A 115,343-nucleotide genomic window follows, 5' to 3' on the forward strand; every position below is an offset into this window, starting at 1 on the left:
GGAATGCTTTACGAAGTTGCGGCACATGATTGACATTCTTCTTAAAAACAACATCATTGGACAAGTCCCCAAGCACTAATTGACCGTTTTCTATACTCCCGGCGTCAAACACATTCTTCGCAGGATCGGAAAAATCATCCGAAAACAGGACGTTTCCATCCGTATCTTTAATCAGGATATTATCAAAGCTGGCGCGTTCGCTCGTTCTTGAATCCTTGTGCTCCCTAAAACCAATTTTGCCGAATGAAAAATGGCTGTCCGTTAACGTATCGGCAAGCTGCCCGTTGATATAGGTCGAAATTTGACTGCCGTTCACATTGATTGTCAAGTGATGCTGCGTGTTGAGCTCCTTGCCTTTAGGGATGATCGTAGAAATGTCGACTTCCTTCAGCACTTGACCGCCGGGATTAAAAATGTGCGGCCTGAATGTCATGTATGACTTTTCTTTCGTATTGATTTGCCACATATAGAAATGCGAGGAATCCTGTCCGCCGAAAATAAATCCGGCAGCGTCCTGTAAGATCGTAAAATCGAGATCGATCGTATACTTGGATATGTTCGGCATTTGCTCTTTAGGGAGTGTAATCCATTTGGCCTGCCAATCTGCCCCATTCAGCAAACCCATTTCCCACCACGCCTGCACGCTCCAATCGGACACCTGGTCGTTTTTATCCCAAATCCGTACCTTCCAGTAATAACGGCTGCTGGATTTCAACGCTTGACCGGCATACTCCACGTTTGCCGATTGATCGGATGCCACCTTTCCGCTATCCCACACATCGCCTTGATCCTGTGAGAGCAGCTCCGGCGTTGAAGCCACCAGCACTTGATAGGCGGTCTGCTTCTGCGACCGAGCGTCTGCTCCCATCTGCCAGCTCAGCCGTGGTTTTAACGTATCCAAACCTAATGGATTGACAGCTTGCTCCGTTTTCAAATTTTTAACCCGGAACGTGCCTTCCGCAACATTAGCATCGTTAGGAGCGTTAGCAGCATTGCTCTCACTCGCAAAAGTCGTCGCCGGCACTAGCAAGGCAGGCAGCAAAGTGACGACTAGCAAAGATGATAGCGCTCTCTTTTTAAAGTTTTTTTGCATGTTACGCTGGTTTGCCATGATTATTTTTACCTCCGTCTTCAATTTTCTTCCTTTCGAATGCCTCTTCGACATCTTGTATTTATTATAAAGTAATGGTTTTCCCACTGAATAGGCATCCAATCTTTGGAATGGGTGTATATTCTTTATCTTTTAATCCAAGGTGAATCTATGGAAAAAGGAGATAGGGGATCAGCACATAAATCTTCGTGCCCTTTCCTAGTAAACTCTCAATTTCAATGCCATAATCCGATCCATACATGAACCGGATACGGCTATGCACATTGATTAATCCAATGCCTCCATTCGAAGGTGTTTGCGACATATCGGCAAGTCTTGCTCGAAGCTTTTGCAGCGACTCCTCCGAAATGCCGGCTCCATTGTCTGAAATGATCATTTGTACGCCTAAATCGACCCCTGTAATCTCAATGCGTATGTCCGTAGGCGAATTGCTTTTCTCAACAACATGCCGGATCGAATTTTCAACAAGCGGCTGCAGCGTAAATTTAGGCGCGTAATACAGCTCCATTCCGGGCCTAACATCTATTTGGTATGAACATCTGCTTCCATACCGCAATTGCTGGATATAGAGATAATCGGATACATGCTTAATCTCATCTCCAATCTGTACGATATCTCCTCTCTTTGCTGCAAACCGGAGCATTCTGCTTAAAGCGGAAATCATGCTTGTCGCCTTTTCTTGATCCTCTCCTTCAATCACCATTTGGATAGACTCCAAGGTATTGTATAGAAAATGCGGGGAGATTTGATTTTGCAAAGCGGCCAATTCCGCTTCCCTTTGGCGGATTTCTACCTGATACACCTTTTGAACCAGCTCTTGAATACGCTGAACCATATGATTAAAGCTGTATCCGAGCTCACCGATTTCATCTTTTTGATGAATCGGGAAAGAAACATCGAAATTCCCTTTCTCTACCTTCCGCATGAGCCGCTGCAGCGTTCGAATGGGACTCGTCACCGTTTGGGAAACAAAGGCGGAAACGATCGCGACGACGATCAAGCAAATGGAAAAAACGGCAATCGTCACATTGCGGATCCAGATCGTTTCTTTGGTTAATTCCTTTATGGGATTAATCGTGACCAAGGTCCAATCCGTATAATTGGAATGATTAGCGCTGACGAGCATTCGCGTATGATTGACTTCCCTTACAACCGTACCGTTCTCTAGCGGCAAAGCGGAGGACTCCCATGTGCTTTTTCCAATTAAATTTTTATCGTTATGATAGACGATTTGGCCCAACTTGTTTGTAATAAACAACATGCCGTTCGTTGAAAACGGAATCTGATCGCATATTTTGGAAATCTCGCTGAGATTGACAATGAGCAGCACCGTACAAAGCGGGTTCATGTTATCGGCATCGTAAATTTGCTTATAAATCGAAATGTAATTCGGATTATCTTGAAAAACCAGCTTTTGCTGACCCGGAGGCAGAAACCATGGCTTGCCTTGAAGATCCATCTCTTGTTGAAAGGGATTTTTTTCTTGTAAAAAAGCGCTCCCCACATAACTGAGCCGTGAGCTTGAAAATACGCGTTTGCCCGACTGCACAAAAACAGCGATGACATCCTGATGCCTGCCGTTAACAATGTTGTTTGCCAAATACGATTGCACAAAAAAAGCGTCTTGTTCGCTGGATGAAGTGGATCCCGACTGTTTTTTCCGTAAAATAGCCATGACTTCATTCGATCTGGCGATAACGTCAGGCGCTGCGTACAGCTCCGACATATACTTATCCATATTGAAGTTGGACTGCGTTAAGAGCGCAGGCACATAGCCGCCTACATTTTTTTCGATGGACTCGACATATTGTTGATAAGAAAAATAGCCCAAAAACAAAAGCGGGAAGGCGACGAGAGTCAGATAGGTGATAAATAATTTCGTGCGAAATTTTATCGTTATCTTCTTCATCTAGCCTTCCCCCCTGCCGAATGAGACTTTGATCGGACAACTTTTCAAGCGCCTTTGCTAACGGATGGCTTAATCCATTTGCCCATGGATGCGAACTTACGAAAACCCATTGCATGCTGAATTAGTAAAACGAGGATCAGAATGCTGCCTTGAATCACATCTTTAATAAATGGAGCCACGTTCATGAGATTCAAGCCGTTGGATAGAATGGCAAAAATGCAGCATCCCAGCATCGTTCCGATCATTTTTCCTTTGCCTCCGGAAAGTACGGTCCCGCCAAGCACAACGGCCGATATGCTCTGCATCAAATAAATAGATCCCATATCGGCTCGTGCCGTGGCAACCCGGGATGTCATAATGATCGCTACGATTCCAGCCAGCACTGCCGCTATCACATAGACCCCGATTAACACTTTGGTTACCGGGATTCCGGAGAATTTAGCCGACTTCTCGCTGCTGCCAATCGCATAAACGGATCGTCCCCAAGGTGTGTATGCCATGACGAAACCCATTATGAGAATCAATACAATCAGAATGATGGACTGTACAGGGATTCCAACCACCGTTCCTTGTCCCCATATATAAAAGGATTCCGAAAATCCGGAAAATGCCTTGCCTTTACTCAACACGAGCGCAATGCCGTTGAAGAACGTCATGGTGGCCAGTGTCACCAGGATCGGCGAAATTTTTAATTTTGCTACGAAAAATCCGTTAAATAATCCGCAGCATACCGCTGCCACGAGTACAAGCGGAATAACGACGATAACCGGCAGTCCTTTATTGAGAAAATAACCGGTAATTACAGCGAGAAGACCGACGAGATTCCCTAAGGACAGATCAATCCCTGCCGTTAGAATGATCAGTGTCATCCCTAATGACAATATGCCCAATTCGGCCAGCTGCACCGTTACCGACAATAAATTGTCCACGGTCAGAAACACATCGCTTTGCAAGCCCATATAGACAAGAAGAGCAAGCAGCAGGAAGAAAAGCAGCATTTCATTCGTAAGCCAGTTCTTTTGCTTCATGCCCTGGCCCTCCTCATCGATTTCATTTTGCGGTTAAGCACGTCTACGGTAATGGCCAACAATATGACCAGACCTACAACAACGTTCTGCCAATACGTTTCAACATGAGCCAGTACCAGCGCGTTATTGATCAATCCAAGGAACAAAACGCCTAGTACAGTTCCGAGCACCGAGCCGCTTCCTCCCATAATGTTGACGCCCCCAACGACTACCGCTGCGATGATGCTTAACTCAAATCCAACTGCCGCGTTAGGTTGAACACTGCCTTGTATGGCTCCGTAAACGACAGAGGCAACTCCACAGACAAGACCCATGTACATATATACAAAAATTTGCAATCTTTTGACGCGAATACCGATGCGAACGGCGGATTCCTCATTTCCGCCAAAGGCATAAATTTGCCTGCCGATTCTCGTATATCTTAGTAGCAAGCCGCTGATGAGGGCAATACCCAAAAAAATAAGAAAGGACAGCGGCAATCCCAAAACCTTCTGAGCGTTGATATTGCTGTACCAAGCCGGGAAGCCGACAATCCATTCGCCATTCGTAGCTTGCAGAATAGATCCGCGGAAGATTCCCATCGTTCCTAACGTGACGATGATCGCGGGAATTTTCCCGTAAACAATAAATAAGGAATTCAGCAAGCCCAGAACGAGTCCGCAGGCTGCGCCAAGCAGAAATGCAACATACAGATTGGCTCCCGCCGAGATGACATATTTGGCTACGATGACGGATGACACGGCTAAGATGGCGGCGACGGATACGTCGATTCCTCCTGTTAGAATGACGATCGTCATCCCTACGGCCATAATGCCGAGAACGGAATTCGTGATCAGGATATTCGTAATATTACCGGAGGTCAAAAAATTCGGCGTAATCATTGTCATAACCAGTGTGACTAGAATCAGCAGCAGTGCAACGCCGAATTCTCTACTCGTGAGCAGTCGCTTCATCCTGCTGTCACCTCATCTTTAGCCACTTGTTCTTCCCTGCTGATTCCCGGCACGGCAAGCTTCATGACGGCAGCTTGCGTAGCTTGCTTAGCGTCCAGCTCGCCGGCAAGCCTTCCTTCGCACATGACCAGAATCCGGTCGCTCATCGAGAGAATCTCCGGCAATTCCGAGGAAATCAGAATCACCCCCATGCCATTTTGAACCATTTCATTGACTGCTTTATATATTTCAGCTTTCGCTCCGATATCAACGCCATTGGTGGGCTCATCCAGAATAAGAACCGAAGGATTGGTCGCAATCCATTTGGCAAGGACGACTTTTTGTTGGTTTCCTCCGCTTAGCTTAGCGACTTGAATGTGAGGGAAGGGCGGCCGAATCGATAACTTTTGAATATAGTTTTCTGTGATGGTACGCTCCTCTTTGGGCTGCAGCAGCCATCTAAAGCGGGCAATTCTGCGCATTATACCAAGTGTCGTGTTGTGCGCCATGGACAATTTCATCGCTAAACCTTGAATTTGTCTGCTTTCCGGCACTAAGGCCAATCCCGAATGGATGCATGCGCTCACCGACTTCAAATCAATGCGCGCGCCTTTCATGGTTACCGTTCCTTGATCCGGGGGATTCAAACCGAATATCGATTCGGCCAATTCGCTTCTTCCCGCACCCACTAAGCCGGTAATGCCGACAATTTCCCCAGCCCTTACCGTAAAACTTACATTCTCGAATTGTCCCCCTTTGCTCAACTGATTGACATTCAGCAATTCTTCTCCGATGTGAACGGGCATTTTGGCATATAAATTCGTTAATTTGCGGCCGACCATGAATTCCACAAGAGCTTCCTGCGTGAACTCACTGAGCGAGCCTGATGTGATATATTGTCCGTCCCTTAACACCGTAGCCGTGTCGCAGAGTCTATAGATTTCATCGAATTTATGACCGATAAATAAGATCGCAATGCCATTACGCTTTAATCCCATCGCAGCCTGAAATAAATAGCCGACTTCCATTCGGGACAATGAGGAGGTCGGTTCATCCATAATGAGCAGCTTGCAATCGCTGACCAAAGCCCGCGCAATCGCAACCAACTGCTGTTTGCCTACGGATAATTCCGACAGCTTGGCATTCAGATCAAGCTTTATGCCTAAGCGGTCCAAAGCGGCTTGTGCCGTTGCATGCATTTTCTTCCACGAGATGATGGATGTGCTCTCTTCGTCGCTTTCGCCTAAAGCGATGTTTTCCGCAACGGTCAAATTAGGAAACAAGCTCAAATCTTGATAGATCACCGTGATACCTAGCTTTCTAGCTTGCGTTGGACTCTGGATGACGATTTCCTTGCCTTCAATCCTAATTTTGCCGAGATCCGGTTGAATCACCCCTGCCAGCACTTTGATCAACGTGGATTTTCCCGCTCCGTTCTCTCCGACGATGGCATGAACTTCCCCTGTTCTAACTTGCAGCGATACGCGATCTAGTGCTTTCACTCCAGGATATTGTTTGGTTATCGCATCCAATTCCAACCATAATGAATTTGTCACAATAGGCACCCCTTTCTATCAAAATAATGACGGAATCCCTAACCTCTAACGATTAGGGATTCTTTGTCTAATACGTTAACTTAGAAGTCGTATTGGTCCACGTTATCTTTGGTAAAATCGGTCGGTTGTCCCATGATGAGCACTTTCCCCTTTACCGACACTTTGCCTACATTTGGAATGTCTTGCCCGTCTGTCAGCGTTTTCCCGTCCAGCATATCTTTGGCTGCAGCGACGGTTAAGTAACCAAGTTTTTTCGGACTCCACAGTGTCGCCATTTGAGCGGAATTGTCCTTCAAATATGGTTTCATCAAGTTCGGCGTAGACAAGCCAACAACTTTAATTTGACCGTTCTTGTTCGCCTTTTTCACAGCCTCGGCAGCGCCCGGAACGGCAGCCGAGCTGTTCCCGATAATTCCTTTCAGATTCGGATACGCAGAGATCAGATTTTGCGCTTGCGTCAGCGCTTTTTGTTGGTCGTCATCGCACGGTACGACAGAGGCCAGCTTCATTTTCGGATACTTTTCAGCCGCTTGCTTTTTCATATAATCCATCCAAGTATTCAAGTTGCCGGCTGTCAGAGACCCCGTGATGATGGCAAACTCGCCTTCTTCTCCCATTTGCTGCGCAAGCGTGTCCATAATATGTCTGCCTAACGCTTCATCGCTGGTTTGACTGACGAACAGATCCCGCGCATCTTCTTGCGCATCCGCATCCCAAGTCAATACTTTAATGCCTGCCGCTTGCGCTTTCTTGAGCACCGGAGCAATCGCCGTAGGATCGTTAGCCGAAACTGCGATGGCATCTACCTTTTTCGTAATCAAATCTTGGATGAACGTCGACTGTTGGGCGGCATCCGCTTGTGTTGGGCCTGTGTAAATCACTTTGATTCCCAGATCCTTCCCGGCTTGCTCAGCTCCTGCTTGTGCGGAGTTAAAATAAGGAATGCCTACAAGCTTAGGGACTACAGCAACCGTGAGCTCCTTTTTGGCTGCCGTGGTCGCAGCAGGTTTGTTTTCAGCGGTAGGGGAATTGGTCGTCGTTACGGAAGTGCTCCCTCCGCTGGAACATCCAGCAATAATTGACATTGCAAGAAAACTGCCTAGCACCGTACCGAGCATTTTTTTGGATTGCAACATTTTTGTTTTCCTCCCTTTTGTGTCTAACACATCTTATTTACAATTTAATCTTAATAGAGGCGGAGGAGCTTATATAGATATCCTTTTTTTAGATTACGGTCACATTCTTTGGCTCTTCAATAAAAATGACCCGCCTTATGCCATTTGCGCAAGGACGGGCCTATCATTATTTCAGTTGGTTTTCCCTGTAATCCGTTGGTGTGCTTCCGAAATGCTCTTTAAACAGCTTGGTAAAATATTTCGGATTTTGATAGCCGACTTTACCGGCGATTTCGTTTAACTTTAATACTCTGTCCTTCAACAGCTCCCGCGCTTTTTCCATCCGTATGCGAGTTACATAATTCAAGAAGTTTTCGCCGGTTTGAATCTTAAACAAATTGCTGAAATAAGAGGGATTCAAATAGATTTCCCCCGCGACAACACTTAGCGTTAACTCATCGGACAAGTGCTGCTCGATGTAGGCTTTCGCCTTTTCAACAGGCTCTCTTTCGCTGAGATAACGTAAACTTTTTAACTTCCCGGCGATGAGCAGCAGAAACTGCAGCAGTTCTTCTTTTAGCTCCAAGACATCGGAAGATACCTGCATTTTCCTCCAAGTATTCTCGATATAGCTGGTGGACATGAGTTTCCCCGTATCGCGATCCTCCAGCCGGATTTCGTCAATTAAAATTGTGGCCCGCAGCATCAAGGAAAGTACAATGGCAGGCAAATCTCCTGAAAATAAAGCATTTTTCTTCCAAACAGCAAATAAATCGTCTACGAGGGTTCGGATCACGGCTTCATCAAATAGGCGCACCACGCTTAAGAGCTTGTTTTCAAGCTCCGACAGGCGCAAGGCTGTACTTTTGGATTCATGCAAATGTACGGAACTATCATGAGGCTGCTTTTCAAGCCAATGACATTTGCCGCCGCCTTCAAACAGTCTGCGCTGCAGCGATGCTCTGGCTTCCGCAGCAGCCTGTCCAATGGTCGATATATCCTCCAGCTCATTGCTCACGCCTAAACTTACAGTTACGGGGATATATTGCTTAAAAGCCTCTTGAAGCTTCGCCGTAAGCTCTTCGCAGATTAGTTTTATTTCCGCAGAGGAGGTTTCATCGGCATCCATTTCACTATCCTGCTCATCCCGTTTATTCTGATTGATCAGAATCCACCCCCAACCGTCTAAACCGTTCCAAGAGTGAAGAGAGATGGCGGACGCTGCGCTTTCTTCAAATACACCGCAAATATCGCGAATAATACCCGTCCTGACATATTCAAATAATTCATAGTCTCTTTGCGAATACAAATCCGTCCTTTGGACTCGGTCAATGGAGGTCGCAATAAGTCGATAGCGGCATAGAGGATTAAGAATTCCTTGCCATTCCTGTATGTGAGGAAGTCTGCTTGCATAGAGGACGGAATTCAAAAAGTTTCCGAGCTGGGAATCAACCAACTTCTGGGACTTGTCGTTCAGATCTTGCTGTAAAAACTGCTTTCTTCTATAGGTAGTCACCAGCTCCGTCATAGTATGCAATTGCTCACGAAACTGTTTTCGGTCAATCGGCTTTAAAATGTAATCGCTTGCACCGAGCTTCAAAGCGCTTCGGGCATATTCGAATTCCTCATACCCGCTAATCACCATACTGAATACATGCGGACGAATGCGCTTAACCTCAGACAAAAGCTCCAATCCGTCCATTTCGGGCATTCGTATATCGGTGATAATGAAATCAATTTCCGTTATTTCCAAGGAAATTAATGCCTCTTTGGCCGAGGAACAGGTGCCTATGACCTGAAAAGCCAACCCAGCCTGTTCGACCAGCCTCGCAATGCCGGTGCGAATTAATTCCTCATCGTCCACAATTAACACGCGTATAGGAACCACTTTCAACATCCTTCCTGTTTATTTGGATGGTTTTGTTATATACGGAATGCGGACTGTGATTGTTGTCCCTTCCCCTTCCCTGCTGGCCACAGTCACGCCATAATCGCCCCCATACAACAGTTGTATCCGGCTATGCACATTTAATAATCCGATCCCCTGCTTGGGATCGGGGAGCTGTTCGCCATGGAGTATAACTTGGAGCCTGCGCAGTGTTTCACACGGTATTCCCTGCCCGTTATCTTGAACCGAAAATTGGATACCCTCAAGGGACTTCGTGATTGCGATTTGAATCTGAGTTGGCGAGTTTGTTTTTTCGACAACATGGCGAATCGCATTTTCAACAAGGGGCTGTAAAATAAATTTGGGCGCAAAAAATGGATGAATACCCGGGTCCATCTCAATCTCATACTGACATCGTTGGCCGTATCGCATTTTTTGAATATATAGATAGTCGGTAATATGCTTGACCTCATCGCTTATATTTACAACATCGCCTCTTCTTGCTGCAAATCTGAGCATATGGCATAAGGCGGAAATCATATTGGAAGCCCTTACACCATCATCTAACTCAATGACCATTTGGATCGACTCCAGCGTATTATATAAAAAGTGCGGACTGATCTGGCTTTGCAAGGCTGCCAGCTCGGCTTCCTTTTGTCTGATTTCTACCTGATACACCCTTTGTACAAGCTCCTGAATCCTCTCGACCATGTGATTAAAACTGTTCCCCAATTCACCGATTTCATCCGTTTGATGAACAGGAAACGAAACACGGAAGTTGCCCTTCTCGACTTCCCGCATCAGCAGCTGCAGCGAGCGAATCGGACGGGTCACCGTTTGGGAAAAAAAGAAGGATATGAGAACGGATACAATTAAACATATCGAGAAAATCGCAATCGTAAAATTACGAATCCCGATTGTTTCCCTCGTCAGTTCCTTTACAGGATTAATCGTCGCCAGCGTCCAGTTGGTATATTCGGAGACGTCAGCGCTAACCATCACTCTCTCCCTATTGATTTTCATTTCGGAAGTGCCTTTCGAAAGCGATATTTCAGGCGTTCCTATTTGGCCGATGAACTGACTATCGTTATTGTATATCGTCTGTCCTACCTCATTATTAAGCAGAACCATCCCATTCTTTGCAAGCGGGATCCGATTGCATATTTGGGATATTTCATCCAAAGAGACGATGAGCAGCACCGTGCAAAGCGGATTCATATTTTCCGCATCATACAGTTGCTTGTAGATGGAAATAAACGGTTGGTTATTCTCGAACACGAGCTCGAGTCTTTCAGGAGGAACAAACAGCAGCTTGCCTTGCAGATCCATTTCTTGCTGAAACGGATTTTTTTCTTGTAGAAACGCGTTTCCTTGAAAGTTCAATCGAGAGCTGGAAAACACCCGGTTCTTCGATTGAATAAACACCGCGATGACATCTTGATGCCCGCCATTCACAATGTTATTGGCCAAATACGATTGAACGGTAAACGCGTCCTGTTCCATGACGGAAATTTTGTCCTGCTCCTTTTTCCGGAGGATCGCCATAACTTCGCCCGATCTTGTAACGACATCCGGAATGGATACGAGTTCTGACAAATATTTATCCATATTTGCGTTGGCCTGGTTTAATATCGCAGGAACGTATTCACCGACATTTTTCTCAATCGATTTCTCATATTGGCGATACGACAAATATCCTAGTACAAACAGGGGCAAAGAAACTAGTAGCAGGTATGTCATAAATAGCTTTGTCCTAAACTTGACCTGCAGTGTTCTCATTGTCGCACTCCTTGACCAAATATAGCATCTGTCCTCAGAATATGCAGTGAATCTATCTATTCGTCATAAGGAACAATTTTCCTGCGTTTCCATCGCACTAAAATTCAAAATGGGATAAAGTTGTTGTCATGATTCCGTGACAACAACTTTATCCCCTTACATTTACTCAAACATTTTAGCCGCCACAAACGCAAGATCCTTAATGTCAATCACGTTGTCGCCATTCACGTCCGCTTTCTTCGCCTGCTCCCAATCCGGACTGCTTGCATCTTTGCCATAATAGGCTGCTACGATGGCCAAATCGCCGATCGTCACTTTCATATCGTTGTTCAGATCGCCGGGAATGCCGGGAATCGGAGCCATGATGGCGATGCCGAAGCTTGAAGCAGCCGCTTGCGCTTCTTCGCCTTGCGCATCTCCGAGAACCGCCTTCGATACGGTGATGGTTCCCGTCGTATTGTGTTCCAAAGCCTTCGCTTTGAACGTCAGCTCCACAACTTGCGCATTGCCGCTAACCGCGTGGGCGATCCCTTGACTGACAAGGATCAATCTTAACTTGCCCGGAGACGGCTTAACAGTTTCCATAATGGAAACTCCGCCCATCAGCGACTTGGCGGAAACGAAATCCATCGTATTCGCGTCATATTCAACCGTGATATCTTGCGCCAATGCCGCTTGCGTCACGTTTTTCAACCCGAAAACAACGTTGAATGGCTCTCCGGCCGCGACCGTGCCGCCGCCCGTAAGCTCTGTCGAAAGCACCGCCTGCGAAGCCGCGATGTTGACCGTTACCGTTGCGGTATTCGACTCCGTTATACCGTCGCTTGCGCGGAACGTGAACGTATCTGTTCCGGTCACTCCCGGCGCTGGTGTATACGTAAATGCTCCTGCCACAGCATTCGTCACTACCGCCGTTCCTTTCGTACCATTGGTTGCGATAGAATACGTAAGCTCATCCTCATCCGCATCGCTAGCGCTGAGCGTACCCGAGACCGGCGTATTCTCCGTAGTCGATACCTGCATATCCGCCGCTAGCGGTGCATGGTTTTCAGGGCTGCTTAAAGTGATTTCAAGAACAGGCCGGTAAGCGGCAGTTGCATGCTCCCGGGATGCGTAAGTAATGTCGCCTTTCGAGCCTTGATTCGACGTGGAGGCGATCAGCAGCGACATTTTCTTATCGGCCGCCGCAATCGCTCCTTTCACTTGATTCGTCACATCAAAGTTGACGGGACTATAGGCTGCTGCAGCCGCCCAAGTCGCAAACGGCGCACCTCCCGCAGGCTTGTTGTTCCAGTTCACGGCTGTTTCTCCCCAGCTGTTATCGCTCACAAGCTGAGCCTGATTCGTTGTGCCGGCCATGCTTACGCCAACAGGAACGAGCGTAACTTTGGCACTCGCAATCGCACCTGTAATCGAAGCAAGATTGAATCTCAAGTACGATTGCCGGGCATACCCCGCAGCATCCTGTTTGGTCACCAAAGTATCTGCGGTTCCATAGTTCGTTCCGGCATATGTGCCGTCCCGGACATAAGCATCTGCTTCAGGCATCAGCTTAACGATTGGAACCGGTGCGGAGGACAGCTCGTTCGAAGTACCGCTCTCTCCCGCCGCATTGTAAGCTGTTACGGCAAAATAATAAGTTTTCCCGGTTTTCAAGCCCAAGACCGCAAATTGATTCGTGACGCTCACATCTCTAACATCGACCGTTTGGGTATAGACGCCGGGAGACGTGCCGTACTTCACCCGGTATCCGGCTGCTCCTTGTACTCCGCTCCAAGTCAACAGGACCTGTGAAGCACCGCCTTCTGTGCTTGCCAATACAGGCGTGTCGGGCTTAGAAGCCGCGACCAGATTGAACTTGGCTGTGAACGTCCTGCCGAATGCTCCGTTTGTATTCACCGACATCTTGATCGTCGGGCTGAACTGGGTCACGGTAATCCCGGGATCGAGGGAAACAATGCCGGTTGCGCTGCGGTTAATTTCCAGCTGAATCGTTCCCGTGTTCGCTTTCGTCGGATCGGAAATGCCGATATGGAGCTGCCCGTTCGATTCAAGCGTTGTAACCGATGCTTTTTGACTGCTGGTGAGGAGGGGTTCGTTGTTCGCATATACGGTTTTGGTCACATCGTTCCAGAAGTTGGCTCCCACTGCGTGCAGAGCGGTATCCATGACCGCATGGACATCCCCTGAATTTTCGAGAATTTGAATATCCGGGTTGGCCGCATAGCTCGCGGTTGCAGCCGCGTCTTTGCCTGGCAGCACGACATAGGCATATGAGGCATTCGCAGGCGATTTGCCATGATTGAACGCGAGGCTCAAGAACGGATTCGTCACTTGATCCGTGCTGCCTCCCGTATTGACCTGCTTCCATGTGCCTGTTCGGGATTCCCGCAGACCGGTTATGGTCGCAGTGCCAGGGAAATAGTAGCCGATATCGGAACCCGGAACGTTCCCGGCCAAAGATGCCCAATGTACATTGTTCATTTGTTCCGACCATCCGGCCCCGGCTGGCTTCGTCACACCGTCTACGGTCAACGGGTTGTCGCCATTTTCATTCAGTTTACGGTTTTCAACAATCGTTTCCACCGTGCGTGCGGCATCTGTACTCGCAATTCCCGAACCAAGGGCGACGATTTGATCGCCGAGCATGAACCACGATTTTTTACCTTGCAAAGGGCTTCCGGTATTTTGGGACAGCGAAAACTGCATCCCTGCAGAACCGTAAATTTGATCGACGGAAGAGCCTCCCACCCACGTATTCGGGTTCGCGTAGTTTTTCCAGTCCACCGGTGTTCCGCTGCCGGAACCGTCCGTAGTCGTACCCGGAAGACGGTACATATTGACCGTAGCCCAGTAATTGCCGCTGTACTGTTTCAAGTCGTTGTTGTACAGAGTCGTCATGCCGACCCCTGTGTACCAACCTTTTATATTTTCACCATTGCCATATTCAAAGGCGGAAACGCGTGGCGAAAACATGCTGATCCCTAGCCCGAAATTTTCACGAAGCTGGGAGACGCGATCCATGCCCGGAAATTGGTATTGACCTACCAGCTTGCCCTGGGGAGCGATCGACGGGTCGCTCATCAGCTTTTTGCCAAGGATCATCTCAAACATGCCCGCTCCTGTATAATAATTCGCGAACGTCGTATCGGTCGATATCCATTCCTTGACCATCCGCTTAATCTTTATCGCTTGTTCGGGCGGCGCCCCTTCTGCCAGACGAAGCAAGCTAAGGATGATGGACCGTCCCGTCGTATGATCATTCCCGCTTTGCCGCGAGATTCCCCGTCCTTTCAAGTTGTCCATGCTCGCCCCCATATAAATAAGCGGCTTGTAAGATTCCTCTACCCAGCGGTACACATTGGCCACATTCGGGTCCGTAATCCGCCATGAAGATCCGCTCAATACATAAAGCAGATCCGCCATTCTTCCGAGCAGCACATCTCCGTACCCGCCTGTATAGGCAACATAAGTATGCTGAATAAAAGAACCGTCCTCGTAAAAGCCATCTCCACTTTTTACATATAGAAAAGCGGGGCTCATCGAATCCCTGCCCAGTGTAATTTTGGCGCTCGATTTGCCGATCACGCCGCGCAGAACAACAACATAGGCTTTATCAAGCAAATTCGCGCCTGTTTCCACCACCGAGCTCACCGTTCGAATGCCGGGGTTCGGTACGAATCGGTCAATGGCTCTCATATAGTTATCAATTTGCGTCTGCGTCAAATCGTCATACATGAGCACCAGCGTGCTGTTGACGAGCTGAGGGGTTCCGATTTCCCAGTCCCACCAATTGTCATATTCGCTTTTGGATTCTTTGTACCGGTTGGCATACGCCCAATCCAAACCGCCGATAATATCGTTTTTGAGGCTTGCATTATGATAAAACGGAGAACCAATCGTCGTATAAGCAATCGCCATTTGATTCAAACGGGTATAATGCGAGGAAACCTCGGCGGATTTTGTCGTACTTTGCAGGTCTGCCCATAAAAAAGTCCGGTTCGCCGCTTTGTTCATCGTATCCCAATACCCTGTCTGATTCGTATTGCTCACCAAATCGCTCTTAAATGCGATGTTCGCAGAGATATCCGGATCATTCGGATCGTAAGCGTCTCCGCCTGTCAAATATGTAAACATTTTACCGCGAAGCACATCGTATTCGTCTACAGCACTGGAGGCCCCTAATGCAATCGACGGAGACTGCGGCAGTACAGAGATCATGACGAGCAGAGTCAGAACTAGGTGAATGGTTAATCTTTTTGCAAATGGATGCTGCCTGGATGTACCCTTCTTTTGTCTCATTAGTACCTCCTAAAGGTTCGTCTTATAAAAGAGGGGGAGAGCAACCCGCACTCTCCCCTTATCTTTTTACTCAATAATTTTAGCCGCTACAAAAGCAAGGTCGTAAATGTCAATCACATTGTCGCCATTCACATCCGCTTTCTTCGCCTGTTCCCAATCCGGGCTTGTTGAATCTTTGCCGTAATAGGATGCTACGATGGCTAGATCTCCGATCGTCACTTTCATATCGTTGTTAACGTCGCCTGGAATACCAGGAATCGGAGCTATAATGGCAATGCTGAAGCTTGAAGGAGCCGCTTCTGTTTCCCCGCCTTGCGCATCCCCAAGAACCGCCTTCGATACGGTAATGGTTCCTGTCGCATTTTGCGTCAAAGCCTTCGCTCTAAACGTCAGCTCCACCACTTGCGCATTGCCGTTCACCGCATGTGCGATGCCTTGACTGACAATGATCAATCTTACTTTGCCTGTCGATTGCTTCATCGGCTCTAGAATGGTGACACCGTCAATGACCGATCTTGCGGAAACGAAATCCATCGTATTCGCGTCATATTCGATCGTGATATCTTGCGCCAATGCCGCTTGCGTCAAGTTCTTTAAGCCAAATGCAACCTTGAACGACTCGCCGCTCGCTGCTGTACTGCCGCCAGTAAGCTCTGTCGATTGTGCCACCGGTGAAGCTGCGATGTTGACCGTAATGACAGCTGCTTCCGAATCCGCAATCCCGTCATTCGCCATGAATGTGAACGTATCCGTGCCTGTTGCGCCGGTGTTCGGGGTATACGTAAACGCTCCCGTTGCCGGATCGGTAATCACGGCGGTCCCTTTCGTGCCGTTAACAGCAATGGAATACGTCAGAGCATCCCCATCATAACGGCTGACAGCCAAGTTGCCGCTGTAAACGGCATCATGCACGGTATTCACAGTTGCACTTACGGCCGTAGGGTTCTCATACAGAGAGAGTGAAAAATCGTCGATATACGCTACCTTGCCATCGTTGCCCGCAGTCGTATTTTTCCAGGAGTAGATGTTGGCCGATGTATTCGTCGCGCCTGTCTTGAATATGACTTTGCCTTCGGAGTAGTTCAATGTGCCAATCGATTTGGAAATTTGCGTGCCGCCATAATTTTTGACGCCGATGCTTTGGGTATTTCCGGCATCCATAACTTTAATCCAGCCTCTGGCTACGTAGTAAGTGTTCGGTGTTAACCCGTTCACCACTTGTTCAGCGCCTGAATTGTTGCTAACAAATTTCACGGCATTGCTGCCGGAATGAACATGAGCCGGATCGCTGATGATGGCAGCGCCAGTCCCGTAGAACGAAGACCAGCCAGGAGGAGGCGTCGTTGTTCCTGCTTCGAATCCGCCGTTTTGCATCAGGTTGGACTGCGCAATCGCGATGGTTACGGTGCCGATATTGGAATCCAACAAGCCATCCGACGCTTTGAACGTAAAGCTATCGGTCCCTGTCACACCCGGATTAGGCGTATAGACGAACTCACCCGTACTGCTGTCTATAAGCCGAACCGTTCCCAACGCCCCGTTGCTCACGATAGAGAAATGAAGGAGATCGCCATCAGGATCGGTCGCAGACAGTTTGCCTGTTACCGGGCGGTCCGCTTTCACGCTGTACTTCGCATTTGAGATTAACGGACGATGATTGATTCCCGTCGTATCGCCTTGGAATTCGAATGCGCCAAGGTCCGCGAAGCCTTTATAAAGCGGATTGCCTGCATAATCTTTGCCGCCGTTATTGTTCACCGATATCCCTGCATTAATCGCAGGCGAGTCCGGTTGAAGTTCGTAAGCATAAGCGGTCAACAGCCCGCTTCCCGCTCCGCCCGGATGAACAAACTTCGGATCTGCCGTCACTTTGTTGGCATCGCTAGGTTCGTTGGCCGGATGAACCCCACCCGCCTCATAGAACACATTGTTGCTGAATAAAGCGTTGCTCCAACTGCTGTTCAGCCAGTTCGTAGGCGTCGAAGCGTTCGTATTATAGAAAATATTATTATAGAAGCTGTACCCGTTCTTCACTGTGTTGCCGGAGCCCATAATTTGGTTCTTACTGCCGTCGTAATAAAACACGTTATTATAAATGGAGCCTGTCGTTTTCTCGTCAAAAGCAAAATGGCGGAAAATGATCCCGTCGTTCTGGCTGACATTGTAGCGCAATACATCGTTCTCATTCGTGCCCATGAGGAGCATAAAGCCCATCGGATTGTCATGGCTGTAATTGTACTGGTAGACCGTATTGATCAGGTATTCGTCAAAATCATAAGCGCAGCCGTCCTGATTATTCGCCGGTCCTCCGGTAACCTCGTTATATTGGATCAGCGTATTCTTGGCGACTGCCAGCCAAATGCCTGCGATCGCGTTGCTGCTCGCCACCCGGGTTCCGAATTTGTTCAAATAGTTATATTCCAGTACAGCCCCGTCGGTATCCCGCAAAATAATACCGTCTCCGCCCACATCTTCCATTGTGTTGTGTCCGATATAAAAGCCTGTGTTCCAGTTGCCGTATTTAAAAGTAGCTGTCGTGGAAAAGGAATCGTCGCCTACATAGTTCGTATGAGCCGCAACGCGAATCGCGACGCGATCGACTTTGCGAATCGTATTATTTTCTATCTTTACATCATTGAATCTGGCCGCCGTAGCTTGACTCAAAGCAGCCGTGCCTTTCACGACGCCGATAATTCCGCCATTTTCTTTAGGGCCTGCGTTGTTATTGCCGTCAATATCATGGATATAGCAGTTTCGGATATAAATGTGGTTATACACCCGATCGCTTTCATTGGCATCAATGGTAAAGAAGATACCCGCTCTCAGAGCAGCCGAATCGTTATTCTCGACCGTGAAATTGTCATCATTCGTTACTTCCAGATTGTTGAGCTCCCAATATTCTTGATTTCTTAGGAAAACAGCTCCTGTATTGTAAGTCGTTGTTGAATTGTAGATCATTTTATCAAAATTGTTTCCTTGCCCGTTGATGACGGGCTTATTGCCTGTGCCGTATTGGTCGATCACGATCGGATTGCCATCGGCTCCAGAGCCTTTGGGCCATAATTGACCGTTCCATGAATCCCCTGCTTTAAGCAAAATTTTATCGCCAGGGATAAAGGTCGTGCCGCTGACTTTATTCAGCGTTTTCCACGGTGTTGCTGCGCTTAGCCCATCATTGGCATCATCTCCTGTAGATGAGCTGACATAGAAGGTATGGCTTCCCTGCCCCGAAATGGTGATGATGGCTTGACCGACGACACCGCTGCCGTCCTGCGCCGTTGCTTTTACAGTCACAGTACCGTTGGAAACGGCAGACAATAAGCCGGTGCTGCTGATCGTTGCACTTCCCGTCCCATTTTCTACGGTCCATGCTACGTTATTGGTCTCCGCTCCTCCTGGCTGGGCGGTCGCTCCCATTTGTAGCTGACCTGACCGGGAAGTTATCGCAGAAGCTCCGCCTGCTCCTGTCACAGTCAGCGATGTCATTTTGACATCAAACGTTAACTGCAGCCTATTGCTCTTTACGCCGCTTGGATCATTGGATGTCGCTTGAATGTGGACGGTGCCGGCTTTAACCGGTGTAAGAACACCTGTGTTCGAAATCGCAGCCACGTCTGTCCCATCCACAACAGCCCATGTGACGGTTGGATCTGCGGTGTCAGCCGGAATGACCGAGGCGGTAAGCGGAACAGGATCAAGCGTAGTGAATCTTGTTGCTCCCGATGGCGCTTGAATCGTTATGCCTGCCGCTTTTACGGTTTGTCCAGTGATCGTTACGTTCACGCTGTTGGAAATTTCCGGCTTGGCCGTCGAAGTTGCCGTGACCTTTACGGTTCCATTGGCCTTCGCCGACAATAGTCCGGTTGCGGAAATCTCGGCTGCATTCGTCGGTGTGCCATCTGTATTTTCTACTTTCCACACGACAGTTGGAGGTGCGCCGGCAGGAGTTACCGTCGCAGTCATTTGCAGCGTTCCTGTATCCGCTGTAATGGCCGTTGCTCCGTCTTGACCGGAGACCGTTAATCCTTGTAAATCTGCCGTCGTGACTGGGATCGATAATGGGGTCGAGAGGCTCGTACCAAGCTGTGTGGTTTTAATATCGTCATAGTAAGTTACCGTATTGTTAGGCGCCCAATTTCCTAGCAAAGCTACATATTGGTATTTGGTTTCTTTCGTTGTCGTTCCAACCAGCGTCCCGTCAATGTACATTTTGGCATCCGTACCCGAAGTGAGGTCCCATTTAAACTCATGCCAAGCTGGCGCCGTTCCTCTAGATACCGATGCAGCTGAAAAGGCAGAAGTCATAATTCTCGATACGAAATTAGTACTCGATCCCGTTGCGCCATCCCAATGTTCCCCAAGAATTAATCCATTGGATACATCGACAGCCCCAACAGGAGAACTTGTGGTTACTTTCGTCCCTACCCAAATATTATTCCGTGATTGGCCGGTTGGAGCCCCATTATAGAACCACGCCGTTACCGTGCCATTCAACGCTGCTCCCATATCAATTCTTTCGGTGTTATTGGCAGTACCAGCCCGATTAGCGCTGTATGAACCGCTATGTGCAGGAACACCGGCCCCGCTGCTGGCAATGACCGACGTATTGGTCGTGTTTGCCGCAGGATCATAACTGAAACTGCCTAAGTTCCCATTTTCAAAGCCTTCAAAATATTTCACATCCAGATACTTAACGTCCGCCTTAACATCGACAGGAACATTGCCCGCAGAGCCATCGTAGGTCAAAATACCCGTTGCATCGTTGATCGTGACGCCTTGAACGCTGGAGGAATAATGCACGCTGTTTAGCTGTGGATCCGTCGAGTTGGAAGCCGTCGTTTTCTTTAGCTCGACATTCGATCCGTCGCTCATGCGGGCCATGACTTTCAACTGTACTTGCTCGCCCAGCACCGCGATCTGCGATTTGTCAGCGACCACATAGGTGCTGACTACCGTCGGAATCGCCGACGGCGATGGGATGACTGCCGCATAGGCGGTTGGGCTGCTTATGACTGGAAATTGAACCACATTCATAGCCAAAAGTGAAACCACACCGAAGGACACAGTGCGTTTAAACGTTTTAATAAATGGCATCGTTCACGGCTCCTTTGTATCTTATGAGAAGCAATTGTCATCTCATATGATACAATATGTATTGTCCAATTCATGTGCATAATCTTTACTTTTTCGTTTAAATTCTTTACATCCATGGTGAGCGAAAAGTAGACCGGAGAAACTGCCTTCTCCGGTCTCCACACTTCCGTTTACTCTAAAATTTTCGCCGCAATCGCTGCAAGATCGATAATGTCAATGATGCCGTCTCTGTTCATATCCGCTGCTTTTACTTCCTGCCAATCTGGGCTGGAGGTTGTTTTGCCATAATGAGCAGCTGCAAAAGCAAGGTCGCCAATACTTACTTTACCGTCATGGTTAATATCTCCCGGAGTTCCTACGGTAATGTTTACCCCTACAGACGACACGGCTGCTGACGTTTCCACGCCTGCCCCGTCAGCCAACGTGGCGCTTGCCACAGCAATCGCTGCGGATGCCGGCTGCGAAACCGACTTCGCTCTAAACGTTACTTCAAGCAGCTGCGCATCGCCCGAAACCGCATTTCCAGCGCCTTCGCTAGCTAGAATAAAGCGCAATTGACCTGCCGTCTTCTTCGTATCGATAAGGCTTACTTTCTCTTTAACCGACTTGGCCGATACGAAATCCAACAGATTCGCATCGTAGTTCATAACAAGATCCTGCGCATACACTTGGCTCGTAACGCTGCCGACCCCCAACCGCACAACAAACTCAGTGCCTGCGTAGACAGAAGATGAGCTGCTGAGCGTTGTCTTCGCACTGGAAGGCACCGCTGCTTCCACTGTCACTTGACTTGTTGCCTTAAAGCCGCCGTCGACGCTTGTGGCCGTAATCGTGACCGTCCCTTTCTTCAGTCCGGTGACAATTCCCTTGCCCGCTGCACTCTCCACGCTCGCTACCGTAGGATCGCTGCTGCTCCAAGTCACGTTCTTGTTGCTCGCATTCGCAGGCTGTACAGCAGCTGTCAACGCGATTGTTTCTCCTTGCTTGACGGTTGCAGAAGACTTGTCGAGCTGCACGCCTGTTGCCGGAGTCTGCACTTCCGTATCCTCACGCACCGCACTTTTCAAGTTCGGCAGTGCTTCTGCGCCCTGAGCATTGGCGACTACCGCTGTTTCCAACGATGCAGAGGCATTCTCGTTCAGCGATGTCACTTGAAGCTTCAGCAATGCTGCATCCGGCGTAATGCCGTTCTCTGCGCTCAGCACGATTCTCGTGCGCCCGTTCGCCGACTCGTTTCGGAGTACCTTCACGCCCTCTTGCACAGGTTCTACGGCTGTCACATTCAAACCGTCCGTCGCTACCACGACGTCCATCGCTTTCGCTGCCGATGACAAGCTGCTAACCGCCAACTCATAATGCTTGAGCTGCTGCGTCGTTGGAGCGACCACTTTGGTCAACTGCAGATTCGGCGCGTCCGCTTTGTTCTGATCCTTCTGCGCTACGAACATGCCGTTAATCCCTTGCGAATCGCCGATTGTCCCGTTAATGCCCAGCGCCTTTAACACCGTGGCTGCCAAATCTTTGGTCGTTCCGCCCTGCAAAATTTTCTCCTTGCCCGTATCCGCAGCCACCGTTCTGCCGTTAGCCGCAAAGAAAATCGTTGTCGCCAGCGGTGAATCTTGACCGTGCGAAGTAGCGCTTCCCAGCGTCGTATTCGCATTTTCCGTACCTCCGCCGTGATCCGGCAGCATCAGGATGAGCGTATCGTTCAGCAGGTTTTTATCGCGAAGCGAGTTCACGACTGTGCCTACATTCAGATCCGTCTTCGTCAATTGCTCGTAATACTGCTTGGTATAGAAGCCGTAAGAGTGACCCGCATGATCCATATCATCGAATTGGATGAACATCAAGGCCGTATCCAGCGCTTTTCCGCTGGCCACATATTGGGCGAATGCAGCTGCGTCCACTTCGTCGCCTCCCGTGCCGACCTCGACACCGACTGACGGCTCAATATGACCGTCCACAATATTTTTCCATGTGGCAAAAGCCGCCAGCTTCTTGTTAGGAAGCGCTTCTCTCACCTTTTTAAAGACGGAAGGATAGGGTGAAGTTTCCGAATAATAGAACATGCCGCTATCGTCATTATTGATCTGATGCTTGCTGAAATCTACACCGTTCAGCATAGCTCCCCAGTTTGGCGATGAGCTTGACGGCAGTGTCGTTTTGGCTGTATAGCTTGCCGCCCCTTTCTCAATCAAACTCCGCAGGTTAGGCGCAATTTGCCGGGAGCCGACTTGCTCCTTCAATGAACTTGGCGTCTCCCAATACGGCGCATTTGGCATCACGGACACGCCGCCGCCGTCCATGCCGATGACGACAACCCTCTTGTAAGGAACATACTGCGCATTTGCAGCAATCTGTTTCTGCAGATTCTCCGAATTGCCCTGCGCCAGCGCAAGATCGCCTACCGTAATCACTCCGTCCTTATTCAAGTCTTCTGTCGCTTTCGGATGGATTTGAACGGTTTCAGGCTGCGATATAAACGTTTCATTTACCATTTTCGTCGTGCCGGTATAGAATTCAGCCTTGTTCACTTGAATTTGGCCTTGTCCGGAAGCTGCTTTCGTTCTGAAAAACACTTCGGAAATTCTCGATTTGCTGTATTCCAGCGGATTTGTTTGGCTGTAAACAATGCCTCCCGGAATGGTTAACTTCACAATGCCTGGCGTGGACGTATCCGCAGTTACCGCTTTCGTTGCACTTACAAATTCGAACAAGCTGCTGTCATAGGCCAGTTCGATAACGGATTTATCCACCGCCGTACTCATCGTCGGCGTGCGAAGATCTAAGTTGACTCGGAAGGTGCCCCCCTGTACGGCATGTTCAGCGCCAATTAAATTCAAGGAGCCGTTGAAATTATTATTCACCTGCTCCGGAGGCGCACTGCTAAACATGTCCCCGGCTTCCTGCGCCGTTACGGCCCGTTTGATGACCTGAAGCTCATCCACCTGCATGTCAAACGTATTCACAGCATACGCTCCCGTACCGTCGTTGCCGATCATTGTGGATAGCCCGGCATCGATCGTTCCCGTTCTGCCGGCAATATTCATGCTATTGGTGATGTTTTGATACAGTGTGCCGTTCTTCACTGAAACCGCCACGGGGACTCCGTCTTTATAGAAATCGGCCCGTCCGGTCGTTCGATCATGAGATACGACGATGTGATGCCATTTTCCATCAGCAACGTTCGGAATTTCGGCATCCGCCCTTGATCCGCCTTGTGTGTTGTAATTCCATTTCAAACTGTTATTCGGCTGTAGAGATAACACATAGCCCACATTGGCGCCGTTTGCCCAGTTTTTGTTCGAAATAACCGGCGGATCGCTCGCTACGCCAGGCGACTTCACCCAAAAGGCCAATGTAAAGCTCGTACCCGTGCCGAACTGAAGATTGGCTGGCTTGCCCAAATTCAAATATTGCCTGTTCGCACTCGTCGAAGTAAGATTGAGCGCCTTCCCGACTCTTCCCGGCAAATAGGTGGGATTCCCTGCCGGCGTAACGCTTGTAGCGTTTGCGGAGCTGTCGGCGGCATTGTCCTCAAACTTCAATTGGAGCGCTAAATCCGAAGCGGCAACTTCGGCATAGGCGGTTTGCGCCATGAACGGCAGCGCTGCCGGCAAACCTGTCGTTGCTAATAGTGCGGCTGTGAGCGTAGAAATGAAAACCTGCTTCAACGTGACTTTCATTTGGACATCCTCCCGAAATAAAATAATGGTTGAGCTGATTGCCGACACGCTTTACAAAACGAAAACAATACAAAAACACATAATAACAACCTGTTACAATGTGATCTTATTCGAGAGTTCGAAAATTGACAATACATTCGACAAAGGTTCCTACAATGCGAATTTATTCGGCTTTTTATTTTGGCAGCAGTGGTGCTGTGGACTCATTTTTTATGTTTTTTTTGTAAAAAAATATATGAAAAAACAGACACGAACTTAACAAAATACATGTAAGTTCGTGTCCATCGCAACCCTGTTTTACTCGATAATTCTCCTCGCAATGGCAGCCAAATCGAAGATGTCGATGACATTGTCGCCGTTGACATCGGCTTTCTTCGCTTGATCCCAATTCGGACTGCTCGATGTTAAGCCGTAGAAAGATGCCGCGATCGCAAGATCCCCGATGCTCACTTTGCCGTCGTTGTTGATATCGCTTGTGTCTCGCGCAATAGGCGTTATTTGAATGCTCTTCTCCGATGAGGCCAATTTCGTTTCCGCTCCCTGAGCATCGCCCAACGTAATGTCGGATACCGTGATCAGCCCTTCTACCGCTTGCGGCACCTGTTTGGCTTTGAAAATCAATTTCAGCAGCTGCGCGCTGCCCGTAACGCCATGTGCGGCGCCTTCGCTTGCCGTAATGAGGCGAAGCTTGCCAGTTGTGTTTTTCACAGTTGCAAGCAGCTGTATGCCATCCTGAACAGGGGCCGCTGTGACAAACTCCATCACGTTCGGATCGTACTCCATGGAGATGTCCTGCGCATACACGCTATTGCGCACATTGTTCAGCCCGAGGCGAAGCGTGATTTCCTCTCCTGCTTGAACCGCATCGTCCCCCCCTAATGCAACCGCAGTCTCCTTAGGTATTGCCTCGGAGGTTACTTTAAACTCTCTGACAATGACCCAAAAATTTTGCGTGTCGGTTACTCGTATGCGAACGAATCTTGCCTTCTGATTATCAACCGGAACGTTGATCTCCGATTGCTCTTCCAAAGTCGCAAGGGGCGTCCATGTCGATCCGTCCACGGAATATTCCAGAATGCCGTGATGAATATAATCGGACAGACTGCCGGATTTCCCCATGGATATTTGCACGTTCGTCACTTTGTGCGCTTCGTTTAAATCCAACCCGAGCACGTCGCCTACAGCCGGATTGCTGTTGCTCCAGAAATACGTATTGAGATCGCCGTCGAGCATTTTGTCAGGCGTATTTGTTTGGTACGTGCCCATCGTCGTAATGGGAAAAGGAGTTGCGGGAGCAACGCCCAGCCAATTGTCATTTTCCCGGATAGCGCGAGCGAAGAAGTCTTCGAATACTTGATTCGCTTTGACCTGCGTAATGGCGCTGATCTGCGTTTTGAGAGTATTCAGTGCCGTTCTGTGCGCTGCCGCCTGCTGCTTATTGTTGCGCTTCTGGGAAAGCAGCATTTGAGCGGCTTCTACGCCCGCTTTTCCATACAATTCGTCCTTATTCAAATAATAGGCGGTCTCTGCGATAAAGTTGGCGTTGCCCATTTTGCTGCGCAAAATCGCCGGTGTCATCTGCAGCTTCGTGAATTCGGAAATCAATTGGTTTACGCTTTCCGTTACCGCGCCGCTGCTGGTAAACGCAGTCCACAGATGATCGATCAGCGGACGCAAGGTTAGCGATTCCTTCGCATTCAAAGGAGACGAATAGTGATTCTCGGCAAAAGTCTTTAACGCCTCTGCGGCCTGCCCGCCCAATCGCTTAATACTTAGGAGCCAAGAGCTGTCAGGATCATACGCCTCAGGGTTCCACAAGTAGTCCGCGATGGAGAAGAGCGCGATTTTGGAGGCTTCCGCTTCATTCATCGGATTCGCCGTAAGGCCGATAATGCCATGATCGGCTAATCCGGCATCGCGGTTATACAGCGGACCTAAGTAAATCTTATCCCTTGCGTAATCGTTCACCGGGTAATTATCCCAGATCAGCAGATCATGTTTGTAAATGCTTTTGGCTTTATCGGCATCAGATACAGAAATACCGGCAGGGACGACGGCCGCCCCTGTCCATTGCACAATGATACCCGGATCGACAAGCGCAGAAAACCGGTTGATATACGTCGTTGTCGTAATATTGGCGTAATCCGTCGGAACCGTGATCAAGCGGTGAGCTCCCGGATGGGTGTCGATGAATTCCGTTTTGAACCGGTTGAGCAGATAAGCTTGCGCAGCCGCCGGCGGGCTGGCGTCGCTGTTAAACTTCGTTTTATCGGCATTGCAGCTCAGTGTTTTGGGAATATCGTCCAGGAACAGCGCAAACGTGCGCACGCCTTTATCCCACATCAATTGCGCTTTTGCCGTTAGCGCTTGGAAATCCGTATTGTCCGAAAAGCATACCGTATTCCCCGGAGAAATGGCGAATACGAACTCCACATGCTCCTGCTTGGCTTTGTCGATTAATTCGGCAATTTGGGCCACTTTATCCGCCGGATAAGGATCGCGCCACTTGTCCCGGTGATACGGATCGTCTTTCGGCGCGTAGATGTACATGTTCATCTTCTGTTCCCCGTAAAACGCCAACTGACTGAGACGGTCTTCATGCGACCACGGATCGCCGTAGAAGCCTTCAATGGACCCGCGCCAAGTCATTTTCGGCCAATCTCTGACCGTAAGCCCCGGGATCGAATAGCTGGAATCTTTGGCAGTAATGATTTGCCGCAGCGTTTGGGCGGCATAGAAAGTACCCGTCTGATTTTTACCCGCAAGAACGATGTTCTTGTGACCAGACGGGTCGATACCTGAAGCAAGCACATAGCCATCCTCTTTTAAATCTTCCGGACCGGTCACGCCCAAATTTTGCAGGACAGCGCCGGAAGCCGTATTCTCCGAAGGTCCGCCAACCCATACGTTTACCGGAGCATCAGGAACGGCAGAGCTCTCATTTGCGCGCTTGATGCTTTGAACGCCCGCATTCCGTAAAATGCCCTCCACCGCTTGAACGGCTGCCGTATCCGTGCCGCTGCCTGTTACGAGGCCTACTTCCGCAGGAATGGCGAAGCCCTGCCCCTTTACCGTAACGGATTGCGGGATCGGTGAAATGGCAGGAATGCTGGAAGCAGGCTCCGTCTCTGCCGCTTGCGAAACCGGAACGCCAAACAAAGGAATGGCAAGGGTGACAGCGAGGAACAACGTCGTTGTTTTTTTCCATATGCCAGCATGGAATAAAGATTTCTTAACATTCATCATACATACCACCTTTTCAATGAAATTTACCGGGCAATGGTTCGAGCTTAGAGAACAGTTCTCTAAGCTCAAGCCATGCAGCAAGCTATTGAATAATGAGGCTGGCAATAGCCGCAAGATCGAGAATGTCAATCACATTATCATGGTTGATATCGGCGATTTTGACTAGATTCCAGTCTGGACTTAGCGAGTTCTTGCCATAGTTCGCCGCTGCAAAGCCCAGATCGCCGATGCTTACTCGGCTATCCCCGTTGACATCCCCTGGAATGCCTTGAACGACCTTAGCCTTAAACGCATCGAGCGCACTTTGCAATACGACCGCAGCGGACATCACTTCCGTTTGCGTTGCATTTCCATTGCCCGCAACTAGTATCGCAGCATCGATGGCCGACTGCAGCGCTTGTTTCGAACCAACCGGATATTGACCGGTCAGCGTTCCTTCGACAGCCGCATCATGAACCGCTTGCGCCACTTGGATCAATTGGTTCAGCGCCGCTTTATCCGCAACCCCACGAACCGTTACCCCGTGCTCGGCTCCGACGGCCGTAATTTCTTGACCTGTTGCATCCGCCAGGATGACGCTGGATACGGTCAATCTGCTTTCGGCTGACGGCGCACCCGGTTTCGCTTTCCAGTTCAATTGCACAAGATCGCCATCTTGCTTAACCGCATGATCGCCGCCTAGACTTGCCAAAATGATACGCACTTTGCCCGGCGATGGGCTGCTCGTTTGCACGACTTCCACTTCGTTTGGCTTCAGTGAAACGGCTGATACGAACTCAAACGCGTTTGCGTCATAATCAATTGTGATATCCTGCGCGTATACGCCTTGCGTCATGTTACCCGTCACGCCGTTTAATCCGTAGTTCAGAACAAACGGCTTACCTTGTTCCACGGAATCATCGCCATTTAGATCGGCAAAGGGTTGAGTGGCCGGTACAGAGCGGTAAAGTCCGAACTCCGCCAAATGTACGGGGCCTCGCGATCCGAGAATCCGCACGCGAAACTCCTGTCCGGTGACTGGCTTTGCCAAACTGAAAATCTGTTTATACCCGATGACCGAGGCCGTCACAATGGGGCTCCAAGTGCCATCGGTATTGCGGACATCCACTGTGTAGGACTCTACTTGCTGTCCGTATCTAATGTCCTCCTGCAGCACAACCTTATCGATGGCGGTTGCCTGACCTAGAGAAAAAGTCAAGCTGCTTGGCTGTTTGGAGGCCGCCGACCACGAAGTGTCGTAAGATCCGTCGATAGCTTGCTTAGGATCCGAGCCGGGAGCGCCGTTGTCAGCTCTCACGTCAGCACCCGCTGCGAGATTCATGGAAAATTCCCGTTTCAATTGCTTTTGCCAATCCGCCAATCGGATGACGTCTTCATCGGGCAGCTTCCCGTTCTTATCGGGCGGGATGTTCAGCAAGAGCACAGAGTTGCGTCCGACGTTATTGATATACAGATCCCGAAGTTGACTGACCGATTTCGGATGCTGATCGGCATGGTAGAACCAACCCGACCGGATGCTCACATCCGATTCCGCCGGAAACCAGGTCAAATATTCCATTCCGCCCGCTGCCCCGGAAGCAAGCGCCGCACGGCTGCCGAGATCCGGCGACGAATAACCGGGACTGTAAGTCAGGCTGCCATTCGGTTCTGTTTTGGCTGCGAGAACGCTCCACTCGTTCGTACGGGCAGAACCCGATTCATTGCCTACCCAGCGGACGTCCGTTCCCGACACCGCTGTTACGGCATGCGGCGCAAGCGAACGAATTAGCGAGTAATAGCTGTCCCAGTCATAATTTTCTACTTTCCCTGCCGGAATACGGCCTTGGGAACCGTCAAACCATACTTCGTCGATGGCCCCATACTCCGTTAATACCTCGTAAAGTTGATTTAAGAATACCGCCCCATAGTCTGTTGCTTGCAAACGGAAACTAGGGAGATTGCTCTTCCCTGCACGGTCGTCTCCAGGGAGCAGCGTCGGAATGGTCCGCTCGCTGCGGGCACTGCCATTGGCATAAATGCCTTTGGCATAGGCATTCTCGTCGGCAGGCGATAAGTATACACCGGCTTTAATGCCGTATTTGTGCATCGATGTCACGAAATCGCGCAGGACATCCCCTTTCCCGCCACGCCATGAAGAGCTGGCTACGTCATGATCGGTATACCGCGACGGGTAAAGCAGGAAGCCGTCATGATGCTTAACGGTAAGGATCGCCATTTTGAAGCCCCCGGCTTTCAGCGAACGCGCCCATTGATCGGTATCCAGTCCTGTCGGCTGGAAAATGTTCGGATTCTCGTCACCGGTCCCCCACTCCTGACCTGTGAATGTGTTCACCCCAAAGTGGAGGAAAGCTGTCTGCTCATACCGCTGCCAATCCACCTGTCTTTGATCCGGCCGAACAAGCGACGCTTTCTCGGCGAGAACGGCAGCGCACTCGTTGGCTTTGATTGGAATGCGTATGCCAGGCTGCAAGCCTTCAGGCAGTGTGCAAGGACCGCCAAGCAGCCCCATCAAGTCGGCCTTGAATGCCCCCTCGACGGTGCCCACAGCCACACCGTAGACTTCGCCAGCCATGCTTGCCCCTGATGCGGCACCGGCATCTCCGGCATAAATGACGTTCATGCGGTCTGCGTTAGGCTTAGCCGTCAAAACAATGGTTTGGCCAAGCTGCTGCTGGCCCGACCAAACGCTGATAGCGGCAGTTCCATCGCTTCGATCGTCGTAGTACAGGCCAAGATGCAAATATTCGCCGATAAATTTACCGGACATATCGACAGTTGCCTTGGACTGGCCATTCACGAATACTTCAAGGGACTCCCCGGCAGCCGAACGCTTCAAAGTGACGGCTCCCGCCACATCCATGATGACCGAGCCCGGTCCTATCGCGGATGGAGCAGCGAGAATTTCTGTCAGCAGATCCGCTGCGAGGACACCGCCGCTAACCGGCGAGACCGCCGGAGTGAACTGGATGCGCGATCCGGCACCGCTCATGCTTAGCCGGCCAAGTCCCGTTATTTGAGCACCGTTTACTTCGAGCTGCCCTTGAAGGAGCTCATCCTGCGCAGGTGTATACGTTGTATTCGACAGGGTGCCAAGCCCTTGCAGAGATAAGCTTCTCTTCACGCTGGATAAGCTCATTAGCTTCAGCAGCGACGGGTCGAAGGTTCCCGAATAGCCGGTAATCACCGCTCGAGAAATCGATCCTTTAAGGCCCCGAGTGAGCGCGGACGGGTGAACATCGTTGCCTAAGCCGACTTCCGCTTTGGGACTGCCGGACCGAATCGCGCGTCCGATTGTCGATGTTTTCGCAGGAAGCTCTTTTCCGTCAAGAAATGCACGCAATGTCGCACCTGATGCGGTCGGCTCATAAGCGAGCGCAATCACATGGTCCTTATCGGCCACAGGCGCCGCAACCGTCCCTTTAAAATCGGTATAAGTGCTGTTATTAAGCACCGTGAAACCATATTCAATCGTTGTTGCGGACTGATATCGCGCCCACATGTTGCCGCCGATCCCGATAATCGTGCCAAGAGCGGTCTGCGAAGTCGCCGCCTTCGGCTTGAACTGTGCTTCAACGATTACGCTCTTGTCTTCGGTTGTCGAACCGAAAACAGCTGTCGGATTGAAGTCGATCCCATCGGACCCTCCGTTTAGTACGACTCCTTGCCCGGCAATGATCTGTTCGGTACCCGAACGGCGAAGAATCGAGCCGTCTACCATTTCTCCGGTAGAAGCCGTGTAGCCCGTCCCTGTTGTGAAAGATCCGCCAAAGCCTACATCGAGCAGCGCTTGCCCCGCCGTCGCCAAAGCCGCCTGCACCGTCCCTTCGGGAAAGGCGATTGCAGGTATCATCGACGCGAAGACGGTACAAGATAAAATTAAACTTACAAACTTCTTACTCCGGTTTCTCAATGGATATCCTCCTTCTTTGACATGATTAGATACACTTTGTATCAACAAAAACAGAAACTATTACTTTGCCTGTACACTCCCCCCGTCCTACTTGCTAATTAAATTGTATATGTTCTTCGATTAGATAATAATTGAATATTTTACGTAAAAAGTTAATTATTCTATTATATTTTAAAGTAGTTGTTTTTAGTCTATCATTTTATTGGCAATCGCCGCCAAGTCGCTAATGTCGATGATTCCGTCATTGTTGATATCCGCCGCTTTCACCTGCTGCCAGTTCGGACTAGCCGCTGTTTCACCATAATGCGCTGCCGCAAACCCTAAATCGCCAATGCTCACTTTGCCGTCTCCGTTCACATCGCCCGGAATGCCGGCAGGTACAGGCGTGACCTGAACCGTAATCGAAGCTCCGTTCGCTTCCCATTCAACTCCTTCGCCATCGGCAAGCACAGCTTCCGCGACGGTTAGCTGCCCTATTGCCGCTTGCTGCACATTTTTCGCCTTAAAGACGATGTCGGCGAATTCAGCCGTTCCCGTGAGGGCATGACCAGCACCTTGACTTGCCAGGATAACGCGGAGCGTGCCTGCATGATCCTTGGATTGAACAACGCTAATGCCGTCTCTCGTCGACTTCGCCGAGACAAATTCCATGACACTCGCATCATAGTTCAGCTTGAAGTCCTGCGCATAGACGCTTTGCGTCACGTTCATCAGTCCGAAACGGACCGTGAATTCGCTGCCTGCGACAACGGAGTTTGCACTGCTGAGCGTAGTTCCAAAAACTCCCGGCACAGCACTGTACGCACCACGATTCTGGGAAACCGCTGAGACTCCGTTGCCCCAGAAATCTTTCCCGCCATGATTGCCGATCAGCGCCCCGCTGCCGATTGCAGGCGAACCTGGTTGCAGCTTATAGCCGTCTAACGAGCTTATGCCTGAGCCGCTTCCCGGGTTCACAAATAACGGATCCGCTACCAGCATAGCAGCATCCGGAATGACGCTGGCTGTAGGCGCATTATTGCCGAAGAATAAGTTATGATCGTAGGTCCAGCTTGCCTTTTTGGTATATTTGCCAGTGCCTTTGTTGTAGAAAATATTGTTGCTTAACGCCGCCTGCGTCGCCCCGCCTTGCGAAACAAGCAGATTGGTGTTCAGGCCTTCTCCTACATAAAAAACGTTATTGTAAATCTTCACGTTATACACATTGCCGGCACCGCAGACTGTAAACGTCTGGTATTTATCATTCTGGCTGATGTTATAACGGAAAATGCCGTCATAAACACCGCCCGCCCTGCCGTCCGAGCACAACAGAAGTGTGCCGCCGTCGTTATCGTGACTGTAGTTATACTGGTAGATAACCCCTTGGGATGCATGATCGAAGTCAAAGGGCATACCGTCTCTTGTAGAAAACCCGCCGCTTACTTCATTGTATTGATAGAGCGTATGATCGCCATCCCATGTCCACATGCCTGCGTTATAGCCCGCAGATGTTTTGTTGTAGCCCTGCAAGGTGTTATGTTCAACAAGAGCCTCGTCCGTCATATGCGGAGCGATACCGTCACCTCCGATATTCGTCAGCTGATTTCCTCGAATCACGACCCCGGTTATCGGTGTCCAAGGGGTCGAAGCGCTATTCCCATACCCAATGTTATCTCCCAGCAAAGTTCGGCTTTTCCAATCGGTCCAAGTAATAATGCCGGTACGTGAAACATTCTCAATGATATTATTCTCGATCACAATATTATCGAATGTCGTTCTACGGTGTACAGAACCTGGCGCCGGAATCGCATTGCCATCCATACCGGATATTTTGACACTAACTTGGATACCTGCGCTGCCGTCTGCATCTTTATTGTCTTGACCGTTAACATCATGAACATATAAATCGTGTAAATGGATATGGCGAAGGGTGGACACCATACTCAAATCGTTCGTCGCACCGACTCCAAGGTCCTCTCCAGATACCAATACTCCACGCCGGGCTGCAGTTGCCGGAACAGGAGAGTAATTGGTAATCTCTAAATCGCCGATATCCCAATATTGCTGGTTGTATAAGTAAACGGTACTTTCAACGCCATCGCCTTTGATTAGCGGTTTCTTGCCCATACCATACATTCCTATTGCAATCACTCGGCCTTCCATCCCGGAGCCCAGCGGATGAAGCTGTCCATTCCAAGTGCCACCTGCTTTGAATAAAATTTGATCATCCGGCAAGAATGTGACGCTGTTAACTTTCCCCATCATTCGTGTCATTTCCGAATTCATTGTCTATGTAATAACTTGTGCCAATTGCCGATGATTTGATAATAAAAGGTACGGCGAATGTTTGATTGCCCTTGTAAGTGACTGAGACGGTTACCGATTGCTGCTGATCTGTTTTGACAATCGGATTCGTAAGTAAAGTGACCCGTCTCAACTCAGGCGCATACTCATAACCGACAATGTTCAAATTCACAGGTTGCGCAGTCTTATTGGACGTATAGTCAACTTTAAAATCTTGAATTTTGGGAGCAGTCGTTGGTTGTTTGTCCAGCAGCACATACACTTTGCCATTGGATGCCGTCATGCTCTGTACGTTTGCAGTCACTTCAGGCTCGCCTGATGCTTCCACTAGAAACGAGCCGGTAGCCGTAGATCCCCGATATAGGACACTGAACGTGACGGTTTGTTGAACCGGCGATTGCTCTATAGGTGCAAAATGGAATGACACCCTTTTACCGCTTCGGTCATATTGAAAATCAGTGACCGTTACGGAGTGGGATTCCGGGTCAATATCGGTCGAATAAGCAGCCGCAAAGTCTGCTGCGGTGAGGTCCGTCGTTGGTACGGTATCAAGCGAAATTGTCGCAAGTCCGTTCGTCACGCTCAGAGACTGCATATTCGCAAATGTCGTCGAAGAAGAGGAGGAGGCCACTTTGACAGACTGGAAAGCCACGACTTTATTCGATCTATCGACTTCCACAACATTTACGTATTCCCCGTTGTTTCTTGCAATTTCATCGCCTGATACGAGAAGATGATTGTAACTGGACGGCTTGTTCTGGCCTTCTACAGGAGCTTTGTCCCCCGGCAATCGGGTGAGATCGTCCGAATAAAAATAATCGTTGCCGCTTTCCGTTACGACTTTCTTTGTTAACTTCAGCGCGTCGCCATAAATAGCGGCAGGTGTTGCATTTTTCCAAAAGAACGGTCTCATGCTCACAATATTCGAAGGAGCTCGGAAGGAAAGGGTTTTACGTGTATATTGTGATTCCGTAAATGCAAGATCTTTCGTCGGCCCTCCTCCCGGATTGAACTCGACGGAAATCCACGCCGGATCCGCTCCTCCTTCCGTCTTTCCCCAAGCTTCGAACGTATACAACGCATTCGGTGTAACGCCATTTGTAAAGTAATCATGCTTCGCGCCGCCGTTGGAAGCCGTTACTTTTAATGCTTTTGTCCCGCCATTGATGGCATCATTCAGGATGGAAAACTGCGTGCCGCTATAGCTGGTCCATAGGGTGCTCCCTTGTTCAAAATCCCCGTTCACGATCAAATTCTCACTGTCGACCATATCGAATGTTAATTTTACGGAGCTGTTTGTTCCCGGCTCTTGAGCGATTGCTTTGGATAACTCTTTCGTTCCTGTTACCGCCAGATTCGCTTGAACGACCGGAATCCCAGGTGCAAAAGCCGTGACCATCAAGCAAATAATCAGGCTGCGTGATAGAAATTTAAACATACTAGTCCTCCTTTGAAAGTGTGAGCCTAGAGAAATCCCCTAAGCTCACACCCCGCTTCAACCTATTGAATAATTTGGTTCGCGATTGCCGCAAGATCGAGAATGTCGATTACGTTATCATAGTTTACATCGGCAAGTTTGACTTGATTCCAATCCGGACTTGAGGCATTTTTGCCATAGTTAGCCGCAGCGAAGCCAAGGTCGCCAATGCTCACTTTGCCATCTCCGTTCACGTCTCCCGGAATTCCTGCAGGTACAGGCGTAACTTGAACCGTGACGGAAGATGCTTCCGCCTTTGTTTCATCTCCTTTGTCATCCCCTAACGTTGCGTCCGTGACCGTAATCAGCCCAGCCGCCGCTTCCAGCACATTCTTCGCCTTAAAGACGATGTCCGCGAATTCAGCCGTACCCGTTACGGCATGGCCAGCCCCTTGACTTGCCAGGATAACGCGTAGCGCGCCTGCTTGGTCCTTGGACTGAACGATGCTAATGCCGTCTCTCGTCGACTTCGCCGAGACAAATTCCATGACATTGGCATCATAGTTCAGCTTGATGTCCTGCGCATAGACGTTTTGCGTCACGTTCATCAGTCCGAAACGGACCGTGAATTCACGGCCAGCGACAACGGAGTTTGCACCGCTGAGCGTGGTTTCGGGAGATACCGGACCAACAATCTGATCTGCAGGGACGATTTCCGCACGGTCAATGGTAAGGAACGTGCCTGTCGACTGGATGTTTTTCGTTCCCGTTACCCTGACTTTTATCGTATGGGGACCGGAACTCAGCACCGGGGAAACGAATACATTGGCTCCGCTTTGAGAAGCTGAAGCGTACATATCAATCATTCGCTCGGCACCGCCGTCGATGGAAATGGCTGCTATACCTTGGCCAGCCCCTTTCGTTCCGATCAAAATGATTTGCTTTCCAGTAAATTTCAGCTGAAACTGATCATTCGCTGTGCCGCTCGTGCTTTCATTGGCTATCGTCCATGAGCCTTTGTAATTAAATTGATTGTTGCCTGAACCTACTACAGTATTATCAACTACGGTTCTGTTCAACACTTCAGCACGTTCGAGAGAAAGGGAAAATCCGGTTGAAGCACTGTTCTTCCTGCCGGCAACTCTAACTTTGATGGTGTGCTCGCCAAGCGGCAAGACCGGTGAGGTATACCAAGCAAGCGTATTTTGCCGGGCAGCCGCATAGAGATCCGCATCGACCTCGCTGCCTCCATCCAAAGATACAGCCGCAATGCCGTGTGCCGGATCTTTCGCGCCAATTAATTTCATTTGCGTACCGACAAATTTGATTTCAAAATAAGTATCGGTCAAACTGGTATAACTATCCGATCCAACGATCCACCCGTCGCTTCCATTGCTTTTCGTACCTAATTTGGAATAATAAATCTGATTGATATCCGTGCCTTTTACATCATTTTTGATCAAAGTAATTCCCAGTGGATCTGTTGGCGCCGGGTTGCTAACTGACGGCTCATCTCCGATCAGATTGACCCTGTTAAAGAAATCGGCAACCTTGGCGGAACGAGGGCCTCCCCACATTCTTTCCGAGAGCACTTGGCGCGGTTTTCTGGACGCCTCTTCAAAATTGGATTCCGGAATGACGTATTCCCCTTCTCCAACCTCTACACCCTTAAACGAGCTGCCGCTTTCATACCCGATCCTGCCATCCGGTGTCTTGACTTGATCCCAGTAATCAGACCAGATCGAAAGAAAATAACCCATGATATTCGGATGTGCAGCAGGATTCCAAGTTTCATACATCGATGTTGTATTCGGCAAAAGAGAGCGCCCTGCGGTGACATACAGCACGTTCCCCGGAGAAGCGTACACTTTATATCCCTCTTTGGCGAAATCAATCGCTTGCTTCGAGGAGCTGCCCTCATCGCTCCAAACGGTAATGACGTTATCCGTATTCAAGCCGATGCTGGGATGATAGTCTTCAAAGCCGTTCCAGTTCATCGGCGTTTTCCCGAGCTGCTTCACATGCCGGCTCATTTCATTAATAAATTCAATAAAGCTATCCCCGATTTTCGGCAGGCCGTTATTCGTTTTGTAACTAACAAGCTCAGGACAAGCGTTCATTTTCGCTTCGGTTTGAATTTCATCCGAGCCGATGTGGAAGTATGGTCCTTTAAACAACGGAACGAACTCATCGAGCAGCGATTTGATCCATGCGCGTGTTTCGCTTTTCGTGTAATCGACCGTAAACTGTGGAATGCTCCAGCCCGTCGTATCTTTATCCATGGAAGAACAGCTGAATTTCATCGCCGGGTTGAATTTGTTTAGGATCGCCGCATGACCGGGCATTTCTAATTCCGGTATGATCAGCACGTGATAACGGTCAGCAAGTTCAGTCAACCTCTGGATATCAGCTCTGCTGTACGATTTAGGCGAAGCTAAGCCCGGATAGGTTTCACTTTGCAAACGAAATCCGTTCCATTCGCTAAAATGAATTTGAAACGTATTCATCTTATTCCAAGCCAGCCGTTTGATCGTATCCTCCAAATAGGCCATTGAATAATATCTGCGCCCGACATCAAGCATAATGCCGCGCTGCTCATACTGCGGATAGTCCCGGGCTATGCCTTGAGGCATATAGGATCGCGCAGCATCCTGCTGAAGGATTTGCAGCACCGTCCGAGTCCCGTAAAATACGCCGCCAGTCGTCCGTGCTTTAATAGAAACGAAAGCTCCCGCTTCCAGCACATATCCTTCATTGCCGATCCCCGCGTCTTCCGTTTTCAGCGACAAGAAAACATCGCCCGCCTTAGGCGTATTATCAATTACAATGGGTACTGCTTTCCCTGTAACTAGTGTCAAATCTTCTTTAAAAGCCGCCGCTGTACCCGCTAGTTCAGCGCTGTATAAGGAATCTACGACGATTCGCGATGTAGGTTTTAATTGAAATGCGCCTGTTCCTCCCGTCCATTCCCGTAAGCTTGGCACCACATTGGGAGCCGCATTCGCTGCTGCGTATGTGACAGAAGGCAATTGAAATAGCGAGAATAAAAGTGAAACCACCACTAGAGCCAACACTGTTTTTCGTTTCATAAAAGAATACCTCAAACGAATTCCCCCGTTTCACCGTTCTCCATATTGGAAAAACAAGGAGGACCCCAACTTGCATCCTCCCCTATTTAACTTTTATTCAATAATTTTGCTTGCAATAGCGGCAAGGTCGAGAATGTCAATCACATTATCGTGGTTGATATCGGCGATTTTGACTTGATTCCAGTCCGGACTTAGCGAGTTCTTGCCATAGTTCGCCGCTGCAAAGCCCAGATCGCCGATGCTCACTTTACCGTCTCCGTTCACATCTCCCGGAATGCCTGCCGGTACGGCCGTAATCTCGATATTGATCGACGAGGCATCCGCTTTCGTTTCAACGCCTTTGTCATCGCCGAGTGTAGCTTCTGTTACCGCTATCTTACCTGATACCGTTTGGGTCACACTCTTCGCTTTGAAGACGAGATCGACGAATTCACCCGTGCCTGTAACGGCATGACCGGCACCTTGGCTCGCGATGATAAGGCGAAGCGCGCCCGCTTGATCCCTAGACTCAACGATGCTTACGCCGTCTTTGGAAGACTTCGCCGAGACAAATTCCATCACATTCGCATCATAGTTCAGCTTGATGTCCTGAGCGTATACGCTTTGCGTTACGTTCTTCAACCCGAAACGTACTGTGAACTCATTTCCTGCGGGAACAGAGTTCGTACCGCTAAGCGTTGTTCCAGGTGCAATCGGATATCCGAATACAAGCAATTCTTGAAATGCAGTCCAATTCTGCCCAGGGGCTTGATCAAAAGTAATTCGCACATATCTTCCTTGCGTACTGTAGGAGTGCGATTGCATTTGGCTCGTATCGGTATTGCTCATTTTATCCACAGCAGTTACCCATGTGGCGTTATCGTTTGAAACTTCAATGATATATTTCCATAAGACTTGCTTCTCGAAATGGATTTCACTGCCTGTCAATTCGTAGATGTCGCCTAAATCGACAGCCCACCAGTTGCCGGCGCTTCCGCTATTCGCAACCCACATGGTCGTCAAATTGCCGTCATTGCCATTGGCTGCCGGTCTTTCCGAGTTTTTGGCGGTCGCCGGTTTGTTCAAAGCAAGGTTTGCAGGCCGAGGCAGAATGGTTACTTGGCTTGTTGCCTTATAGCCGCCGTCGATGCTTGTTACGGTGATGGTCGCTTTCCCCGCTTGCAGACCGGTTACAACCGCTTTGCTGCCATTAGTCTTTTGAACCAGCGCTACAGCCGGGTCACTAGTTGACCATGTTACATTTGGATTTAATGCGTTGTTCGGCAGCACAGCCACGGTAAGCTCCGCAGTTTGCCCTTCCGTAAGCGAAAGTGCTGTCTTGTCGAGTTGAATCCCGGTTACGAATGGACCTGACTCCACAACTTTAACCTCCGCAGTTGCGATGAATCCGCCTTCTACCGTTCTCGCCGTTATCGTCGCTGTCCCCATCCCTGCTGCTGTAACCGTTCCACTGCTGTCAACTGTTGCTACTTCTTCTTTACTCGTCGACCAAACGACATTTTTGTTGCTTGCATTAAGTGGTGCAATAATTGCGTTTAACTTCGTAGATTTGTTAGTGTCCAAGTTAAGCGTTACATGCGATTTATCTAGTGTAAGGCCAGTTACAAACACTCCTTGTGAATTTACTTCGAGTCCTGCGAACTCAACAAATCCATTCAACTGGGAAGTCACATTGACTGCGCTCATGAACAGACCGACATCCTGTTTCACTGCCGCTGACGCCAGGGTTGCAGTACCGATTGTCGTCCAGGCAGTTCCATCCGAGCTGCATGCTCCTGTTATCGTTGAACCCGTCCGAGCAAGCTTGACGTAAACAGGTGCTGTGAATCCCGCTTTGGATGACACCGACTCCAACTGGCCGTCTCCATTCTGGTCCCAGGAAAATGCGCAGCCGTTGCTTGGCGTAACTGCAATGTTGACATAACCGGCAGATCCGTTCGTTCTTAAGTCGTTGCGGGCAATAATACCCGCTCGCGCCCATCCCCACGTATTGTCCTGATGGATGACTCTTGTCGTAACCGTCGTATCGCTGCTCAGCGCTTTATCCAGAAAAATCGATCCGAAACCTTGTGATGCGCCCCACAAGTCGGAACCACCGCCATAAATGCCGAACGAGTTTCCAGCTTGAGCAAACTGTGAATTGTTGAAAGAAACTGTCTGATAAGGTGCCGTGATGCCCTTGGAGGCAAGCAGGTTAATCGTACCTTTAGCGGTTTGCCCCGCTGTTCCATAACAATAAGCGGACTCAACCGATAGCGTATGGATTAAGCTGCTGATCGAAAAATTGTCTGCGGCAGTTACCTCAAATTTCACAGTGAACGTTTTTCCGGGGTTCACTTGCTCAGCCGTTGTAGCCGTCAGAGCCTTTACAATGAATGTTGAATCAGCCGCAATGGAAACGTTAACTTCCTGCGCCGGCAAGAAGCTGTTCTCGTTCTTCAACGTTGCTGTAATCGTAACAGTTGCGCCTGGCTCGATAGCGGCTTTGTCCGCAGTCACCGTAATCCCCAGAGAGGATGAACTGCTGATTTCGTCTAATACCTTTTGGGCCACGAGATGAATATCGCCCTGTGGTTCCGCAGGGAAGACATTCTGCCGCTTCGACCATGCATCGCCAATAGCAAACCAGTCAATCTGAGCCGGCTGTCGGCCTTCGGCAAGCGCTCCCTTTAACTCGTCGAAATAAGTTTTCCACCGTAAGTAATAGTAATCACCCACCAAGCCGCTCCATTCGCGGTTCGCGTAATCATGTAGTCCGCCGGACGTGGATCCTGAGCGATCTCCCCACACGGTAAGCAGCGATCTGGCATCAAACTCCAGTCTCGCGCGTTCAGCATCATCAGACGCAAGTGACTTTGTTTTCTCCAGCCACGGGCCGAGCATCGTCTGTTTATTCGTCGCTGTAACCTCTTCGAGCAGCTCCATCCATTTCAACCACTTATCCGTAAGTGCAGTAAATTGCAATTTATCCTTAGCATCATAAGCTTGCTTAATTTGCGGCAGCAAAACACGGCTGTGATTGGACAGCACCTGACGGGTGATGTCCATCAGGTCATACCGGTAAGCGCTGCTGCTGCGCAGTTCCTGTTTAACATTAAGTATCGCGGGCAGCGCAAGATCGAATGCCACTCCATCATACCGCATGCTCTCAGGCGACCATGATGCTGCTTTATTAGCAGTTAAGCTGGGCTGTGCGCCGAACAACCCGTCTTGCGCTTCACTCCACTCACCAGCTGGCATATTGTATGCCGTTTGGCGAAGTGTCTCCCATGCAGCCTTCGCGTTCTCGTCTCCGCCACCGTAGCGTCTTTCCGCCCATGTTCCAAACCAAGTTGGCAGGTCAACCGGGCCCTGCTGCCATGCGATTTCGCTAAAGAAGTCGAAGGCGACCGGATTGTTCTCGCTTCCTTCCGGCATCAGCGCGATACCGTTAAGTTGGCTTCCTGATTTGGCCTTCCATTGCCAGTACTTTGTATTCCAATCCGAGAGATTCGCCCCCATCGTGGTATGTCCGCCGAAATTCCAAATCGAGCCAAACGCATAGGGCACACCTGGCCAGGACTGCTCTCGTTTGAGATTGGCATAACGATCCGATAAGCCGTCGAGAACGAGCAATTTTGTTTTGTCCAGCGGTGCCAGCAACGTCGAAGACGGGTTGGACTGCCAGCCAAGTATCGCCCAGATCGCGCCGGGGTGAGCAGCTTGAAGTGCCGTTTCCACGGCCTTCGAGGCCGTACCGACTGGAACGTCGCCTGCGTTGCCTCCTTCATGCAGCAGATCCATCTTAAACATCGTTGTATCGCCGAAACGCTCTGTTTGGTTCCGGTAAAAGGCTTCGGCTATTTTCGGGAATAACGCATTTCGCGGATCAAGCCAGTCCGGCCGATTGAAGCCAACCCAAGTCCCCTGAGAAATGACACGGCCTGTCGGATTCTTCTCCACAAACTTCGTCGGTACTGTGCCGAAATAACCCGGAAATACGGGAGTCATCCCCAATTCTCGAAGACGATCAGCTATTTTCTTACCGATAACGGCTCGTTCATTTATTAGATTTTCAGAATTGGGACCCGCGAAGCAGCACATATTCTGCAGCAGCCACCAAGGCTGGTGTGCAGGCAATGTGATCCAATTATTCATCTCCTGGGCACTGTAACCGAATTCTTGAAACGTATCATAGTAAACGGCCTCCTGTCCCACCGTTACCAGCACTTCATTAATTCCGTTCAGGGCGAGGACGTCGATCATATGCTCCCAATCCTGCCAATTCCGATAAGCGCCTGTATACCCATCATCCGTGTCGTTGAGTGCAAATCTGTGTGGAACATTCGCTTGCTGTACAATTTCTTTCACCGGTAAAGGCAGCTGCTGCGGTAAATTTAACTGGTCGCCATTCCAGCTGATATTCGCCTTCGCCACATATTTGAGATACCAGTTAAATCCAGTCAACAGAACAGCTGGACTTGTACCCTGTATCTCCACAAGCCCATCCTTGCTTAAGATGCGGAAATAGTCGCCACTTGTGTCTAGGCTCACGGCCACCAGACGCACTTGCCCGTAGTGTTTCGGCACAAGCCGCTTCAGCGTCTCGACAGCTGCTGCGGTATCGAACGGCGGGGACTCTGTCGCAGCGGACGCTGCTTCTGTCCATCGGATCCCGAGTGGAATGACCGCTGTTAACATGAGAAGCAATAACATACTGGAAAATATTTTCCTCATCAAAGATCACCTCTTCTCAACGGTAGAAAAATTAGGGAGGACCCCAACTTGCATCCTCCCCTATTTACATTTATTGAATGATTTTGCTAGCAATAGCGGCAAGGTCGAGAATGTCAATCACGTTATCATGGTTGATATCGGCAATTTTGACTTGATTCCAGTCCGGACTTAGCGAGTTCTTGCCATAGTTCGCCGCTGCAAAGCCCAGATCGCCGATGCTCACTTTACCGTCTCCGTTCACATCTCCCGGAATGCCGGCAGGTACAGGCGTAATCTCGATATTGATCGACGAGGCATTCGCTTTCGTTTCAATACCTTTGTCATCACCGAGTATAGCTTCTGTTACCGCTATTTTCCCTGATGCCGTTTGGGTCACATTCTTCGCTTTAAAGACGATATCGACGAATTCTGCCGTGCCTGTGACGGCATGACCGGCACCTTGACTCGCGATGATAAGGCGAAGCGCGCCCGCTCGATCTTTAGAATCAACGATGCTTATGCCGTCTTTGGAAGACTTCGCCGAGACAAATTCCATAACATCGGCATTATAATTCAGCTTGATGTCCTGAGCGTATATACTTTGCGTTACGTTCTTCAACCCGAAACGTACCGTGAACTCATTTCCTGCGGGAACAGAGTTCGTACCGGTGAGCGTAGTTTCAGCAGCAATCGGCTGTGAACCAAGCCATTCCAAAACAGATAGAACAGGTCTGTGATCGGAAGCGACATCATCATGAATAGCTTGAGCGTTAACAACACGCCATTGGTTTTTCTGTCCATACATAATATAGTCAATCTTACCGTCCTCTTCATTGGTCCAATCCGTAATACCCGCTGTAGCGTCTGTCCACTTACTCGTTAAAGATTTGATCGTATCTGACTCCGGAGTTGCGTTCAAATCACCGGCCAAAATGTAAGGAGAAGTCGAACCGTAAAGTTCAACAATCTTATTTACTTGATCTGCTTGAATGCTCTTCGGGTTCCACTCCAGATGTGTTCCGGAGAACGTAAACTCAGGCAAACCGTTTGTTGGCGCAATTTTCGCCGTTAACACAGCACGCTGCTCGCCACCGCTTGTATTTGGAAGCAATATTTTCTCCGAAGAAGTAATCGGGTAACGAGAAAGGAGCGCCAATCCGTATTCGCCACCGGACAGGTCGATTGCCTTACCAAAAGTTACATGCATTCCCGTCAACTCAGCCAATTTCGCAGCTTGATCTACGTTGCCGCTTCTTGGGACATTGTTATCCACCTCTTGCAAAGCAACAAGATCCGGATTCAAACTCTTAATCACATCAGCAATGCGAGGTAAATTTACAATATTATCATTCCCTGCGCCATGATGAATATTGTAAGTCAGGACACGTAATCCAGGCCCTGACAATGCCTCAACGGTCACCGTACTTTCCGCTGTAAAGGCGCCATCTGTCGTTGTCGCCTTGATTTTCGCGATGCCCGCCTTTAGCGCAGTAACAACGGTTTTCCCGCCAATTGTCGCAACAGTCGCAATGCTTTCGTCGCTGCTCGACCAAGTCACGTTCTTGTTGGTTGCATTATTCGGCTGCACAGTAGCATTTAGCTCCGCCGTCTCGCCCTCTTTCAAAGCAACTGCCGTCTTATCGAGCTGAACGCCGGTTGCAGCAACTGCCGAATCCGGCACATTATTGCGATATTTAAAGTTGTCATATTCGGCTACTGTAGGACCGAACACTCTGGCGCCCATCTTGCCTTCGACGTTCGGAATGGATGCCAAGCTGCCTTCATAGTACTGCGTACCATTCACAAACAAGGTCACAAGAGGTCCTTCGAATTTGATTTTGACCGTTGAGGTGACCCCTTTACTTAGCTTAGCCGCCGTATTGTTCGTCAGCAGCCCGTAGCTATCCTGTGCGTTCACCCAGTACCAACTGCCGTTATCGTAGCCGACCGATGCCCACGAATCTTTATTCGTGTAACGGAAGATGACGCCTGAGCGAATATTTCCGGTGTTTGTCGGCGTTACTTTATATTCAATTTCGCCGTCTTTGATGTCCGGTGAATTCTGATCGATAAAGACATTGCTCGTATTGTTTGCTGTCAGCTGCAGCGCATACCGGCTAGCTTGAGACGAATCGCTAACGACCGACATGCTGCCTGTTCCTGCCCCGATCACGTGCTGCCATCCGCCAAGTTGATTGTTCTCGAAAGTTTGTTCATAGCGAATTGGAAGCGGCACAGTTACCGGATCATCATTCGGATTCGGCTGATACACTTCAAACTCGTAGAGGGAATAACCGTATGTGCCTGCTCGTTTAGTCCCGAGCATGCGCACATAACGGGCATTCTCTGTCGGGAACTTAACGACTTCCGTACCGCCGACGCCTGCGTTCGTGGTGTAGGTGTCTTTCCAGGTTTGCGCGTCGCTGGAAACTTGGATTTTATACCCTTTGGCGTAAGCCGCTTCCCATTTTAAAATGACCTTATTGATATCGTAGTTTTTGCCGAGATCCACATAAATCCATTCATTGTCGGTATATTTGGACGCCCAACGGGAATTTTTCGACTCATCCTCATCAAACGCCAGGTTCGCCGTTAAATAATTCACTTCCTCCGAAGAAGCCACAGCCGGTTGGTGTGCGGCTATGTTGACGGTCCACGGCGGCGAGCCTGCGGCAACCGCGATTTCTTTCCCCGTCCATGCGCGGTCTACGATTTTCAAATCATCCAACGCACCTTGGAATGCCTGCGCTGCACTGCCGATGACTGCCGCAGGAAGCAGCGTCGTCTCCGTCAGCTTATCTTTCAGCTCGCCATCGACAAACAGCGATGTCCCGCTTAAATCTCCTTTCAAAGCGACATGCACCCAGCGTCCCGTCGGAATCGCCGTATTGAAGCTGAAATCAAAGCCCTCGCGGGAGAAGCCGGCCTTGCCGGTTTCCTTCTGCTTCAATTTGATCGCGCCTTCGGCGGATTCGAGCAAAATCGCTTCCGGCTGCGCGCTGGCGGTCATATTCACCCAAGCCGAAACCGTCCACGGGAAACCTTTCGTCGTCAACCCGGTCGCGATGCGATCACTGGAATGACTGAACAGAGCCGCTTTGCCTGTCCTGCCGTTCGTCCATTGAACGCCGCTTAACGTGCCGTTATAGCCATTGCCGGACAGATCGCCGGCCGTTTGTCCGTTGCCTTCGTCAAACGGATAACTGAGCACGGTTTCCGTCTTCGTTGCGACTTTATGCAGCAAGTTCGTATGAGGCGCATCCCCGATCGCACCGCTAGCCTGACGGAATTGGTCGTACGTCGCGTCGTTGGATTGGCCTCGCCACATTTTCTCGGCCATCGTCGGCAGTGCGTCTTTTACGCGATCATGCACATCCATAGCGCTCACTTTTTTGCCCAGCATATCGTTCCATACCGCAAACATGCCGCCGAGCAGGCTCGGGTTGTCAGCACTTACTTTCTGCGTACCGCTGAAATAGGTGGGCTCCCAGTTTTCATACAGCCACTTCGTATTTAAATAGTCGTAGTAGTAACCCGCCTTAGGTACGATATACAGCAAGCCGTCCGTCGTGTTAATAATTTTGCGGCCTTCGTTTACCGCATCGATCGGATTTTGCCAGCCATTGTTCCAGCCGTTCAACGTAATATCGGTGTCCACCGGAGTCGTGCCCGGGAAGTACGTCAAACTGCCCCACATTCTTGCGGTTTTGCCTTTGCTTTTGAAGAAAGCATTCATCGCGTTTAAATACTGGCGGTAGGCCTCAACAGTCGTCTTATCGTTCCGGTCAAACTCATCCGCGCCGAAATGAATTTCTTTGGCATTAAACCAATTGCCGTCCAAATATTCGCTCCAAACGTCTTTGACAAACTCGATCGCCTCCGGACGCGTAATGTCCAGATGGTCAACGGGAAGGCTGTCTTTCACCAAATCGGGTCTAACCTTCGTGAAGGACAGCGCATGGCTCGGCGTATCCAGCTCGGGGGTAATCGTCATCCCTCTGTCTTTGGCGATATCCTGCAGCTCACGGAATTCCTGCTTCGTGTAGTGACCGTCTTTGGCCGTAAGTTCAGGATACTTAGTGCTTTCCAAGCGGAAAGCCGTATATTTATCCCAATGCACCCGGCTGTTGTCTTTAAAAATTTCGTTATCATTCAGATGAATTTGAAAATCGTTCATTTTGTACCAGGACATGAACTTCACATAATCTTTCAGAAAATCCATCGTAAAAAACTTGCGTCCGACGTCAAGCATGAAACCGCGCTCTTTGTACTTCGGATAATCCTTCGCTACCCCTTTGACGATGCTGGCTTTGGCGGTATCCTGCTGCAGAATTTGAAGCGCCGATCTTGTTCCGTAGAATACGCCGGTCACCGTATTGGCGCGGATTTTAACGATATCGCCGACTTCAAAATTGTACCCTTCCGTTCCTATCGTATCGTCGCTTTGCTCGTTCATGCTCAGGAAGAAATCCCCCGAGGCCGGTGAATTCGATTGCACGACGGAAACATCTCGGCCCGTAATTTCCTTCAAATCTTCTTGAAACACAACTGCCGTTCTTAGCAAAGAACTGGAAGGCGGAATGACAATCCGTGAATGATCGCCCATAGTAAATGTACCCGTGTCACCCTTCCATTCCTGCAGGCTGGGAATGACCACTGGCTTCGGGTTAGGTCCCGTACCTGCCGCTTGAGCCGATTGGAATGGCAGCGAGAATGCCAGCAAGGCCAGCAGACAAACCTTCGTTACTGTCTTTCTCATTTTTTCACCTCATCACATGATTTTTGGAGCCAAAAAATAGAGGAGACCCTTGAACAAATCGTCTAAGGGTCTCTTTTCTGTGTCTATTCCATTATTTTCGAGGCAATGAAGGCCAGATCTGCGATATCGATTTGTCCGTCATTGTTGATGTCTAAATGCTTAATGCTCGCCCAATCAGGACTTGTGGAGTTTTTGCCGTAGTTGGCCGCCATGATGCCCAAATCGCCGATTGAAACTTTTCCGTCATTGTTCACATCGCCAGGAATGCCGACTGGAACCGGTGTGATTTGAACGCTAAAGGAGGAATTCAACGCTTTGAATTCGTTGCCTTGCGCATTCCCAAGCGTCGTATCCGTTACTTGGATTGTGGCCGTACTGGCTACAGTCAGCGCTTTTGCGTTAAAGGTAAGCTTGAACAATTGCGCATTGCCTGTCACTGCATGACCTGTGCCTTGGCTGGCGGCGATTAGGCGAAGTTTACCCGGTACATCCTTCACCGTCGTCACCAATGTGAGGTTCGGAAGCAGCGAGTCCGCCGACACAAACTCCAACAAGTTTGCATCGTAAGTTAACGTAATGTCTTCCGCATACGCCTCCTGCGTCACATTGTTTAGCCCATATGCAACGGTTACCGGCTGCCCGCTTTGCACGCTGGAGCTTCCCGTTAACGTTGTAGACGGACTTTGCGGAGCGACTACTTTCACCACTACCGCTGCCGTCGCTTGCTTCCCGCCGTACGTCGCCGTAACAACGGTTTCGCCTTGGGAAACCCCCGTGATCGTACCGCTAGTTACCGTCGCAAACAGCGGATTTGCGATCTCGAATGCGGATGCAGCCGTCACATCTTGATTCGTTCCATCCGAATACCGGGCCGTCACTTTTACGGCTGCGGATTGCCCTTGATTGACTTCATAGCTTGCTGCATCAAACGCGAGTGTTTGCAGCATTGGCGCCTCAACCAGCTTATAAACGTTCAGCTCGGCTGCCGAAGCAAAGTTGCCTGCGCCTGCCGTTGCTTCAAGCTTCAAGTAAGCAGCATTCACCGGTGCAAAATTCACTTCTTTCAGCGCATTATTTTGCAGCCACGCTCCGCTTGCCACTTTCGTATACTGCACGCCATCCTGACTGACATACACGTTGTAAGCCGTGATAGTCCCGTTGCCGGCATCCGGACGAGGCGTGTACTCCAGCTTGCTGATGTTGTAAGTTCCACCCAAATTCAAAATAATCGATTGCGGCAGCGGATCAACATTAAACCATTTGATATGCCACCAAGTGCTTGGATCTCCGTCAAGGGCCAAGCCCGGCTCGTTCCCCGCCTGGAAGCTTGCCGCCGTTGCCGTCATTTGCGTCTGTGGAATTTTCACCAAACCGGTTTGCCCGGTTACCGTGACATCTACCTTCGCTTTAAAGCCGCCCTCCGCCGTCGTTGCCGTAATCGTCGCTGTTCCAGCGCCTTTCGGAGAAACGACGCCATTCTCATCTACCATCGCAATTGCCGGATTGCTTGTGCTCCAAGTAATCGTCGTGTTTGCTGCATTCAGAGGCATGACGGTGGCTTCCAAGGCAACCGGCCTATCAAGCACGTTCATCGTGATCTCCGAACGATCCACGGTAATGCCCGTCACTGCAGCCGTTCCGATAATCGGCAAGCCGATCAGCTTCACATCCGCGATGCTGGCTCTTGTGCTCGCATCAGGCAGTCCGGTAATCGTGATTCGCACATAGCGCCCTTGGCTGCCGAACGTATCTTTGAGCACTTCGCCGGCTTCGGTATTGTTCATGCGGTTTAACACTTGAATCCAGTTGCTGCTGCCCGCTTCCCGGACTTCCAGCTTGTATTTGTACACTTTATCGCTCTGTCCAAATGAAATCTCCAGGCCTTGAATTGCATACATTTTGCCCAAATCGGCGGACCATACATGACCCGGATTGGCATCATTCGCTGACCATAACGTATCCATTTTGCCATCGTTGGCATTGCTTGCCGGATATAGCGGATCTGTGCTGTCTGCCGATGCCGGCTTGCCTTTCAAAATATCACCTAAGACAGGAGGCGCCTGTGGCGTTTCATACACGTCGATTTCAGAGGCTGAGGCGAATCCGCCTACGGCCACTACTGCCTCCAGCTTCACATAGCGGGCGTCAACAGGCGTGAATTGGATATACTTTTTCAAATTGTTGCGGGTCCAATTACCTGTACTGATTTGCGTATAGCTCGTTCCGTTCGTACTTACGTACAAATTATAAGTTGTAATCGTGCCATTGCCGGCGTCTGTACGAGGTGCGTAACGGAATTGGCTAATATTGCGCACTTTGCCGAGATCAATAATAATGGATTGCGGCAGCTTGTCAGAGCCGTCCCATTTCGTATGCCAGACGGAATTGATGTCGCCGTCGATCGCTTTGGACGCTTCACTGCCTGGCTGGAAGCTTAGTGCCGAAGCCGTCATTTGATTTTTCGGAATCGCCAGCGGAGTTGGCACCGAACCGTCACGGTACACATTTAGTTCGGCCGCAGCCGCCGAGCCGTTGACTCCGGCAGTTGCTTCCAATTTCACATACTGCGCTTCTACCGTCGTGAAGGTCACTGTTTTTTCCGACTTATCCGCATTCCACGTGCCGCTGGTCACTTTGGTGAAATTCGTGCCGTCCGTGCTCACGTAGATGTTATAAGCTGTAATAATACCGTCTGTGCCCAAATATTGTCTTGGCAAATATTTTAATTTATTCACGGAAAACTTCGTTCCTAAGTTCAGTGTGATCGACTGCGGCAATGGAGTGCTGCCATCCAGCTTGGTGCTCCAGACGGTCTCATTGCTGCCATCCAGTGCATTTGCAATAGGGGAAGCTGCATCCGTACTTGTCGCCGTTGCCACGATGTCCCCTTGAGGGATTTTCGTCGGATCGTTGTCCGGTTCCGGCAGCGAAATGACCGTTGCATCCGTCAACGGAGTCGTATCTGCTGCAAATCCGGCCACCTTCACTTCGAAGCCTTGGTCAGCCTTCATATCCGGCGTTTTCACATACACGATTCCGCCTTTATCCGCGCTATCGAAGTACCAGCCGCTTGCCGCAGCCGCCAATTCCGTCTTGCTTGCATACTCCGTATATGCGGAGCCGCCTACCGAAACGCTTGCCGGTTTGGCATGCATATGAATTTGGAATTGATTTGTACGCGCTGCCAGCTTGCCATTGTAATCGCCAACGCTTGGTCCTACTTGAATTTTCAAGTCGCCTGTTCCCGTCTCCGGAGCGATCGAAGTAATTAACGTTTTGGCGAATTTGCCGCTGCGGTGCTCTCTCGATACCCCATCATCCTCATACATCGTAAAAGAATAAGTTTTGTAAGGATAGATATCATACGTAATCGGATTCGGCGGCATTTGACCGTCATACAGAGCTTCCGGATACATCGGAATAATGGCGCCGGCTTTGACGAGAAGCGGCACACGGTTTAGCGGAGCGCTGTATTCGTCCAGCATTTTGGAACCGTAATGCTCTGTCCCTGTCCAGTAGTCGATCCATTTCCCTTTTGGCAAATAAATACCGTTTCTTACGTTCGTATCTTTATAGACCGGCGCAACCAGCAGCGACTGCCCGGACATGAACTGGTACTGCGTCAGCGTGTTCTTCGTATTCGGATCGTTCGGGAATTCGTAGACCATCCCTCTCGTAAACGGCGCTCCTGATTCATAAGCTTCATTCAAATACGTATAAAAGTAAGGCGTCAAGCGCTGTCTAAGCTTTAAAATATCACGGTTATAGCTTGTATAAGGCTCTCCATAGCGCCATGGCTGCTTATCGACGGAAGCCCAACCGGACATGCTCATCAGGATCGGTGTAAACGCTTTCCATTGTAAATCGCGGACATACGTCTGGGCGCTTCCGCCGAAGATTCCATCCACATCACCGGTAGCGTACGTCATGCCTGACAACCCGGCGCCGATCATCGAAGGAATATGGAAACGGATATATTCCCAGTTCCCCGATTGATCCCCCGACCAAACCGTGGAGTAACGCTGCGTCCCTGCCCATCCGCCGACAGACCAGACGAAACCGCGGTCGTTGGAGTTGTTTTCAACCCCATCATGAGCCTGTCTCGTTGCATCGAGCGCGAAATCATAGCCAGGTCCGACCCAAGCGACATCCAGCTTGTTCAATCGCGTGCCGGCTACGCCAACTTCCGTTGCGATATTCGCAAGTCCGTTTTGCGTCCACAAGCCTGTGTAGAAGCCTAAGTCATGAAGCTGTTGCACCGTGCTTGGCAGCTGCACATACCCGCAGCCGTATCCATCGTTTGGCAGCAGCCAACCGCCCGGCATATCATTGGAGCGGAAACCTTGCGCCACTTTCAAAACATCCGGCGTCGTCAGCTTATTCGGCTTGTTAGCGCCGGTGTTGCTTGTATTGTAGCAATCCGCATCACCCATGCTCATTCCCCATCTGGGAATCAGGGATGGCTTGCCGGTCAAATCCGTATAGCCGTTCAGAATATCTTTCATCGTCTCGCCGTAAAAATAATATGCGTCAAAACGGTTCTCATTGTGTGTCAGCTGTGCGGGACTGCCAAAGTCGTATGTACCGTCTTGAAATGTGTTCCGCAGTACGCCGTAGCCCGCCGTGCTCAAATAAAACGGAGACGGATTGGAGACGGTGCCGCTGCCCCAGTCGCCAAAGTCTTTGGCGATTTTAATCGTTTTGTCACGGTGCGAGAAAAATCCGTTTTGCATCCCCCCGCCGTAGTAATATTCATCGGCTCCCCTTACGAGCTTCTGAGTTGTCGAGGAAGAGCTGTAGTTTAGCGGAGATTCCTCTTGCCATACGATTGTAGCATTGTCGCTCTTGTACATCGCGAATTTGAGCGGGCTTTTGTATGCGCGCAGAATGAACTTGCCTGTCGCGATTTTGTAGTAGCTGCCCTCATCGGACCAATTCACAGCGACAGGGCCGAAATCTTCCTTCACAACGATCGGCTCTTTGGGCGTAGTTGAGCTTCTGCCAGCCGGCGTTTGGAATTTTCCTCCTACGCCAAGCCAGATCCGCACCATATCGTCGCGATTGAAAATAACTTTGACTTGATCGGTACCGGATGTAATCGTAAACGTCTTCTCATCTGTTTTCTCGAATTTCGTGATGTCGCCAACCGCTGCCGCATGTGTCGTTGTCCCACCTATCAACATGATCGCTAGTACGAACACCAGGCAAAAAACAAAACCAAAAGCATGTTTGAGCGTCTTCACTTCCTGCACTCTCCTCATTCATTTTTACCTCGTCATCCTTTTAATGCTCCGGCTGTTATCCCTCCTGTAATTTGTTTTTGGAAAATACTATAGAACACAATCGTCGGACCCATAGATATAATCAGGGCTGCGAAGAGTGGTCCCCACTCCGTTCTGTACTGCATTTCACCCTGCATAACCGCAATGGCTACCGGTATCGTATATTTGGTTGGATCATTGATCAGCACAAGCGCAAAGACATATTCATTCCAAATATTCAGCACGGTTATGATTGCTACAGACATCAATCCCGGCTTGGCAAGTGGAAGCATGATCCGAAAAAAGATGCCATAGTGGGAAGCGCCGTCTATCGATGCGGCTTCTTCCAGTTCGCTGGGCAGCGATTTGAAAAAGCTGACCAAGACGAATACGGCAAACGGCACGGCTGTGACCATGTAAACTAAAATGAGACCGAATAAATTGTTCGTCAGATGAAGATCATTCAGCAGAAAAAACAGGGGAATGATACCAAGGAATGTTGGGATCATCATGTAGGAAAGATACGAATAGTATAGTAAGCCGTTTCCTCTGAACGTAAACCGGGCAATTACGTAAGCCGTTGTCGCCGATAAGAGCACTCCGAATGCCGTGCTTACAATGGTCACAATCAGCGAATTCATAAAATTATGGCCAAAATTATATTTCCCCCACACATACGAAAAATTTGACCAAAGCAGAGGCAGCTTCGGTAGATCCCACGGTTTTCCCAAGAAAAACTGTTGATTGTCTTTTAAGGCGCTGAGGATCGTCCAGATGAGCGGATAAAGGACACAAATCGCCCAAGCGATTAGAATGATTTTAAAAAACAGCCGAAATATAGGATTGACGGTACCTTGACTCATATGAAAAACCCCTCTACGTTAATTCAATTGTTTCTCTCTTCATCAGCCTCTGAAGGGTTGCTGTGGTGATTAAGGAGAGCACCAAAATGAGGACGCCAATCGCAGACGCGTAACTGAATTTGCCAAATTTGAAAGCATTCAAGTACAAATACGAGCCCATAACCTGTGTGGCATTATCGACTCCGCCTTCGAAGGTCATAATCGTTACGATGACGAACGACCCGTTGAGTGTCGTCATCACAATCCATACCACGGAAGTCTTGATTTGTTCCCACGAAAGGGGGAGCGTAATCAACCAAAATTGATTCCACTGCGACGCTCCGTCAATCTCGGCGGATTCAAATAGCGACGATGGAATGCTGAGAATACCGGCGACCAGTAAAATGATCGTAAAGCCTACGCCTGCCCAGATCGAAGGCGGCAGCAGGGCGAATATCGACCATTTATCGCCTAACCAGGCGAAATCAAACTTTTTATTCGTAAATAGCGAGATAAAAGAATTCAAAAATCCAAGGTTCGGATTATACACATAGCGCCACAGAACCCCGACGACAACGACGGAAAGCACATTGGGCAGAAAGAAAACGATACGGTAAAACCCTGAACCGCGAATGCCCAAGCGGGTTAGCGCTACCGCGAAGAACATGGACAAAACCATAAAACCAATGACTTTACCGAAAACTAGAATATAGTCGTTGCGAATCGTCTTGGGGATCACACTGTCATCGAGCATATCCTTGAAATTTCCCAGGCCGATGAAGTTATACGTTTCGGAACCGCCCGACCAATCAAACAAACTAAGGTAAATCCCTTTGAACATCGGATAAACGGTAAACACGAGATACAGAAGCAAAGTTGGAAGAATAAAGGAAAGAATGAACATATTCCGCTTCATCTTCGCCGTACTGATTCTCTCGCTTGCCTTTCGCTCTATCCCGGCAGGTGTGGTTGTGTTGCTCGCTTTCATACTTGCCTCCAATCTAAGCTTCCGAATGATAATAAGGGAAACATCGAATGCGTTCCCTTATTACCACTCCAAATGACTTATTTTTTTTCTTTGGAACGAATTTTATCTGTGGCCTCTTCCATACGATCCGACCATTGCTGCGGTGTAATTTCACCTTTCGTAAGAGCGAGCGTTGCGTTGTTTCTTGCAGTTACAAGCTCCTCAGGAATAACAACCTCAGGGGCAACGACCGTGTTTGGTGAATTATAGAATTTGGCTGCTTCTTTCGTAAGCGCCGGTGCATTCGTACCTTCAAGATCTGCCTTGATGTTAGCAGGGGCTTTGGAAAGCTCTGCCCATAATTTACTCTCTTTTTCTGTGAAAATGAATTGCATGAATGCTTTAGCCGCCTCAGGATTTTTCGCTTTCTTCGCGATTGCAACGGTGGACGTGTACGGATTCGCTACGAACTTGCCGCCTTTGTCTTGGCCAATGGAAGGCAAGAATCCGAATTCGAATCCGGCTGGAATGTCCTTCGCCATTTCGCTTTCCACCCATATGCCTGTCGGAATGAAAGCTGCTTTATGCTGCAGCCATTGCGTTTGGGAATCCGTATGATTCAGAGCCGGTGATCCTTTGTCGATGAGCCCTTTGTCTCTCATTTGCACAATTCTATCCAGAGATTTCATAACAGGCTCGCTCTTCCAAACTCCCTTTTCAAGGGAATTAATTTTCTTAAAAATGGATGTGTCATAGTTGTTCATCGCAATAATCGTTGGGTCTAACAAACCGCCATTAATGTAATACGGGTAAACTCCTGTATGGATATAATCGCTCATTTTTCCATCGGCTTTAATTTTCTCGCCTAAATCCATGAAGCTTTGGAAGTCTGCAGGCGCTTCCCAGCCTTTGCTTTTGAATAACGCTTTGTCGTAGAACGTGCCCCAAGAACCGAAAACGAGCGGAACAGCGAATGCTTTCCCCGGCTTGTACTCCTCAGGCTGAGCGATCAAGAGATCGAGAATCTTCTTTCCGTCTACATTCTTGGCATCCTTCAGCCAGTCCGTAATATCCATCAGCTGGTCATCCGTTACCATCTGCCTGGTGTTGGAGCCCGCTCCGTCGATGTAAACAAAATCAGGCGGATTCCCCTGAATCCAACGCGGTTTCATTTGATCGTTAATTTTGGCGCCTGCGGATTCCTTGATCTTCAAATCGGGATTTTGCTTTTGGAACTCAGCAATCGCTTGTTTCCACCACGCATCGCCATATCCGCCGACAAAATATTGGATTTCAAAGTCACCGGCAAGCTTTGTTCCTTCAGGTTTGGCAGTGGCAGCGGGTTTGACGCTCTCCACCGGTTTCGCGCTGTCGGCCGGCTTTACTGACGCACTTGTCGTAGTCGCATTATTGCTTCCGCAGCCTGTCATAGCAAGTAAAACTGTCGATAGCACCATACCCATTGCCATTGTTTTTTTTGGCTTCATCATCGTAAAGACCTCCCTAGAATTATGCGGAGCCGCCTGATTGGATAGCATCCGCTTCTACTCATTTCCAATTCCTTCGTACACCTTAATCATAGTAATTTTCACGGTATTCAACCATTGATTAAATGACTGTAAATAGTTAAAAAAGTATTGTCTTTAGGTGGATTTTTGTAAAATGAAACAAAGGCCAGGAATAATTTCCTGACCTTTGCCTATATATGCCTTACCGGCTTTTGTCGAGAGCAATCTGCTGCAGCCGGTCAAGCGCTTGTTTGGGCGTCATCTGGCCGAGCAGAACCGTTTGCCCCATATTTCTGGTCGCATTCAGAACGGCAGACCATGCGGGATTATTGATGGGGTAAAACTTTGCGCTTTTAATAGAATCTAAATTTTGTTTCATAGAGGGATCGTTAGCCGCCAATTTGCTGCCTACCGTACGGATGGTTGGAAGAAAACCTTCCCGAAGAACAAACTCCTCGTAACGCCCGTCCTCATAAATAAAATCAAGAAATTTCGACAACGCTTCCTTGTTCGTATGATCGGTTTTGAAAGACATCCATACGTCCTGCACACCCAGCACCAGAGGCGTCTGCCCCTCTTTCACCGGGATCGGTCCTTTCGCCCATTTCAGTCCAGGATACTCATGCGGAACGACGGCTTCAAAATAGTTGCCAGAAATCAACATCCCGAGCTTGCCGTTACCCAGAATCCGCTGTTTTTCATCGCGTGTTGTCACCGCCGGTTCCGGGTCCGTTAAACCGTCCTCGTAAAGATTTTTTAGAAACGTGATGCCTTCCACATTCTCAGGCGAATTGATCGCCCACTCGCCATCCTTCATCCAGCCTCCGCCGGCACCATAGAAAAAATAAGAAAGATACGCCCAAATTTCATTATCCGTCAAATCGACGCCGAAGCCGTCCACTTGCTTCGTATTCTTGATTTTGCGCGCATCCTCCTCCAGATCTCTCCAAGTTTTCGGCGGTTCCGTAAGGCCAACCTCATTGAAAATATCTTTGTTATAATACAGTTCCCGGATTGTCGTTACATAAGGAACCGTGTATTGCTTGCCAAGCATTTTGCCGCTGTCCATCAGATAGGGATAAAACTTATCCTTCAGTTCCGTCGAAAGAATATCGTCCATGCTGTTCAGCAGTCCATCCTTGGCAAAGTGCGCGTAAATGTTCGTGAGCAGCAAATCCGGAGGCTGATTGCGGCTGATCATCGTATTGTAAGCACTATCCAGGATGTCCCAGTTAATGACCTGCAGTTCCACCTTAATGTTCGGATACTTCGTTTCGAATTCTTTCACCACATTTTCAAAATAAGGCTTAGTCGACGTGCTGTACTCGGCAGCCACAAACGTAATCATCGCCTTCGCGTCGGGGTCGGGCGTAACCGGATGGAAAACGTCCTCGCTGATGCATCCGGTGAATACAATAGCCGTAAGCTGCAGAAGTAAAAGCGACCAAGCCGTTTTTGTTTTACCTGTTTGGCTCATGGTTAGATCCCCCTTCCGTCATTTCCCTACTTTTCCACCAAAGGAAAGAGAAGCTCCTGATTTTCTTGGGTGTACATGTTTTCTTTGGTTATGACATGGGCGTCTATATTCACTTTGGGGTCCACTTTAATACCGGACAAAGCCTGCACCGCCGTTTCAACGGACAAATACCCCATATTGAACGGCTTTTGCACGATTGTGGCCTTGATAATCCCTTCTTCCAACAGCTTGATCTCATAAATGGAGCTGTCAAAACCGACGATTTTAATGTGATCCTCCCATCTTTTTTCTTTGATTGCCCTGGCGGCCCCTAACGTGGCCTTTTCATTCAAGCCTGCAATCCCCTTGATATTCGGATACATGGCCAGCAGATGTTTGACCTGTTCATAGGCCGCATCCTCTGTACCGTCAAACTCATAATTGCCTGCATATTCCGCACCGGGAAAATCAGCAATGGCTTCCTTAAACCCGTTCACGCGCTCTTTCTCGGCGATCGATTGCTGATTGCTGCCGAGGGTCATCACGCCAAATAATTGACTGTTGTGTCCTCCTGCCAAGAAAACCCCGGCTTTTCTCCCCGCTTCAAAATTATCGGTTGCAATTAGGCTCGCATCCGTATGGGAATAGACCGGAGAATCGATTAAGATGAGCTTCGTTCCGGACTCTTTTATTTTTGTGGCAGCAGGTGCAAGCCTCTCGTAATCGGTAGCAGCGAGAATGATAGCGTCGGGCTTCTTCATCAACGCTTCATCCACATTCCGAATTTGTCCTGCGGTATCCGTTTCCGATACAGGTCCCGTTATATCGATATGGACAGCAAGCTCCTTCGCTGCCGCTTTTACGCCTGCGCTAACCATCTGCCAATAATCCGAGCGCACGTTGTTCGTTTTTAGGACGACAGCGATCTCGAGCTTTCTTGGATTCGTAATACGCAGCATCTCCATGCTGGCTACCACGCCAAAACCAATCACGATCACGGACAGCACTGCCAAGAAAACCGGCCTTTTAACGGTCATCGGCGACTCCTTTCTGGGCACATTTGGGGAGCACAATCCGAACCTCCGTACCTTCCCACTTTTCACTTTTAAACGTAAGGCCAAACTCATTTCCGAATAGCTTAATCCGTTCGTTCACATTACTGACCCCGATCCCTTTGACGACGCCATCTTTCACTTTCAAAATATGTTCCAGCTTGTCCGGCTCCATGCCGACTCCGTTATCGGCGACGACGAACACAATGGTATCTCCGTCTTCTTTTCCTGTTATTTTAACCAAACCGGGCTCCAAACTGTTCTTGATCCCATGATAAATCGCATTCTCAACGATCGGCTGCAAAATAATTTTCGGAATATGAACCTCCAAAATGCCGGGATCAACCTCAATCTGAAAATCAAGCTTGTCCTTGTATCTCATCGATTGAATCAACAAATAATTGGTGATGTGCTCAATCTCAACCCGAACGGAAACGGTTTCATTATTCTTATTAATAATCGCGCGAAACAGCTTGGCAAGCGAAGAAGTCATCTGGACAACCTCGTCATGCTTTTTTCGCTCCGCCATCCAAATGATGGAATCCAGCGTATTGTATAAAAAATGAGGATTAATTTGCGCTTCAAGCAGCTTCATTTCGCTCTTTCGCTTGCTTTCTTCATTCTGAATGATCTGATTCATTAAATCTTTGATCCGGCCGACCATGATATTGAACGTTTGACCCAATTGTCCGATTTCATTCTCGCTGCGAAATTCCGAACGAATGCTGAAGTCTCCTTTTTCCACTTGCTTCATATTGCTTTGCAGCAGCTTGATTGGCCGCGAAAGGTGGCGGGAAATAAAGAAAGAGAGATAAAGCGCGATAACTAAAGCCAGAATCGTCCATAAAAAATACGAAATGTTAATCTGATACTGGTTGGCGATAAGCTCATTGGCATAGGCGACCCCGACAATTTTCCAGCCGAAGTGCGTCTCTTGGATCGTATAGATCCGTTTCTTGTTGCCATCTCCCGTAACGAAGCTGCCGCTGCCGGCCTGTTTGACCTCATCGATCATCTCCGCTTTTAAATTGCTGTTAATCAACTTCTGCTGCGGGTGATACACGATGCTGCCATCCTTGTCGAGGATGAAAACATACCCTCTTTTGCCCAGATTAATATGATTGCAAATTTCGCCTAAGACATTCAAGTTGAGATCAACCAGGAAAATACCTTCTCCCGTAATGCCGTCCGCACTTTTTAGTTCCCTGCTCAAGGAAACTACCCAACGGTACTCGTTCTGGATAATGTTTTGGACATGGGGAGCGGAGATGACGGATTTCCCTCCTTCGGCTTTTGCATTTTTGTACCACGGCTGTTCCTCAAAGTTGGCATTCATATTCAGGCTCGTAATCCGGCGATCGGACACGAACCGGTTATTGTAGCCAAAAACCATAATCGAAGCAATATCTTTACGGGTAATCAAAATGGATTGAAATAAATCGGATATCCGTTTCTCATACGGTCTGCGTTCTTCGTCACTAATAAAGCCCGTCCCTGTAATGTAATATTTCACGTCTTTATTCGTCGATGCGAGCATGGAGATATCTTCCATATTGGTTATGTAGGACTGGATATTGATATTCACCTGTTGGACGATTTCAGCTATATAGTGCTTCGAATTCATTTCCACCGCGTCAGCCGAAAGATGGTAAGAAATGTAGCTTGTGATCACGATGAGAAATAAAATCAAACATGAAAAGACGACCGAAATACTTGATTGAATGCTTCTAAATTTGAAAAGAAATGATCCGGCATTCCCTTCTTTTCTCATCCTTATTTCTCCCTCAATAACTTTTCTCGGTATTCCGTAGGGGTTGTCCCCGTATGTTTTTTAAATAATACACTGAAGTATTGAGGGTCGCTGTAGCCAACTTTGGCCGCTACTTCATATGATTTTAGAGGAGTTTGCTGCAGGAAATCTTTGGCTTTCTCAATCCGGACGCGCGTGACATATTCCATGATGGTTTGTTCCTTATTTTGCTTAAACACGGTGCTGAAATAGCTTTTGCTCAAATGGACATGCCGGCAAATTTCATCGACCGTAAGGTTCTCATTCGAGTGGTGCTTTTCAATGTAGTCAATTACACTCAGAACCTGCATTTTCGTCTGGTCGCTTCGCTGTTCTGAAATATACAAAATCGCTTCTTTACAAATCGTTAGGAGCCAGGTTTCAATTTCATCCAACGTTTTGAACCGGTTAATATCCTGCAGGACGATTTCATGCCCTTTAAAATGCATAACGTCGCTGCCAGCGAATTCATGAATCGTATTCATAATGGCAATAATGATCGACTGAATTTGTAAATAACAAGCCCACATTGGCATTAGGGAGACTTTTAAAGTGCTTATCAGTTGATCGATGAGAACCTGCGCTTCACCTCGTGTTCCCGTTTTGATCAAAGTTGAAAACTTGCGACTCCATTCAATATCCAGCTGGTGAACGGGTATATTGGCGCCCTCCATATCATCGATGGAGATGACCCTGTTGTTGCCAAGCAAAAATCTGTAGTCCAGTGCGGAAATAGCCCCTTTGTACGATAGCGGAAGCTCGTTTAACGTTTTGCACAGCAGGCCAACGCCAACCGTAACGGTGAATTTCAAATATTTCTCCATGCAAAAGCGGATGACCTCAGCTAAGTTGAGCGCCGCCTCATACGTCCCTTCTTCCCATTCCCCGAAAAAAATGACGGTTATGCGTTCTTCCCTCGTTCGAAAAACGATGGCCTCTTTTCCCTCCATCACTTCTTGAACGATGTTAAAGGCGGCGGACCGGAAAAGCTCCGGATCGTTCTGCCATTTTTCCTTTTTGATTTCATCGAAATCGTCAATGTCAATGGCGACAACCAGATATGGCGGAGCGATCAACGGAAGGCCGAAATAGTGAAATCTTTCTTGAATCCTGCTATCTCTCAGCGTGCCGCTTACAACTTGTTCAAGAAACCGTTCTCTTAATAATGGCAAGCTTTGATGAAGCTGCATCTTCAGATGAGAGAGATTTTCACGGTTTTCAGCTTCCTGATCCATTTCGATTTTCACTTTATCGAGCAGATTGCGAAGTTCGTTTGCCGTAATCGGTTTTACGATGAAATCATGTACCTTAAGGCGCAGTGCTTTCTGCGCATAATCAAAATCGTCATGACCGGTTAAGATGATCACCTTGATGTACGGATAGTTCAAATGAATTTGTCTGGTCAGTTCAATCCCGTCCATGAACGGCATGCAAATATCCGATAAAACAAGATCTGGCCTGAGTTCTGCAATAGCTTCCAGAGCTTCGCTGCCATTCCTGTAATCTCCGATACACTCAAATCCATGTCTCTCCCACTCGATGCTCTCCTTGATGCCTTCCCTCACTTCGATTTCATCATCAACGATTACGATTCTATACATGGTGTACACCCCTGTCTCTACATAAAAAAACGGATTTCCGATATTTTCAGGAATCCGGTCATAGCTTTGGATGTATTGCAACGTATTATCAAAGACCGTTTCGCAGGTGGAATGTACTTCCATCTCTCATTTCCTAATATTATACAAGTCTTTACTGCCGTCGGGAAGGAGTCTAATTTGTATGGTTTTGTCGAAAATTCTCGCCTCATCGTTGAAATGCCTAGCGTAAGCAAGAGAATGCACGAGATGTATCCGTTTTTGTACAAACATGTCTTGGAAAGAATGCAACCGACTCTCCAATTTGGACACAAAAAAGAGGCTGCTCATTTAGCAGCCCTATCATGCCGACTTGCGGCATCCATCCCTAAGTTCATTGCGATACCGAAGCGCTTGGATCATGCTGTTTCCTGCGCAGCCAAACGACGACTCCGAACACGACGACTGTTGCCATCGACACCCAGGAGCTGTACAGAAACACTTGTCTCATGCCGTACGCTGCACTCATGATCCCGCCGAAGAAACTCCCAATGATACGCGCGGCTCCGAGGCTGAGCAAACCGTTCAGCGTTTGTCCGCTAGCTTTCCATTCCGCAGGCACTTCGCGGTTGATGAAGGTTGCCAGCGTGACGGATAATACGATGAAAATAACGCCGTGCAGCAGCTGCACCGGCAATATCCAATGAGGCTGGTCAATGACGGAAAACAGGAACCACCGGACGGAAGAGCCCAGCGCGGCAATAATTAAAAGCATCGAGACCGAAACGCGCTTGAAAATCCAGCCGGAAAACAGCAGAAACGGCAGCTCGCTCATCGAAGAAATGACCATGGACCATCCGAGCATCAAGCTGTCGGCACCCATTTCCTTGAAATAAATCGGGAAAAAAGCATAATAATATCCTAACGTAACTTGGACAATAAAATTAATCCCCAAATAAAACATCAGCTTTCCGTTACGGAAAAGCTCTCTGAATTTCTTCCCTGTGACGTTGGACGACCGGCTGACTGCTTGCGGAAAGCACCAAAGGAGCAGCAAAGCGGCAACCATCGTACCTGCGTAGACGGGGAACATCGAATTAATGTGCGATTTGGCGACGATGCCGAATATAAGAGACATGGTGGCGAAACCGATCGTGCCGCCAAGACGGATCCAACCAAAATTCCATTTGGGACGCCTGTCCAGCTCCTCCAAGGTTATCGCGTCGCTGAGCGCAAAAATGGACGTTTGGAAAAACATGAACACACAGATCAACACAAGCAAATACATGAACTGATCCGAGAGCGGAAAAAACATAATCGAAACGCCGCTGCCAAGCAAGAGCAGGAACAGCACACTATTTTTGGTCTTGGCACGATCGCCTAATGCTCCCCATACCGGTTGCCCCAGCATGGCAACGAGCGGCCCGAGACTTAGAAGCATCCCGATTTGTTCTTGCGAAAACTTGATGTTATGCAGGTATACCGGTAAAAAGGTGCCATAAACCGCATTCCCCATATAAATGACGGCATAAAATAACAAAAATGCGTAAAGTCTCGTTGTCAACCCCTTCTTTCTTGCTTAAAGTAAAATAAACCAGCCCCAAGATGAAGGGCCGGCTCCGACTTCAGGTTATTAAAAATGTACGACAAGTACCGCTAGCGTTCAAGCTTTATTTTTCATCTGCTTCTACATGACTAACCGGGCGGAACAGCAAGGACAGGCGTCCTTTTCCAAATACACTTCTTTTATGAGCTGCAAATAGTCCATGGACCTGTTTAGATCCATCTCCTCCTTGTTCATCCGGTATTGCTTCCCGTTCATCATATTCCACACCTGCAAGGACTCCGGCATTTTCCCAAATGCTTTCACACAATAGACCACCGTCATATGGAAAAACAGCTGCATAGCGGCCTCGTTTTCTTCCATCACATATTTATGGATCACGAACGAATCCTTCGCCGGCGCCATGACTTGCATAATTTGGGACAAGCCTGAATGAAGCTCTTCCACCCACACAGGACAGCTCTCGAAAAGCATAAGCGGACATTCGACGGCGTTCTCGCCGGTGAGCGCCTTATACAGATGCATAAGCACGTTTCGTTTGACATCCATATAAAATGCCAGCGACTCAAACTTGCGAAACTTATTCGTCCATCGTCTCTCGAACTGTTTCGTTAATGAAAATAACGTGCGAGATTTGAGCGGCAGCGAATACCAATCGTTAATCGCATGGTAAGCCGCATATTGTGTAAGCTGTCTCCAGTCCGGCTCGTCTGGACTGATAGGGCTGCACGCTGGAGAATTGTTCCGAATCCAAAGCTCGAGTTGATAATCGCTCAAAATATGCATGGTTCCCGTGCCCACGCCGATCTCATTGTCGTTCAACATATGTATGGGACACCCCCGTGATGGTTAGCAAACTTCAATTGATAATGATTTTCAATATCATTTATTAATTCAAATGATAATGTTTCTCAACTCAACTGTCAAGTCCTTTCCTCATCACATTCTCAGCCGCCGTCTTGATATACGTATTCCTTTGCAGCAGAAAGTTATGCATATAAGCTTCCAGAAACCATTGATCCGCTAATCTTCCCAACACGCCAAGAGGCGACGTATACGCAAAGATATCGATCATTCTTGTACCGTTATGGACAGCAGTAAACTCATGGGTGTGTTTGAATTGCTTGAAAGCTCCGCGAACCTGCTCGTCTACAAAACGATGAGGACGTTCCATCTCCGTTATTTTCGCAGTAAGCCTCTGTTTGATGCCAAAATGGACTGCCTCCCATGTCACGGTCTCCCCTAATTCAATGAGGCCGCTTGTCCTGCCTGCTATCGGTCTTTCCTTCGTTTGTGCGGTTGACTTCGCATGGATGTCGATGCTTCTTGCCAAATCAAAAACAATCTCAACGGGTGCGTGAATCAGCAGTTCAATCCGTATGATCGGCATGAAGTTAGCCCCCTCCAAAGCATTCCTGCAAAAAGAGGAGCGCCTTCCGTTGATGCTCTTCGCCGGTTTCATGTCCAGAAAACGGATAATCAAAGATGCGTTTAGAACATGTCAACCGGTTGTAGGCAGCATAGATGGTTTCCGGCATGCAGACCGTGTCCTTCCAACTGACTGACATGGCTACACTTGATTGAATACGGTGAGCTAGATTTACTATGTCAAAATATGCCATCGCTTCTAGAGCTGCATCCAATTTATCCGGATATCGTTTCAGGTAGTTGGCGATCTCCGAAAGCGAACCCGTGGAATGGAGGATGCCATAGTCGATTTGACAAAGGTTCGGAATGTTCGCAACGACTGCCGTTATTTTAGAGCTGAGCGCGCCGGCCAGCAGCGCCATGCCCCCGCCCTGACTCGTGCCAACTGCGGCTATTCGATTGGCGTCGATTTCCGGCTGCTGCACGGCGGCTTCCACGGCTCTTACGACGTCCAGTGCAAGCGCCATGTAATAGCTGCGTTCCTTGTTGAGCAGATTCTGCGTAACCCAGCCCTTCGAAGTGCCGGCATCATCCTGCAGATGATTGCCGGTTTCCCCTGCCTGTCCTCTGGCGTCAACAGCCAGAACGGCGTAGCCGAGCAGCAGGTAAGCGGCGTAGCGCTCCGGGAGGCCTTTGTCTCCGCCATAGCCAGGGAAGAGGATGACACAAGGCGGCTTCCGGCTGCTCCCGCTTGGTTGATCGGGAACGAGAAACCAAGCGTGAATTGGCGTGCCGTCATGGCCGAGATAGGTCAGCTTGTCCATTCGGACAGAAGGAAAGAACGGGGCAAGCTGTTCCCTTCGGACAATCAACGGCTGCCGGTTTGCCTCATCTAGCGCTCGGTTCCAATAAGTATCGATGGCATTCTTATCCAGCGTGGGAGCCGGCGCGTATTGCTCCAGGTCTTTTTTGCGTTTCGCAATCACATTCATATTCATATTCGTGTTTTCCTTTCCAAAAATGAAGCTAACATAGAAAAACAGCCCCAGCGGTCCGAAACACCCCACTGGGACAGTCCTTTTGCTGCATTCTATTATTCGGTATCCTTAGATTTCTCCTCAGTTTCTTCAAGCAGCTGGGCCGACTCTTCTTTGGCTGGCACGCTAATTACAGGTGGCTTCACCTCAGGCAGTACAGGCCGGCTCTGACCGTACAAGTTTACGAAGATCTCTTCAATCTCATCTCCGGTCAGATCACCGCGCTTCAGCAGCTCTTCCGCAATGGCATGAACGAAACCGTCATATTCTTTGACGAGCTTCTTCACTTCGAGCATTTGAGCATTCAACAGCGCGTTAATTTTGGGTCTGAGCGCCTTCAGCCCTTCTGCCCGGGGACCGACGGCCAGCCAACTGAACAGTTCATCCCCCATCCCGACCATGCCGAGGTAAGCTCCCGCCAGTTCCGTTGCATGCTGGAGGTCAGAAGTAACACCGTTTAATTTCTTGTACAGAAACTCCTCCTCTACGGCGCGAGCTGCCAGACAAACTTGAATTTCCGCCAAAATCTCGCTGTCGCTCCGGTTGTACCGCTCGTGCGTCGGTTTGGTCGCAGCGAGACCGAGCGCTCCGCCCCGTCGAATGATCGTCACTTTCCAGACGCGTTCGTGCGGCTTCAGGAGGAACTGGGCCACCGCATGGCCCGCCTCATGGTAGGCTACATTCCGCTTCTCATCGTCTCTCATCGAGCGAAGCGGCTGCTTGAGCCCCCACTCATAAGTCTCCATCGCCGCCCGGAAGTCCTCATAACTTGCCAGCTGAGCTCCGCGCTGGTGCGCGATTACAACGGCCTCGTTGACGATGTGCTTGATTTGCGCGGGGCTGTATCCGATCGTATCGAGACCTGCAGCCTCCGGTGTCAGCGAGTCGTCCCGCTTCACTTTTTTCAAATAATACTGGAAGATGTCGACCCGTCCGTCATAGTCAGGAACATCCACCCAAAGCTGCCGGTCGAACCGACCTGGCCTCAGCAGCGCAGAATCCAGCACGTCAGGCAGGTTCGTTGCCGCTACGGTCAGTACCGCCGGCCGCTCCGCCTTTTTGCGCCGCAGTCCCAGCGAGCGGAGCAACTTGGCAATCTTGGAGTTGTCAACGTTCGGCGGGTCCATCTGCAAGAGCAGCTCGTTGAGGAGCCCTGAGCCTCCGCCCATGCCCATCATCCCCATCATGCCTCCGCCTGCCCCTCCTTGACGGCTCATGCCGATGGCATCGATCTCGTCAATGAAAATAATGCAGGCGCCGTACACCTTGGCGAGCTTCCGCGCTTTCTTGAAGATGCCCATCACCTTCAAGTTTCCTACGCCGAAGAACATGTTCTGAAAGCTGGGGGCCGAAGCGTATGCGAAAGGCACTTGAGCTTCGTTGGCAATAACTTGAGCCAAGTAAGATTTCCCGGTGCCTGGCGGGCCGCATAGCAGCAAGCCACGGATCGCCTCGCCACCCATCTCCTTGAATTCCTTGACCCCTTTGAGCAGGGTCACAATCCGTTTCGCATTCTCAACAATTTCCGGGTTCCCCCGATAATCGTCCCAGGTTGCTCCTGTTTCCCCAGGCAATATCCAGTAGGTTCGCCCCCTGGCCAGAAACCAGAAGAGAGCTACGAACTGGATGATCATGAAGGATACTGCGAATAACAACTGAAATAACAGACTGGCGATGGTCAACGCAGCATTCCAATAGGGCGGCCCTCCTACAAACAACAACATACCGACTAACACGAGGGCCACAAGCCAGAGGATGAATTTACGCCACTTAATCCATTGATATCTCCTCATGGCTTCACTTCCTTTCCTGGGACCAACTTCAAGAAGGCCCGCTATAATTTATTGGAAAATTTTCTTGATATCCAATAAATATTTGAGAATGACGGCGATCCCGCAGATGAAATAAAAGATCACAAGAATCCACCCTGTAGGATCGATTGAAACTAGGTTTACAAGCACATTCAATGGAAAAACATAATAGAGGACATCTTTTAAATAGCCTAATACGAATGTAACATCAAAAGATCCTTCCCAAAACGATTTGAAAAAGGAAATTAGAAAATGAATAATCATTAATCCAAATATGGCCCATAATGTGTAAATCATCCAGCCCGCAACTGTTAGTATCACTTTTCACCACCACCTTCCTACATACTATGCTAGGAATACTGACAGGTGAGGATGATGTGAGATTCAGTTCGACACTAGATTAACACCAATATATTCTATTTATTTCATATTAAGACCGAGTGCCGCTGAAAATCAAGTGTATGTTACGGCCGACAATCACGATGATGAGAGCGCAAAAAAATGTTAATTCATGGATAAAATGGTTCCGTAAATATGACATATCCCTCGCATTGCTTCGCATTTCCAAGAGAGAGGGAACTATGGTCCGCTATCCGGCAAATAGCTGCCTTTTCTACTGCTTAAGCGGAACTATAGGGCTTTATTTGTTCTTTTCTGATGGTTTTCCCATCACAATGGCGGAATAGCGGACTGTAGTTCCCACTAAAAGCTCAGAATGCCATTTTACGCAGAAATAGTGGACTGTAGTTCCCAACAACACTCTCCAGCCACCTTAGTCGTCTCCATTTGAATACATTTCACTTTGTGGGGCAGCTGGATCTCGGATGACGAGGATAACGGGGATTGTCTGGAGGTAGGCGGTGGCGCGAATTTCGGGTGGTGGAGGTAGCTGGAGATCGTTGGCTTGTTGGCGGGGCGGGAGTTTCGGGGTGCGGAGGTAGCTGGGAAATGATGGAATTGTGGGTAATGGGCGGAATTTCGGGTAGCAGAGGTAGCTGGGGATCATTGGCTTGTTAGTGGTACGGGAAAATCGGTTTGCAGAGGCATATGGAAATAATTGTATTTTTTTGACGCGAATTTCGGATGGTGGAGATAGCTCGGGGATGATAAGATTTATGTGACGGTTGTGAATGTGATGCAGAGATGGTTGAACCGCTCAGCAGTCAGTAGATTAGTCAGATGGAGATCCGGGGACGGGGTTACCCTTTTAGCTCAAATAACTGCCCATAGCTCCCCATCCCTCCGTCTAGCTGGGACTACCTATTCCAATCTTCCTTTAGCATGCCATATACATAATGGTCGATAAAACGGTCGTAGATCCATTCATTTTGCCGAATCAGCCCTTCGTTCATAAAACCTAACTTTTCAGGAATGGCCCTGCTCTTCAAGTTGCCTGATCCGCATTTTATCTCAACCCTGTTGAGTCCTAATTCGTTCAGTGCGTAGTCGACTAACTTGCGGCAGGATCTGGACATGATGCCATGGCCTTGAAACGGCTCGCCTAACCAGTAACCTATGCTGGTTTTCTTATTAGTCCAATCAACCGAATGGTACCCGATACAGCCAACGAGCTCTCCCTTGAACCATATGCCCGAATTGAATCCATTGTTGGAAGCATATTGTTTTTGGCAAAACGCAATAAAGGACCTCGTATCCTCCACATCCACGGTTCCATCTACCCAAGGAAGCCATTCCCGGAGATAGGACCTTGAAGCACCCGTTAATGCATACAAGCGCTCAGCATCGCTAGGTTCAAACACTTTCAATACAAGCTCATCATCGATTTTTAGCAGCATTCCCCAGCTTCCTCTCCGCCTATGATTGAACAGCCATTTCATTATATCAAAAAAAGACCGCGGCGGAGCAGCTGAAATAAGCTGCAAACCACCACGGTCCCTCTGCTAAAATATCCGCTGCTTCCAGCCCAGCAGCTTGGCAATAGACTCCACATAATAGTAATCACCGTAGATGAGCGAAACGTTGATGTTTTGTCCGGCCGGCTTGTTCCCTGTGCCTTCGAGCAAAATAGCTTGATGCTCCGGCTGATCCCATGTGCCGTAATTTTGCGTGAGAGACAACAGCATCCGCTCCGCAGCGCGGCGGTACACGTTGCCTTCAATCGCTGGCAGGAACTCGGCCAGCTCAATCAACCCGGATGCGGCGCAAGTGGCAGCCGATGTATCCCTCGGCTCATCGTCCAGCGATTCAGCCGCCCGGAAATCCCAGTGCGCCACGTCATCTTCCGGCAGGCACGCGAGAAAAAAGTTCGCGACACGCTGGGCCGCGCGCAAGTAGCGCACTTCTCCCGTGTAGCGGTAGACGTTCGCCAAACCGTGCAGCGCCCAAGCGGCTCCGCGGCTCCAAGCGGACAGCGGTCCTGCACCCTGACCGCCAAGCGATTCAATGAGCTCGCCCGTCTTCGGATTGAAGCTCAGAATATGGTTCACCGATCCGTCTTCCCGGATGAACTTGTCCACGACCGTATCCGCATGCGCCCTGCCGATCTGTTCAAAACGCGGGTCTCCGGTCATTTCCGCCGCCCAGAACAGAATCGATAAATTCATCGTAGAATCGACGATGGACCAGCCGATTTTGTCCTGATTCCATGCACGAAGGAAGCTGCCTGCGAGATTAAAACGGCCTGCCAAGAAATTGGCTGCCTGCAAACCGCGGCGCAATCCGTCGCTGTCGCCTGTCAATTTATGCTTAATGACCGCTGTCGGCAAATATTGAAATCCAACATCGTGATGAAAATTGTTATCCCGCACGCTCGCCTGCTCAAGCTTTTCATCCCAGCGCCAAGCGGCTTCCTTGTAGTGCTCTTTGCCTGTCATATCATAAAGAATCCACAGAATCCCCGGCCAAAAGCCGGATGTCCACCAATCGATCCGCATATCGTCATAAACGCCGTCCTCTTTCGCGACATGCGGGGATTTATCTCCAAGCTGTGCGATCATACGATCGACTTTCTCCTGCAGCGCTTCCCACACTTGGGGCATAATGTCTTCAAACTTCTGAGCACCGTTCCAAGCCGTCATTTGATTAACACTCATCGTTAAGAACCTCCTATTTGTTTGTCCAACCCTTGACTGTGACTACTTCCGTCACGGTAAGCATCCCGTCACAAGCCGCACTGAGAACGGATGTGTAGCTCCGCTGTGCATCCATACCGCCAGCCGACTTCGAATTTAATGAGGATGCCGGACCGCCGGCACTCACAAAATCCGTAACCGTAATGCCCGCCGGCAAGCCGCCAAACGGGTCCACATAAATTCCCGCACGTCCTGAAGCAAGCTGAGTTAGTCTTGAGCCGCGGATCGTCCCCAAATTATCGAGCAGCTTTCCGTCGCCCGCTAACCCAAACCGGACGAAAGCCGCCGCATCCGGGCAAAAAACACCGGCAGCATCATACGCAAGCACTTCCGCATAAACCCGGCCGTCCTCCAAAGCTTTCGTCGTCAGCTTCAGCTGCGCCGGCTCTCCCCATGACTCGGTTTGGTAATGGAAGCGCAGCTCGTCGCTCACCGCAACGCCGTTACGAACACCTTCCGCACGAATATGGTTCTCTCCAGCGCGCAGCTCGGTCTCCCAGCGCAAACCGGCGCATGGGAAATCTTGCGAGTTTCGGCGCTTCACGCCCAGGCTTTCCCCATTCAAGAACAGCTCGACTTCCTCGGCATTCGAATACACCTTGATCATCTTCCGCTCGCCGTCAGTCCCCCAGCGCACCGGCATGGTATGACCATAAATGCGCACCATCGGTTTGTCCGACCAGTACGATTGGAACACATAATAAGCTTCTTTCGTTGTCAGATCACGCTCGACGATCCCTTTCATGTTCAAATAAGGAATCGGCGAATCGGGACGCACCGGCGTTGAGAAATCCTTGAACGACCACTGGGCCGCGCCTGTCAGCCAGCTCATGTTTTCCTGTGATTTTAAATACCAGTCGATCATTTCACAGAAATAAGTCTCTGACCAATCCCCATCGCGGGAAACACGCGGCTCGCCTCCGGTCAATAAATAATCGCCATCCCGCTCGTCCGTTGCGCCTTCGGATTTGTTCATAAACGTAAAGCCGGTATACGTTTCCTCCACATGCCGCGTCGGCAAGTTGTCCGCTCCCCATTCCATGTGGAAGAACGAATCGACATTTTCAAAAGCGGCTTGACAGCTCGAATCATAATCCGTGTAGACGCCGCGATACCAGCCCGCCCAGATCGAAGGCGAATACACATCGATAATGTCTTTGCAAAACTCACAGCGGCGTATCGCAGTTAGTCGGCTTGGGTCCAACTGATGCGACAGCTCATGGAGCTCTTTCATGAAAGCGCGAATCTCCTGCTGATCGAAATAATCGAAATCGCATTCCCAATCGTTCTCATTGCCCAGTCCCCACAAAATAACGGAAGGATGATTGTAATGCTGTTCGATCATGGAAGTGAGCATGTCGATACATTGCTGACGGTATTCCGGTCCGCCCAGTCCGCCGCGGCACCAAGGAATTTCTTCCCAAACGAGCAGCCCCAGCTCATCGCATAAATCAAGGACGATACGCGATTGCTGGTAGTGTCCCAAACGGATAAAGTTCGCTCCCATATCTTTGATCAGCTGCATTTCTTCGCGAATCAAGTCCTCGGTCATGGCCGCTCCTACGCCGGCATGATCCTCATGACGATGTGTGCCGCGCAGCAAAAGGCGTTCCCCGTTTAATTTGAACGGCCCTTGCTTAACAAACTCAAAGCTCCTGAAACCAAACCGCTCATCCACCTTCGTTTCGCCGTCTTCACAAACCAGCGTCACCGAACAGCTGTATAAATTCGGCTCTGTCACCGACCACAGCTGCGGATGCGCCACCTCGAAAGCGGCGAGCTCCTTTTCGCCCTGCCATGCCGGCAGCGAGATCACCGACTTCGCGACGACCGTCCCGTCATGCTGCTGCAGCGCAATCGTCAATATCACGTTCCCGGCGACATGATCCGGATTGTAAAGCTTAGCTCGCACTTTCACTTTCCCGACCGCCGCTTTGTCTCCGGCAGCTTCCTCCAACTCCGTCTGAATATGCACACGCGCTAAAGAGATTTGCGGCACATACACAAGATTGACATAGCGGTACACCCCGCCATACAAATTGAAATCGCTTGCATCGGAAGGGATCGTTTCCAGCTCTCTGCTGTTATCGCACGCAATCGCAACCGGGATCTTTCCAGCGTAGCGCTCGATTTCTTTGGCCCTTTCGGACGCTTCCGTGATGTCAACCGTAAATTCATCGTATCCGCCAAGATGCGAATCCACTTTCTCCGTGTACACATACACATCCGTCCGCTGCCCGGCGCCCTCGAAATGCAGCAGTGTTCTGCCCTTCGGAAAAGGGTTCTGAATCGCCAGCTTGCTGCGGTACCAGCCTTGCCCTTGATAATATTTGCTGTCCGGGTCCATCACGTCGTATCCATTGTAGGTATGCGGAAGCGTAACCGTTTCCCATGGCACATTGTAGTGATTTTGCAGCTTATCCGAACGCCAAACCTCCCAAGCGCCGCCTAAAGAACCGCGGTAATGCTCCCAATTTTCATTTAGTCTAACCTTTATCATGAACGTGTCGTTCCTCCTCTAGCTGCCAAATAACCTACCTACATCGTACCAAAAAAAAGGCTAATAAAGTTTAGCCCTCTTATGATAAAATGTTGTTAGATTACGATGAGGAGATCTCGTTCATGAAGCTGATGAATTACATGAATTTAAACGTTCATCCCGCCCAATTCTCGTTTTTCAAAAATAGAACGCATGAGTTCGAAGAAGTGTATCACGCCCACCAGGGCATGGAACTGCTTGTCGTCCATGAAGGCAGAGGTATTGCCGTAATTGAACAACAAATCGTTGAGATGGCTCCGGGGGCGATTTTTTGCTTTCGTCCTTTTCAGCTACATCGTCTCCGCCTCTATAATCTTCCGCAAGAAAGGTATGTCCGCTCGCTTTTCGTTCTGGAGCCTGCCGTCCTTGAGACAGCTCTGGCCGTGTTTCCGGCACTCCAACAATTTTTGCGGAAGCTGTGGAAAGATCCGTTATCGCCCCAGTCTTTCCATAGTTCAAATCTGACTGAACTTGAACATTTATTTCGCCTCTACGCGCCCAGAATTGAGAAGACTGCCCAGCAAGGCGCGGAAAGACTGCTTGAGGAGCAGCTGCTTTTTCTGACTGCGTTCATGCACCAATTGCGTGCGGACGCGGATATGACGAACGCTTTACAAACGGAGCCGGCGGTTAAGCTTCCGCGCAAAAGCTCAACGATGGCGGAGCGTATGCTCGCTTGGATCGAACAAAATTATAGCAAGCCGTTCAAGCTGGACGAGCTGGCGCAGGCCGTTCACCTCTCCCCGAATCATGTGTCTGCAACGTTCAGGCAGTCGATCGGCAGTACGATCACCGAGTACTTGACGGCCAGACGCATCCGCCAAGCTTGTTGGCTGCTCAAGACAACCGATCTGTCCGTTCAAGACATCGGCGAGGCGGTTGGTCTCGGCAATTTCTCTTACTTTTGCCAATTGTTCAAAAAGCATGTCGGGTATACGCCTTATACATTTAAATCGAGCGATGATTTGCTGAGCAATTTTTCGAAGCAATAATACGGCTCGCTTCGCATCGGAAACCGGATGGTGCCGACTTGCCGGTACCCGGCCCGCACATACAGCTGCGCGGCTCCCGGATTCCCGGAAAAGACGTCGAGCCGAATGCTCGCTCCGCCCGCTCCGCGTGCTTGCTCTTCCGCGAATTGCAGCAGCTTTTTGCCTAAGCCCTGCCCTTGGTAAGCGGGGTCTACCGCCAACCGATGAATGCAGCGAGCCGGTCCTGCCTCTTGATGAATCCATGGCAAGCCAGCATAACGCGAGCTCTGGATGGCGTCTATAACGACGGCTCCGATCAATTTTTCACTATCGCGTATGCCGAATGCCGTGCCTCTTTTTACATCGCCTTGAATGACAAACCGATTGGGATAGAACCAATCCCACTGGTTTACGCCCCGCCGGTTCAAATCCGCCGAAACCGTTCTGTACAACGACAACAGACTTTTCCCATCTTTTTTGGTCAGCTGAATGATCTCCATACGTCCATCCCCTCCCGCTTAAATGCCGTTTGTTTTGAGCTGGTTCAATTTGGCCGCAGAATGCCGGCGGTAAACAACCGTCCATAACACGGCGGCTCCGATGAAGCCATACAGCACAAAGTTCGAAAGCGCCAAGTACGTGCTCGTCGAAAGCTGGTAAACCATCACCACGCGTACCGCTGCTTCCATCGTCAACATAAGGCCCCAGACGAAAGTCATCAATCTCATAACAAAACGGAAGTAGGCATAGTCCCAATTCGCTGCAAAGCTAGGCTGAGCGATGAACCGAAGCGCAAGGTAGTACATGATCGGACGGCGAAAAAACAACGAACCCAAGAAAACCAATCCTACCGAGGCAGTGATTAACGACTCCCTGACAAGCAATATTTTTTCGCTGCCTCCTAATAATACAAGCACGATCGTGAAGAGGAAGGTAAACAGCATCAGCGTTCCGAAAGCATCCAGCTTTCGGTGTTTGATCAGATGAACCAGATTGTCAAGCAGAGGCACCAGGGTCGCAATGGACAGCGCGGCGAGACTGCTCATATAGTCGGAGAGCCAGACATACAGCCCCCAAGGTACAAGACCGTTAACCAGCAGCGTAAAAATCACATAATTCCGTTTGGACATCTTACATCGCTCCTCGCGTTGAAATTTGAAATTTCTTCTTCTGTTTCCGGACATACATCTCTGTAAAAACAAGATTTAGCGCGATCGACAAATACACGGACAGCGGGAAAGTGAAGCTTCGCTCGGCATCCATTGATAATTGAACGAGTCCGATGACGATCCTGAACGTCACAAACACGAATGAGATGGCGTAGCTGCGGAGCATCCAAGCGCGATGGCGCTCGATATCCCTTTTCATAATGAACCTGATGCCCATCGCCGTTGTGACCAGCCAGCAAATATCCAGCACCATGAAAGCAATGGTCGTCGGCGTTCCGCCTGTAGCATACAGGGCAATATATGGCACAACAAGCACATTCACCAGAATGGAGACACCGTAAATACGTCCCAGCCGCTTATGCAGCTTCGGATTCCGACGGCTCTTATCCGTCAATTGATAGGCGCCGACCAGCAGCGCGATCATCCCAAGAATAATATGCGGATAAAAAAATATTTTCCACATGAGATACGGAAACGAGGCATCCTCCAGCTTCGCGGAGACCATTCCCGCTTGGCTCGGACTGAAAATCATGTATTGAAGCACCACGTAGAAGGTAAGCAGATACGCGAGTACATAAACTGCCGGTATAATAAATTTTTTATTAAACACGTCGTTCCTCCCCTTTCTTCAACGCAATGCGCGAGTCATGAAAGCAACTAATTCTTCCGCTGTCATTCCGCCCTGCTCTTGATTAATCGTATTTTGAACGCGCATGCCATATAAAAAAGTAACCAGCGCCTCGGCGGTCTTCGTTCCTTCGACTTGAGCCGGAATGACGCCGTGCAGTTTGCCGACTTCTATCCACTTCACACACGTCTGCAGCGTGAACGCATACACCTCTTGCACGATCTGCGCTACCTTCGGATTATCCATCTGACTGAGCAAATAGATGAAAATTTTGTTCGTGACATTGCTATGGCTTGAAGAGCGAAGCATCCCTTCCGCAATAAGCTGCAGCGGATTGCCCAGTCCTGAGCTTTGCGGGCTGTTCACCACCTCCGTGAAGCGCGCGTTGATTTGCTCTACACGTGACTTGAGCAGCAGGCCCAGCAGCTCATCTTTACCTGTTACATAGTGGTAGATAGCTCCTTTAGACAGCCCGGTGCGCCCGATAATATCTTGCAGCGTCGTTTGTCTGCATCCCTTTTCCTGAATTAGCGCCTCGGTGGCGTCCATGATCGTTTGAAAGCTTCCATTTCCTGATGACATCTTGCTTTTTCCTCCCGGCATACCGACCAGCGGTTTGTTATGGACTTATCTTACAATACCGACCGACGGTTTGTAAAGGGCTTTTTACTTATTTTCGCAAAAAAAAACCGCACATGTCGCTCGTGCAGTTTTGGGCTATCCGTCTTCTTTGACGCTCATTTCACTCATTTCACTCTAATGGCAGCGTAACTTCGAACCGCGTCCCAAAGCCTTTCGTCGAGGTCGCCGTCATGGTCCCCTTATGATTTTCAATAATCCGGTAACAAATTGATAAACCAAGTCCGACGCCATTTTCTTTGGTTGAAAAAAACGGATTCATAATTTGATCCAATTCTTCCTTTGTCATTCCCACGCCATTATCTTCGATTATGATCTTAAACTTGCCATTGTCTCTGTCTAATTCCGCGCTGAGCTGAATGACCCCGTTTTTCTCTATGGACTCGATGGCATTTTGAAGGAGGTTAATGAGGACCTGTTTAATTTGAGAAGGGTCAATCTTTGCGATCGTTAATACGTTATCCAGATTAGCTCGAATGGCTGTATTTTTTAAAATAGCTTGACTATCCATAAATCGAATCGTATCTTTCAAAAATTCCTGCAGGTTAACGGCTTTTCTCTCGGGCGAGCCCGGCTTGGCCATGACGACAAAGTCGGAAACAAGCTGCTTCATGCTCTGTAGCTCTGTATCAATCAAATCGATGTAGTTCCATAATTTATACGGCTCTTTGGCCTGCTTGCTGAGTTGAAAAAAACCGATAATAGCTGTAAGAGGATTCCTTATCTCGTGGGCTAGTCCCGCGGCCATTCTCCCAATGGCTGAAAATTTCTCCGAATTGATCACTTGTCTCTCCAAAACGACGCGATCCGTGATGTCCCGAAACTGTGCGAAAGCGCCAAGCAATTCGCCTTGTTCGTTTAAGATGGGCAGCACATCGAAGAGGCACACATTTTCCTTATCCAAGGAGGAACGGAGCGTAAACTCGATATTTTCGCTCTGTTTGCGATATTTCAGAGCTTGATAGAAGTAGCTGCCAAAATGTTCAAACGGAAATACCGGCGTGCCGATCACACTGGTCCGATTTCGTCCGGTCATTTTCTCCGCAAACGCATTAAATTCAGTAATAATTCCTCGTTCATCCGTCATAATAATCCCATTGCGCATATTGCTGACGACAAGCTGCTGGATAAGATTCTGGTTATGATTAGTTAGCCGAAGCGACAATTCGCGTTCGATGGAATCTACCATATTGGCGAGCAGCGCTAAATACGCAGGATGATGATGCTCGACAGTGGTCATAATCGCAATAGCGCCTGACAGATTGTGAAATCCGGAGAAATGGAACGGTACGCTATAGCATGCGCTTTGCTCCAACATTATATGATAGTGTTCCTTGCCGATGATTTGAATCGGCTTTTGCTCCTGAAGCGCCAGGGACACCACATTCGTCCCCATCGTGTTTTCTTCGCATTTCATGCCTTCATGAATGCCAAATTTGCTTATGGTCGACTTCATCGCCTCATCGCCGTAATTGTCCATAATAAATCCTTCATCATTCGTGACGACAATGAGATGAGGCGACCCTACCAAGAAAGCTAGTATTTTCTCCGCAAAATAATTAGTTACAACAAGAATATCGCTATATTTGTGCTTCTCATCATAAAGTTGTTTAGCTGTCAGCTTTAAACCCGGCATAGGTAACCCATTAGGGTCCAAACCTAGTTGAAAACACCTTTGGCGGGATTTCTCAATCCTAATGTCCATGTGATTCTCCTCAATGTTATTGGTTCAGCATTCGGAAAGCCTTAGACTCTTAATCCGATCCCTATTTTAGTAAATTATACCATAGTGCTTTGCCAATACAAATATCATGAGAGTACAAATGTTCAAAGAGGATCTTTTCCATCTAATAAGGGCCTCTCAGTCCATTAGCAAAGACAAAAAAGCCTGACGCGTGCAGACACGCCAGACTTCTTTCAAAAACAATTTCCCGGGCAATGTGGCGAAATTTTATCGTTAATGCGCGCTTTCTACTTCGTCTACATGCTTCAAATGCTTGCTGTTCAAGCCGATGACGATGACAGCCAAAACGACGAAGCCCGCTCCAATATAGAACGGAGCATGGAAGTTGAACCATTCCGCGAATTTGACCGCGTAGTACGGGGCAAGTGCGCCGCCGATAAAGCGAAGAAAGCTGTACGCGGCGGAAGCCGTAGAACGCTCAATAGGTGCTGCATTCATAACCGCGGTCGTAATGAGCGTATTGTTATTGCCAAGGAATGCGCCTGCTAGGATGACCATTATAATAACGACCGCTTTGTCCGTTGTCCAATAGCCCATCACTCCCAATGTCACGGCGAACAGCAGTAATTGAACGCACATGGCTTTGATCGTGCCTTGTGCTTTCTGCAGCTTAGGAGCCATAAAGACGGAAGTGAACGCCAATAAGAGGCCCCACCCAAGGAAGACATATCCGAGCTGGTGAACGTCCAAATGGTGCAGGTGGCCGAGCACGAGTGCAGCGTAGACAAGGAGCGTGAAAAATCCGAAGTTATACAGCATCGCGGCGACGCCGAATACGAGCAGCGAACGATGCTTCAGCGCCCGGAACGGGTCGAGGATGGATGCTTTCTTCTTCGGCACAGATGCGGTGACCGTTCCCGCTGACGGTTTCGGCATCATGAAATAGATGCAGCAGAATGCGATGACCATGAGCCCCGCGACGCCGTAGAAAGGGCCGCGCCAAGAAATCGCGCCCAGTTCCCCGCCTAAGAGAGGCCCGACGGAAATGCCGAGACCGACGGCGACTTCAAACAAAATAATCGACTTGGCAACGCCGACTCTGGACATCGAGACGAGCGCAGTGAGCGCGGTAGCAACGAAGAACGCGTTACCTAGTCCCCATCCGGCACGAAGCCAAACGATCTCCATGACGTTGCTCGCGTTGCCTGAAAGCGCAGAGAACAGGGCGATCAATACGATGCCGGCAAGCAGCATTCTTTTAATGCCCAGTCTGGAGGAGATCACCCCCGTTACGAGCATGGCGACGGCCATGACCGCGTTATAGCTGGTGAAGAGAAGTGTAAGCTGGCTGTCCGACGCACCTAATTGATCTTTCATCATCGGCAGAATCGGATCTACAAGTCCAAGTCCCATGAAGGCAATAATGCTGGCGAAGGCGACTGCCCATACGGCAACCGGCTGATTAAACATGCTGGCATTGTTCGTTTTTTGCCCTGCCTGTGAAGCCGCGCCGGCTTTTTTCGTAGCTGAAGATGCCATGTTTTAGAAGACTCCTTTTCATTTAGAATATCGACTGCATTCATCATAGATCCATATAACGTTAACGTCAACGTTAAATTTTCGCCATCTCTTCTTTCGCGCTGCAGGTTGGGCTTTATCTGATAGCGCGGCGTTTTCCCGTTCAATTAATTTTTGTTCGTTTGGAGTAATTGAAACGCAAATGGAGGATATTAAGGACTGATGAAATCACAAGTAAAAGGCGAGATGAGAGATGAGCACCCCGACAAGGGCAGCAAAAATAGCCTATATCGATCAAGTTTTTGAGCGTAATTCTGATTTTGTAAGCAAGGAAGCCAGTCTATATCAGGTTCAAGTTCACGTATGCTACATAGGGACACTGATTCAGTATGAAGAATCTTTTGACACACTGATAGCCCGGTTGTCGCATCTGCATGGCCAGGATGACCTGATCGACCGGATCGCCAAGTCCCCTTCAACAAGGGTGAATGTTCCCTTAACCGAACTCGTGAGTTCTATTTTGCATGGCATGTTAATTATTTTCCCGCAAGAAGGGTACGAAAATATCGTGCTTGAGCCCTCTGCGATCGACAGCGGTCGTAGTATTGCCGAAGCTCAAACGGAGAATCCGATTCAAACCGCACTGGATGCCTTTACGGAAGACATGTATGCAAACATAAGTCTCATACGCAGAAAAATGAGAATCAAAGATTTGCACGTTGAGACCTTTACACTCGGAACAGAGCTTACTCGTGAAGTGGCTGTCGTCTATGTGGACGGGCAAGCCGATCCGAAAGTCGTTCAGCTTATCCATTCCTATTTGAATGAAAACGCTAAGATGGATATTTCTGATGTTCAAGGACTGCTGAAAGCGCTCAAGCAACCGAGCTACAGTCTTGTCCCAACTTATATAACTTCAGAGCTTCCTTCCACAACCAAACATAATTTGATGGACGGCCGGGTGGTCATCTTCATGGATCATTTTCCTTTCTCCATTTCTTTTCCATCGATTATATCCGACTTTTGGGACGTCAAGACGGATAAAGATCAACCTGCTCTGTATATGTATCTATACAGAATTATTCGGATCACGAGTTTAATCATCGCAATTTCCATGCCTGGATTATATGTCGTTCTCAATTCCGTCAACCCTGAACTATTGCGAATCCAGTTGGCTGTCTCGATCACAAACTCCAGGGAGGGTGTTCCCTATCCCGTGCTTGTTGAATTGTTAATGATGCTGTTGATTATTGAAATGGTCATCGAAGCGAGTATTCGTCTGCCCAAAAGTATCGGCCCCACCATTACGATGGTCGGCGGTATTATTCTGGGCCAAGCTGTCGTTCAAGCCAGGTTAGTCAGTTATTTTCTGATTATTGTCGTAGCTGGCTCAACGATCGCGCATTTTACGATGGGGACGTATATGAACACAGTCTCTATTCGGTTGTATAAATACGTCGTAATCTTATTTAGCGCTTTATATGGTATTCTCGGCTTAATGACGTCCATTGTCTTGTTTTGTTTTTACCTTGGTACGATTACAACGTTTGAGGTGCCGTATTTAAGCCTCTCCACTAAAAGAGGGAAATCCAAATGAGCAATAAAGCCTTATTAACGATGTTTATCGCCGTTCATCTCTCAAGGTATTTTTACATCTACCCTGTAAAAATGATTGAAGCATCTGCCTCAGGACATTGGGAGCCTATCCTCGTAGGTTTTCTTGTGGAATTGGGTTGTGTTTGGGCACTTGTCAAAGGGCTCTCTGCATTTCCCAATATGGATATCGTGGATATATGCAAAACCGTATGGGGAAACTGGATGGCGCGCCTTTTGCTCCTTCCATTGATCTTCTATTTATTTCTGAATTCCAACATTACATACAGCTATTCCGTTGAATCGGTCAGTATCTTTTTGCTGCCGAATACCCCTGTTTATTTCATCTTATTTCTCTATGCCATCCCTCTTTACATCGCTTGGAAAGGCTATGAAGCGATTTCAAGAGGAGGGATCGCCGTATTCATCTGTGTGGTTCCTTTAGTTGTGTTCTCCCTGCTAAGCGCAATTAGCAACTTTGATTTTGACAACCTCTACCCCCTCGTTGATACGCGATTGAGCTTCTTCAAGCGGCCGATGTTTTATTCTGCCTTTTTTGCGCATTCCGGTTTCTTATTCTTAGGGTTGGTTAAATTAAAGCGCCGTCTGCCGTTTTCTCTTGTCACTCTAGCTTTAGGGATGCTATTTATTTTTGCGCTATCCTCCATCTATGTGCCCATGCTCATTTTCGGGCAGGAAGCGATTATTTTCTTTCGCTTTCCTAATGTCTTAACCTCCGACACGATTGATACGGAGTGGGTTGTATTTGATTGGCTCCCTACTTTTTTTGTGATTGCGATGATCGCGATTGCGATGGTGGAGGGGGCTGTGATTTTTTGGGTCATGGCCACGTTAATCGAAAAACTGTTTTTAAAGAACAAGCGGGGGATCGCTGTCCTCGTGGTCGGCATTTTATCTTACAGCTTCAGCTGCTATTTGGATAATATTGATATGTTGTCGAAATTTACTCTCTTGAATACCTCCCTCTGCTTCTACAGCATTATTGGCATCCCGCTTGCCGTCATTCTCATGAGTTTGAGGAGGAGGAATCCTGCTTGATCCGTCGCTCATTCCTATCGGTTGTACTGCTGCTATGCACCTTAAGCTCGCTCCTTACAGGGTGTTGGGATACGAAAGATATCAATAAGCGGCTCATGCCTGTCGTCATGGGGATTTGCAAAGAGAAAAATCAAGATTACCGAATTATCCTGCAAATTCCGAGTCCCGAGAAGCAAGGTTCGCAATATATGGAGAGCAGTTCCGCGACCATTACCAATGCGATTGACAACATTCGGACAAAAGCAGAAAAAAGTATCGATCTTCTGCATATCCGGCTGTTTCTTATCTGTGAGAAAACGGCAAGAGAAGATATTGGCGATATTATCGATTACGCGGTACAGGCGAACGATATCTCCATTAAAGGGCTGCTGGCCATTGCCAGAGGGGACTTCGATGAAGTGATCCATCATCAAATCAATGCGAATCCGGAGCTTTCTTCCTATGATTTTTTCAGTGAGCAGGCGGGCTGGACACCTGAGACTACGATAACGCGGTTATGGGAAGCCTACCGGGATATCAAGTCTTATACGCAAGACATGTCGATTCCGATTCTCACGAAAGGAACGGACACCCTGTATAAATTTGAAGGCTCATCCATCATGCGCGTTAATAAAATGGTCGGCGAAATCTCTACTAACGAAGTGCTGATTTACAATGTGTTCCAGGAGAGGTACACCGGCGGAACCATTGAGGTTGCCGATCAAAGCAGTGTGAAGATTAAAAAAGCAAGTATCAGACATTCCGTCGCTTGGACGGCGTCAGGACCTAAGCTAAAGAGCCGAATTCTGTTGAGAGTAGAAATTTTAGAAAATAAAAATGAAGAATCCGAAGAGCAGATTACAGCAAAGCTCAAAGAAACCCTTGAGAAAAGAGCCAATAAATTGCTCACCCAGCTCAAAAATGACAAGGCGGACGCTCTTGCCATCGGGCAGCTTTTTCGAAAAAAGATGACTGAGAAGCAGCTTAAAGATTGGAAAGAACATTGGTTTGTGGCTTTGGACAATGAAGTCACTACGGAAATTACCATACTGAACAGTATTTATTTAAAGTCTCCGAATAAAATCAAAAAACCTAGCAAATAGCGCTGCCCCCAGTCATCTCTATGCCTGGGGGACAGCCTTTCGTATAGGTAATCAGCTTCACTGCAAAACAGAAATCAAGGCCTGATGAAGGGTAGCATTGGATGCAAGCAACGTGTTATCGCTTAATGCAAACGGTCTTCCTTCTATATTCGTTATCGCTCCGCCCGCTTCTTGCAGAATGACCATGCCCGCGGCGACATCCCAAGGATACAGTCCGTCATGCCAGAATCCGGTCAACCGTCCGGACGCCACCAGGCATAAATCGAGACTGGCAGCCCCCATAATGCGTACGCTTCGGACTAAGCCTGTCATTCTTCCTATTTGCTCTACAACAACGGAGTTCGGTTTCCAGTCAATGGCTTGAAACCCTGTTGCCAGCAAGGCTTGACCGAGCTCCTGTTCCTTCCCTACTTGAATGGTTTGGCCATTCAGAAAGGCTCCTCCCTGCTTTCGAGCGGAGTAAAGTTCATTCGTGACAGGATTATAAACAATCCCGCATATCGGCACTCCATCCCTCATAATACCTACAGAGATTGCAAAATGGGCAATGGCATGTATGAAGTTAATGGTCCCATCGATGGGATCTATGATCCAACCGTAACCCGCGGGAGGCTGCAATAGCGTGCTATGGGAATCTTCCCTGCCCCCGTCGCTTTCTTCGGACAGAATCCAATGATTCGGATAATCGCGATTAATTTGATCACGCAGCAGCTGCTCGCTTCGCACATCCACTTCCGTTACCAGATCGGCTTGATTCTTCTTTTCTTGTATATTCAAGGGCTTATGAATGAGATTCATGATCTCTCTGCCCGCTTCCTTCACATACCGGATTGCATCTTGCATCATGGCGTCTTCATACGCTAACTGCTCGTTCATTATGCTCTCCTTCTCATAACAGTCTATTTTAAAAACCGATTCGGATAGGTACCGATCCGTTGTCTATATAGTGCGGATTCCCTTTGGCATAACTTCCAGTGAGATAAAAGGAGGCGTTTGTACTGGAGCGCAGTTTCTCCCAGTTCTCCTGGAACGCTTGAGATTTCTCCAAGCAAACGGGAATGATGCAGTGTTTCGGCTGAATCCACGACAGAATCCGGCTATTGAAGCCATCCTCCATGCCATGATGAGAAACTTTCCAAATTGTGCTTCGAATATCCGTTCGCTGCACTAACGCCTCCCACCCTGGCTCCAGCTGATCCCCGCCGAACAGAACGCTGGCGTCCGGCTCATCCATCGAACTAAGCCGAAGGACAGAACTATCATAATTAGATAATTCAAAGAAACGCGGCAAGTTCTCAAACACATGAACGTCCATAAGTACGTCGTAGGCTGGGAGGGGATCTTCTTTCCAAGGATACAGATGCGACAAGGTCATGCCCTCCTCCGACCAGATAACTGACTCCTCGCTTGACCCGTATTGGCTGCGCCAAATGATTTCAGTGCCCTGCTCGGTTAAGACTTGTATGAAGTCTAGATAGGATGCCAGCATTTGATAAACTCTCCAAGCCAAAGGATCCCCTTGCTCTTGCACCGCTTGTTTCGCCGGAAGATCGAAGGGCTCGTACGGAAGAACCGCTTTGACCACCGTTTTGGCTCTAGCCACATCCAAGAGTCCGTTGATATGATCTTCATGGATATGGGTAAGAATCATCCATTCCAATCGATCCGTCTGATTCCGATTCATCCAAGATAACGGATGGTCATGATCCTCGGAGAAAGTACCGTCTCCCCCGTCAATTAAACACATGCCGCCGGAAGGCAGCTGAATAAAGTGGGCGTCTCCCCACCCGACATTTAGAAATTCAACTTTAGCGCCAGGCATAATCCTACCACCTCTATGATTAGTGTACGGCCTTATTCTTCAAACCGCAGCAGATGAATTTTATGTTTATCCACCGTTAAACAAACATTGCCCTGCAGGTAGCCGCGCACGATCGGACTGTTGTCATCGACAATCAACTGAAAAGGGGAAGCATCGACCCAATAGCGAATCATCCGTCCCAGAAAGCTGCTTCTTTGTATGTCTCCGTTCCACACGTTCTCGCCGGCGACAGGCTGTTCGCTGATAGAAATGCATTCCGGTCTAATCACTAGCGTCACTCGTTCCCCAGACCGATAGGGATAGTTGCTCCGGTATACTCTTAACAGAGCATCTCCGCATTTAACAACCAAATCATCCTTTTCTTCCGCCACAACTTCACCATCAATAAAATTAGCCGTGCCGACAAAATCAGCTACAAACTTACTTTCCGGCTTAAAGTAAATGTCCCAAGGATCCCCGACTTGACTGATCCGCCCTTTATTGAACACGGCTATTCGATCTGAGACCGATAAAGCTTCATCTTGATCATGCGTCACAAAAATAGCCGTAATGCCCAGCCGCTGCTGCAGCTCTCTGAGTTCATTTCTCACTTCCACTCGCATTTTGGCATCCAAATTGCTGAGCGGTTCATCCATGAGCAGAACCTTCTGTCCCATAATAAGCGCTCTGGCAAAAGCGACACGCTGCTGTTGTCCGCCGCTCAGCTCACGGGGAAGCCGGTCCTGTAAGCCTTGAAGCCCGAACATACTGAGCATGGTATCCACTTTATCCTTCGCTTCTTGACGGGAAGGCTTCTGCAGCTTTAAACCGTACGAAATATTCTCGTAAACCGTCATGTGAGGGAAAAGCGCATACTCTTGAAACACTAACGGCGTATTTCGCTTAAATGCAGGCAGACCATTGACCCGGTTTCCTTCTATATAAATGTCGCCGGCGTCCGGTTCATAAAATCCGGCGATCAGCCGCATTAATGTCGTCTTTCCGCATCCGCTTGGTCCGAGAAATGTAGTGAAACTGCCCTCGGGAATGTCGAGCGACACGCCTTTGATCGCTTCGAAGTCTCCGAAGCTTTTGGATACGTTAGTAAATTGGATCATCGGTTTCTCCGTGTTCATCGTTTCCCCACCTTAAAGTTCTATCGATCTGCCTTGCTTTTTCAACAAAAATTCAGCTATCGCCAAGACAACGAAAGCAATGGAAATGAGGACAATCGTAAAGGCGGATGCGCTGCCCCATGCTCCGTTCTGGACCAATCCAAGAATGGACACCGTTCCTACGGAAGTCTTCGCCGAGTAAATGAAAATAATGACGCTTAAACAGGTCACTGACCGCAGAAAAGACACGACAATTCCCGAGAGGAACGGACCTTTCAGCAAGGGCAGCATAATTTTCCTAAATGTCGTAAAGTTGCTCACGCCAAGATTATGCGAAGCCTCTTCCAGTGCCCCGCTGATCTGCTGCAGGCCGGCAAGGCTGGCGCTGTAACAGGTTGGCAAATTCCAAAACATGAGAGCAAGAACCATGATTAGAGAAGTTCCCGTCAGCAGAAACGGTTTTTCATTAAACGCCATGGCAAAACCAAGTCCTAGAAAGACTCCCGGAACAGCTCCCGGCAAGATTGCCAAAAAATCAAGCAGTCGGTTGATGCCTACACGCTTTCTTTGCACGATATAAGCTAAGGGGAGGGCAAAGAAACCGGCCGCCAGCGAAGCAAGCAAAGCGTATTTCAAGCTGTTGTAAATTTCTCGCCCTTTTGCTGTCACATAATGGATGTTTTGCAAAGTGAACGACCAATCATATCCCCATGTCTTGGTGAAAGCGCCGTAGAACAGAACGCCATAGACAGCGAGAACGATGAGTGTGATGAGCATGCAGAAGGCAAACAAACTCCATTTAATACCGCTGGGGAGCGGAAAATGGTCGAGGGACGTTTCTTTGCCGGTTACGGTGACATAAGAACGTTTGCCAACCCAAGCCCTGTTCCACACAAAAAGACCAAGCGCAGGAATCAATAGCGCTGTCGAAAGCACCGCAGCCGAATTCAAATCGAACAATCCTGACATTTGCATGTAAGCCTCCGTCGGCAGCACCGTGAAGTTCCCGGCTATGATCATGGGGTTGCCGAAATCCGCGAGAACGCTCATCGCAGTAATTAGCGCTCCGCCTGCAATACCCGGCCTGCACAAGGGAAGGAATACCTTCGTAAATACTTGCCAATGCGTAGCTCCGAGATTATAAGCGGCATACTCCAAGTTGTTGGAGGTCGATTTCAAAACGCCGTGGATAACCGCATAAGCATATGGAAAAAAGGTCATCGTCTGAACCAGCCAAAGACCATGCCAGCCGTAGATATCAAGATTAACGTGCAGCACATATTTCGAAATGATGCCCTGTCTGCCAAAGAGCAGAATATAGGAAAGGGCAACAATGAAAGGAGGGGACACAATGGGCAATATCGTAATAAATTTGAAGAGACCTTTAAAAGGCACTTTGAGTCTTGTAATCGTATAGGCAAAAACAAACGCAATGACCGTACAGGAAACGGTTGAAATGACTGTCATAAACAAGCTGTTCAAGGCAGCATGATACCATCGCGTATACGTAAAAAGCTTAAGATAATCCTCAAACCGAGTGAAGCTTACCACTTTCATAATCGGCCAAACGACAAAAAAGCACGTAATCAGAATGGTTGCTGCCACACCCAAAGCCAAAACGGGTTCGCTTTTTAACCTCTTTATTTCCGCCCAGGTTTCCTTGACAGTAGTTGAACTCAAAGCTTTGCACACCTTTCGGTTAGATGGATGCACCTCCCCCTGCTGATTAGCAGCAAGAGGAGGCGATCAAACATGTTCTACAGCATTTTATTTGTTTATCATTTCAGTAAATTTCTTCACAACGTCCGGTTTCATTTGAGAAGCCTTTTCCCTGTCGTAGTTGACAAGTTTAACATCCTCAATCTTGATCATGCCTTCCGGTGGTGCAACGTCTTTTCTGACCGAGTAGCGATTGGACATTTTCGTATTCATTTCCCCAACCGGTTTGGTTAACAGCCAGTCCACGAACTTCTTGGCATTTTCGGTATTCGCGCCACCTTTGACGATACCGGCTCCGCCAATCTCAAATGCCGTTTGTTCAGGAACGATGACTTTAATCGGATAGCCCTTTTGAGCGGATTTGACAATATCATGCGCCCAAGACATCGCAGCTACGAACTCGCCTGTAGCCGTAAGCGTAATTCCGTCGCCTGCAGCAGGTGTGTAATGATGAACATTCGTGTTAAGTTTTTTCAAATAGTCCCAACCTTTTTCTTCGCCCAACCGGAACATCTGGTCAGCAACGAAGATATACCCGCCGCCAGCTGTCGCAGGATTGGACGTAAGGAACAAGCCTTTATAAGCAGGGTCAAGCAAATCGTCCCAAGTTGCCGGCTCTTTAACGCCTTTCGGAGCAAGCTCTTTTTGGAATCTTTCCTTGTTCAGAACGATACCGAGTACGCCCATATACCATCCTTGCCAGTAGCCTTTCGGATCATTGAATCGCGATTCAATATCCTTGGCGTTAGGGGACGTGTATTTTTCAAGCAAGCCTTGCTGAGCCAGCGGCTCATAGAACTCAACCGATCCGCCTACGAAAATATCCGCTTTAGGCGTTGCTTTCTCGGCTTGAATGCGCGTGCTGGCCTCTCCAGCGCCGCTTAAACGCAAGTATTCAATCTCAATGCCGGTATCTTCTTTAAACTTCTTCTGAATTTGCACAATATCATCTTCGTTTAATGCCGCGTAAACAACCAATTTCTTCGATTCCGGAGCTGTCGTAGCTTTGGCCGGCTCACTGCTTGCCGCCGTACTGGCCGGGGCCGTCGTTGGCGAGGCAGCTTGCTTGCTGGCGCCAGCTCCACACCCTGTTAAAACTGTCGTTAACATAAATGAAGCGGTCAATAACAAACTTAGTGTGCGTGCTTTGGGTTTCTGAAACATTTCCATCCTCCTAGATCATTTCTCTTTTTTATTGGGCAGAAACGACTGCCGATACTTTAGCTTGACCATTGCTTGTTAGCGCGTCGGTCCATGTTTTCGTAGTTCCAGGCGCTACAACCGCTGATACATACCCCATATCATCATCGCCGGATGTGCCGTCTGAATCATAGACATGAATTTCAACGTTGGTATTCGATGGTTTCGCTACATACACCGTATTGTAGCTTTCGGAGAAGTTAGGACCGAACTCCGCATCATTTGCACCAAAAGCAATGTTAAAGATTTGATTCTTAGGCGCATCGTTTTTCTTCCAGAATCTAGCGTCCGTCTGACCCTGACCGTTGACATATGCTTTTATGTACACATCGCTTTTACCGCCGAACGGGTCACGGTCTTCCAAACTTTGTACATTTTGGAGGACAATTTTATGGGAATAGTAAGGATTGAATACATAAGTATGCGAGAAATTGCCTAAACCATTGAGGTGTACATCGACTTGGTGAGCCGGATCCGACCAGTTCATTCCTTGCAAAGCCGGGCCGTCGTCCTTGTCATCCCATCCCCATGGCGCATTCGCAGAGTTGGCCGTATGGTTGTTGCCTGCGATAGTGCCCCAAGATGAGAAAATGTTAGGGTCATTCCTGCGGTTCCAGAGATCGCCCCATTCAATCAATGCGTAGCCGTAGTGGTTCGTGTAGCTGCCCGATGTGTTAGTCGGGAATTGCGCAGTACCTGTGTAGTCGTAGACGATGCCATCTCCGCCCGGAGCGCTTGAGCCGTCATAGGCCTTGACGCCATGTCCGCCGCTTGGACTTTGTCCGTTCGCTTGGCAGAACACCTTCGGATGGCTTCCGTTGAAAAGAACTCCGCCGTCAACGTCATCCGAACCTGTCGTAATGCTTGGATCATTCGTATAATCGTACCATTGATTATGAGCCATCGTTTCCATCAACTGGAAGGTGCCATAAGTGGATCCGTCTTTCCTGATGACAAGGAATAAGCCTTCGAAATCATTTTCATGCGCATCCAGAGGTCTTGTGTAAGCATCGTCTCTGGCATGGAACAGGTCATACTCGATAAAGTAATGCGTTAGCGTTTCGGAAACTTTGTAGTAGACATACGCATTTTCATTGTAATTTAAGAGATTATCCCAGTTATTCAGAGCCAGATAATCGCCGTCGTAATTGAAGTTGGTAATAAAATCGGCGCGTACGTCAAGATCGGCGTTGACATCTTGATAAATTTGAGGCGCCCAGTGGGCTGCCAGCTCCGCATAGCTTGCGGCATGCGTCGTGCTCGCATTCGTGAAGAAAGGAATAATCAAAGTTAATGCTGACATGAGACTTAATACCAATTTCCTCATCAGATATTGCCCCTCCGTAAAATCAAGTTATTTTCCATTCATTTTGGAGTCGTACTTAACGAAGTTTGCTAGTCTCTTACTTCGCAAAATCATTCCGCCCACATGGTGGCAGTACCTCCTTCCCTCATCTCGTCGATCGTTATGCTGTCTGACATCTAAAATTATAGGGAACATATCTCGCCTGTGTCAATCGATCGAATGTTAAGTAATTGTATAGATAAATGCCCACTACGATTGATTTAAAATGTTTGTAAATCACCAGAAATGTGGTACACTCATGTTGTCAGACAGCACCGGGAATATGCATATGGAACAGAAAACAAAGACGGAGAGGAATCGCGGAATTTTGGAGAAAAAATTGCTGTATCTCAGAGTCAAAGAAGAGATTGAAAGAAGTATCAACAAAGGCGAACTAAAGCCGGGTGAGAAGCTTCCTTCCGAGCCGGAACTTGCGAAGAAATACGATGTTAGCCGGCCTACGCTCCGGGAGGCGCTCAAAATGCTGCAGCGGGAAAAGGTTCTCATTAGCAAAAACGGTGTCGGAACCTATGTCAACACGCGGTCGGATTTCATTATTAATCCACTGAGCAAGCTGCAAAGCGTCGGTCAGATGATCAAGAATGAAGGCTTTACGGAAAGCGAACTAGACATCAAAATTTATACCCGCGAACCGGAAGACGATTGGAAAAAGCAGCTGCAAACGGACGAAAAAGTTGTCATTTTGGAGCGTTCACGAACAGCCGATGGCCATAAAGTCGCGTTTTATTATAATATTTTTCCACAGAGTCTTGTGGCGGGTCATTTCGAGGGGGAATTCACCGGGGCGATCTTTGATTTTTTGAAAAGCAAAATGGGCATCAATATCGCCTATGCGATCACCGAAATCTGTGCATTAAGCCCTTCCAAGGAAATGGATCAGAAGGCAATGAACGTGCTGGGTGGTGAGATTATCTTATTGAAACAGCTCCATTTTGACGAGGACGACCGGCCTGTCTTTTATTCCCTTGATTATTTGAAAAACAGCGTATTTAAATTGTTTATCAAACGCGAGTAGATGATCGCCATGCAAAAAAAAGCCATCCCTCAGGTCAAATGCTATGACCTTGGGATAGCTTATTATTTTTATGCCGGTTTTCCTGTCATCTCCAAAGCATCGACGGCCTTTTCAGGAAGTTTTTCGATAACGGCATTCGGATTAAATTGATTTTCACTCTTGGCGATTACAATCGTCGCTACGCTGTTGCCGATAATGTTCGTTATCGCTCTAGCTTCCGACATGAATCGGTCTACCCCGAGAAGGAGAGCCATGCCTTCCACCGGAATGACATTATGCGGGATGGCCGCAAGTGTTGCCGCTAGAGTAACGAAACCTGATCCGGTAATTCCTGCAGCGCCTTTGGAAGTAAGCATCAATACGCCGAGAAGTGTCAGTATTTGAATCCAGTCCAGATGAACGCCATAGGCTTGTGCTATGAATAACGCGGCCATAGACAAGTAGATGGAGGTTCCATCCAGATTGAACGAGTAACCGGTAGGCACGACAAGCCCTACGACCGGCTTTGACGCACCGAAGCGCTCCAACTTTTCCATAACTCTTGGCAAAGCTGTTTCAGACGAAGAAGTACCTAGTACAAGCAGCAATTCTTCTTTAATAAACGCCAGCAGCTTCATCAAGCTGAACCCATAAAATTTACAGATACCACCTAACACCACAAAGATAAACAGCGCCATGGTCACATAGACGGATCCCATCATTTTGCCCAGCGAGAATAAAGAATGAACGCCGAACTTGCCAATCGTGTACGACATCGCGCCAAAAGCGGCTACCGGTGAGAACTTCATAATGATTCCAACGAGACGGAAGAAAATTTCATTCATTTTCTCAAAAAAGTTCATGACAGGCTTTGATTTATCGCCAAGTCCGGCCATCGCCAGACCGAACAGCACGGAGAAGAACAGAATCGGAAGCATATCTCCCTTGGAGAAAGCGGCCATCACATTATCAGGAACTACGCCCAACAAAAAGTCCAGAAAGCCATGGCTGGTACTGGCAGCTTCTTTGGTGTACTTGGCAACGTCTTCAGCCTTTACGCCGCTGGTGTTCATGCCTGTACCCGGATGCAGGACAAACATGACGGCGATCCCGATAGCCATCGCAAATGTTGTTACGATTTCGAAATAGAGCAGCGCCTTACCGCCAATGCGGCCAACTTTCTTCATGTCCCCCATGCCTGCAATACCAATCACAATCGTGAAAAAAACAATCGGGGCGATCACCATTTTGATCATTTTAACAAAAACGTCGGCAAGCATTTTCATATTTCCCGCTTGACCGGGGAAGAATTGACCAACAACAATGCCGAGCACGATGGCTATCAACACTTGTAAAGTTAAGTTTTTTCTAAGTTTCATCATACCGCACATACCTCCTCAGTTATTTATGCTATGTTTGCACTTTCTCCCTGCGTCTTCGCGCAACGCCATCTTCATATGCGGCTTGAATGACAGCCTCTCTAACCTTCTCGACGACAGACTGATTGAACACACTTGGAATGATGTAATATTCATTCAATTCATCTTCCTCCACGACAGATGCAATCGCTTTTGCCGCGGCAAGCTTCATATTCTCCGTCACTCTAAAGGCTCTGCAATCCAGCAGTCCGCGGAATAAGCCAGGGAAACATAGGACATTGTTAATCTGATTCGGATAATCTGAACGGCCTGTGGCCATCACCCTGACATAGGGCTCCGCTTCCTCCGGAAGAATTTCCGGCGTCGGATTCGCCATGGCGAAGACAATAGCGTCTTTTGCCATTTTGGCCACATCCTCTTTCTTCAGAATGCCGGGACCGGATACGCCGATGAAAATATCGGCACCCTCGATGACGTCGGACAATGTTCCGCTGAGCTGCTCCGGATTCGTGCATTCCGCATACCAGCGCCAGAACGGATTGTCGTAATTCCCATCTTTCGTTATCGCACCTTGGCGATCAACGCCAATGATATTCGTGACGCCTGCGGCCATCAGCATTTTCGTGCAAGCCGTTCCGGCTGCCCCAATCCCGCATAGCACGACTTTGCAGTTCTCTAAGCGTTTGTTCACAAGCTTAACGGCATTGTATAACCCGGCTAGCAGGACAACTGCGGTGCCATGCTGGTCATCATGAAATACAGGAATGTCCAGCTCCTCAATTAACCGTTGTTCAATTTCAAAGCATCTAGGTGCCGCAATATCCTCCAGATTAATCCCGCCAAACGTAGGAGATAGCGCTTTCACAATACTTACAATTTCATCCGTATCCTGGGTAGCCAGACAGATTGGAAAAGCATCCACGCCAGCCAGCTGCTTGAAAAGCATTGCCTTTCCTTCCATGACCGGCATCGCCGCTTCCGGACCAATATTGCCGAGTCCGAGCACCGCCGTTCCGTCCGAGATCACAGCTACGGTGTTCCGCTTGATCGTTAATGTGTGAGCCAGCGACGGCTTCTCATGGATAGCCATGCACACCTTGGCCACGCCCGGGGTGTACACTCTTGAAAGGTCATCCCTGTTTTTGATCGGATATTTCGGGCTTGTCTCAATCTTCCCTCCCAAATGAAGGAGGAAGGTTTGGTCTGACACATGCACAACTTTCACACCGGCTAAAGTATGAATGGCTGCCGTAATCAGCTCCGTATGCTTATTATCGTAGACATTGATCGTAATATCCCTAACCGTCAAATTTTTATCCGTTCTAACAACATCAATCGCAATAATATCTCCGCCTGCATCGCTGATCGCCGTCGCGATATTGCCGAACGAAGCGAGTTCCTTATCCAACTCCAGACGCAAAATAATACTTGTATTCACTCCCGAAGGAATCGACATGGGGCTACACCTCAAAACCAGATTTAAACGATAGCATCGCTTACAGGTTTCATGATATCGCTTTCAATTCAGGACGTGAAGAATTTGACCATATTGGTACTTATGGTCTTTTTGGTCTTCCTGTTTTGCTATTCTCCACCCACACGTATCTGTTCACCGGACGCCCGATTCCGCCATATTCCAGATCCAGCTTTACACGCTTGCTCTTCTCCAAATACTCCAAGTATCTGCGGGCTGTCACCCGGGCCAGTCCTACTCCCTCTGCTACTTCTTCGGCTGACAAGGGCTTCATCTGCTGAATAAGAAACAGCATGACCTGCTTCATCGTCAGATCCTGCAATCCTTTGGGCAGTTCCATCTCCTCACCCGCCGTAGGCGTCTCGCCTGAAGGCAGCGTCTGATGCTTCACCCGCAGCATTTGATCCAGTTCCGACTGCGTCATTCTCACATCTTTGTTCAGTCTTTCTTTCATCATCCGGTAATTTTCCAAAGCTTCTTTGACCCGCTCATATTTAAAAGGCTTCATAATGTAATCAACCGCTCCATGATGCAGCATGCGCTGAATCGTCGGAATATCGTTGGCCGCGGTAATCACCATCGCATCCACATCGATCTGCTCATTTCTAATTTGTTGAAGGAGCTCAAGTCCGCTTTGCCCTGGCATATAAATGTCTAAAATCACCAAATGAGGCTGAAGCTCGCGAACCCGCTCCACGCCTTCTGTTCCATTGGATGCCGTACCGACAATTTCAAAGCCGGAAACCCGTTCGACAAACTGTTTATTTACTTCCAATACCATCGGATCATCTTCAATCAGCACCACTTTAATCATTAGATTCCCTCTCTTCCGATCATCGGAAAGGTCAGCATAAAGCTTGTCCCTTGACCGAGCTCTGACTCAACTTCCATATGCCCGCCGCATTTATTCACGATGTTATCAATCAAAAACAAACCGATGCCTCTGTTGCCGTCTGCTTTCGTCGAATATCCCCGTTCAAACATATGCCCCTTCGTTGCCTGATCCATCCCGTTTCCGTTATCCTCAACCAGAATAGACAGCACCTCGTCATCCTGCTCCAGGGAGATGAACACTTCTTTTCTTTCTTCGTTATGCTTCAAGGCGTCGAATGCGTTCTCTATCAAATTTCCCAAAATGACAACGACATCATGATGGTCCAAATGCTGCGGAAACCGTATCAATCGGCTTCCCCGATCCAAGCGCACATCAATCCCCAATTCCTTACCGCGGCTGATTTTCCCGATTAATAACCCCGCTACGTTCTCATCGGCAATTTTACTGGACACAAAGCCGCTTAATTCCGACTGCGCCTCCATCGTTTGAAACAAATAATCCAGCGCCTTCTGCTTATGGTCCAGCTGTATCAATCCGCCTATCGTATGCAGCTTATTCATATATTCATGATTTTGCACCCGGAGCGCATCGACGAATGCTTTGACGCCGGTCAGTTCTTCCGCAATTTTCGTAACTTCCGTCCGGTCCTGGAAGATCGCCACTGCGCCGACCGTTTGATGTCCCAGCGTAATCGGCACACGATTGCTAAAAATTTGCATGCCACCAACATAAATCTCTTGATTAAATATAGGATGATTCAACTGCAAAATCTCCGGCAGCCTGGTGTCCGGCAGCACTTCTCTGATCGGGCGTCCCAGCACGTCTCCCTCTATATGCAGCATGCTTTTGGCCTTATCGTTAAAGACGGTTATATTCTCACACCGGTCAATCGCAATGACCCCTTCATGCATGGCGTTGAAAGTAGCCGTACGTTCGACTAGCAGCTGGGCAATTTCCTCTGGCTCCAATTGAAACATCTGCTCTTTAATATGGCGCGACAGCATCCAGGAACCCCAGACCCCGAACAGCAAAGACAGCAGAACTGTGACGTAAATCTGTCCCCTCATCGCCAGAATCACTCCTGCAAGCCCAGGCACCAATTGTCCGACAAGCACGACGCCAACCTGCTCATGCTCCTCATTCATAATCGGCACAAATCCTCTGATGGCAGTTCCCTGCTCCCCCTTGGCCTTGGATAAATACGTATGCTCGGCAAATGCCGAGTGTTCATCGCTTCCCTGCGATACCTCGCCGATTCGGCTGCTTACAGGGTGCGACCAGCGTACGCCCTTCATATCCATCACAACGATATAATCCACTTCGTTAATAATTCGAATCCGTTCGGCGATGGCATTAATCTCCTGATGGTTCCCTCCCGTTGACACACCGTTGATAATGGAGGGAAGCTGAGCTACAGTTCTTGCTGTTACCAGCAACCTTTGCCCCATTTCTTCTTCCTGCAGGTGTACTACTCGCCCAATCAGAATAATGCCTCCTATACATATCGCGAACAAAACGATGCCGAAAGTCAAGATCGTTATTTTCCAATTCATGCGAAGCGCCTTCATTTTCAGCAACACGGTTCACCTTCTTCATACAGGTCGTTTCATTGTACATCATACAATATGTTACACTGATTTTATACTTTAAAGACTGACGGGGGAACTTATGAGAACGATAGTGGGAATCGTTTTATTTATATTAGCTGGCCTCCTTACGGCGGTAGGAATCGGATTCTCGTCTCAATTTAACAGCGTTCCCCTTGCTTATGACGATGAACAAACCGGACTTCGCGAACAAACGCTCATCCGGTTTAGCTTCGTAGTTGCCGAGAATACACCTAAAGGATTAGCCGCGCAAAAATTTGCCGAAATCGTGAAACAAAAAACAAATGATAGTATCAAAGTAGAACTTTACCCGAACGGCAGCCTGTACAATGAAAACGACGAGATGGAAGGATTGCGGCGAGGCAGCGTACAGATGATTGCCCCCAGCTTCTCTAATATATCGGAGGTTGTCCCTGAGTGGATGGTGATGGACCTGCCTTTTGCCTTCCAAACTGAGGAGGACGTGGAGAAAGCGTTTCGGGGTAAAATAGGAGCCTTATTGCAAAAAAAGCTGGAGTCAAACGGCATGGTCGGCTTAGGCTTCTGGTCCAACGGGTTTCAGCAGATGACCTCGAATCAGAGGCCGCTTATTCACCCTGAGGATTTTCAAGATTTAAAATTCAGGATTTTACCGAGCAAAGTCATTGAGTCCCAATTCAGACAGCTGAAGGCCAAAACTTACCCCATCCCCTTTAATCAGGTGTACCGCAGTATGGAATCCGGCATTGTCGATTCGGGTGAAAACACCATTTCGAACATCTACTCCAGAAAGCTTTATCAGGTTCAAAAGTATATGACCATTAGCAATCATGCCTTTCTAGGCTATGGGGTGCTGATGAATAAATCGTTCTGGAACGATTCGTTAACGTCCGCACAAAGACAGGCGATCACTGAAGCTATGCAGGAAACGACTTTATGGGCGAATCAGAATGCCGTCGCCATCAATCAAAAGCAATGGGACGAGCTCAAAAAAATGAACCAATTGGACATCCACATCCTGACTGCGGAGGAACGGCATGAATGGCAGGGGGCGCTTGAACCCGTTTATCGCGAAGCTCAACTGTATATCGGCAAGGAACTCATAGACGCCGTGGACGAACTGAGAGGCAAGAACCAAATAAATCCGCATTGAAGTCAAGCTTTTTATTTTACAAAATTCGACAAAAGCGGATAGCCGAAAAATGACATATTATGTTACTATTGTACTAATCAGTTGGATAGTGTGGAATGAGGTACAACAATGGATGAAACTTGGATGCACAACGCACAATTCCTGATTATCGATGATCAGGAATACAATATTAGCCTGCTGGAACGTATTTTACGCCGGGCAGGTTTTAACCATTTGCATTGCACGACGGAACCCAAACGGCTAGAGGACCTCTTCAAGGAGGTCAAGCCCGATATCGTTCTATTGGATCTGCATATGCCGGAGATGGATGGGTTCGCTGCTTTGAAACTTTTGAAAGAGCTTGTTCAAGGTGTCAATTACCTCCCTATTCTCGTCCTTACGGCAGATGTAACACAAGAGGCCAAGAAGGAGGCCTTGCACCTGGGCGCACATGATTTTCTCACCAAGCCTTTGGATAAAACGGAAGTCGTCCTGCGCATTAATAATTTGCTCAAAACACGGTTCTACTACCTTCAGCTGCAGGATCAGAACTATCGGCTGGAGCAGCGGGTCCGGGAGCGGACGTTCGAGTTGGAACAGGCCAAGCTGGAGATTTTGCAATTGCTGGGGCGCGCCTCCGAATTTCGCGATGATCAGACCGGGCAGCACACTCAGCGCGTAGGCAAGATGGCCAAAGAGATCGCCGAAGCACTAGGACTGCCGAAGCACGAAGTCGATCTGATCGAACGGGCCACGCCGCTGCATGATTTAGGGAAAATCGGCATCCCCGATGACATTTTGCTAAAACCGGGTAGATTTACACCGGCTGAGTTCGATCATATGAAAACCCATACGACAATCGGAGCAAGCATCCTGGAAGGCAGCCTCTTTCGCGTCCTGCAATTGGCTGGAACGATTGCCTTGTCACACCATGAGAAATGGGATGGCACAGGCTATCCGAACGGTCTGCGCGGGGAAGACATTCCGCTAGCTGGACGCATTGTGGCCATTGCGGATTTCTTCGATGCGCTAACGCACGAGCGTCCCTATAAGTCGGCTTGGTCAGAGGAAGAAGCTTTGGAGGAAATACGGAAGCAGCGCGGCATTCATTTTGACCCGAAAGTCGTTGACGCCTTCATGGCGATTTGGCAAAGGAACAGCAATTCAAACTTGAAAAGGTCGGTGTTAGGATGAAAGGCATGGTGTTTACTTCTTTTTTGGAAATGGTTGAACATAAATTTTCCCTACAAATCGTCGATCAGATTATTGAGAATTCCGATTTGCCGTCGGGCGGCAGTTATACCTCTGTCGGTACATATGAACACCATGAAATGATTCAGCTTGTCGTTCAGCTCAGTAGGCGGACCAACATTCCGGTTGCCGACTTGGTGCGTGCCTTCGGCGAATATTTGTTCACCCAGCTGATCGAACTTCATCCTCAATTCATCCAGGAAAACAGTTCAGTCTTCAGTTTCCTGCAAAAGGTAGACAGTTATATCCACGTTGAAGTCCGGAAGCTGTATCCAGGCGCAGAGCTGCCCGCTTTTGAGTATGAAAAGCCCGTTCCGGGAACGCTTGTCATGACCTATCGTTCTTCACGGCCTTTTGCCGATTTGGCGGAAGGACTTATCAACGGATGTATTCAACACTACGGCGAAAACATTACCATGGTACGTGAGAATTTAGACGAAGGAACGGCTGCTCGATTTATTTTAACGGAAGCGGAAGTGAAATAGATGCAAGAGCCGCAGGAACTCGAGGTTCTGCGCAGACAGTTGGAACGGGAAAGAAAAGCCCGCAAAGCTGCAGAGCAGATTGCCGAGGAGAAAACCCGGGAAATCTATTACGTCAATCAAGAGCTGCGACAATTAAACGACCAACTGGAAGAATTGGTGAAGGAGCGCACGGCCGAGCTATCCAAAGCGCGTGATGAAGCCGTTGAAGCCAATCAAATCAAAAGCCAGTTTCTGGCCAATATGAGCCATGAATTGCGCACGCCCCTCAACGCCATCATCGGGTACAGTGAAATGCTGAAAGAAGATGCTGAGGATATCGGCGAACAAATTTTTGCAGACGATCTGGGCAAAATCCATCATGCCGGCAAACATTTGCTGACGCTTATTAATGACATTCTGGATCTGTCCAAAATCGAAGCCGGCAAGGTCGACTTGTATCTGGAAGTTTGCGACATCCCAATACTGTTGAAAGAAGTACTGACCACCGTCACTCCGCTTATCGAGTTGAATGGCAACATCCTGGAATCGGCCTTCCCTGAAGGCGAGATGAAAACGGACATCACCAAATTGCGTCAAGTGCTGTTTAATTTGCTGAGCAATGCCGGCAAGTTCACAAAGAACGGAACGATAAGTCTCACTGTTCGGCATGAAACAGAGAATGAACGTCCTGGCATCGCCTTCCGTATTCAAGACACAGGCATCGGCATGACACCTGAGCAAATCGAGCATGTATTCGAGGCTTTCAAACAAGCAGACTCATCGACAACGAGGAAATATGGCGGAACAGGGCTAGGGCTGGCAATCAGCCAGAAGCTGTGCCATGTGATGGGCGGCAGCATTACCGTTGATAGCGTCTATGGTCAAGGCACAACCTTTACCGTCTGGCTGCCCGTCCTTCAAGGAGATGCTGTGCAAGATCTGCTAACGGATGACCGCGATCAGACGCTTGCGGGTACCCGCACTGTGCTCGTCATCGATGACGACCCGAGCATGCTGAAGTTGATGCAGCGGTTTCTTCACAAAGAAGGATGTACGGTAGCGCTGGCCCAAACCGGTCAAGAAGGAATTCGATTGGCCAAAGAACTTTCTCCCTCCTTGATCTCTCTCGATGTGCTTATGCCGGGAATGGATGGTTGGTCCGTGCTGACCACGCTTAAGAATGACCCTGAATTAGCAGGTATCCCTGTCATCATGATGACCATGACCGATGATAAAAATTTGGGTTATGCGCTCGGTGCCTCCGAGTTTTTGATCAAACCGATTCACCGGGAGAAATTAATTCCGATCTTGGATAAACACATTCCGGAGCGTCAATCCAACGTTGTGTTAGTCATTGAAGACGATGTGACCACAAGCCAAATGATGACTCAGATGTTGGAAAAAGAGGGCTACAAAGTGGCTAAAGCGGCTAATGGCCATGCCGCCTTGCAATCCATGTCGCAGTCGCTCCCCCAACTGATCCTGCTTGATTTAATGATGCCAAGGATGGATGGCTTTGAATTCGTCACGGAACTGCGAAAAAACGAAGATTGGCGGGGAATTCCAATCGTTGTCGTGACGGCCAAAGATATTACTTCGGAAGACCGCTTGCGGCTGAACGGCTATGTCAAAAATATTGTTCAAAAAGGCAGCTTTAAACGGGATGCCTTATTGCTTGAAATCCGCAGGCTGATGACCGACGCTAAGGATGAACAGATGATCTGAGATCACAAATGGGGAAACTAGTCATGCATAAGATTCTTTTGGTAGAAGATAACGAAATGAACCGGGACATGTTATCCCGCCGTTTATTGCGCAAAGGTTATGAGGTCATCATGGCCGAGGACGGACAGCAAGGCGTCGACTTGGCCAGGACCGAATCGCCAGATTTGATTTTGATGGATATGAGCCTTCCCGTATTGGACGGCTGGAACGCCACTCGGGTGCTGAAAGCATCGCCGGAGACGAAGGAAATTCCTGTTATTGCGCTAACCGCCCATGCGATGGCGTCGGACCGGGACCAGGCTTTCGAAGCAGGATGCGATGATTTCGATACGAAGCCTGTGGAGTGGAGCAGGCTGTTGGAGAAAATTCAGAAATACTTGAATGAATCATGAAGGAATGGCTCTGACGCAAGAACTGCGGGCAGAGCCGTTTGCTTTTTGTTAAGTGCTTAGCCATTCAACCTTCCCATCACTAGGGTACTATAGTAGTTCCCATCGGATAGAAGCTTGTCTTTTTTTAGAATGCCTTCCACTTCAAAACCATTGTTCTGATACAGCTTTATCGCTGTTTCATTCGTTTCGAGCACCTGCAGCGATATTTTGGTGATTCCATTTGAATCCGCCCACTGAATAAATTCTTTTAAGAGATTTTTTCCTATGCCAAATCCCCAATAGGCTTGTAAGATGCCAATGCCGAACTCCACTTTATGAGACGTTCTTTTCAAGTTGTTTCCTGCGCCTCTAAGAAAACCTACAATTTTATCATTCTCTTCAGCAACCAAAAATAGGTTATTTCTTGCTTCAGTGTCCTCTCTAATCAACTGTTTAAACCCGGATTCATCTATGAATGCTTCGCCCTTTTCCCGGTCGAAATTTTCTGTTTCCCCATCGATTTGCAATCGGACTTCAGACAGCTGTCTCGCATCTTTTTCTACGGCAGACCTGATCGTATAACGTAAATGATTCACATAAAATGGTTTGGGACTAACTCGCATTGCAAATTCACTCCTTATCGGTGCCTGGACTTCTAAAACAGCTCAATTTTACCATGGATTAGGAACAGGTCGTCCACCTTTTTGTTAATACCCAAAAAAACATCAAAAAAATCAAAAATTAATACAAAGACGCCAAAACGAGTTTAGGTTATAATTAATTAGAAAGCGCTTACATACCTGCTGCATCAAGGAACAAATCAGCTACTAACTGGAGGGTAGAATATGGGTCTGTTACATCGTTTTACAAGCAAAATGAGTGGTCTGCTCGTCCTGACTCTTTGCATCGCCCTGCTGGCTCCCGCAGGTTGGTCAATCCCATTCGTCAAAGCGGATTCCGCAAATTTGGTGCTTGGCGCGACGATTGCCGGCGGAACGGGAGTGGGATACAGCTCTCAAGGCGTATCGAATACCGCAGCCATGGCCATCGACGGCAATAGTGCTTCCGTATGGCAGCCGAACTCGGCCGACCGCGATGCTGCCAAAAGTCCGAACGGAGCTTGGTTGATCGTCGATTTGGGGACAGCAAAAACGTATAATAAAGCTGTCTTTCAAATGCCTTTAAGCAACGGCGTAAAAAATGTCAAAATCGAGTATTCGAACAACACTTCGACTTGGACAACCGCCTACGATGCAGCCGTAGTCAATAAAGGAACGAGCGCCAAGACGGAAACCGTCACATTCCCTTCGGCAACGGGGCGATATGCCAAAATATCGTTCAGCTTCTCCAACGCTACGCCGAATTTTCAGCTAAGCGAGCTTGAATTGTATCTTGTTCCGGCCGGCCCCACCGAACCCGCTCCCGTCCCTTCCGTTTTTGCATCTGCCGGGGACAAGTCGGCCATCGTAACGTGGGAGAGCACGCCGCAGGACCCTAAGTTTTTGGATGCCGTGGCGACCGTTATCACTGACGTGAACGACAACAGTCGAAAGATGACGGTGGCCGTAGGGACGAATTCCACGACATTTACCGGACTAACGAACGGACAGACGTATACCTTTTCCCTCCAGAACGCAGCAAGCGATAATAGTCTTAGCAAACCTCTACTTGTTTCTGTCGTGCCGGGTGTTGCCCCTTATCCGAATACTTTGTTATATAACACCACTCAAATGATTGCCGTCAAAAATAAGCTTTCCTCGCCAGGAAATACGGATTATGCCGATGCCGTTAATAAATTGCGCAGCGATGCGGATCTGGCTTTGACCAAAGGCCCTTATTCTGTTATGAATAAGACCGGTCTGGCTCCAAGCGGCAATAAGCACGACTACTGGAGTGTCGGCCCCTACTGGTGGCCGGACCCGACCTCGCCGACCGGGCTGCCGTATATTAACCGGGACGGCCAATTTAATCCCGAGGGATATACGAATAAATACGATAAGCAAAATTTCATCGACCTTCGCGATGCGGTTTCTACGCTAGCGCTCGCTTATTATTTTACCGGTGATCCAAATTACGCTGCTCGCGCTGCCCTGCTGATCAAAACGTGGTTCATCGATCCGGCTACCAGCATGAATCCCAACATGAACTACGCCCAAGGCGTTCCCGGAGCGGAGGACGGCCGCAAGGAAGGCGTTCTGGAATCCGATAAGCTGCTTGAAATTATTGATGCTGTAGAACTGATTTCGAATTCCCCGAGCTGGACGGCTGGAGATACGCAAAGCTTCAAAAATTGGCTGTTCCGGTATACGAATTGGCTGGCAACCAACCAGCTCGCGCAAGACGAGAAAAACTCGCTTAATAATCATGGAGCCTGGTACGATATCCAATATGTCGACTATTTGCTCTACTTGGGAAAAAAAGCGGAAGCGCAAGCTTATTTACAGAACACGACCATTCCGCGCATTGCCTACCAAATTACTTCAAGCGGCACAATGCCGGCAGAACTTAGAAGAACGCGTCCGTTCCATTATTTCTTATTTGATTTGATGCCGTTCTCTATGCTGGCGATTTTGGGAAATAAAATTGGCGTCGACGTATGGAATTCCAGCGGCAATATCAAGAAAGCATACGATTTCATCGCACCATACATTGTGGACTTTAGCAAGTGGCCTTATCTGGAGACGCTTCCGCAAGACGATGAAAGTCCTTTCGCCAAATATTTGCGGGAAGCCGCCGTCGTATTCGGTACCGATGCACTGCGCAGCACGGCCGACATGATGGAAAAAGCGTTGACGCCGGACCAGCCAAACGCCAATCGCGCTAACCTGGTATCGCCCGGCATCGAACCGTTCGGTCCGCACAGAGAGTTCGTTGCCTTTGGCTTTCAAGGATTGTACACACCGGTTCAAGGGATCATTCAGGCTAATGACGAGATCGTCGTCACCGTTCCGAAAGATACCGTTTTGACCGGCTTGGTTGCAAGCTTTACGATCACCGGCACCAGTGTGAAGGTCGGCTCCGTTGCACAAGTGAACGGCGTTACGCCGAATGATTTTACAAATCCGGTCGTATATACCGTCGTGTCGCCTGGCGGCCAGACAAGAAACTATACGGTAAAAGTCGTAAAGTCCAGCTCCAACCTGCCATTTACGATGTATGCCGTGGGCTTCAACGAGTATCGGCAAGATCCGTTTGTAGATGCGAAGCTCAAGGAGGACAGCGCTTACAACAAAAATTTATTTGATGTTATCGCTCCGCTGCCGCAAGCCGCATCCGATATCGAACCTTTTACTTGGTACAAAGGGTTCTACAACAACGGCGCCTTGGTTTCTCCAGCGCAAGTTTTTATTAAAGACGGTAATTCGCAGCATACGCAATCGATGCCGGCGGCCATCAGGCTTTTGAAGGATAGCAATTTCGGATCGAGTATTACGGCAAACATAGACACAACGAATTATGCCAACATTTCCGGCAATTTCTTCGCCAGAACCCAAGATCAGAACACCGGCACAGGGTATAAGCTTTATACCGAATGGTCGGTAGACGGAGGAACAATCTGGAATGTAGCGAATGCGCTCGTTCGCGACAGCAGCAATACGACGCTGACTGACTCTTACAACAACATTCCATTCGCTTTTTCAATTAATGATGCGAGAGCGGATAATAACCCGAACTTCCTGCTCAGGTTCAGGTTGGATAAATCCAGCGCAGGCTATATGAATTTCGACGATCTGCAGCTGTTCGGCGCGCCCATTTACGATTTGAGCCAAAAAGATTTGACTTCGTTCAGCTTCCAAGCTCTAGGCCTGCCCGTAACCGGCATCATCAAGGCTAGCAATGATATCGTGTTGACCGTGCCAAAGGGAACGGATGTGACCAAGCTGGCAGCCTCGTTCTCCACGACCGGGGAAAGAGTTCGCGTAGGATCCAAAATTCAGGACAGCGACAATACCGTCAATGACTTCTCCTCGCCGGTCATCTATACCGTGGATGCGGGTGACGGATCATGGAAAAATTATACGGTTCGAGTAAGCATAGAACAGCAGCAGCCGGCTGACATTGCAACAGCAATTACATCTATTGAAGCGCCGGATCAACATGCAGTCAAGCTAACGCTCCCTTCTGTTCCTGACGGTTATACAATCGCCATCAAGAGCTCGGACAGGCCGGACATCATTTCCCTGGATGGAACCATTATTCCTCCGAGCGCCGACACGACCGTAACGCTGGTGTTGGAAGTAACCCGAACATCCGACGGTGCTAAAGCAAGTACGATGAACATTCCTGTTGCAATTACGGCAGCCAAAACCGTCATGGCGACATTAACAGGTGCCAGTAACGTAACTGTCGGCGGTTCGTTCGATCTGACTTATGGCTTGGCGAATGTCACAAGCCGTGTTTATGCGCAGGATTTCACGTTCACTTATGACCCGAGTCAAGTGGAATTTGTCTCAGCAGCATCGGTTAAGGCTGGATTTGAGCTTGTGGGTCAAAGTGAAAAAGCAGGCGAAATCCGGTTCATTGCTGCAAGTTTAGGACCTGAAATGGCGGTGGACACAAGCGGCGACCTGCTGCTTCTCCGCTGGAAAGCGAAATCGGCAAGTTCGACCGCAGCAATAACTGTGTCTAAGGTGCTCATCTCGAACGGGAATGGGGCGGAAACAGCGGTAACCGGTGCTACCCACCCTATCACCATTTTGGCAAATGTAGATAAAGCGGCATTGAATGCTTTAATTGGAAATGCACAAAGCGTCTATCATGCCGCAGTTGAAGGCACCCAAATCGGCCAATATCCGATTGGAACGAAGGCGATCCTTCTCGCAGCCATCAACAGCGCTCAAGCCGTTGCCGGCAATCAAAATGCTGCGCAGCAGCAAGTTGATCAGTCTGTAGCTGCGTTGCAAGCGGCGCTGCAAGCATTCATGGCTGCTGTCATCACACCGGAACCGGGAGATTTGAACGGAGACGGGAAAATTACGATCGGAGATTTGGCGATTGTTGCGAGCTGCTACGGCAAAACTTCCGCCGATCCGAACTGGAGTCACTATAAGATAGCGGATATGAACAACGACGGGAAGATAGACATTTTCGATCTTGCGTTCGTAGCTAGAAAGATACTTTCTTCCAACTGAAGGAAGTAAATTTAGGGGAAGGCAGCGATGCCTTCCTCTTTTTGTTTTCGCGAAGGCTCCCTCCGCTTAACGCTTACCTGCAACTAGTAAGTTGGCTTGGGACCGGCTTACGGCTTGAGATTCGCTGATTGAGGGAACTCCGTTCCCTTATTTCGGCGGAATGCGGAATTTCTGGCGTTATGGGGGAACTACAGGGTTTAATTTCACCACAATGATGTAATGTTCTACTCGGAATAGCGAAATAGCGAACTTATGTTCCTGTATCATCGCCAAAAGGGCTGATTTGGACGAAATAGCGGCCTATAGTTCCCCCTATCTTCCTGCTGGACAGGGAGACTGGATAACGCCACTTCAGATTCAATGAAAAAAGAGAGGAGAACATCATGTTCTCCTCTCACATCAAGCAAATCATATGGTTTTCGCTTACAGGTTAAAAATCATTCTCGCCATGATCGCAAGGTCCACAATGTCGATTATGCCGTCATGATTGAGATCCGCAAACTTGTACATGCTCCAATCTGCATCAGCGGACGATTTGCCGTAGTTTTTCGCAACAATCGCCAGATCGCCGATACTGACTTTGCCGTCATTGTTAAAGTCTCCCGGGGTTCCGGTTATGACAGAAGCCCTGAATGCCTGCAGCGCAGTACTTAAGTCAGCTGCGGCCTGCTGCACTTCCAGTTGGGTTGCCGCCGTATTGTGAGCAACTGCCCCCGCGCTGTTAATCGCCGTCAGCAGAACTGCTTTCGATCCAGCCGGATATTGACCGGATAGCGTGCCTTCCACCGCACCGTCATGCGTTTGCTGCGCCTCGGTAATAAGAGCAAGGAGAGCCGCTTTGTCCACATAAGTGATCGTTACGCTATGCGAAACGCCTTCCACTTGCGTTTCCAAGCCTTCCCCGCTCGCGATCACCGCACGGTCAACAGCGATTGTCGCTGCCGACGATTCCGTGAGCGCTTTGGCGTTCCAGCGCAGCTTCAGCAGTTCGCCGCCAGCTGTTGGCTCCGCGCCGATCGTGACAGCAAGGATGCGGACCCGTCCCGGCGTTTCCTTTTTATCCACGATTGTGAATCCCGGCTTCAACGATTCCGCACCGGAGAATGTCAATTTCTCCGGATCGTAGGTGAACGTCAAGTCTTGCGCCAATGCGCTGCCTGCCGCCAGATTGGTGAGCCCATAATTCAGATCGAACGAAGCTCCGGCCGTTACCGTCGTAGTTCCTGTTAAAGTCGCACGGGTCGTTTGCTCTGTTCGAGCCGGAACGACGACAGTGATGCTTGCGGTAACTGCCTTCGAGCCGTCGGAGACGCGCGTAACTTCCAGCACAAGATGAACTGTCGTTTCCGTGCTTGGCGGAATCAACGTTCCGTCTGTCTGAATGACATCCGGACGGTCCGAGCTCTTAATGGCTAACGTATAGCCTGCCGGAACGGATGGAAGCGTCAAACTTGCTGCGTTCGGATCCGGCGCCGGGATCGACGTGATGCCGCTAGCAACCGCCAACGCGCTGTCATTGGCTTGCTGCAAACCGTCCATTGCCGCCTGCAAAGCTATAGCTGCCCCATCAATTTCATCCTGCCCGGCATAAGGATTATCGTTCACGCTGATCGCGTTAAATAGTGCAGTCTGCAGAGCTTCCCACGAAGCTTTGGTAAAGTTCTCTGCTTCAAGAGATTCTACGGCATCCACTTCTCTGCCGAGCGCCGTTTTATCGACATTCATAAACAATTGGATTTCGGCTACATTCCCGTGTGATCCATTCGTTCCCAACCATCGGTAGTACCGGTAAGCCGTCGTATTATTCAGCACTTTGACGTACCAAGATGAAGCATTGGCCGTGCTTGGATTATCTGTGATCGTGACCAAATCCACATATCCGCTGCTTGCCGACTCATTGGACCCTTGGAATTTGGCTTGGTAGATTCTGGCTGCGTTAGTCCCCGCTCTCGGCAGGAATCGAAGCACGTTGACCGCTTGCGGAGCTCCGAAATCCCAACCAACATAAGGAGCAGCTACACTGTGGTCAAAGAACGAACTCGGATTGCCGTCAAATACGTTTGTCGGCGGGTAAGATCCGCTGCTCGTCGAACCAAAGACGCTTCCATTGCCATTGTTATTGGCCGACATGTTCGTGATTGGAGACATGTTGCTAAAAGTAACCAGGATGAAATCCGCAATACCGGCACCTGCCTGTGCTGTCACTTTGTATGTCCCTTCACTTGTCGCATACAAGATCCCGCTCGGATCGACGAACGCATCCGTAGTTGCCGTATCGTCCGGCTGGGAAACCGACCAACTCCTGCTGCCGGAAGCCTGCAGTTGAACAAAACGGCTACCGTAAATCGTCACAGACCCGGCGGTTACGTTCACGTTCGGTACGCTGCCTCCCGATGTCGATACGGGGATCGCTTTGTTCATCGCTATTTGCAGAAGAGCAAGCGCGTTGTCGATCTCTGTTTGCGTTGCATTTACATTATTATTGACATTCTGAGCAGCTTGCAGCGCAGACTGCAGACCTGCCCAATCTTCCGGCTTGCTAAAACGTTCCGCCGTGAGCTTCGAGGCGCTGCCGATTGCTGTGGCCAGCGCAGCTTTGTCGACGGTCTGGCCAATCACTACCGCTTTGCTCGGATCAATCGAGCGAATGCCTTCATTCAGGGCGATTGCCGCAAATAAGGCCGTATCTCTGCTAATGTTCGTTGTCGAGTACCCCGAATATTTCGCTTTTACGCCTAATGCGTTGATATGAGCTTTCTGGAAATCTTCCTGCCTGCCTTCCCAGTTCGGACTGGCCGATACTTGCTTAAACCCGCCGCTGGCTGTTTTGTCGCCTGCATAAGCCGAAATGGATTTGGCAGCTGTCAACACGGCATTAAGCGTCGAATCTCCGCTGTAATCGGTGCCGGAGCCCGTCACAGTCACGGTACACGTTACCGGCGGCAGGCTTGGATTTGCCATACTCGTACCGGTAATCTTGGCCGTACCCGCTCCGCGCGCAATGACTAAACCGTTCTTATCCACCATCGCAACGTTCGGATTGCTTGTTGTCCACATGATTCTCTTGTCATGGGCATTGCCCGGACTGATGGAAGTCGTCAGCTGCAGTCTGTTGTTGCCGGTAACCTTGCCTGTCGAGGAGCTCGTATTCGCAGGCCCGTAAATCGTAGCCGTGGTTGGATTGACCATAACCAGACTTGCCGGTACGGTGGTTATGTCGGCAACTTTGACCTTGAGGGTTTGAGCTACCCCACCGTCTTGCGCGCTTCGTGCCGTTACGGTTACGTTCGCTACTTTATTGGCGCCTGTGCCAACCGCTTTGATCGTTGCCGAGTTTCCGCTGCCAACCACTGCGACAATGCCAGGATCCGAAGATGTCCAGGTCACGGTGTCACTTGGATTGCCGTACAAAGTTGCCGTAACCGTTCCTGTATCGGCTCCGTTTGTTCCGTTATAAATTAGCGTAGCGGAATATTTATCCAAGGACATATCCGATACATGGCTAGTCGTATCCGACGTATCGAGCATCACCATATATCTGGAGCCTTTTTGCGCTTCGAAAATAATTTTGCCACCTTCAATGGTATAATTCACCGCAGCGCCCAGCGTTAGATTTGAATTGACCTGTTGGATGACAGGCTTTCCTGTTGTCCATGGATTGACAAGCGCAATTGTACCATTGCGTTTACTGTTCAAATCAACATAGGGGATCGTTTGCGTCGCTGCATTGTAGGCGCTGGACACTTCTACATTCCCCATCGCACCCAGCCTTTCATAACTAACCGACCTTGCCATATCCCAATTCGGGAAAACCTGTATCGTGCTTAGCACATTGGGTGTGGTGCTGCTCTGCATGACCATGGAGTTCAATGCTTCCATCGACGCTATCGTTTCAACAGCCCCGCCGCTTCCATAATAAGTGAGGTTGCTGTTTCTAACTTTGGCATTCAGAGCGGTCTTGAATTTGACCAGCAAATCCGCCGCCGGCCAACCGGCTCTTGCTGCAATCGGGTATACTTTCGGGAAACCGTTGTTTTGGCTGCTCCAGCCGGCAAATCCGGCCGCTGCCCATCCATTCATGTATTCAAGCGTGTTCAACACCTTCTGCAGAAGCTCTTTGTCGCCGTCCAGCTTTTGCACATTTTCAAACGGGAAAACGACACCCTCCAGCTCAACCGGCTGATCACCTGGTTCAATCATGTCGACGTGTGCCTGATTCGGCGATTGATAATCGGTAGCGATCAGCGTAGGCACAAAGTTGCTGTTATTGTCAGCGTTAAAAATACCTTTCGGCAGATAAGCTTCCGGGAACGCCGTATGATCCATCAGATCCTGCCAACGGGTGATATTGGCTTGATTTTCATTCATGGCCGGACCATGCTGAATCAGAAAGTTGGCCAAAAATTTAATAGCGCCAATGTCCAAATCCGGGTTAATGTCCGCTGCGTCTCCTTCATGAATCGACGAACCAATGACGGAATAGTGGTATTGGCCGTTACCGTCATCCTGCTTCAATACGTAGGAGCTGTAGAAGGTTAACAGTTGTTTCAAATACGGATAAAGCACCGTTTTCAAATAATTATCGTCCAATGTGTACTCATAGTAGAAAATCATAGGGACAGCCGCAAACATACCGTTCGACTTCTGATCTGTCGAACTCGCGTTGAAGCCGTACGTTTTGGTTGACGCTTTCGCGTTTAGCGCGGGCTGTGAACTGGCCATCAGATGAAACGGCGAAAGCGTTCTCACATGTGCCGCCCCGTCAAAGCCTTGTGCCGCCGCATTGTTTATTTGCCAAGGGAGATCATAGGCGATAACCCGGTTGTACGGAATCGCCGTTTCAATCCGGTTAACCGAGCCTGAAGCATAGTAATGAGCTTGTTGGTTGTAGTTCAAGAAATACCTGCCGCCCCAGCCCACATTGTCTGCGGGAACCCATTCGCCGTACATTGAGGCCGGAAGGTTTTGCTTGTTTACTTTGCCATTCCCGCTAGTCGGTCTATTGGAGCTGCCAAGAATGTAAAGCGAGCCGTAGTAGTATTTGTTGAGATCCGTATCGATGAATTGCGCATAGCTTTTCAGCCAGTAATTTTTCCACCAGTCCAGATGTTCGTTTTTGAGTTGGTTGATTGCGCTCGTGGACGTGTATGCTGAAATGCTGTTAACCGCGTCCGCTTGAATGGCGGATACGCTCTTGATCGAGTCATACGCGCCGCTGCTGCTAGCGAAGTAAGTAACCAAGTATACGGTTGAACCCGCTTCTACGGTAAAATCTCCGGACTCGCCAAGCGAGTCATAATATTTGCCTTTATTGCTGTCGTAATAGTCATTTGCTTCGATTTTCTCACGTGTATTGACAAGCTGCGCGCCAACCACAGTCGTTGCGGTTGCCGTACGGCTTCTAAAGTTTGAAGTATTTCCGCTTGCGCCCGCATTGGAGTCTCTTGTCGTCCACAGAACGGGATTATCGCCTTTCGAATCAATGCCTCCCGTATAGGGATAGGTTGAATTCGCATCCGTTAAATCCGTCGCGCTTGCATTGGCATAAGCCATTTTCGGAACCCATTGCTTGGTGTTCAGCGTGACGGCGCCGCCACCTTTATTCTCGACTTCGGTTACGAATACATTGTCCGTATCAGCCGTCCACGACCTCATTTCGATCATGGCGTCGTAGCCCTCATTGTTTTTCAGCTGCATCTTGGTAACAACCTGGGCATTCAAAATATCCTGCGTCATATTAAAGACCGCCGACGCGTTGCTGCCTGCCGCTTTCGTAGGCCAAATATCCAGCCCGCCGCCCGATAAAATGCCTTGATTATCTTTCACTGAGCTGCCTTGTGCATGAAGCGTGCCCCAAAAATCATTTTTGCCAAAATAAAACTGCTGGGAGGTCGTGGAAACACCGGCGGCAATGACGCCGATATCACCGTTCCCCATGAGTTGTCCCGTTGTGTAGCTGCCTTTATCCACATCGCTGATTTTGAGCGGGGAAGTGATTGAGCCATTAATGCCTGATAATATTTGCTGCAATTTAGTCCAATCGTTTTGGTTTAAATGATCCAGAACCGCCTGAGGCGCAGTAAAGCCAGATTCCGCTCTGACGGTGTTGATGCCTGGCACAACACTTGTGAAACTTGATGCGGCAAGCGTTATGGCGAAAGTGATGCATAACGTTTTACGCATAGGTGTACGTTTGGCCGATTTCATTGCGTTCCTCCAATCTATATGTTCATATTCAAGATTCAGATTCTGCCGTACCTATTAACTGTACATGACTTCTTCCAAGACAAGTGATAGTCAATCTTATTGAAAATGTTCGAAATTTTAAGATATTAGGAAAAATGAACCCGCATTTCGCAGAAGGGCCCCATTGAAACTTCAGGAAAATATTCCAGTTAATTTAGCCCCCGCAGTCCGATACATCCATGGAGATGGAAAAACTCCCTCTAATTCGGCCGATTTCTTGAGCATTCACCGAATCCAGTTAAATGAACAGGAGTTTTTCCAGTTAAATCCTTTCTAATACAACGCCTATGCTAATCTTCAAAGATTTTGCTTGCGATGATCGCAAGATCGGCAATATCGATGATGCCGTCATGATTCAAATCCGCAAACTTGTATTGATCCCAGCCGCTATCTGCTGACGTTTTGCCGTAGTATTTCGCAACAATCGCCAAGTCGCCGACAGTGACTTTACTGTCGCCGTTCACATCCCCCGGTACCCCGACGATGACCGACGCCTTGAAGGCTTGCAGCGCCGCACCCAAATCAACCGCCGCTTGCTGCACTTGCGTTTGCGTGGCCGCTGGATCGCCAGCGATGGTCTGTGCGGTGGAGATTGCTGTCAGCAGCGCACCCTTGGAGCCCGCCGGATATTGGCCGGCATGCGTGCCTTCCACAGCAGCGTCATGCGTTTGCTGCGCCTCGGCGACGAGCGCGTTAAGCGCTGCTTTGTCCACATAAGTGACGGTTATGCTGTGCGACACTCCGTCAAGCTGCGTCTCCGCTCCGTCACCGCCAGCTACCACCGCACGCCATAAAGCAATCGCCGTCACTGCCGACTCGTTGACTGTTTTCGCTTTCCAAGTAAGCTTCAGCAAATCTCCGTCGGCTGTCGATGCAGTACCTTCGCCAAGGCTTGCTGCGATAATTCGAAGACGGCCTTCCGATTCTGTTTGACCCACGATTCGGAAATCTTCTGCCAATGATTCTGCCGAAATCAAAGCTACCTTTTGCGGATCATAGGTGAATATTAAATCTTGCCCGTAGATGCTCTCCTTCGCATGAGCTAATCCGTAAGTCAAGCTAAACGACTCGCCGGCATTGACATGATCGGCTCCGCTTAGCGCTGCTTCCAGCTTGTTGTGTATTGCCGTTACTTTGACGGTTGCCGCTGCCGTAAACCCGCCATCATTTGTAGTTGCCGTGATGACAGCCGTGCCGGCGGAGACTGCGGTAACTTTTCCTGTGGCATCAACAACCGCGATGTGAGGAGCGCTAGATGACCATGTCACACTTGGATTCGTCGCATTGGCTGGCGAAATCGTCGGTACCAGCTGATCCGTACCGCCGACCATCAAGTCCGCTGCCGGTTTGTTCAGGCTGATGCCGGCAACATCGCTCCGCGGTATGATTTGCGCAAGAGCCCAGTCCGCATGGTCGCTGTTGTTAGGGTTGCCGACAGGCGTGCCCGCATCGTCCACATACAGCGTAAGCTCGTATACGCCCGTAATATCCACTTCAATCGGAATGCCTGGCGAAGGGCCGTTCACACAGTCCAAAACCGGACTCTTA

65 protein-coding genes (2 of these 65 cut by a window edge) are annotated in these 115,343 nt (G+C 49.0%); 11 read left to right on the forward strand and 54 right to left on the reverse strand.

The features are described 5' to 3' along the window. From AC3WRW_RS03955 to AC3WRW_RS04125, 35 genes are all read right to left on the reverse strand, one after another. On the reverse strand, positions 1 to 1,111 hold the 5' portion of the coding sequence (locus tag AC3WRW_RS03955; RefSeq protein WP_492545059.1) for a family 78 glycoside hydrolase catalytic domain. Its footprint begins 3,782 nt before the window's first position; the window shows 1,111 of its 4,893 coding nt (coding positions 1–1,111); the start codon lies at positions 1,109 to 1,111; its stop codon lies off the left edge, out of view. Positions 1,112 to 1,259: 148 nt separating this feature from the next. Continuing rightward, positions 1,260 to 3,020: a sensor histidine kinase gene (locus AC3WRW_RS03960; RefSeq protein ID WP_492545060.1), complete on the reverse strand. Its 1,761-nt coding sequence runs from the start codon at positions 3,018 to 3,020 to the stop codon at positions 1,260 to 1,262. Between the two features lie 44 nt (positions 3,021 to 3,064). Next, positions 3,065 to 4,048: an ABC transporter permease gene (locus tag AC3WRW_RS03965; protein ID WP_492545061.1), complete on the reverse strand. Its 984-nt coding sequence runs from the start codon at positions 4,046 to 4,048 to the stop codon at positions 3,065 to 3,067. Next, positions 4,045 to 5,001, reverse strand: a complete 957-nt coding sequence (locus AC3WRW_RS03970; RefSeq protein WP_492545062.1) for an ABC transporter permease — start codon at positions 4,999 to 5,001, stop codon at positions 4,045 to 4,047. The genes AC3WRW_RS03965 and AC3WRW_RS03970 overlap by 4 nt, the downstream gene beginning before the upstream one ends. After that, positions 4,998 to 6,536, reverse strand: a complete 1,539-nt coding sequence (locus AC3WRW_RS03975) for a sugar ABC transporter ATP-binding protein (protein WP_492545063.1) — start codon at positions 6,534 to 6,536, stop codon at positions 4,998 to 5,000. The genes AC3WRW_RS03970 and AC3WRW_RS03975 overlap by 4 nt, the downstream gene beginning before the upstream one ends. 80 nt (positions 6,537 to 6,616) lie before the next feature. Further along, positions 6,617 to 7,672: an autoinducer 2 ABC transporter substrate-binding protein gene (locus AC3WRW_RS03980; protein WP_492545064.1), complete on the reverse strand. Its 1,056-nt coding sequence runs from the start codon at positions 7,670 to 7,672 to the stop codon at positions 6,617 to 6,619. A 166-nt stretch (positions 7,673 to 7,838) separates the two neighbouring features. Then, positions 7,839 to 9,548 (reverse strand): response regulator transcription factor, encoded by a 1,710-nt coding sequence (locus AC3WRW_RS03985; protein WP_492545065.1) that lies wholly within the window; start codon positions 9,546 to 9,548, stop codon positions 7,839 to 7,841. 9 nt (positions 9,549 to 9,557) lie between these two features. Next, positions 9,558 to 11,279: a sensor histidine kinase gene (locus AC3WRW_RS03990; RefSeq protein WP_492545066.1), complete on the reverse strand. Its 1,722-nt coding sequence runs from the start codon at positions 11,277 to 11,279 to the stop codon at positions 9,558 to 9,560. A gap of 201 nt (positions 11,280 to 11,480) precedes the next feature. Continuing rightward, a complete protein-coding gene (locus AC3WRW_RS03995) occupies positions 11,481 to 15,620 on the reverse strand; it encodes a polysaccharide lyase family 8 super-sandwich domain-containing protein (RefSeq protein WP_492545067.1) in 4,140 nt (1,379 codons plus the stop codon). Positions 15,621 to 15,686: 66 nt separating this feature from the next. After that, positions 15,687 to 20,714 carry an Ig-like domain-containing protein gene (locus AC3WRW_RS04000; RefSeq protein WP_492545068.1) on the reverse strand — a complete coding sequence of 1,676 codons (5,028 nt, stop codon included), beginning with the start codon at positions 20,712 to 20,714 and terminating at the stop codon, positions 15,687 to 15,689. A 170-nt stretch (positions 20,715 to 20,884) separates the two neighbouring features. Further along, a complete protein-coding gene (locus AC3WRW_RS04005) occupies positions 20,885 to 24,400 on the reverse strand; it encodes an Ig-like domain-containing protein (protein WP_492545069.1) in 3,516 nt (1,171 codons plus the stop codon). A gap of 297 nt (positions 24,401 to 24,697) precedes the next feature. Continuing rightward, positions 24,698 to 27,643: a beta-N-acetylglucosaminidase domain-containing protein gene (locus AC3WRW_RS04010; RefSeq protein WP_492545070.1), complete on the reverse strand. Its 2,946-nt coding sequence runs from the start codon at positions 27,641 to 27,643 to the stop codon at positions 24,698 to 24,700. A gap of 85 nt (positions 27,644 to 27,728) precedes the next feature. Then, on the reverse strand, positions 27,729 to 31,556 hold the full coding sequence (locus tag AC3WRW_RS04015; RefSeq protein ID WP_492545071.1) for an alpha-L-fucosidase: 3,828 nt from the start codon (positions 31,554 to 31,556) through the stop codon (positions 27,729 to 27,731). Positions 31,557 to 31,742: 186 nt separating this feature from the next. Continuing rightward, on the reverse strand, positions 31,743 to 33,809 hold the full coding sequence (locus AC3WRW_RS04020) for a cohesin domain-containing protein (protein ID WP_492545072.1): 2,067 nt from the start codon (positions 33,807 to 33,809) through the stop codon (positions 31,743 to 31,745). Beyond that, positions 33,784 to 35,277, reverse strand: coding sequence for a hypothetical protein (locus AC3WRW_RS04025; protein ID WP_492545073.1), 1,494 nt, complete (start codon positions 35,275 to 35,277; stop codon positions 33,784 to 33,786). The genes AC3WRW_RS04020 and AC3WRW_RS04025 overlap by 26 nt, the downstream gene beginning before the upstream one ends. Before the next feature lie 62 nt (positions 35,278 to 35,339). Continuing rightward, a complete protein-coding gene (locus AC3WRW_RS04030) occupies positions 35,340 to 38,345 on the reverse strand; it encodes a family 20 glycosylhydrolase (protein WP_492545074.1) in 3,006 nt (1,001 codons plus the stop codon). A 93-nt stretch (positions 38,346 to 38,438) separates the two neighbouring features. Then, positions 38,439 to 43,061 carry an alpha-N-acetylglucosaminidase TIM-barrel domain-containing protein gene (locus AC3WRW_RS04035; RefSeq protein WP_492545075.1) on the reverse strand — a complete coding sequence of 1,541 codons (4,623 nt, stop codon included), beginning with the start codon at positions 43,059 to 43,061 and terminating at the stop codon, positions 38,439 to 38,441. 70 nt (positions 43,062 to 43,131) lie between these two features. Continuing rightward, the gene (locus tag AC3WRW_RS04040; RefSeq protein ID WP_492545076.1) at positions 43,132 to 47,799 is read right to left on the reverse strand and encodes a family 20 glycosylhydrolase; all 4,668 of its coding nucleotides are present in this window, start codon (positions 47,797 to 47,799) and stop codon (positions 43,132 to 43,134) included. Between the two features lie 83 nt (positions 47,800 to 47,882). After that, positions 47,883 to 53,060 carry a discoidin domain-containing protein gene (locus tag AC3WRW_RS04045; protein WP_492545077.1) on the reverse strand — a complete coding sequence of 1,726 codons (5,178 nt, stop codon included), beginning with the start codon at positions 53,058 to 53,060 and terminating at the stop codon, positions 47,883 to 47,885. Positions 53,061 to 53,074: 14 nt separating this feature from the next. Continuing rightward, a complete protein-coding gene (locus AC3WRW_RS04050) occupies positions 53,075 to 53,923 on the reverse strand; it encodes a carbohydrate ABC transporter permease (RefSeq protein WP_492545078.1) in 849 nt (282 codons plus the stop codon). A gap of 13 nt (positions 53,924 to 53,936) precedes the next feature. Then, positions 53,937 to 54,890 (reverse strand): carbohydrate ABC transporter permease, encoded by a 954-nt coding sequence (locus AC3WRW_RS04055; RefSeq protein WP_492545079.1) that lies wholly within the window; start codon positions 54,888 to 54,890, stop codon positions 53,937 to 53,939. Between the two features lie 77 nt (positions 54,891 to 54,967). Then, positions 54,968 to 56,359: an ABC transporter substrate-binding protein gene (locus AC3WRW_RS04060; RefSeq protein ID WP_492545080.1), complete on the reverse strand. Its 1,392-nt coding sequence runs from the start codon at positions 56,357 to 56,359 to the stop codon at positions 54,968 to 54,970. A gap of 220 nt (positions 56,360 to 56,579) precedes the next feature. Beyond that, on the reverse strand, positions 56,580 to 57,854 hold the full coding sequence (locus tag AC3WRW_RS04065) for an extracellular solute-binding protein (RefSeq protein WP_492545081.1): 1,275 nt from the start codon (positions 57,852 to 57,854) through the stop codon (positions 56,580 to 56,582). A gap of 26 nt (positions 57,855 to 57,880) precedes the next feature. Then, entirely contained in the window at positions 57,881 to 58,870 is a 990-nt protein-coding gene (locus AC3WRW_RS04070) for a substrate-binding domain-containing protein (protein WP_492545082.1), read from the reverse strand. Then, positions 58,860 to 60,656 (reverse strand): cache domain-containing sensor histidine kinase, encoded by a 1,797-nt coding sequence (locus AC3WRW_RS04075; protein WP_492545083.1) that lies wholly within the window; start codon positions 60,654 to 60,656, stop codon positions 58,860 to 58,862. The genes AC3WRW_RS04070 and AC3WRW_RS04075 overlap by 11 nt, the downstream gene beginning before the upstream one ends. Positions 60,657 to 60,658: 2 nt before the next feature. After that, positions 60,659 to 62,398 carry a response regulator gene (locus AC3WRW_RS04080; protein ID WP_492545084.1) on the reverse strand — a complete coding sequence of 580 codons (1,740 nt, stop codon included), beginning with the start codon at positions 62,396 to 62,398 and terminating at the stop codon, positions 60,659 to 60,661. A gap of 247 nt (positions 62,399 to 62,645) precedes the next feature. Next, complete coding sequence (locus AC3WRW_RS04085; protein WP_492545085.1) at positions 62,646 to 63,815, reverse strand: MFS transporter; 1,170 nt, start codon at positions 63,813 to 63,815, stop codon at positions 62,646 to 62,648. Between the two features lie 123 nt (positions 63,816 to 63,938). Then, on the reverse strand, positions 63,939 to 64,640 hold the full coding sequence (locus AC3WRW_RS04090; protein ID WP_492545086.1) for a hypothetical protein: 702 nt from the start codon (positions 64,638 to 64,640) through the stop codon (positions 63,939 to 63,941). A 91-nt stretch (positions 64,641 to 64,731) separates the two neighbouring features. After that, the gene (locus AC3WRW_RS04095) at positions 64,732 to 65,205 is read right to left on the reverse strand and encodes an SRPBCC family protein (protein WP_492545087.1); all 474 of its coding nucleotides are present in this window, start codon (positions 65,203 to 65,205) and stop codon (positions 64,732 to 64,734) included. A gap of 4 nt (positions 65,206 to 65,209) precedes the next feature. Continuing rightward, positions 65,210 to 66,181, reverse strand: a complete 972-nt coding sequence (locus AC3WRW_RS04100; RefSeq protein WP_492545088.1) for an acetylxylan esterase — start codon at positions 66,179 to 66,181, stop codon at positions 65,210 to 65,212. Positions 66,182 to 66,276: 95 nt separating this feature from the next. Next, positions 66,277 to 68,013 carry an AAA family ATPase gene (locus AC3WRW_RS04105; protein ID WP_492545089.1) on the reverse strand — a complete coding sequence of 579 codons (1,737 nt, stop codon included), beginning with the start codon at positions 68,011 to 68,013 and terminating at the stop codon, positions 66,277 to 66,279. A 48-nt stretch (positions 68,014 to 68,061) separates the two neighbouring features. Then, the gene (locus tag AC3WRW_RS04110; RefSeq protein ID WP_492545090.1) at positions 68,062 to 68,352 is read right to left on the reverse strand and encodes a hypothetical protein; all 291 of its coding nucleotides are present in this window, start codon (positions 68,350 to 68,352) and stop codon (positions 68,062 to 68,064) included. A gap of 935 nt (positions 68,353 to 69,287) precedes the next feature. Next, a complete protein-coding gene (locus AC3WRW_RS04115; protein ID WP_492545091.1) occupies positions 69,288 to 69,827 on the reverse strand; it encodes a GNAT family N-acetyltransferase in 540 nt (179 codons plus the stop codon). Positions 69,828 to 69,932: 105 nt separating this feature from the next. Continuing rightward, positions 69,933 to 71,084, reverse strand: coding sequence for a glycoside hydrolase family 88 protein (locus tag AC3WRW_RS04120; protein WP_492545092.1), 1,152 nt, complete (start codon positions 71,082 to 71,084; stop codon positions 69,933 to 69,935). 13 nt (positions 71,085 to 71,097) lie between these two features. Next, positions 71,098 to 73,623 carry a glycoside hydrolase family 2 TIM barrel-domain containing protein gene (locus tag AC3WRW_RS04125; RefSeq protein WP_492545093.1) on the reverse strand — a complete coding sequence of 842 codons (2,526 nt, stop codon included), beginning with the start codon at positions 73,621 to 73,623 and terminating at the stop codon, positions 71,098 to 71,100. Positions 73,624 to 73,745: 122 nt separating this feature from the next. On the opposite strand from AC3WRW_RS04125, the gene AC3WRW_RS04130 reads away from it, so the two are divergent. Further along, a complete protein-coding gene (locus AC3WRW_RS04130) occupies positions 73,746 to 74,654 on the forward strand; it encodes a helix-turn-helix domain-containing protein (protein WP_492545094.1) in 909 nt (302 codons plus the stop codon). Here AC3WRW_RS04130 and AC3WRW_RS04135 read toward each other — a convergent pair. From AC3WRW_RS04135 to AC3WRW_RS04160, 6 genes are all read right to left on the reverse strand, one after another. After that, positions 74,603 to 75,133 (reverse strand): GNAT family N-acetyltransferase, encoded by a 531-nt coding sequence (locus tag AC3WRW_RS04135; RefSeq protein WP_492545095.1) that lies wholly within the window; start codon positions 75,131 to 75,133, stop codon positions 74,603 to 74,605. The genes AC3WRW_RS04130 and AC3WRW_RS04135 overlap by 52 nt on opposite strands. An 18-nt stretch (positions 75,134 to 75,151) precedes the next feature. After that, the gene (locus AC3WRW_RS04140) at positions 75,152 to 75,763 is read right to left on the reverse strand and encodes a VC0807 family protein (RefSeq protein WP_492545096.1); all 612 of its coding nucleotides are present in this window, start codon (positions 75,761 to 75,763) and stop codon (positions 75,152 to 75,154) included. A gap of 1 nt (position 75,764) precedes the next feature. Further along, a complete protein-coding gene (locus AC3WRW_RS04145; RefSeq protein ID WP_492545097.1) occupies positions 75,765 to 76,412 on the reverse strand; it encodes a DUF2306 domain-containing protein in 648 nt (215 codons plus the stop codon). Between the two features lie 18 nt (positions 76,413 to 76,430). Beyond that, the gene (locus tag AC3WRW_RS04150) at positions 76,431 to 77,012 is read right to left on the reverse strand and encodes a TetR/AcrR family transcriptional regulator (protein WP_492545098.1); all 582 of its coding nucleotides are present in this window, start codon (positions 77,010 to 77,012) and stop codon (positions 76,431 to 76,433) included. A gap of 169 nt (positions 77,013 to 77,181) precedes the next feature. After that, entirely contained in the window at positions 77,182 to 78,774 is a 1,593-nt protein-coding gene (locus AC3WRW_RS04155; protein WP_492545099.1) for an ATP-binding protein, read from the reverse strand. Between the two features lie 252 nt (positions 78,775 to 79,026). Beyond that, positions 79,027 to 80,292: an MFS transporter gene (locus tag AC3WRW_RS04160; RefSeq protein ID WP_492545100.1), complete on the reverse strand. Its 1,266-nt coding sequence runs from the start codon at positions 80,290 to 80,292 to the stop codon at positions 79,027 to 79,029. A gap of 232 nt (positions 80,293 to 80,524) precedes the next feature. Between AC3WRW_RS04160 and AC3WRW_RS04165 the strand changes: the two genes are divergently transcribed. The 3 genes from AC3WRW_RS04165 to AC3WRW_RS04175 are packed head-to-tail and all read left to right on the forward strand — an operon-like array spanning position 80,525 to position 84,005. Next, positions 80,525 to 81,868: a spore germination protein gene (locus AC3WRW_RS04165; protein WP_492545101.1), complete on the forward strand. Its 1,344-nt coding sequence runs from the start codon at positions 80,525 to 80,527 to the stop codon at positions 81,866 to 81,868. Next, a complete protein-coding gene (locus AC3WRW_RS04170; protein WP_492545102.1) occupies positions 81,865 to 82,923 on the forward strand; it encodes a GerAB/ArcD/ProY family transporter in 1,059 nt (352 codons plus the stop codon). The genes AC3WRW_RS04165 and AC3WRW_RS04170 overlap by 4 nt, the downstream gene beginning before the upstream one ends. Further along, the gene (locus AC3WRW_RS04175; RefSeq protein ID WP_492545103.1) at positions 82,920 to 84,005 is read left to right on the forward strand and encodes a Ger(x)C family spore germination protein; all 1,086 of its coding nucleotides are present in this window, start codon (positions 82,920 to 82,922) and stop codon (positions 84,003 to 84,005) included. Before AC3WRW_RS04170 ends, AC3WRW_RS04175 begins: the two co-directional genes overlap by 4 nt. Positions 84,006 to 84,062: 57 nt before the next feature. Here the strand turns inward: AC3WRW_RS04175 and AC3WRW_RS04180 are convergent, their stop codons facing one another. The 6 genes from AC3WRW_RS04180 to AC3WRW_RS04205 form a co-directional block, all read right to left on the reverse strand. Then, positions 84,063 to 84,881 (reverse strand): inositol monophosphatase family protein, encoded by an 819-nt coding sequence (locus AC3WRW_RS04180; RefSeq protein WP_492545104.1) that lies wholly within the window; start codon positions 84,879 to 84,881, stop codon positions 84,063 to 84,065. Positions 84,882 to 84,909: 28 nt separating this feature from the next. Beyond that, positions 84,910 to 85,827 (reverse strand): ComEC/Rec2 family competence protein, encoded by a 918-nt coding sequence (locus tag AC3WRW_RS04185; RefSeq protein WP_492545105.1) that lies wholly within the window; start codon positions 85,825 to 85,827, stop codon positions 84,910 to 84,912. A gap of 32 nt (positions 85,828 to 85,859) precedes the next feature. Next, the gene (locus AC3WRW_RS04190; protein ID WP_492545106.1) at positions 85,860 to 86,942 is read right to left on the reverse strand and encodes an ABC transporter ATP-binding protein; all 1,083 of its coding nucleotides are present in this window, start codon (positions 86,940 to 86,942) and stop codon (positions 85,860 to 85,862) included. Between the two features lie 12 nt (positions 86,943 to 86,954). Beyond that, positions 86,955 to 88,601, reverse strand: coding sequence for an ABC transporter permease (locus AC3WRW_RS04195; RefSeq protein WP_492545107.1), 1,647 nt, complete (start codon positions 88,599 to 88,601; stop codon positions 86,955 to 86,957). An 87-nt stretch (positions 88,602 to 88,688) separates the two neighbouring features. After that, positions 88,689 to 89,804 carry an ABC transporter substrate-binding protein gene (locus AC3WRW_RS04200; RefSeq protein WP_492545108.1) on the reverse strand — a complete coding sequence of 372 codons (1,116 nt, stop codon included), beginning with the start codon at positions 89,802 to 89,804 and terminating at the stop codon, positions 88,689 to 88,691. 28 nt (positions 89,805 to 89,832) lie between these two features. Further along, entirely contained in the window at positions 89,833 to 91,143 is a 1,311-nt protein-coding gene (locus tag AC3WRW_RS04205; RefSeq protein ID WP_492545109.1) for a hypothetical protein, read from the reverse strand. Positions 91,144 to 91,474: 331 nt separating this feature from the next. Between AC3WRW_RS04205 and AC3WRW_RS04210 the strand changes: the two genes are divergently transcribed. Further along, positions 91,475 to 92,221, forward strand: coding sequence for a GntR family transcriptional regulator (locus AC3WRW_RS04210; protein WP_492545110.1), 747 nt, complete (start codon positions 91,475 to 91,477; stop codon positions 92,219 to 92,221). Between the two features lie 68 nt (positions 92,222 to 92,289). Here AC3WRW_RS04210 and AC3WRW_RS04215 read toward each other — a convergent pair whose 3' ends face one another. From AC3WRW_RS04215 to AC3WRW_RS04230, 4 genes are all read right to left on the reverse strand, one after another. After that, positions 92,290 to 93,582 (reverse strand): dicarboxylate/amino acid:cation symporter, encoded by a 1,293-nt coding sequence (locus AC3WRW_RS04215; protein ID WP_492545111.1) that lies wholly within the window; start codon positions 93,580 to 93,582, stop codon positions 92,290 to 92,292. Between the two features lie 28 nt (positions 93,583 to 93,610). Next, on the reverse strand, positions 93,611 to 95,035 hold the full coding sequence (locus AC3WRW_RS04220) for an NAD-dependent malic enzyme (RefSeq protein WP_492545112.1): 1,425 nt from the start codon (positions 95,033 to 95,035) through the stop codon (positions 93,611 to 93,613). Positions 95,036 to 95,135: 100 nt separating this feature from the next. After that, positions 95,136 to 95,867 (reverse strand): response regulator, encoded by a 732-nt coding sequence (locus AC3WRW_RS04225; protein WP_492545113.1) that lies wholly within the window; start codon positions 95,865 to 95,867, stop codon positions 95,136 to 95,138. Continuing rightward, positions 95,867 to 97,456: an ATP-binding protein gene (locus AC3WRW_RS04230; protein WP_492545178.1), complete on the reverse strand. Its 1,590-nt coding sequence runs from the start codon at positions 97,454 to 97,456 to the stop codon at positions 95,867 to 95,869. Before AC3WRW_RS04230 ends, AC3WRW_RS04225 begins: the two co-directional genes overlap by 1 nt. Positions 97,457 to 97,556: 100 nt before the next feature. On the opposite strand from AC3WRW_RS04230, the gene AC3WRW_RS04235 reads away from it, so the two are divergent. The 5 genes from AC3WRW_RS04235 (at position 97,557) to AC3WRW_RS04255 (ending at position 102,438) form a co-directional block, all read left to right on the forward strand. Then, a complete protein-coding gene (locus AC3WRW_RS04235; protein ID WP_492545114.1) occupies positions 97,557 to 98,627 on the forward strand; it encodes a DctP family TRAP transporter solute-binding subunit in 1,071 nt (356 codons plus the stop codon). Positions 98,628 to 98,735: 108 nt separating this feature from the next. Then, complete coding sequence (locus AC3WRW_RS04240) at positions 98,736 to 99,800, forward strand: HD-GYP domain-containing protein (protein ID WP_492545115.1); 1,065 nt, start codon at positions 98,736 to 98,738, stop codon at positions 99,798 to 99,800. Further along, entirely contained in the window at positions 99,797 to 100,342 is a 546-nt protein-coding gene (locus AC3WRW_RS04245; protein WP_492545116.1) for a heme NO-binding domain-containing protein, read from the forward strand. Before AC3WRW_RS04240 ends, AC3WRW_RS04245 begins: the two co-directional genes overlap by 4 nt. Next, positions 100,343 to 102,046 carry an ATP-binding response regulator gene (locus tag AC3WRW_RS04250; RefSeq protein ID WP_492545117.1) on the forward strand — a complete coding sequence of 568 codons (1,704 nt, stop codon included), beginning with the start codon at positions 100,343 to 100,345 and terminating at the stop codon, positions 102,044 to 102,046. A gap of 23 nt (positions 102,047 to 102,069) precedes the next feature. Then, positions 102,070 to 102,438, forward strand: coding sequence for a response regulator (locus AC3WRW_RS04255; protein WP_492545118.1), 369 nt, complete (start codon positions 102,070 to 102,072; stop codon positions 102,436 to 102,438). Positions 102,439 to 102,494: 56 nt separating this feature from the next. On the opposite strand, the gene AC3WRW_RS04260 is transcribed toward AC3WRW_RS04255, so the two are convergent. Continuing rightward, on the reverse strand, positions 102,495 to 103,040 hold the full coding sequence (locus AC3WRW_RS04260) for a GNAT family N-acetyltransferase (protein WP_492545119.1): 546 nt from the start codon (positions 103,038 to 103,040) through the stop codon (positions 102,495 to 102,497). Positions 103,041 to 103,262: 222 nt separating this feature from the next. Here AC3WRW_RS04260 and AC3WRW_RS04265 point away from each other — a divergent pair, with 222 nt between their 5' ends. Further along, complete coding sequence (locus AC3WRW_RS04265) at positions 103,263 to 107,549, forward strand: alginate lyase family protein (protein WP_492545120.1); 4,287 nt, start codon at positions 103,263 to 103,265, stop codon at positions 107,547 to 107,549. 423 nt (positions 107,550 to 107,972) lie between these two features. Here AC3WRW_RS04265 and AC3WRW_RS04270 read toward each other — a convergent pair whose 3' ends face one another. Together AC3WRW_RS04270 and AC3WRW_RS04275 are read right to left on the reverse strand one after the other, a co-directional pair. After that, a complete protein-coding gene (locus AC3WRW_RS04270) occupies positions 107,973 to 113,756 on the reverse strand; it encodes a glycosyl hydrolase family 95 catalytic domain-containing protein (RefSeq protein WP_492545121.1) in 5,784 nt (1,927 codons plus the stop codon). Between the two features lie 329 nt (positions 113,757 to 114,085). Beyond that, a protein-coding gene (locus AC3WRW_RS04275; protein WP_492545179.1) for a chitobiase/beta-hexosaminidase C-terminal domain-containing protein crosses the window boundary here: on the reverse strand, positions 114,086 to 115,343 show its 3' portion. The gene runs 2,684 nt beyond the window's last position; the window shows 1,258 of its 3,942 coding nt (coding positions 2,685–3,942); the start codon falls outside the window, past its right edge; its stop codon occupies positions 114,086 to 114,088.

Source organism: Paenibacillus sp. FW126-R14 (assembly GCF_058789495.1).

Excerpts from the sequence above, each read along its gene's own strand:
- AC3WRW_RS04010 (WP_492545070.1), bottom strand. The coding sequence starts at position 27,643 with ATGAATGTTAAGAAATCTTTATTCCATGCTGGCATATGGAAAAAAACA.
- AC3WRW_RS04045 (WP_492545077.1), bottom strand. The coding sequence starts at position 53,060 with ATGAGGAGAGTGCAGGAAGTGAAGACGCTCAAACATGCTTTTGGTTTT.
- AC3WRW_RS04070 (WP_492545082.1), bottom strand. The coding sequence starts at position 58,870 with ATGACCGTTAAAAGGCCGGTTTTCTTGGCAGTGCTGTCCGTGATCGTG.
- AC3WRW_RS04170 (WP_492545102.1), top strand. The coding sequence starts at position 81,865 with ATGAGCAATAAAGCCTTATTAACGATGTTTATCGCCGTTCATCTCTCA.
- AC3WRW_RS04215 (WP_492545111.1), bottom strand. The coding sequence starts at position 93,582 with ATGATGAAACTTAGAAAAAACTTAACTTTACAAGTGTTGATAGCCATC.
- AC3WRW_RS04040 (WP_492545076.1), bottom strand. The coding sequence starts at position 47,799 with ATGAGAAAGACAGTAACGAAGGTTTGTCTGCTGGCCTTGCTGGCATTC.
- AC3WRW_RS04055 (WP_492545079.1), bottom strand. The coding sequence starts at position 54,890 with ATGAAAGCGAGCAACACAACCACACCTGCCGGGATAGAGCGAAAGGCA.
- AC3WRW_RS04250 (WP_492545117.1), top strand. The coding sequence starts at position 100,343 with ATGCAAGAGCCGCAGGAACTCGAGGTTCTGCGCAGACAGTTGGAACGG.
- AC3WRW_RS04065 (WP_492545081.1), bottom strand. The coding sequence starts at position 57,854 with ATGAGCCAAACAGGTAAAACAAAAACGGCTTGGTCGCTTTTACTTCTG.
- AC3WRW_RS03970 (WP_492545062.1), bottom strand. The coding sequence starts at position 5,001 with ATGAAGCGACTGCTCACGAGTAGAGAATTCGGCGTTGCACTGCTGCTG.
- AC3WRW_RS04200 (WP_492545108.1), bottom strand. The coding sequence starts at position 89,804 with ATGTTTCAGAAACCCAAAGCACGCACACTAAGTTTGTTATTGACCGCT.
- AC3WRW_RS04030 (WP_492545074.1), bottom strand. The coding sequence starts at position 38,345 with ATGAAACGAAAAACAGTGTTGGCTCTAGTGGTGGTTTCACTTTTATTC.
- AC3WRW_RS04235 (WP_492545114.1), top strand. The coding sequence starts at position 97,557 with ATGAGAACGATAGTGGGAATCGTTTTATTTATATTAGCTGGCCTCCTT.
- AC3WRW_RS04225 (WP_492545113.1), bottom strand. The coding sequence starts at position 95,867 with ATGATTAAAGTGGTGCTGATTGAAGATGATCCGATGGTATTGGAAGTA.
- AC3WRW_RS03960 (WP_492545060.1), bottom strand. The coding sequence starts at position 3,020 with ATGAAGAAGATAACGATAAAATTTCGCACGAAATTATTTATCACCTAT.
- AC3WRW_RS04020 (WP_492545072.1), bottom strand. The coding sequence starts at position 33,809 with ATGACACGAATGATGGGGAAAGTTAACAGCGTCACATTCTTGCCGGAT.
- AC3WRW_RS04025 (WP_492545073.1), bottom strand. The coding sequence starts at position 35,277 with ATGTTTAAATTTCTATCACGCAGCCTGATTATTTGCTTGATGGTCACG.
- AC3WRW_RS04155 (WP_492545099.1), bottom strand. The coding sequence starts at position 78,774 with ATGGACATTAGGATTGAGAAATCCCGCCAAAGGTGTTTTCAACTAGGT.
- AC3WRW_RS04210 (WP_492545110.1), top strand. The coding sequence starts at position 91,475 with ATGGAACAGAAAACAAAGACGGAGAGGAATCGCGGAATTTTGGAGAAA.
- AC3WRW_RS04135 (WP_492545095.1), bottom strand. The coding sequence starts at position 75,133 with ATGGAGATCATTCAGCTGACCAAAAAAGATGGGAAAAGTCTGTTGTCG.
- AC3WRW_RS04130 (WP_492545094.1), top strand. The coding sequence starts at position 73,746 with ATGAAGCTGATGAATTACATGAATTTAAACGTTCATCCCGCCCAATTC.
- AC3WRW_RS04120 (WP_492545092.1), bottom strand. The coding sequence starts at position 71,084 with ATGAGTGTTAATCAAATGACGGCTTGGAACGGTGCTCAGAAGTTTGAA.
- AC3WRW_RS04050 (WP_492545078.1), bottom strand. The coding sequence starts at position 53,923 with ATGAGTCAAGGTACCGTCAATCCTATATTTCGGCTGTTTTTTAAAATC.
- AC3WRW_RS03985 (WP_492545065.1), bottom strand. The coding sequence starts at position 9,548 with ATGTTGAAAGTGGTTCCTATACGCGTGTTAATTGTGGACGATGAGGAA.
- AC3WRW_RS04185 (WP_492545105.1), bottom strand. The coding sequence starts at position 85,827 with ATGCCTGGCGCTAAAGTTGAATTTCTAAATGTCGGGTGGGGAGACGCC.
- AC3WRW_RS04180 (WP_492545104.1), bottom strand. The coding sequence starts at position 84,881 with ATGAACGAGCAGTTAGCGTATGAAGACGCCATGATGCAAGATGCAATC.
- AC3WRW_RS04100 (WP_492545088.1), bottom strand. The coding sequence starts at position 66,181 with ATGAATATGAATGTGATTGCGAAACGCAAAAAAGACCTGGAGCAATAC.
- AC3WRW_RS04150 (WP_492545098.1), bottom strand. The coding sequence starts at position 77,012 with ATGTCATCAGGAAATGGAAGCTTTCAAACGATCATGGACGCCACCGAG.
- AC3WRW_RS04205 (WP_492545109.1), bottom strand. The coding sequence starts at position 91,143 with ATGTCAGCATTAACTTTGATTATTCCTTTCTTCACGAATGCGAGCACG.
- AC3WRW_RS03990 (WP_492545066.1), bottom strand. The coding sequence starts at position 11,279 with ATGACATACCTGCTACTAGTTTCTTTGCCCCTGTTTGTACTAGGATAT.
- AC3WRW_RS04075 (WP_492545083.1), bottom strand. The coding sequence starts at position 60,656 with ATGAGAAAAGAAGGGAATGCCGGATCATTTCTTTTCAAATTTAGAAGC.
- AC3WRW_RS04000 (WP_492545068.1), bottom strand. The coding sequence starts at position 20,714 with ATGCCATTTATTAAAACGTTTAAACGCACTGTGTCCTTCGGTGTGGTT.
- AC3WRW_RS03980 (WP_492545064.1), bottom strand. The coding sequence starts at position 7,672 with ATGTTGCAATCCAAAAAAATGCTCGGTACGGTGCTAGGCAGTTTTCTT.
- AC3WRW_RS04270 (WP_492545121.1), bottom strand. The coding sequence starts at position 113,756 with ATGAAATCGGCCAAACGTACACCTATGCGTAAAACGTTATGCATCACT.
- AC3WRW_RS04160 (WP_492545100.1), bottom strand. The coding sequence starts at position 80,292 with ATGGCATCTTCAGCTACGAAAAAAGCCGGCGCGGCTTCACAGGCAGGG.
- AC3WRW_RS03995 (WP_492545067.1), bottom strand. The coding sequence starts at position 15,620 with ATGAGACAAAAGAAGGGTACATCCAGGCAGCATCCATTTGCAAAAAGA.
- AC3WRW_RS04165 (WP_492545101.1), top strand. The coding sequence starts at position 80,525 with ATGAGCACCCCGACAAGGGCAGCAAAAATAGCCTATATCGATCAAGTT.
- AC3WRW_RS04265 (WP_492545120.1), top strand. The coding sequence starts at position 103,263 with ATGGGTCTGTTACATCGTTTTACAAGCAAAATGAGTGGTCTGCTCGTC.
- AC3WRW_RS04260 (WP_492545119.1), bottom strand. The coding sequence starts at position 103,040 with ATGCGAGTTAGTCCCAAACCATTTTATGTGAATCATTTACGTTATACG.
- AC3WRW_RS04140 (WP_492545096.1), bottom strand. The coding sequence starts at position 75,763 with ATGTCCAAACGGAATTATGTGATTTTTACGCTGCTGGTTAACGGTCTT.
- AC3WRW_RS04190 (WP_492545106.1), bottom strand. The coding sequence starts at position 86,942 with ATGAACACGGAGAAACCGATGATCCAATTTACTAACGTATCCAAAAGC.
- AC3WRW_RS03965 (WP_492545061.1), bottom strand. The coding sequence starts at position 4,048 with ATGAAGCAAAAGAACTGGCTTACGAATGAAATGCTGCTTTTCTTCCTG.
- AC3WRW_RS04125 (WP_492545093.1), bottom strand. The coding sequence starts at position 73,623 with ATGATAAAGGTTAGACTAAATGAAAATTGGGAGCATTACCGCGGTTCT.
- AC3WRW_RS04245 (WP_492545116.1), top strand. The coding sequence starts at position 99,797 with ATGAAAGGCATGGTGTTTACTTCTTTTTTGGAAATGGTTGAACATAAA.
- AC3WRW_RS04095 (WP_492545087.1), bottom strand. The coding sequence starts at position 65,205 with ATGCCGATCATACGGATTGAACTGCTGATTCACGCACCCGTTGAGATT.
- AC3WRW_RS04005 (WP_492545069.1), bottom strand. The coding sequence starts at position 24,400 with ATGAAAGTCACGTTGAAGCAGGTTTTCATTTCTACGCTCACAGCCGCA.
- AC3WRW_RS04115 (WP_492545091.1), bottom strand. The coding sequence starts at position 69,827 with ATGCTGCTAAAAATCGATGATGAGCTTGTATTGAAAGTGTTTGAACCT.
- AC3WRW_RS04105 (WP_492545089.1), bottom strand. The coding sequence starts at position 68,013 with ATGAGGAGATATCAATGGATTAAGTGGCGTAAATTCATCCTCTGGCTT.
- AC3WRW_RS04080 (WP_492545084.1), bottom strand. The coding sequence starts at position 62,398 with ATGGAAGTACATTCCACCTGCGAAACGGTCTTTGATAATACGTTGCAA.
- AC3WRW_RS04230 (WP_492545178.1), bottom strand. The coding sequence starts at position 97,456 with ATGAAGGCGCTTCGCATGAATTGGAAAATAACGATCTTGACTTTCGGC.
- AC3WRW_RS04240 (WP_492545115.1), top strand. The coding sequence starts at position 98,736 with ATGGATGAAACTTGGATGCACAACGCACAATTCCTGATTATCGATGAT.
- AC3WRW_RS04060 (WP_492545080.1), bottom strand. The coding sequence starts at position 56,359 with ATGATGAAGCCAAAAAAAACAATGGCAATGGGTATGGTGCTATCGACA.
- AC3WRW_RS04220 (WP_492545112.1), bottom strand. The coding sequence starts at position 95,035 with ATGTCGATTCCTTCGGGAGTGAATACAAGTATTATTTTGCGTCTGGAG.
- AC3WRW_RS04090 (WP_492545086.1), bottom strand. The coding sequence starts at position 64,640 with ATGTTGAACGACAATGAGATCGGCGTGGGCACGGGAACCATGCATATT.
- AC3WRW_RS04035 (WP_492545075.1), bottom strand. The coding sequence starts at position 43,061 with ATGAGGAAAATATTTTCCAGTATGTTATTGCTTCTCATGTTAACAGCG.
- AC3WRW_RS04255 (WP_492545118.1), top strand. The coding sequence starts at position 102,070 with ATGCATAAGATTCTTTTGGTAGAAGATAACGAAATGAACCGGGACATG.